The sequence below is a fragment of the Stenotrophomonas sp. YJH_SMC_29 genome (assembly GCF_059371235.1).
The window spans coordinates 1-113,325 of sequence record NZ_JCAFUK010000010.1 but is presented as its reverse complement, the minus strand read 5'-3'; the positions used below and the strand labels follow the sequence as shown (position 1 = coordinate 113,325).

Genomic DNA, 113,325 nt, shown 5'->3' with positions numbered 1-113,325 from the left:
TGTTGCGCACGTACAGCTTCAGCACATCCTCCAGTTCCATCCGGTGGGGTGCATCGGCCTGCAGGATCACCTGCTGCAAGCGGCCCTTGTTGGGGAAATCGTTGACGTACTGCGAGCCCATCGCCGCCGACAGCGTGCTGCTGATGTGCTCGAAGCCCACCCCCATCGCCTCGGCCTTGGCCCGATCGATGTCCAGCCGCACGCTGGTGCCGGCCGGCAGGCCGTCGGCATGCACCTCCGACAGCAGCGGACTGGCCTCGGCCAGCTTCAACAGCTGCTGCAGGGCCGCGCGCAGTTCGGCCTGGCTCTGCCCGGTGCGCGCCTGCAGGGCCAGCGAGAAGCCGGACGATCGGCCCAGGCTGTCGATGGCAGGCGGCATCACGCTCATCACCTCGCCCTCGGCAACCGCAGCCATCGCCTTCTGCGCGGCCTCCACTTCGCCGGCCGCGGTGGCCCCTGCACGCTCACCCCAGTCCTTCAGCATCGTATAGGTCAGCGCTGCGCTCGGGCCGGAACCGGAGAAGCTGTAGCCGAGGATCGCCTGGTTGGAGCCGATGCCCGGCCGCGAGGCCACATGGCGTTCGTAGGCTTCGACCACCGCCAAGGTGCGTTCGGCCGTCGCCTCGGCCGGCAGCTGGATCGAGGTCATGAAATAACCCTGGTCCTCCTCCGGCAGGAACGCGCCCGGCAGCCAGTGCAGGCCCAGCAATAGCGCCACGACCAGCGCCGCGAACACGCCCATCACCCGCCCGCTCCGCTGCAGCACCGATGCAACACCACGCTGGTAACGCCCGGTCATCCGCTCGAAGCCGCGATTGAAGGCACCGAACAACCCGCTGCGGCCATGATGGCCATGGGTGGTCGGGCGCAGCAGCGTCGCGCACAGCGCCGGGGTCAGGCTCAACGCCAGCAGCGCCGAGAACAGGATCGACACCGCCATCGCCACGGTGAACTGGCGGTAGATCGCGCCCACCGAGCCGCTGGCCAGCGCCATCGGGATGAACACCGCGGTCAGCACCAGGGTGATGCCGATCACCGCACCGGTCAGCTCGCGCATCGCCTTGAGGGTGGCCTCGCGCGGGGGCAGGCCCTCCTCGGCCATGATCCGTTCCACGCCTTCGACCACGACGATCGCATCATCGACGATGATGCCGATCGCCAGCACCATGCCGAACATGGTCAGCACGTTGATCGAGAAGCCCAGGGCCAGCATCACCGCGAAGGTCCCCAGCAGCGCGATCGGTGCCACCAGCGCTGGAATCAGCGTGTAGCGCCAGTTCTGCAGGAACAGGTACATCACCGCGAACACCAGCAGCATCGCCTCCAGCAGGGTCTGCACCACCTTCTGGATCGAGATCTTCACGAAGGGTGCGGTATCGAACGGAATGCTCGACTCCACCCCGCGCGGCAGCAGCGGTGCCAGCTCGGCCATCCGCTCGCGCACCGCCGCGGCCGTGCGCACCGCGTTCGCACCCGGGCGCAGCTGCACGCCGGCGGCGGTGGCCGGGTGACCGTCCTCGCGGGTACCCCAGGCGTAGCTCTGCGCGCCCAGCTCGACGCGGGCGACATCGCCCAGCAGCACCCGCGAGCCGTCGGCCCCGGCGCGCAGCACGATGGCGGCGAACTGCTCCGGCGTGGACAGCTGGCCATCGGCGCTCAACGGCACGGTGATGCGCTGGCCCGGCACACCCGGCGAATCGCCGATGCGCCCGGGTGAGATCTCCAGGTTCTGCTGCTCGATGGCCGTGGCCACGTCAGTGATGGTCAGGCCGTAACCGGTCAACCGGGCCGGGTCCAGCCACACGCGCATCGCCTGTTCGGCGCCGAACAGCTGCACGCGGCCGACGCCATCGATGCGGCGCAGCTCCTCGATGATGTTGCGGGCCATGAAGTCGCCGAGCGCTGCCTCGCTGACGCTGGCATCCGGCGAGCGCAGGCCGACCAGCATGAGGAAGCCGGAATCGGCGGCCTCCACGAACAGGCCGTTCTGGCGCACGCTGCGTGGCAGGCGTGGCTCGATCGCCTTGATCCGGTTCTGCACGTCCACCTGCGCCAGCTCCGGGTCGGTCCCCGGCTTGAAGGTGGCCGTGATCGACGCTTCACCGGAGGTATCCACCGACGATTCGAAGTACAGCAGATGCTTGACGCTGGACAGCTCGCGCTCGATCAGGCCGACCACAGCGTCGTTCAGCGTCTGCGGGCTGGCGCCCGGATAGCTGGCGTAGATGCTGACGCTGGGCGGCGCAACGGCCGGATAGCGCTCCACCGCCAGCCGCGGGATCGCCAGTACGCCGGCCAGGATGATGAAGATCGCCAGCACCCAGGCGAACACCGGGCGATCGATGAAAAAACGTGCCATGTTGGATTTCCCTGGAGGGACCGGCCCGGGAAAGGCTCAGCCCTGGCTGCCGGCCTGCACGGCACCGGCGCTGGCGACTGGCCTGTGCCAGTCGCGTGCATCGACCACCACGCCTTCCTGCAGGCGTTCCTGGCCCTCGACCACCACTTTCTCGCCCGCCTTCAGGCCAGAGCGCACCAGCCATTGGCGGTCGACGCTGCCGTCCACCTCCAGCGTGCGGATCACCGCCTTGCCGTCGCCGCCGATCACCCACGCATAGGCCTGGCCACCGGCGCTGCGCAGGACCGCCTGCTGCGGCACGGTCAGGGCACTGGCCGGCGCGCCGCGTGGCACCCTCGCGCGCACGTACATGCCAGGCAGCAGCTGGCGGCGTGGGTTGTCGACCACGATGCGGAGGATCACGTCTCCCGTTCGCGCATCGACGTTGACGCCGGAAAACAGCAGCGTGCCGCGCTCGGGCAGGGGCTTGCCAGCGGCGCCGATGATCGTCACCGGCAGTTCGCCGGCATCGCCCGCACTGCGCTGCAGCGATTCCAGCTGCGCGGCGGGCTGCCGCACATCGACGTAGACCTGGTCGATCTGCTGCACCACCGCCATGGGCTCGGAATCGGCCACGTCGACCAGTGCGCCTTCGGTCACCAGCGCCTGGTCGATGCGACCGGCAATCGGTGCGCTGACCGTCGCATGGCGCAGGTCGAGCTGGCGACGCGCCAGGATGGCGCGTGCCTCGTTCACGGCGGCACGGGCCTGTTCGTACTCGGCGCTGGCGTCGTCGCGATGCTGCTGGCTGACCGCCTGCGCGGCGGCCAATGCATGCAGGCGCTGCGACTGAACGCGGCTGCGGGCCAGCGCGGCCTCAGTGCGCTGCAGCGCGGCCAATGCCGAATCGACATCGGCACGGAACGCTGCCGGGTCGATCTGGAACAGGGCCTGGCCGGCACTGACTTCCGCGCCCTGTTCGAACAGGCGCCGCTGCACGATGCCGCCCACCTGGGCTCGGATCTGCGCGGTGCGCACCGCCGCCACGCGGCCGGGCAGTTCGTCATCGCGCTGCACCACCTGCGGACCCACGCTCACCACGCTGACACGCGGCGCCGGTTCCGGGGTGGCTTCGGGGGAGGAGCAGGCCGTCATGGCCAAGGCAAGGGCCGCGATCAACGCGACCGGAGTCCTGAAGGTTCTCATTGCTGTGCACAATGCCGCGCAGGCGGCGGATAGGTTCTGAAGCGCGCAGTGTGCGTGGCGATGATGGGGTTTCGATGGAGGAAGTGTGGAGATACGATGGAGGCAAGCACCTTACGGCCCCGCCCTGCATGCATGCCTCACCCGCCCTCGCCGCCCTCGTCCTGATTGTCGAGGATGAGGTCGAGATCGCCGACATCCTTACTGCCTACCTGGAACGCGAAGGCCTGCGCACCCTGCGTGCCGCCGATGGCCACAGCGCACTGGACCTGCATCGCAGCGCCCGCCCCGACCTGGTCCTGCTCGATGTGCAGCTGCCGCGCCTGGATGGCTGGAGCGTACTGACCCAGCTGCGCCAGCGTGGCGAGACGCCGGTGATCATGCTGACCGCATTGGACCAGGACCTGGACAAGCTGACCGCGCTGCGGATGGGCGCCGACGACTACGTGGTCAAGCCGTTCAACCCGGCCGAGGTGGCCGCGCGCGTGCGCGCCGTGCTGCGGCGGACGTTGCGGGCCTCGCGGGTGGATGCACCCACTGCGCTGCGGGTCGGCCCACTGCTGATCGATTCGGCCACCCATGCCGTGCACGTCGAGGGCGAAGGCTACAGCCATGAAGTACTGCTCACCCTCACCGAGTTCAAGCTGCTGCACTGCATGGCGCTGGCGCCCACGCGCATCTTCAGCCGCAGCGAACTGATGCATGAATGCCTGCCGGAAAGCGAAGCGCTGGAGCGCACCGTCGACAGCCATGTCAGCAAGCTGCGCCGCAAGCTCGACGAAGTGGGCATGGTCAACGTGCCGGCCAGCGTGCGCGGCGTCGGCTACCGGCTGATGGCCGACCGCTGATGGCCCGCCTGCGCCGCTCCGGGCTCAGCCGCCACATCATCGTGTCGATGTCGCTGATGGTGATCGGCGTCATCGTAATGATGATCCTGTCGTCGTGGCTGCTGTATGCGGTGCTGGTCGAATTCTTCCCCGGCAGCACCGAAGAGCCCGAAAGCTGGCTGCCGACCGGGCCGGAGCTGGCATGGATGGTCGGCGTGATCCTGACCGGACTGGCGCTGGCCCTCGCTGCTTCATTCCGCCTGGCCCATCGCATCCTGTCGCCGTTGAATTCGGTGGTGGACAGCGTGCGCGCGCTTGCCGGCGGCGACCTCGGCGCACGTGCCAGCGCCGAGGAGAATTCCCCCGGCGAAGTGGCCACCCTGGTCGAGGATTTCAACGCAATGGCGCGCCGCCTGCAGCACATGGAGAGCGAGCGCGCGATGTGGCACGCGGCCATTGCCCATGAGCTGCGCACGCCGGTGACGATCCTGCGTGGTCGCCTGCAGGGGCTGGCCGAGGGTGTGTTCCAGCCGGACGAGTCGCAGTTCCGCAGCCTGCTTGCGCAGGTCGAAGGACTGTCGCGCCTGATCGAGGACCTGCGCGTGCTGAGCCTGTCCGACAATGCACGGCTGGATGTACGCCGCGCACGCACCGACGTGGTGGCCGAGGTGCACTCGGTGATGACGTTGGTCGACCCGCAGTTCCGCGCCGCCGGTTTCGTGCTCGAACTGGAAACCAGCCGTGAGGAGCACAACGCGCACTGTGATCCCACCCGCCTGCGCCAGGCATTGCTGGCATTGCTGGAGAACGCGCGCCGCTATGCCAGCACGGGCAAGGTGCGCATCGCCGTGCATGACACGCCGGGCCACGTGCAGGTGGCAATCGAGGATGAGGGCCCGGGCATCGATCCGGCACTGCACGCGGACATCTTCACGCCGTTCACGCGCGCCGACGGCTCGCGCTCACGCCAGGGCGGTGGCAGCGGGCTGGGCCTGGCGGTGGTCAAGGCGATTGCCGATGCGCACGGTGGCCAAGCCTACTGCACGCCGGGCAGCGCCGGCGGCAGTCGCTTCGTCATCGAACTGCCGCGCCAGTAGCCGGAGCCGCGGCCTGTGCCCGCAGCCGTGCACCGAGCGCGGCCAGGTTCGCGTCGATCGCATCCATTTCTTCGCGTTGCCGCACCGGCAGCTGCTGGCGCAGCCGCGAACGCAAGGCCTGCCATGCCGGTACGGCCTGTGCGCTGGCCGTGGCCACGGCCGTGGACAGCAGTGCCTGCTCGTCGGCCAGCGGCAACCCGTAGCCGCCGTCCTGCAGCAGCGTACCCGGGCGCAGCCATTGCCCGCCCTGCTCCAGCAACGCGCGCAGGCTGCGGGTTGCTGCGCTGTCCGGCGCCGCCAGCAGCTGCCGCTTGAGCACGTCGCGCGCGCGCAGCTCGGCGCGCCGCTGCGCAGCCTGTTCCAGCAGCAGCAGGCCGGCGCTGGCGCGCAGGTCACCCTGCAGCAGCCACGGCGCGCGCTGCCGTGCCGGCAGCTTCAGCCAGCCGTGCACATCACGGGCGGGCAAGGCCAGCTGCGCCGCCGCCACTGCGAACAACTGCTGGTAGTGGTCGCGCGCCGAAGCGAAGTAGTACCCCTGCGCCTGCGCTGCGCTGCGATCGGCCAGCACGCGCTCATCGAGCGCATCCAGCCGTACCAGTCGCCGTTTCAGGCCACGCGGGCTCAGCTGGGCCAGCCCGGCCTCGCCCAGCCGTGGCACACCGGCCTGCAGCAGCTTCGCGGTTTCCACTGCGCAGTTGTTGCTGACGAAGTAATAGCGCCCGTCATAGCTCCAGTGCACCTGGGCGGTCCGCTCCAGAAGGCTGGCGATCTCCTCGCGGTGCAGCCGCAACGGCAGCGACTGCAGCCCGCGCAGTTCAACCTTGGTGTATTCGTCCACCACCTGCTGCAGCGGCAGCACGAACAGGCGCGACGGGTAGCCACCAGTGAGGCCGCGCCAGTTGGATATCTGCACGTCGCCGACGAAGGCGCGGAAGGACAGCACGCGGTGATGCTCCAGGTCCAGGCGGCAGTCCGGTCCCGGCACGCGGCCCGGTTTGCAGATCACCAGCCGCAGCATGCTGTGGCCCCAACGGCTCATCGGCTGCGCACTGCCTTCGGCGAACAGGTAGTCCACGGCGTAGACGCGGGCGGGATCGAGCTGCAGCAGCGATGCCGCGCCCTCTTCCGATCCGGCCTGCAGCAACGGCAACGCTGCGGCACACTGCGGTTGCGGCAGCGATGGCGGCGCTCCGAAGTGGGCCTGGTACCACTGCGCCAGCGCCGGGCGCCGGCAGGCGAACGTGCTGTCGAGCACGAAGTGCTCGGCGTTCACCGCCAGGTATTCGGCGGGGTCCTTCCGTTCATAGGCATCGGGGCTGCGGTCACGGAAATCGTTGTCGCCACGACCGAGGTGCCAGGGCTTGCGCTGCCAACCGGCCAGATCACGCCAGCGCGCACTGCGCGACCAGTTCGCGCCGCCGCGGTCGGCAACGTGGGTCAGCTCATGCACCAGCGCGCTGCGTCGCGCGCGCCGCGCACCCGGCACCGCCTCGTCCAGCAGGTCGCGGCGCAGTGCGATGCGCCCGCCGAAGGCACGGCCATGTACATCGACCGGCAGGTCATCGCTCCAGCGCACCTGGACCTGCGCCGGCAATGCGCGCAGCAGGCCCTCGGGCAGCAATGACTGCACATCGGCGAGCGTCTGCGACGCCACCTGCCGTTGGGCAGGGCTCAACCCTGCCGGGTCCAGCTGCAGGCGATCAGCTGCGTGCGCGACATGGGCGACCAGCAGTAGAGCCACGCCATGCGTGGCGGCGTTCCGTACAGATGTCATGCAGTTGCCGACCAGCGGCCGGCACTACCCGAAGGCCGGATCAACGCGCCAGCAGTGAGCGGGCCAGTTCCAGGTCGCTCTGCTGCTGCGCGGCGGCGCTCTGCTCACGCAGGTGGGCCAGTGCGGCCTGCAGGCGGGCGCCGCGGATCTGGCCGTCGCTGGCGACGAAGGCAGCGGCGTCGTCGCGTGCCGCCAGCACCACCTTGTCGTCGCCCGAGCTGCTGCCCGAGGAACCGGAAGAGGCACCGGTCGCCGAACCGGCCGAGGTGCCGGCGAAGCTGGAAGCAAAGCCGGCCAGCGGCAGGGACAGCAGGGCGAGCAGCAGGATCGGACGGGTCATCGGTTCGAAGCCGGTTGTGAGGATCCGTGGAGCGTAACGGGTGCGTGAAGGATTTGCCCGGTTCAGGCGTCAAACAGCTTGCCGGGATTCAGCCGCGCTTGGGGATCGAACGCGCGTTTGACCGCCTTCATCAGCGCGATCTCGGCCGGACCGCGGGTACTGTCCAAGTAGCCCTTCTTGACCAGGCCGATACCGTGCTCGGCCGAGATGCTGCCATCGAAGCGCGCCAGTACCTGCGCCAGCAGCTTGGTCACCTGCTCGCACTGCGCGACGAAATCGGCGTCGCTGGTGTCGTCGGGCTTGAGCACGTTGATGTGCAGGTTGCCGTCGCCGATATGGCCGAACCAGACCACGTCGAAATGCGGGTAAGCCTGCCCGATCAGTGCCTGGGTCTCGGCCAGGAACGCCGGCATCGCCGAGATCCGCACCGAGACATCATTCTTGTAGGGCTTGTAGCGCGCCAGCGATTCGGTGATGCCTTCGCGCAGGCGCCACAGCTGGGCGGCCTGGGCGTCGCTGGCACTGATCACCCCGTCGCTGACCCAGCCGTTGCCCATGCAGTCCTCGAAGGCCGCCATCGCCGCCGCTTCCTGCGCTTCGTCGTTGGCGGCGAACTCGGTGACTACGTAGTACGGATGCACCTCGTCGAACGGTGCCTGGGCGCCATGCGCCAGCACGTGCTCCAGCGCCCGGTCGGTGAAGAATTCGAAGGCCTGCAGCTGCAGCCGCGCGCGGAACGCGGCGAATACCTGCATCAGCACTTCGAAGCTGGGCAGCGCCAGCAGCATCACGTTGCTGGCCGGCGGCGGATCGGTCAGCTTCACCGTCGCTTCGACGATCACGCCCAGCGTGCCTTCCGAACCGATCAGCAGCTGGCGGAAGTCATAGCCGCTGGAGTTCTTGATCAGGCCCTTGTTGAGCTCCAGCAGTTCGCCGCTGGCGGTAACCACCTTCAGCCCAGCGATCCACTCGCGGGTATTGCCGTAGCGGATCACGCGGATGCCGCCGGCATTGGTGGCGATGTTGCCGCCGATCGTGCACGAGCCGCGCGCGGCGAAATCCACCGGGTAGATCAGGCCGTGGTCCAGCGCGGCGTTGTGCACGGCCTCCAGCGGCATGCCGGCCTGCACCACCAGGGTGCGATCGACCGCGTCGTAGGCCAGCGCCTTGTTCATCCGTTCCAGGCTGAGCACCAGCTCGCCATTGGCCGCCACCGCGCCACCGGAAAGGCCGGTACGGCCACCGGACGGCACCACGGCCACGCCCTCGCCCGCGCTCCAGCGCATCACCGCCTGCACTTCCTCGACCGTGGCCGGCAGTGCGATCGCCAGCGGCGCCGGCGTCCAGCGCCGGGTCCAGTCACGCCCGTAATGCTCCAGGTCGGCCGGGTCGGTCTTCAGCTTCAGGCCGGGACAGGCCTGCTGCAGCGAGGCAATGCGGGAATCGGTCATGACGGTCCAGCGCGGTGCGTGAAGAACGGGCAAGCGTGCCAGCGGCACGCGCCAGCGTCCAGCCCCGCAGCCGTACAGATAGCTACGGATGCAACCAATTGCGCACTGCACCATGGGCGTTGCGATCTGGCATAGTGGTCAGCCCCTGTCCCACTGGCCGTGTTGCCCCATGTCGCCGAAGAAGACCTCGTTCCCCAAGCAGGATATCCGCGTGCTGTTGCTGGAGGGGGTCAGTCAGACCGCCGTGGAGGTGTTCAGCGCCGCCGGCTACAGCCAGATCGAGGCGCACACCAAGGCACTGCCCGAGGACGAACTGAAGGCGCGCATCGCCGAGGCGCACATCGTCGGCATCCGTTCGCGCACCCAGCTCAGCGCCGAGGTGCTGGCCGAGGCCAAGCGCCTGATCGCGGTGGGCTGCTTCTGCATCGGCACCAACCAGGTCGACCTGGACGCGGCCGAGCTGGCCGGCATCCCGGTGTTCAACGCGCCCTACTCCAACACCCGCAGCGTGGCCGAGCTGGTGATCGCCGAGGCGATCATGCTGACCCGTGGCATTCCGCAGAAGAACGCCGAGTGCCATCGCGGCGGCTGGTCGAAGTCGGCCAGCGGCAGCCATGAGGTGCGTGGCAAGACCCTGGGCATCATCGGCTATGGCCACATCGGCACCCAGGTCGGCGTGCTGGCCGAATCGCTGGGCATGCAGGTGATCTTCCACGACGTGGAAACCAAGCTGGCGCTGGGCAATGCGCGTGCCGCGGCGAGCCTGGACGATCTGCTGGCCCGCGCCGACATCGTCACCCTGCACGTGCCGGAGACCCCGGCCACGCAGTGGATGATCGGCAGCACCGAGCTGGCGAAGATGCGCAAGGGCGCGCACCTGATCAACGCCGCGCGCGGCACCGTGGTCGACATCGATGCGCTGGACGCTGCGCTGGCCAGCGGCCACGTCGGCGGTGCCGCGCTGGACGTGTTTCCGGTCGAACCGAAGGGCAACGGCGATATCTTCGAGTCGCCGCTGACCCGCCACGACAACGTGATCCTGACCCCGCACGTGGGCGGCAGCACGCTGGAAGCGCAGGACAACATCGGCGTGGAAGTGGCGGCCAAGCTGGTGCGCTACAGCGACAACGGCAGCACGCTGTCGGCGGTCAACTTCCCGGAAGTGACCTTGCCCGAGCACGAAGACAGCCTGCGCCTGCTGCACATCCACCAGAACGTGCCGGGCGTGCTGTCCAGGGTCAACGAGATCTTCTCGCGCCACAACGTCAACATCGACGGCCAGTTCCTGCGCACCGACCCGAAGGTGGGCTACGTGGTGATCGACATCACCGCCAGCGAGGCGCAGGCCGCCGCCGTCCGCGACGAGCTGGCCGCGATTCCGGGCACGCTGCGGACGCGCATCCTGTACTAGGTAAAAAGGGGACGGAGGGGATTAAGTCGTTTATGCATTAACGACTTAATCCCCTCCGTCCCTTTTTTCAACGTGCCAGCCAGCGGCGCGCCATGCGCTGCATGGATTCATCCGACGCCGGGTCGGCCGCGACCTCGGTTACCGGCCGCCAGGCCAGGTCCAGCGATTCCTCGCTGAGCACGAATGCCTCGCCACCAAGCGCCCGGATCACGAAACGCACGTCATAGTGCCAGTGCCCCGGCACGTCCTTGCGCTCGGGAATCCAGTGCTTGTCCAGATCGAAAATGGCCGGGTCTTCCAGTACCAGCCCGCTCAGGCCGGACTCCTCCTCGGCCTCCTTCAGCGCCACCCGGGCCAGGTCGCGCTCACCGTCGGCGTGGCCGCCCAGCTGCAGCCAGCGCTGCAGCTTGCGATGGTGGGTCAGCAGCAGGCGCTGGCCGTCGGCGCTGACCAGCCAGCAGCTGGCGGTGAAGTGGCCGGCCAGCCGCTCACGCCGGAACGGATCCTGCGGATCATCCAGCAATGTGCCGAATTCGGCAGCCAGGGCGTCGTGGGCGGGTTCGCGGCGCGCGTAGTCCCGGAGCAGGCCGCGCAGGCGATCGTCAAGCGCGGCAAGGGTTTCGACGGTCTGGCTCATGAATGGGGGCAGTTCGGAAAAATACTGCTCATTATCGCCGTTCATTGTTGCGATTGCGCTTGTGCGTTGGCTTCAGCTTTGGCTAAGGTACAGCGGGCCGTTCGCACGGCCTTCACCATTCAAGGCGGCCGGCAACGTATCGGCCGCCCACCCCATCCGATCACTAGGAAGTACTGCATGCTGAAAGCTCTGTTGAGGGTCAAGCCGGTCGAGCCGGCCGGGCACGTCGATGCCGGCGAACCCATCGAAGGCAGCCTGGACGGCGAAGCCACGTTGAAACGGACCCTCACGGCTAAACACCTCATCCTGCTGGGCGTGGGTGCGGTGATCGGCGCAGGCATCTTCGTGCTGACCGGCCAGGCCGCAGCCAACCACGCGGGCCCGGCGGTGATGCTGTCGTTCGTGCTGGCCGGTTTCGCCTGTGCGCTGGCAGGCCTGTGCTATGCCGAGTTCGCGGCGATGATGCCGGTCTCCGGCAGTGCCTACTCCTATTCCTATGCCACCCTCGGCGAAGGCATGGCCTGGTTCATCGGCTGGTGCCTGGTGCTGGAGTACCTGTTCGCCTCGGCGTCGGTCGCGGTGGGCTGGTCGGCCTACCTGATCAGCTTCATCACCACCACGCTGCACATGCCCTTCCCGGACCTGCTCAGCGCCGCGCCCATCGCCTGGACCGGCAGCGAGTTCGTCTCCTCCGGCAAGCTGTTCAACCTGCCGGCGGTGCTGATCGTGGCGGCGGTATCCGGCCTGCTGTACGTGGGCGTGACCCAGTCGGCATTCGTCAACGCGATCATCGTGGCGATCAAGGTCACCGTCATCTGCCTGTTCATCGGCATCGGCGCGGCCCACATCGACCCGGCCAACTGGCACCCGTTCATTCCGGAAAACACCGGCGTGCCGGGTGAGTTCGGCTGGAGCGGCATCTTCCGCGCCGCCACCATCGTGTTCTTCGCGTACATCGGCTTCGATGCGGTCTCCACCGCTGCCGGTGAAACCAAGGACCCGCAACGCAACATGCCGATCGGCCTGCTCGGCTCGCTGGCCGTGTGCACCATCGTCTACATCATCGTCTGTGCGGTGCTGACCGGCATGATGCCGTACCACCTGCTGGGCACCGACAAGCCGGTGGCGACCGCGCTGGAGCCCTACCCGACCCTGTCCTGGCTGAAGACGTTCGTGGAAGTCGGCGCCATCGCCGGCCTGTCCTCGGTGGTGCTGGTGATGATGATGGGCCAGACCCGCATCGCCTACACCATCTCCCGCGACGGCCTGCTGCCGAAGTTCTTCGGCAAGGTCCACGCCCGCTTCCGCACCCCGTACGTCGCCACCATCGTGGTCGGCGTGATCGCTGCCGCGCTGGCCGGCCTGGTGCCGCTGAACGTGCTCGGCGAACTCGTCTCGATGGGCACCCTGCTGGCCTTCGCCACCGTCTGCGTCGGCGTGCTGGTGCTGCGCTATACCAAGCCGGACCTGCACCGCCCGTTCCGCGTGCCGATGGTCTGGATCATCTGCCCGCTCGGCGCGGCCACCTGCCTGTTCCTGTTCTGGCAGGCGTTCGTGGTGCACTGGCACCTGTTCGTTGGCTGGACGCTGCTCGGCCTGCTGATCTACCTGGGCTACGGCATCCGCAACAGCAAGCTCGCCAAGTCGCCCTGATCCGCCTTCGGGCCGGCCTCGCGCCGGCCCGTCCGTTTTCCCGCGCGCCGCCCATGGCGCGCTTCGACAAGACCACCACACATGTTCAAGCAACTGTGGGCCACCAAGCATCCGCATGCCGCCCATGAAGACGCCAACGGCCTGAGCCTGCGTCGCCACCTTGGCCCCTGGGGGCTGACCGCGCTCGGCATCGGCGCGGTGATCGGCGGAGGCATTTTCGTCATCACCGGCCAGGCCGCCGCCAACCACGCCGGCCCGGCGATCATGCTGTCCTTCGTGCTGGCCGCCATCTGCTGCGCCTTCTGCGCGCTGGCCTATGCCGAATTCGCCTCGATGGTGCCGGTCTCCGGCAGCGCCTACACGTACACCTACGCCACCTTCGGCGAGCTCTCGGCCTGGTTCATCGGCTGGATGCTGGTGCTCGAGTACGGCGTCTCCGCCTCGGCGGTGGCAGTCAGCTGGACCGGTTATTTCCTCAGCCTGCTCAGCCAGTTCGACATCCATCTACCGGCAGCCCTGGTCAGTGCCCCGCTCGACGCGCAGCTGCGCCCGACCGGCGCGATCGCCAACCTGCCCGCCGCCGCGCTCGTGCTGCTGCTGACCTGGCTGTGCTACGTCGGCATCAGCAAGTCCTCGGCGATGAACATGGCGATGGTCGTGCTCAAGACCGGCCTGATCGTGCTGGTCATCGTGGTCGGCTGGAAGTACGTGGACACCAGTAACTGGACTCCGTTCATCCCCGCCAATGAAGGCCCCGGCAAGTACGGCATGGAAGGCGTGCTGCGTGGCGCGGCGATGGTGTTCTTCGCCTACATCGGTTTCGAGGCGGTATCGGTGGCGGCGCAGGAATCGAAGAACCCGCAACGCGACATGCCGATCGGCATGATGCTGTCGCTGGTGATCTGTACCGTGCTGTACATCGCGATGGCCGCGGTGATGACCGGCCTGGTGCCGTTCCAGCTGCTGGGCACCGATGAGCCGGTGGTGACCGCGGTGGCGGCGCATCCCCAGCTCGGCTGGCTGCGCTGGGTGGTCGAGGTCGGCGCGCTGGTCGGCCTGTCTTCGGTGGTGCTGGTGATGATCATCGGCCAGCCGCGCATCTTCATGATCATGGGCCGCGACGGCCTGCTGCCGCCGGTGTTCACCCGGATCCACCCGAAGTACCGCACCCCGCACATCAACACCGTGATCACCGGCATCGGCATCGCGCTGCTGGCGGCGCTGTTCCCGCTGGACATCCTCGGCGAGCTGACCTCGATGGGCACGCTGATCGCGTTCGCCGCAGTCTGTGCCGGCGTGCTGATCCTGCGCCGTACCCAGCCGGACCTGCCGCGCCCGTTCCGCATGCCGATGGCGTGGCTGATCTGCAGCCTGGGCGTGCTGAGCTGCCTGGCACTGTTGTCGGCAATGACGATGCACAACTGGATGCTGATGGGGGTGTGGACGGTCGTCGGCTTCGTGATCTATTTCTGCTACGGCTTCCGGCACAGCCGCCTGCGGGGTCAGTAAGGGGTTTTTGTATTGCAGGGCCTGCGGCCCTGCACCCGCGGGAGCAACGTCAACAGCAACAGCTGGACTGAGGGCTTGGCGGGACGGGTTGGGTTCGCGGGGGACGCCGTAAACCCATCCCTGGGGGCTTGGCCGCGGCATCCATGCCGCGGACACCCCCGCGAACCCAACCCGCCCCACCTCCGAGAGTCCATCGGCGCGTTCAGTAGGTCCACGCCATGCGTGGATGAAACGTTCTCATGAACGAATGTTCCGGAATGAATGCTTCTGTCGAGCGGAGCCATGCTCGGCTGCGAGCAAGCGCAGCGAAGCGACCCGCTTTTCGCTTTTCCTTCTTCACTCCTTGGCAGGCCGCGCGCCGGAACCTGTCAGAGGCGGCGCGGGTGGGCCGTGCAGGGGCGTTGGCGCCATGGATGGCGCCATCGAGCTTACAGGGACGTACTTGCAGCGTCCCCTGCACGGCCCCCCCGCCCCGCCATGAACCGCTCTACACGACCCGTCACAAGGACCTCAGCCGCTGGCCGAATCCAGTAAAATCGCCCACATGAACGCCCCCACCTTCCCGTACGACACCGCCCGCCTGAGCGAACTGGCCCAGCTGCTGATCGACAACGTCCGCGAACTGGCCCAGGCCGGCTGGACCCCGGCCACCAGCAGCAACTTCTCCCACCGCCTGGACGACCGCCACGCGGCGATCACCGTCTCCGGCAAGGACAAGGGCCGCCTGATCGAGGACGACATCATGGTGGTGGACTTCGATGGCAAGGCCGTCGGCCGCCCGCTGCGCCCCTCCGCCGAAACCCTGCTGCACACCCAGCTGTACCGCCGCTTCCCGGAAATCGGCTGCGTACTGCACACCCATTCGCCGGTGCAGACCATTGCCTCGCGCCTGTACGCGCCGCAGGGTCATGTGCACCTGGAAGGCTACGAACTGCTGAAGGCCTTCGCCGGCAACAGCACCCACGAGATGGCCATCGACGTGCCGGTGTTCGCCAATACCCAGGACATGAACGTGCTTTCGCAGCAGGTCGATGACCTGCTCGACCGGCAGAACCTGTGGGGCTACCTGATCGACGGCCATGGCCTGTATGCCTGGGGCCGCGACATGGCCGAGGCGCGCCGCCACCTGGAAGCGTTCGAGTTCCTGTTCCACTGCGAACTGGAGCTGCGCAAGTTGCGCAGCTGAACCGGCGCGCAGGTGCAGATGCCGATCCGGAATCTGCACCCCGCGCCCGCCCTGCTACCCTGTCTTCCCCCCGAGACGTTCAAGCTGCCGCCATGAGCCGACTGCGCATCTACGACGACACCCGCCCCGAATCGCCGCTGCTGGACACCCAGGACGGCGCGGTCATCACTGCCGAACTGCAGAAGATCGGCGTCACCTTCGAGCGCTGGCAGGCCGCCGCGCCGGTCGCGCCGGGCGCCAGCCAGGAGGAAGTGTTCGCCGCCTACCGTGCCGACATCGACCGCCTGGTCGCCGAGCGCGGCTTCAAGAGCGTGGACGTCGCCTCGATCGCCCCGGACAACCCGAACCGCGCCGAGCTGCGCAAGAAGTTCCTCGACGAGCACTTCCACAAGGAGGACGAGGTGCGCTTCTTCGTCGCAGGCTCGGGCCTGTTCACCCTGCACGTGGGGGACAAGGTCTATGAGATCGAGTGCGTGAAGGACGACCTGATCGCCGTGCCCGATGGCACCACCCACTGGTTCGACATGGGCGATGAACCGAGCTTCGTGGCGATCCGCTTCTTCACCGAGCCGGACGGCTGGGTCGGTCATTTCACCGGCACCGACATCGCGCAGAAGTTCCCCCGCTACGTACCCACCCAGGCGTCCTGATCCATGCAGCCCCGCGTCATCCTGACCGATATCGAAGGCACCACCAGCAGCATCTCGTTCGTCAAGAACGTGCTGTTCCCTTATGCCCGCAAAGCGCTGCCCGCGTTCATCGCCGAGCACGGCCAGCAGCCCGACGTCCGCCGCTGGCTGGATGCGGTTGCTGCCGAGATCGGCGGCGCCTGCCAGGACAGCCTGGTGGCCGAGACGCTGCAGGGCTGGATCGACCAGGACCGCAAGCACACCGCGCTGAAAGCGCTGCAGGGGCTGATCTGGGACGAAGGGTACCGTCGTGGCGACTACACCGCGCACTTCTACCCGGAAGTGGCGCCGGTGCTGAAAGGCTGGCATGCCTCCGGCCTGCCGCTGTACGTGTACTCCTCCGGCTCGGTGCCGGCACAGAAGCTGTTCTTCGGGTTCAGCGATGCCGGTGACCTCAGCCCGCTGGTGTCGGGCTGGTTCGATACCGAGATCGGCGGCAAGCGTGAGGCCGACAGCTACCGCCGCATCGTGCAGTCGATCGGCGTGCCCGCCGGCGAGATCCTGTTCCTGTCCGATGTGGTGGAAGAGCTGGATGCCGCCCGTGAAGCCGGCCTGCAGACGCGCCTGATCGACCGCCGCGACGACTACCCGATGCCGCGCACCGGCCAGGCCGCCAATGGCCACGAGCGGGTCGAGAACTTCCAGCAGATCCAGCTGTAAGCAGGAAAAAGGGGACGGAGGGGATTAAGTCGTTTGTGGCACACATGGGCCACAAACGACTTAATCCCCTTCGTCCCCTTTTTTGCTCAACGATCGTTGAGGGTCTTCACCTTCAGCGCTTCGCGCAGCGCTGCCAGGTCCACCGGACCGCGCACCGCGATATCACGGGTTTCACCCGGCAGCAGGTCCAGCAGGTTGTCCTCGACCTGCACGTCCAGCGCGCCGAAGTCGATCCACGCCGCGCGCACGTACGCCGCGCTTGCCAGGCGCAGGCGGTAGTGGTCGCCGTCAATGGCCAACGTGGCCTTGAGTTTCTGCCGCGGCAGCACCTGGTCCTTGGCCTCGACGAATCCGACCACCTGCCGCGCACGCACCGCGCCGTTCTGCAGCAACTCGAACACGGCCACCGTGCGCTTCGGGTCGGCGCCGGCCAGCAGCTCGGCATCGCGGAAATCACCGATCGAGGTGACGCCCTCCGCCGACAGCATCACCGCGTCCTCGCGACGGCGCAGCACCTTGCCATCCACATCCATCACCCGCAGCCGCCAGCGCGCTTCCAGTAAGGCGCCATCATTGATCAGGCGCACCCGCGTCCTGCCCTCATCACGCAATGCCGCCAGCGTGACCGGCGCGAAGAAACGCCGCGCGGCAAAGTGCAGCGCCTTCCAGCGGCCGAAGTAGTCGACGCTGGACCATGAGGCGCCCGGCCAGACGTCGTTGAGCTGCCAGTACAGCGAGCCCATCGTGTACGGCCGCGAGGTGCGATGGTGCAGTGCCGCCAGAGCGATGCCATCGGCCTGCATGACCTGGCTGAGGTAGACGAAGTCCTCGAAGTCCTTCGGCGCACCGTAGCCCAGCTCGATGTAGTGCAGCAGGCGGCTGTTGCCCTCGCCAGCCATGAACTTCTGGTGCGCACGGATCACCGGGCTGTCGATGCGCTGCTCGGCGCGGGTGGCGATCTGGTCCACCGTCGCCACCGACGGCCACGCCTGCAGCCCGTACTCGGACATGAAGCGCGGCGTCTCACCCAGGTAGGCCTGCACCGGCAGCGCCGGATTGCCCCAGACCTGCCAGTAGTGCTTGTCGCCGCGGGTGGAATCGTTGGCCTTCTCGTCCAGATCGTTGCTGGGCGAACTGGACCAGTACGGTACGCCCAGTCCTTCCTCGCCCACCACCTGGCGCAGGTCGTTGCCGAACAGGTCGACATAGCCCTGCCAGACTTTCGCCGCAAATGCCGGGTCGGCCGCCTTCAGGTCGCGGCCGTGGCCCCAGTCCTTCCAGGCGGTTTCTTCCTCGTTGTTGCCACACCACAGCACGATGCTGGGGTGATGGCGCAGCCGGCGCACGTTGTCGCGCGCCTCGGCGACCACGCTGGCGCGGAACGCCGGATCGTAGCCCGGCTGCATGCCGCCACCGAACATGAAGTCCTGCCAGACCAGCAGGCCCAGCTCGTCGGCGATGTCGAAGAACGCGTCGTCCTCGTAGTAGCCACCGCCCCAGTTGCGCAGCATGTTCATGTTGGCGTCGCGCGCGGCGGTCAGCACCTGGCGCAGGCGTGCGGCATCGACGCGTGCGGGGAAGGCATCGAACGGAATCACGTTGGCGCCCTTGGCGAAGTTCGGCACGCCGTTGATGACGAAGGCGAAGCCCTGCCCGCCCTTGCCGTCCTCATCGCGGCGCAGTTCGACCGTGCGCAGGCCGATGCGCTGCTCGCGCACCAGCGTTGCGTCGGCACCGCCATCCAGGCGCGCCTGCACGGTATAGCGATCCTGCGCACCATGGCCGACCGGCCACCACCGCTTCGGTTCCGCCAGTTCAATCGGTAGTTCAACACTGTTCTGTCCGGGCTTCAGCAGTACGGTGCGCTGCTGCTGGGCCACGCTGCGACCCTGCGGATCGCGGACTTCCACATTGACGACCGCAGAACCGGTGGCGCTGCCCTGCTCCACCTGCAGCAGCACCGCCAGCTTCGCCTGCTCCGCGCTCAATGCATCGGTGCGCACCGCAAGATCGGTCAGGCGGTGCGCGTCCCAGGCCTGCAGGTCGATTCCACGCCAGACGCCGGCGGTGACATAGCGCGGACCCCAGTCCCAGCCGAAGTGGTAGGCCGGCTTGCGCGCGAAGTTGCCGACCATCGCGTCCTTCGGCTCGTCCCCATAGGGCGAAGGATAGTTGCCGGCGATCTTGTGCGGCATCGCCTGCACGCCCGGCAGCAGCGTGCGGATCGGTGAGCGGAACACGATCTGCAGTTCATTGTCCCTGACCCGCAGGCGCCCTTCCACGCGCGCGCGCCAGGTCCGGTGCGCGTTGTCCGCGCGCAGCAGCGGCCTGCCGTTGAGGCTGACTTCGGCATAAGTGTCCAGCCCGTCGAAGCGCAGTTCGGCATTGGGCTTGGCCAGCGTCGCCGCGTCCACGTCGAAGCGCGCGCGGTACTCCCAGGCCGCCAGGCCGATCCACTGCAGCTCGGCTTCGGGCGCACCCACGTACGGGTCTCGGATCAGCGCATGCGCCAGCAGGTCGGTGTGCACGCTGCCCGGCACCGTGGCCGCACGCCACTGCTGCAGGCCCGGTTGCGCGGCGCCCTGCGCGTCGCCGGGCAACATGCGGAATTCCCACTGTGCCTGCAGAGGCGCTGCAGCTACCGGGAAGGTGGAGGCTGCGATCAGCAGCAGGAGCAGACGGACAACGAGGGAAAGACGATGCACGCGGAGCTCCTGTTTTTCCGCCGGGCATGGCCCGGCGCTACCGATTTCGGATTGCCAGGCATGGTCTGGCACTACTGCATTCGAACGATCTTCAACGCACGACGTTCAACACTTCGTAGCACGCACCCATGGTGTGGTAATCCACCTTGCCGGCCGGGCTTTTCTCGTCGCTGTACTTGCGGTTGTCAGCATCGAGGATGCGGAACCAGGCGCCGTACTGATGGTCGACGAAGTGCGCCCACGCGTACGCCCAGATGCGCTCGTACCACTGCCAGTAGCGGTCATCACCGGTGCGCTTGGCCATCAGTGCGGCGGTGGCCAGCGTTTCGGCCTGCACCCAGAAGTACTTGTCGTCGTCGCAGACGAAGCTGTCGCCACCGATCGGCGCGCCATCCATGCCGGGCTGCCGGCGCAATTCCGGTGCGAAGCCGTAGTACAGGCCGCCGCGGGCATCGTCCCAGCTGCGCGCCACGGCCACGTCGAACAGGTGCTGCGCGGTCGGCACCAGCCAGTCCGCCTGCACGTGGCGATCGAGGATCAACAGCAGCTTGGCCCATTCGGTCTGGTGGCCCGGCTGGAAGCCCCACGGTCGGAACAGGTGTTTGGGGTTGTCCAGGTTGTAGTCCCAGTCGATCTCCCAGTTCTCATCGTAGTGCTCCCAGACCAGCCCGCCGGCCTTGGCCGCCTGGCGGCGGGTCATGTTGTCGGCCAGCTGCAGCGCACGCTCGACATAGCGCTGCTCGCCACTGGCCTCGAACGCCGCCAGCATCGCCTCGCACATGTGCATGTTGGCGTTCTGTCCACGGTAGCCGGTGAAGTTCCACTGGCCGTCCGCTTCATCCTTGTAGAGCCCGTGCTGCGGCTCCCAGAAGCGCGTTTCCAGCAGCTGCCAGGTTTCGTCCATCCACGCGCGCGCCTGTTCGATGCCTGCCTTCAGTGCGCAGCTGTAGGCCAGCAGCACGAAGGCCACGCCGTAGCAGTGGTTCATATCGTCCTCGACCTTGCCATCACGCAGGGTCCAGGCATAGCCGCCGGTGGCGGGGTTGCGGTGCACCTCGCGCAGGTAGCGCACGCCGTGCTCGACCGCGTCGCGGTACTCGGCATTGCCGAACTCGCGGTAAGCCATCGCATAGTTGAAGACGAAACGGGTGCTGCTCACCAGGTGGCGATGGCTGGCATCGTAGATGCTGCCGTCGTCACGGAAGTAGTGGAAGAAGCCACCGTTGGGATCGATGCAGCGCGGGTGGTAGAACGCCATGGTGTCGGCGATGTGCGCACGCAGGAACGCGGGCGAACGGAAATCGGGCGAAGGGCTCATGCGGTAATGTCCTGTGCCTGCAGCAGCTGCTGCACTTCATCGAGCGAGGGCATCGCGGCGAACGCGCCCTTGCGGGTAACAGCCAGCGCGCCGACCGCAGCGCCGAAGCGCAGCGTGGCGGTGATCGCCTCGGGGTCCTGGCAGAAGGCGGCAAAACCGGCACCGGCACCGCCGCGTTCCAGCAGCCCAACCAGCACGCCACCGACGAACGCGTCGCCCGCCGCCGTGGTGTCGACCGTAGCCACGCGGAAGCTGGTCACCGTGCCGTGGTTGTCGCGGGTGTACCAGTGCAGCGTGGCCGCACCGTCGGTGACGATCACCCAGCGCGCCTGCGCAGCCAGCAGGCGCCGCAGCACCGTTGCCTCGCCGTCGGCACCCAGCGGCGCAGCCAGGTAGTCCAGCTCCTCGCGCGACAGCTTGACCAGGTCAGCGCGTTCCAGTGCCTGCCACAGCCGCGGCGTCGGATCTTCGTTGGCGGGCCACAGTGCCGGGCGCAGGTTGAGGTCCAGGCTGACCACCGCACCGGCGGCACGGGCGCGGTCCATGCCGGCGAAGGTCGCCCCGGCGATGGCCGGCTCGGTCAGGCTGTTGGAACAGACGTGGAAGCACTGCGCGCTGTCCAGGCACGCGGCCTGGAAATCGCTGTCACGGAACAGCAGGTCGGCCGCCGGCGGCCGGTAGAAGCTGAAGCTGCGCTCGCCATTGGCATCCAGGGCCACGAAGGCCAGTGCGGTCTTGGCCGCGTCGGTGCGCACGATGTAATCGGTACCCACGCCGTGCTCGACCAGGCTGTCGGCCAGGAAGTCACCGAACATGTCGCGGCCCAGCATGCCGACGAACTGGGTCTTCGCGCCCAGCCGTGCAGCCGCCACGGCGACGTTGGCCGGTGCACCGCCGGCGTACTGCAGGAATGCGCGCGGCGTGTCGGCCGAGGCCGGCGGCTGCGCTAGTAGATCGATCAAAATTTCGCCGAAGCAGACAATGGCACCCATTCCGGACTCAGCCTCCCTGCGTTGCGGAGGCCGGCGTACGTGCGCCGACCAGTCCGTAGAAAATGATGTAGCCGTAGCACAGCAGCGGCAGGATGAAGCTGGCCTGCACACCGATGTGGTCGGCCAGCACGCCCTGCAGGTACGGCACCACGGCACCGCCGACGATGGCCATGATCAGCAGGCTGGAGCCCTTGTTGGTCAGCGGGCCCAGGCGCTCGATGCTCAGCGCGAAAATAGTGGGGAACATGATCGAATTGAACAGGCCGATCGCCACCACCGAGTACAGCGCGATGTTGCCGGAGGTCAGCATGGTGGTGACCAGCAGCGCCACGTTGACCAGCGCGAAGATCGCCAGCAGGCGGCTCGGCGAGAAGCGCGCCAGCAGGGCGGAGCCTGCGAAGCGGCCGATCATCGCCATCGTCCAGTAGGCCGACACGTAGTGCGTGGCTTCCTGTTCGCTGAAGCCACCGATGTTGGGCATCGACAGGTAGTTGACCAGGAAGCTGCCGATCGACACTTCGGCGCCGACGTAGAAGAAGATGCCCAGCACGCCCAGCAGCAGGTGGCGCTTGCGCAGCGCATCCAGGTAGCTGTGGTGGTGGCCCTGGTCGGCCTGCTCGGTGGCGTCGCTCAGCGCCGGCAGGCGGAACAGGAACACGAACAGCGCCAGCAGCACCAGCGCCACGGCCAGGCCCACGTACGGACCCTGCACCGCCTGCGCCTCGGCGGCACGGTAGGCCAGCTGCTCGGCGGCCGGCAGCGCCGCGATGTCGTCAGCGCTCTTGACCGTGTTGGACAGGATCAGCATGCCACCGAAGATCGGCGCGATGGCGGTACCCAGCGAGTTCAGCGCCTGTGCCAGGGTCAGGCGGCTGGAGCTGGTCTGCTCCGGGCCCAGCAGCGCGACATAGGGGTTGGCGGCCACCTGCAGCACGGTAATGCCGGTGGCCAGCACGAACAGGGCACCGAGGAAGGCGCCATAGACGCGCAGTTCGGCCGCCGGCCAGAAGCCCAGCGCGCCGATGCCGGCGATCACCAGGCCGGCCACGATGCCCTTCTTGTAACCCAGCGCCGCCACCAGCCGACCGGCCGGCAGCGACATCAGGAAATAGGTGCCGAAGAAGGTGAACTGCACCAGCATCGCCTTGGCGTAGTTCAGTTCGAACACCGCCTTCAGGTGCGGGATCAGGATGTCATTGAGGCAGGTCAGGAAGCCCCACATGAAGAAGATCGTGGTGACGACAGCCAGCGCCTTGCCGTTGGTGACGGCGGGTGCGTTGCCCGAAGAACCCGATGGACGGGGCGTTGCGGAGATCGGCATGCGGTACGCGCCTCGATGCGCGGAAGGTCGTTGTTGCGTGGAAGGGGTATGCGGAAGGAATCAGTTCGGTCGTGCGGCACTGCTTTCGCGGATGCGCAGCTGCACCGGCGCGACCGTGCGCCGCGGTGGCGCATCCGGTTCGTCCAGCCGTTGCAGCAGCAGCGCCGCAGCCTGGCGGCCACGCTCGCGCGGATCGGCGGTAAGCGTGGTCAATGGCGGTACCGCCACCGCCGCCTCGGAAATGTCATCGAAGCCGGTCACGGCGAAATCGCCGCCCGGACGGATGCCGCGCGAGTTCAAGCCCAGCATCAGGCCCAGCGCGACGGTGTCGTTGTAGCAGACCGCCGCACTTGGCCGATGACCGTCGGCGAAGAGTTCATCGGTGCGCGCTGCCGCTTCCAGGCGGTTCGGCGCCGACTCGATCATCCAACCCGGCGGCAGCGACAGCCCGGCCTCGGCCAGCGCCTGCTGGAAACCGGCGCGGCGCTGGTGGCAGGAACTGGATGCGGCGTGGCCGCCGAAGAAGGCGATCTGGCGATGGCCGCGCTCGATCAGGTGGCGCGTGGCCAGATAGGCGCCGTGCTGGTTGTCCAGGGTCAGGAAGTCCCAGTCAGCCCCGGCCAGTTCGCGGTTGAACAGCAGCACGTTGGCATTGGCGCCCAGCGCCTGCCGCAACTGCGCGGTGTCGCTGCCCTCGGCCGGCGACAGGATCAGGCCGGCCGGGGTGTGCTCCATCAGCGTGGACAGCACCGCCTGCTGGCGCTCCGGCGATTCCCCGGTGCTGCCCAGCAGCGTCACGTAACCGCGCCCGCCCAGCGCCTCGTCCACGCCGGACGCGAATTCGGCGAAGAACGGGTTGGACAGGTCGTTGATCACCAGCGCAATGCTCGACGAGGTGCGCCGGCGCAGGTTGGCCGCCGCGCGGTTGTAGACATAGCGCTGGCGGCGCAGCTCGGCCTCGACCTTGGCGCGGGTATCGACATTGACCAGCGGGCTGCCGCGCAGCACCAGCGACACGGTTGCCCGTGACACGCCGATCGCACGCGCGATGTCGGTCACCGTCACCGCCTTGCCGGCGCGCTTGCTGGGACTGCTGCCGTTGTCGTTCATCGTCTTCCCGGACTCCGCTGGAGGCTCAAGCCTAATGGATCAGGGCCGTGTCGTGCCGTGCCGTTCGCTGGGTCACCGCGAACGGCACAGTCCGGCTCAGCGCAGCTGGCTGCCCGGTGCCGCGCACCAGGATACCGGCAGGTCCTTCACCGCCGTGCCCCAGCCCTGCTCCGGCACCTTCGCATCCAGCGCAAAGCGCACGCGCGGGCCCTGCTGCAGGCGGCTCCAGTCCAGCCACACCGGTGCATGCGCCTGGCCATCGACCTGCACGCCCTGCACGTACTGCAGGCGGCGGCCATCGGCGCCCGGCGCGTCGATGCGCAGGGTGCGGCCGTTGCCCATGTCCACTTCCACCTTGCTGAAACGCGGGGTGTGCAGCAGGAACTGGCCGCTGCCCGGCACCGCCGGGTACACGCCGATGGCGCTGAACAGGTACCAGGCCGACATCGTGCCAAGGTCATCGTTGCCGGTCACGCCGTTGGGGGCATTGGTGAACAGCTGCTGCGCCGCACGCACCACGGCCGCGGTCTTCCACGGCTGGCCGATCAGCGTATAAAGCCACGGCGAATGCAGGTCCGGCTCATTGTTCGGGTTGTAGCGGAACTGGTTGTAGTAGCTGTACGGCCCGACCACCCACGCCTTGCGCGCGGCGTTGAGCGGGTCGGCCTGCAGCGCGTCCATGGCGAAGAACGCATCGAGGCGGCGGCCCGCCTGTTCGCGGCCATCCATCGCTTCGACCAGGCCCGGCACGTCCTGCTGCGCCAGCCACTGGTACTGCCACGCCGTGCCCTCGTGGAAACCGTGGTGCGAACGCGGGCTGTAATGGCCGTCGGACGGGGTGTACCACTGGCCATCCTCGGTGCGCGGGCGCGGGAACCCGGTGAAGCCGGTCTCGGCATCGCGCACCTGCGGGTCCCACACCTTGCGCCAGTTGCGGCCGCGCTCACGCAGCGTCGCCGCATCCTGGGCGTGGCCCAGTCCATCGGCCATCTGCGAGAGCGCGCAATCGGCCAGCGCGTACTCCAGCGTGGCCGAGCCACCGTGGTGCGGATCGACGTCCATGCCCTTGGACGGGAATGCGCGGTCATAGGCCACGTAGCCCTTGTCCAGGTAGGTCGGGTTGCCGGAGCGACCGGCCATGCGCGAGTTCAGCGGCGGCGTACCGAAGGCATTGCGGCGCAGCGCATCCCAGGCCTGCGATTCACGCCCCTTGAGCGCACCGAAGCGCCACAGGTCGACCATGAACGGGGTGACCGGATCGCCGGTCATGATGTTGGTCTCGAAGTTGGCATAGCCCCAACGCGGCAGCCAACCGCCCTGCTCATCGATCGCCAGCAGGGTGCGGCCGATGTCGCGCGCCACGTCCGGGCGGGTCAGTGCCAGCCACTGGTTCTGCGCGCGGTAGGTATCCCACAGCGAGAAGTACTCGTAGTAGGTCCAGCCATCGGCACGGTGGATGCCATCGTCATAGCCGCGGTAGCGGCCATCGGCGTCGTTGCCGGTCATCGGCTGCAGCAGCGCGTGGTAGACCGCGCTGTAGAACACGGTGCGGTCATCGGCGGTGCCGCCCTGCACGCGCACCCGGCCCAACTGCTCACGCCAGGCCTGCTGGGACAGCGCGCGCATGCGGTCGAAGCCGAGCAGCGCCCCACCCTGCATGCCTTCCGCGCGCAGGTTCGTGCGCGCGCCTTCGGCATCCACGTGCGAGATCGCGCTGACCGCCGTCACCGACTGGCCCTTGGCCAGGTCGAAGCTGAGCCAGGCACCGTTCGGCTTCTGCTCGCCTTCCATGCTGTGGCGCGCGCCCGGCAGGCCGCCGCCCTCGCCCCAGGTGCCATGCGCCTTGAACGGACGGTCGAACTCGATACGGAACCAGGTGGTGTACTGATGGCCGCCGCAGAAACTCTTGGTGACCAGCTTGCCCTCGACCACGCGGTCGCCGACCACATCGACCACGCTGCCGATCACCGAATGGCGCTCGTTGGCCTGGCCGACGTTGACCAGCACGTGGCCATCGCCACTGCGCTGGCTGAAGGTGTAGCGCTCGGCCGCGGCACGGCTACGCGCAGTCGCCTCGGCATCGATGCCGCCGTAGCTGGTCAGGCGCACCTTGTAGTAGCCGGCCTGGCCGACCTCGCCGTCATGGGTGTAAGCCGAGGCATAGGCCTTGTGGTCGAACTGCTTGGCGTTGCCGGTATCGAAATCACCGCCCGGACCGATCGAGCCGGTCACCGGCAGCACCGACACCTGGCCGCCCTGTTCCCAGCAACCCGCGCCGGACAGGAAGGAGTGGCCGAACCCGCGGATCTTCTCATCGTCATAGCGCCAGCCCGAGTAGTGGCTGCCGATCGGGCTGACCTGGATCAGGCCGAACGGTGCCGACGCACCCGGGAACGTGTTGCCGTCGTCCTTGCTGCCGATGAAGGTGTTGACCTCGCGCTCCAGCGCTGCCGGCGCGGCCTGCAGCAGCATCGGCGCCGCCGACAGCGCAAGCAGGCAGGCCAGGCGCACCAGCGGGCGCGAGGATGATGGGACGGCGGGAGCGGACGGCACTGGACGCATGTCGGGTTCCTGTAGTCGATGGCGCGGAGGCAGACGGCCGGGGCCGTCCGGCAGCGTTCCGCTGAGCCCTGCCCTGACCTGCAGAGAGCTCCCCCTGGAATGACGCCCGACCCATGCGACCGTGAATTTAGATCGATTCAAGTAGAGCATGCGGGTTCAGCCGAATGCATTCTGCGGCGCAGCATGAGGGGGTTCGGCAGGGCTGCGCCCTGCACCCGCGCGTACTGCCGGCTGCTGGCCGGCAACGCCAGAAGCAACAGCAAAAGCCGGCGATCCGTGGGATGGCCGGGTGGGTCCGGTTGCGGGGGGCGCCGTAAATACGTCCATGTAGGCTCGGTCGCCGCATCCATGCGGCTCACGCCCCCGCAACCGGCCCCACCCCGCCTTCGACAGATCTCCGTGATCTGCAATGGATCTCTGACGGATAACGAAAATCGATCCGGGGTCAGATCCGTTTTCCTTTGGAAAACGGATCTGACCCCAGGACCCCATGTCGTTCCAGGATCAGTCCAACCGTCACCGGGAAACTGTCAAAGGTGGGGCGGTGTGGGCTGGCAGGACCGTTGGCGCCATGGATGGCGCCATCGAGCCCCCATGGGTGAGGGCGCTTTGCTTGCGAAGCACTGCTTCGCAAGCGCCCGAACGCCCAGCCGCCAGCGGCTGGGCCGGACCCCGGAGGGGGGGTTACGGCGTGTCCTGCCAGTCCACACCGCCCCGCCAACCCACAGACAACCCCGAGCCGCTTTGGCTTTGGCTTTGGCTGTTGCCGGCCAGCGGCCGGCACTACCCCCGCAGGTGCAGGGCGCAGCCCTGCCGACCCCCTCTTCCCTGCGCACGAAAACGATTTCACTGATTTCAGCAAACCGTCATCCCTTCGCCACGCCAGTACCATATTGCGCAGCAGCATGCGCCTGCGGGCGACCCGTGCTAAAAATCGCCCGCCCATCGCTTAGATCGATCCAAGACGACGCCGCGATGGCCGGGAGTTGGGGGACCAGCAACAGGACGTACCAGGCCACACGCGCGGTGCTGCTGCCACTGCATGGCGACCGCCGCAAAGTCACTTCAAATTAGATCGATTCAAGTTGTCCGTGCCACGTCACCGGATCAATCCAGGAGAGAGGGAGAGATGGGAATGAAGCATTCAACACGTACGCACGGCCAGGACGCATTGTCGCTGGCCATCGCGCTGGCCCTGGCTGCCGCCGTCATTCCGGCAGGCGCCGCCGCGCAGCAGGCCTCGTCCACCGGCACGCAGGATGCCACGACTCTGGACAGCGTCCAGGTCACCGGCTACCGCTACGCCATTGAAAAGAGCCTCGAGCAGAAGCGCGATGCCAACGCCGTGGTCGAAGTGATCACCGCCGAAGACGTCGGCAAGTTCCCCGACAAGAACGTGGCCGACGCCTTGCAGCGCGTGCCCGGCGTGGTCATCACCCGCAGCGGTGGCGAAGGCAAGAGCGTCAGCGTGCGCGGCCTTGCACCGGACCTGACCCTGACCCAGTTGAACGGCAACTTCGTCGCCTCGTCGGAGACCAACAACGAAGCGACCCGCTCCTTCAACTACACCCTGCTGCCGTCGAACATGCTGTCCAGCGCCGAGCTGTTCAAGTCGCCGGAAGCCCGCATCGACGAAGGCGGCATCGGCGGCACGGTCATCCTGCATACCCGCCGTCCGCTCGACATGGAATCCAACTCCGGCTACGTGAACCTGGAGGGCACCACCTCCGACACCAGCCACGACGTTGATCCGCAGGTGTCGGCGCTGTATTCCTGGCACAGCAAGGACGAGCGCTTCGGCGTGCTGGTCGGCGTGACCCAGCAGAAGCGCACTACCCGCACCATGGAAGCCAGTACCGAGGACTACCAGTGGTACGGCAACGGCACCACCGCCCGCGATGCCAACGGCAACCTGCTGGAGCAGGATGGCATCCACTACTGGTGGGGCCAGTCCGGCTTCAACAACCAGACTGGCAAGAACTACAGCGAGTTCTTCATGCCGACCTCGGTGAACTTCGCGGTGAAGGAAGAGAAGCGCGAACGCAAGGGCGGGCAGCTGACCTTCCAGTTCAAGCCGGTCGACAACGTCACGATGACGGCCAACTACTTCCGCTTCGAACTGCAGGGTGACTACACCCAGAACATGCTGAAGGTGCCGGAGTGGAACCTGGCCCGCTACAACCAGGACGGCAACTGGGCCGGCGGCCGCCTGCTCAATGGCCTCGACTTCGATCCGAGCGGCAGCATCGTCACCGGCGCGCAGTACCAGAAGCTGGCCGGCAAGACCTACTACTGCAGCGAGGATGAAGCGGCTGCGGCCGGCCTCAAGCCCGGTGGCTGGGGCCCGGACGACTGCACCATCCCCACCCCGCAGCTCACCGGCGGCTATAGCAAGGAAAAGGCGCTGTCGCAGACTGCGGACCTGACCATTGACTGGGACATCAGCCCGCTCTGGAAAGCCTCGTTCACCGGCGGCCGCACCTGGTCCGAAGGTGGCCCGTCGATGAACTTCCGCATGTCGGCCAAGCCGCGCCGCAAGGTTGGCAACCAGTGGCAGTCCGGCAACCAGTACACCGCGTGGGACCTCACCGGCACGCCGTCGGTGCAGTTCTCGCCCGACCTGCAGCAGCAGCTGATGGCCGGCATCGCCGAAGTCGATACCGGTTCCACCGACTCGTCGTGGATGCAGACCGAAGTCAAGCAGAACTACTTCCAGGCAGACGTCACCAAGCTGTTCGAGGCGGGTTGGCTGGACTCGATCCAGTTCGGCGCCAAGTACCGCGACGGCAAGGTCCACCGCAACACCGGCAACACCTACTGGGTGTGCCCGGGCCTGGACCCGTCCGACTACGACAACAACCGCTACCAGGCCGGTTGCGATCCGACCGCTGGCAACGCGCAGCCGGGCTTCTTCCTGTCCAACCCGATCAGCAACATCACCGGCGCCTTCAACGCCAATGTATTCCCGGGCATCAACTACCCGGCCTACATCGATTACCTGAACAAGACCTACGGCGGCTCGCACAACCGCACCGAGGAAGACTTCGTCTACGACGTCAACGAGAAGATCTACTCCGGCTACTTCCAGGCCAACTTCCGCACCGAGCGCGTGCGCGGCAACGTCGGCGTGCGCGTGGTGCGCACCAAGCAGTTCGCCCAGTCCAGCGACTCGGTCGAGCGCTTCAACGACTACTTCGTCGACAACGCCAGCGGCGCACCGATGAGCTGCGATGATCCGGCCGCCGATCCGAACCTGCGCTGCCAGGGTGGCTTCGTCCGCCTGCCCGACGCCCAGGTGCGCGACAAGGTGTACGCGCTGTCGTCGCTGGAAAAGACCTATACCGACGTGCTGCCCAGCTTCAACATCGCCTGGGACATCACCGACAACCTGGTGCTGCGCGGCGCGGCGTCGAAGGTGGTCGCGCGCCCGAGCTACACCAGCATCGCCTATCCCGGTGGCCTGCGTTACATCAGCGAGGAGTACGCCAACGATCGCCGCGTCACCGGCGGCACCGACACGCCCGGCTGGTACGGCTCGGGCAGCAACAAGGCGCTGGAGCCGTTCAAGGCGGTCCAGTTCGACCTGGGCCTGGAGTGGTACTTCAAGCCGGGCGCGGTCGCGGGTGTTTCGCTGTTCCGCAAGAACGTGGACAACTTCACCGTGCCGGTGGTGCGCGACCAGCAGATGAACGTCGGCGGGCAGTCGGTCACCGTGCAGAAGTACGAGACCCAGGCCAACGGCCGCGATGGCGTTTCGCAGGGCGTGGAACTGTATGGCCAGTACACCTTCGACTTCGGTCTGGGTGTGCAGGCCAACTACACCTACAACGACACCAATCTGGCCTCGATCGTGCTGGACGGCGAGGAAATCGGCTCCTCGCCGCTGGTCGGCAGCGCCAAGAACCAGGCCAACGTCACCGTGTTCTACGAGAACGACAAGTTCCTGGCGCGTGCCTCGTACAACCGTCGCGGTGAAGTGGTCGGCGGCCTGAACAATGGCATGACCACCTACACCAAGCCGTACAGCCAGCTTGACCTGAACGTGGCCTACAACCTCACCCCGGACTGGACGGTGACCGCTGCCGTGCTGAACGCCACCAAGTCCGAGCTGCGCAGCTACATCGGCAACGACAGCCAGGCCCGCCTGCTGTCCAACCTGTACGCCGGCCGCCAGCTGTATTTCGGCGTGAACTGGAAGTTCTGAGGCGGCGCCGGGCCTGCCCGGCGCGCTCTCGCCCCGTTCCGGCGGGGAGGGTCCTCCACGGCAGCCACGCTGGTACAGGTGGCTGCCGTTTTTCATGGATGCATGTTCATGGGCCCCTTGGCCGCCGTCCAGCCCGGCGCTTGACCCTGCCATCGTTGGAAGGTGCAAACTGACTCCACCCCAAGAGCATCGAAGGAGCCACAGATGGAATTCCATGTCGACGGCATGACCTGCGGCGGCTGCGCACGCAGCGTGACCCGCGCGATCCAGCAGATCGATCCGAATGCCCGCGTAGTCGCTGACCCGCCGAGCGGCCTGGTCAAGGTGCAGACCACCGCGTCGCAGGAACAGGTGTTCGCCGCGGTGAACGATGCAGGTTTCCCGCCGCGCAGCGCCTGATCCCCTGCCCGGCATCCACAACGAAGCCCGCCCCGTGCACTGTCACAGGGCGGGCTTTTCAATGCATGCGAACATGAAAACTCAGTGCTTGCGCGCGCGGCGGCGCACCGCGCCGGTCTTGGCCGCTTGCACCGGCAGCGGAGCCTCATCGTCTTCACCCAGCCGCTGCAGGATCGGGCATTCCGGGCGCTCATCGCCGGCACAGCAGCGGATCAGCGATTTCAGCGTGTCGGCCATCTGCCGCATGTGCTCGATGCGCTGTTCCAGGTCGGCGATGTGCTGCTCGGCCAGCTGCTTGACGTCGGCGCTGTGGCGCGACGTGTCGTTCCACAGGCCCAGCAGGTCGCCGATCTCGGCCACCTGGAAGCCGAGATCGCGCGCGCGGCGGATGAAGCGCAGGCGATGGATGTCGGCCTGCGAATACGCCCGATAGCCCGACTCCGTTCTATCCGCCGCAGGAATCAGGCCGATCTGTTCGTAGTAGCGGATCATCTTCGCCGACACGCTGGAGGCCTTGGCGGCTTCACCGATGTTCATGCGGATCTCCTTCAGTAGGTCGCAACGGCGGCATCGGCCATCGGTGGCTGGAAGCGGCGCAGGCGCAGTGCGTTGCCCAGCACGAACACACTGGACAGCGCCATTGCACCGGCCGCGAACACCGGCGACAGCAGCACGCCCCAGACCGGGTACAGCACGCCGGCGGCCACCGGAATCAACGCGGTGTTGTAGGCAAAGGCCCAGAACAGGTTCTGCCGGATGTTGCCCAGCGTCGCCTTCGATAGCGCAATGGCGTTCGGTACGCCCTGCAGGTTGCCCGACATCAGCACCACATCAGCCGATTCCACCGCGATATCGGTACCGGTGCCAATGGCCAGGCCGACATCGGCCTCGGCCAGTGCTGGCGCGTCATTGATACCGTCGCCGACGAAGGCGATCTGGCCGTAGGTGGACTTCAAGCGACGCACCGCTTCGACCTTGCCTTCCGGCAGCACCTCGGCCACGACCTCGTCGATGCCCAGCTGGCGCGCGATCGCCTGCGCGGTGGCAGCGTTGTCGCCGGTGATCATCGCCACCTTCAGGCCCAGCTGATGCAGCGCCGCGATCGCCGCCGGGGTGCTCGGCTTGATCGGATCGGACACCGCGATGATCGCGGCCAGGCGTCCATCGATGGCCACGTACATCGGTGACTTGCCCTGCGCGCCAAGTTCCGCCGCCAATGCTGCGAATGCCGTGATGTCCACGCCCAGCTCGCGCATGAAGCGATCGGCACCGACCTCCACCCGAGCACCCTCGACACTGGCCCGCACGCCCATGCCGGTGACCGATTCGAAATCGACCAGCGATGGCAGCACAATGCCCTGCCCGGTCGCGGCGTCAACGATCGCGCGGGCAATCGGATGCTCCGAGCGCGATTCCACCGCGGCAACCGCCGCCAGTACGGCGTCGCGCTCGAAACCGGCGGCAACGTCCAGATCGGTCAGGCGCGGGCGTCCTTCGGTCAGCGTGCCGGTCTTGTCCACGGCCACGACCTGCGCGTCCTTCAGCAACTGCAGCGCCTCGCCCTTGCGGAACAGCACGCCCATCTCGGCGCCACGGCCGGTACCGACCATGATCGAGGTCGGTGTGGCCAGTCCCATCGCGCAAGGGCAGGCAATGATCAGCACCGCCACCGCATTGACCAGCGCGAAGCTCAGCGCCGGCGAGGGCCCGAAGACCAACCAGACCACGAAGGTCGCCAGCGCGGCCAGCATCACCGCGGGCACGAACCACAACGTCACCTTGTCGACCACCGCCTGGATCGGCAGCTTCGAGCCCTGCGCCTGTTCCACCATGCGGATGATCTGCGCCAGCATGGTCTGCGCGCCCACCGCCGTGGCGCGAACCGTCAGCGCGCCCGTCTGGTTGACCGTGCCACCGACCACGCTGCTGCCCGGCTGCTTCTCGACCGGGATCGGCTCGCCGCTGATCATCGACTCGTCGATGAAGCTGCGGCCTTCAACCACCTCGCCGTCCACCGGCACGCGCTCGCCCGGACGCACTTCCACCACGTCGCCGCTCAGCACTTCATTGACCGGGACATCCACCGTTCGGCCGTCACGGATCACATGGGCGACCTTGGCCTGCAGGTTGACCAGGCGCTTGATCGCCTCGGAGGTACGCCCCTTGGCACGCGCCTCCAGGAAGCGGCCGAGCAGGATCAGCGCCACGATCACCGCCGCCGCTTCGTAGTAGACGTTCACCGTGCCCGCCGGCAGCAGCCTTGGCAGGAACGTGGCCACCACCGAGTAGCCGAATGCCGCGGCGGTACCCACCGCGACCAGCGAGTTCATGTCCGGCGCACGCCGCAGCAATGCGGGCACGCCCTTCTGGTAGAAGCGACGGCCGGGAACGGCCAGCACCAGCGCGGTCAGCACGAACTGCAGGTACCAGCTGGCCTGCATGCCGATCGTGGACATCACCCATGCGTGCATGCCGGGGATCAGGTGCGAGCCCATTTCCAGCACGAACACTGGCAATGCCAGCGCCGTGGCCACGATCAGGTCGCGCTTCAGCTCCGCGCGCTCGGCATCCTTCTTTTCCGCCGCTTCGTCATCGGACTGCACACCCGCCTCGATCACGCGTGCGTCATAGCCGGCCTTGTCGATCGCGGCGACCAGCGCCGCAGCATCCGCCACGCCACGCACGGTCGCACGCTCGGTGGCCAGGTTCACGCTGGCCTGGCTGACGCCTGGCACGGCCAACAGCGCACGTTCGACACGGCCCACGCAGGACGCACAGGTCATGCCCTCGACCGACAGCTCAGTGGTACCGGCGGGCACGTCATAGCCCGCCCGCTCCACCGCCTGGATCAGCGCTGCGCGATCGACCGGGCCCGACGGGCGGATGTCCGCCCGCTCGGTGGCCAGGTTCACCGCGACACTTCCCACGCCCTCGACCCTGGACAGTGCCGCTTCGACCCTGCCCACGCAGCTGGCGCAGGTCATGCCCTCGATCGGTAGGCTGATCGGGGCGCTAGTGGGGACGGCAGTGGCGCGTGGCGTGCTCATGATCAGATTCCCGGGATTCCTTCTGGATGCGGACAGGCTAAACCTTGCCATCGTGGGAAGGTCAAATCCAGCCTGTCCGCAGTTCCTGAATGGCACCCGGCATCCACGTCCGTGCATGGCCAGATCCACGCATGGCGTGGATCCATCGCCGGCGGCAGCTCGCCTCAGAAGGTGAACACATACTCCAGTGCGAATTCGCGGCCGACCGCGCTCAGCAGGCGGGTCGGGGCGAAGTCATAGTCCAGCTTGTACGGGTCCTTGTGGTTCCAGCTGGCCGAATTGAACACGTTGTTGACGTAGACATTGACCTTGGCGTGCTCGGTCACCTGGTAGCCCACGTTGACGTTCCAGGTGATGAACGGCCCGACCCGGCCGAAGTAGCGCGAGGTCTGCTGGCCGGCATTGGGGTTCGGGTTCACCGAGCCATCCGGCAGCCGTGCCGGTTCCAGGCAGTTCAGCGACGGACTGTCACTGGGCACGTAACCGTCGGCGAACGGCAGGCAGCCGCCGGGGTTGTCCAGGCGATCGGTGCCCCAGTGGTAACGCACGCCCGGCACCGAGCCGATGCGGTCGGCATAGACGTTGGCGTTCCAGTTGCCGCGTTGCCAGGCCAGGCTCGCGCGCAGCTTGCTGCGCAGGTCGCGGTCGCGGCGTTCCGGATTCGGATCGGCGGCGTAGCGCTGTTCCTTGGTCGAGATCTGGTTGGTGTAGTTCACCCCAAGCTGGAAGCTGCCCCACTGGGCGGTCTCCAGCCGGTAACGCGCGGTCAGGTCGATGCCGCGTACTTCGCGGCTGGCCAGGTTGAACGGGCCGCGCTCGATCGACACCAGCCGGCCACTGCTGTCACGGTTCACGCGGGCCAGGATGCCGGCGCAGTAGTCGCCACCGGCCGGATTGGCCCACGGCGTGCCATCGATGTTCTTGCCGGTCAGGCAGCCGGCCTCGCTGGCCAGCACCTCGTCGGCGCCGACGTCGACGATCATGTCTTCCAGCTTGATCGCCCAGTAGTCGGCGCTGACCGACAGGTTGGGCATCACGTCCCAGACAAAGCCGACCGTCCACGAATCGCCGGTCTCCGAGCGCAGCAGCGGCGTGCCGCGCCGGTTCACGTCGAAGGTGTACCAGACATCGGTGTTGCCCACCCCGCAGTTGTTGACCAGGTAGGCGCCGCTCTGGATGCAGCGCAGGCGGTCATAGGTCTGCACTTCGGAACTGCTCGGCTGGCCCAGCAGGTAATGCATGTCCGGCGCATGGAAACTGGTGGCGTATGAGCCACGCACCAGCAGCGATTCGACCGGACGCCATTCCAGGCCAACGTTCCAGGTGGTTTCCTTCTGGCTGCCGATGTCCAGCGCCTGGCTGCTGTCATCGGCCTTGTAGTTGCCGTAGCGGTCGTAGCGCGCGGCTGCGGTGGCGGTCACGCTGTCCAGCAGCGGAATCTTGAACTCGACGCCGGCCGAATAGCGGGTGCGTTCGCCGCCACCGCGGTCAACGTTCTGCAGGTCGAAGTCGATACCGGCGCGCGGGTCCGGGCTGAGGTGATAGCCCTGCTGCGCCACTTCGGCCACGGCGGCGAACGAGATCGGGCCCGCCCAGCCCTGGAACAGCTCACCGGTGATGTCCGCCGAGGCCTGGTTGACCCACGATGACGCGCGGTTCCTCGCCACCGTACCCATCTGCCAGTACTGGTCCGGCGTCAGCGGGTTCCACCAGCGCGACTCGTTCAGCGCGTAGATCGCCTCGCCATCGGCGGTGGTGCCCAGGCGCGGGCCGAGGAAATAGTCGTACGACTTCTGCTCGTCGACCACGTTCTGCCGTTCTTCCACGCGGTAATAGGAACGCCCCACCGTCGCGCTCCAGTCGAAGCGGTCGGCGAGGCGGCCACGCAGGCCGGCGCTCCAGTCCCAGGACAGTTCACGATTGGTGTTGCGCAGCGTATCCAGGCCGCCGACCTCGTTCGGGGTGAACTGGCGCACGCCCAGGATCGGCCGGTTACGGTTGGCGTCCCAGTAATAGCCGTTGGCATCGTCGATCAGCGAGACGCTGGGTGGATTGGTGCCCCAGATCGCTTCGGAGCGGTACACCGCCAGGTTGGTCCAGGCCTGCAGGTCGCTGCTGAAATCGAAGGTGGCATACAGGTTGCCGGACACGTTCTCGGCACCACCGGTGAGCAGCCAGTTGGCGTAGTCAGCGCTCATGCCGCACAGGCGGCCGGTGTTGGTGATGCGGTTGGCGGCGTAGTTGTAGACCAGCCGATCGGCCGTGTAGTACTCACCGTCGAACTTCTCGCAGGTACCGGTGGGTGGCGCCAGGCGCTGGCCCGTCGTCGGATCGATCAGCGCCAGCCCGGCCGTGGGACGGAAGCCGACCTTGCGCTGCTCCATGTTCCAGGACGCATACGGTGCATCATCGGCATCGTCCATCTGCGGGCGATCACGGCCGAACAACGGATCGCGCTTGGTGTACTGCAACGCATAGGTCACGCTCCAGTTGTCCCCTGTCCTGCCGCCGGCCCAGGACAGGTCCCAGGTATCGCGTCCGCCTTCGGTGGAGGTGCCGCCGCGCACGCGCACTTCGTCACCGTCGTAGTTGGTCTTGAGGATGACGTTGACCACGCCGGCGATCGCATCCGAGCCATAGATGGCCGAGGCGCCACCGGTCAGCACTTCGATCCGCTCCACCGCCGCGGCCGGAATGTTGCCGTAGTTGGAGAAGTTGGTTTCGCCGCCGTACGGCAGCGGGTAATCGGCCACGCGGCGGCCGTTGACCAGCAGCAGCGAGCGGTTCGGCCCCATCCCGCGCAGATTCAGCCCGCTGGCGTTGGGCGTGTGCGAACCCCACTGCGAGGCCGCTTCGACGGTACCGGTCGCTTCGGTAAGCGTCTTCAGCGCGTCATACACGCTGACGAAGCCCTCTTTCTGGATCTGCTGCGCGGTGATCACGTTGACCGGGGCCGGGCCTTCGACCGCGGCGCGCTTGATGCGCGAGCCGGTAACGGTGACCGCGTCGAGATCCTGGGTGGAGGGGCTGGCGGCTTCCTGTGCGCTGGCTGCCAGCGGCAACAGGGCCAGGATCAGGGCCTGGGACAGGAGGTGACGACGCTTGTGGACGATCTGAGCCATGGGTGGTTGCTCTTCGAAGATGTGGACGCACGGGCGGACGGTGGCGCGGCACTACGACGGATCCAGGCGCCTGGATCGGTTCACGACCGATACGGCACCTCCCCTGTGGATCGATCCAAACTAAAGCACAGCTGAACCACACCGGGCATGCGGCGATGCAGCAATGCCCGGGGGAATGCCGTTAACGGCTCCCTCTACGCAGAACAATCAAAGGGTTGCGAAACATCATTGAGAGACCGGCGCACGAAGACGTGACACGGTCACGACAGTCGCGCGCGGAACGGTTTTGTCCGCCCTCAGCGATTCCCCTCACCCGAGCGAGTTGGGACGAAGCGGCCATTTCGGAGGGCGTAGTGGCTCGACGTAACGCCTCCGGGCCCATTACCCCACCACTCGATGGTGAACCCGTCGCCCCGCCAGATGACCGAGGAAAAGTCGGATTCACTGTGGGGTCGCCCTGCGTTCTGGCTGGCGAGGGACACGGATTGGAGGCAGCTGCTGACCAGGATCCTGCCGCGTTCAATGGGCTTCGGCGAGGTCAAATCGTAGACGAACAAACGGATCTCGTGCCCCGCCCCACAGTGCCCCATCGGGTTGGACGCGTTTGAATCGAACACCTGATACAGCGCGCGGAAGCGCTTCTTCCCGATTCGATGTACGCGCGTGTCGACGAACGCGCCAGTAGCAGCAGCGGCTAGCGTCACGCCGTCCAGCACAGCGTCCATGCCGCCTCCCTCCGGTCCGGCCGCCGTCCAGATCAACAGTGGGGGCCGTGCCTCCTCTCCAGCTATTGCGGCGATGGGCAGCAGACAGAGAAGCAGCAAGAGCAGTCGAGACATGCGGAAGGAGGGCCATTGCCACGGGGAGTCGGACCCACTGTCAACAATCCCCGCTTGATCGTCTACACGGAAACATGGATGCCCCTGCGTTCCGCTGTTTGGCAGACGGACTGGCGATCCGCGCACGTCAGAAGCGTCACTTTTCGGCAACGGGTGCGCGTTCCGCAGCGGGGTCGGAGCCCTTCTGCGAAGGGATCCGACCCCGCCCTGCGATCAGCCGTCCAGTGCCTGACGCAGTGCGGCCACGGTCGCGGTGCTGGTCTGGCTCCAGTCCGGGTCCAGACCGCGCAGCGCCGGGTTCTGGAACTGCATCGCCGAGCGGCGCAGGCCTTTTGCGGACGCGTGCAGTTCAGTACAGCCACTCCGTCGTGCCACGGCGGCGATGTTGGCCGGCCCCAGGCCCGCACCGGCCATCACCGTGATGCGGCCTGCCGCCTGGGTGACCAGACCGGCGAGCATATCCACGCCCGCTTCGGCGCTGACCTGGCCGCCCGAGGTCAGCACGCGCTGGCAGCCCAGCCCGATCACCTGCTCCAGAGCCGCCGACAGATCGCGGGCCGCATCGAAGGCGCGATGGAAGGTCACCTGCAACGGCCCGGCGGCCTGGACCAGCTCGCGGCAGAGCGCCAGGTCGATGCCGCCCTGCACGTCCAGCGCACCGATCACCACGCCATCGCAGCCCAGCGCGCGGCACTGCGCGATGTCACGCAGCATCAGTTCGGTTTCCAGCGCGTCGTAGTGGAAGTCGCCCGGCCGTGGCCGCACCAGCACGAACAGCGGGATCGACAGGCGTTCGCGGGCAATCGCGATGCTGGCGAAGGACGGCGTGGTGCCGCCCTCGGCCAGGTTGTCGAACAGCTCGATGCGGTCGGCGCCGCCGGCCTGCGCGGCCAGTGCCGAAGCCAGCGAATTGCTGGCGACCTCCAGGGTCAGCCGCGTGCTCACGCCTGGCTGCTCGTGTAGATCGACGGCGAGTCGCGCAGGTCATCCTGGCGCTGCGCATCGCACACCGCGTAGACGAAGCCGCGATGCAGCGCGTAGGCACCGACCTCGCCCTGCTTGTTCATCGCCAGGAAGCAGACCTGCAAGGTCTTGCTCGCTTCAGGCCGCTTGCGTACGACGCGGTCGATCGCCTCGCGGCAGGCCTGCGCCGGCGAACGCCCCTGGCGCATCAGCTCGACCACCAGGAACGAGGCGGCGTTGCGGATCATCTCCTCGCCCACGCCCGAGGCAGTGGCCGCTCCGACGTCGTTGTCGACATACAGGCCAGCACCGATGATCGGGCTGTCGCCGACCCGGCCGTGCAGCTTCCAGGCCATGCCACTGGTGGTGCACGCACCGGCCAGGCGGCCATGGGCATCCAGCGCCAGCATGCCGATGGTGTCGTGGTTGTCGCTGTTACCGGGAATACCTCGCCGCTCGGCGTTGATCTGCGGCTGGTACTTCTCGGTCTTCAGCCACTCGCGCCAGGCCGCTTCGGCCTGCGGCGTCAGCAGATGCTTGCGCTCGAACCCCTGCTGCACCGCGAACTGCTGCGCGCCCTCGCCGACCAGCAGCACGTGCGGGCTGTTCTCCATCACTTTGCGGGCCACCGACACCGGATGCAGGATGTCGACCAGCGCGGCCACCGCGCCACAACGGCCATCGCCATCCATGATGCTCGCGTCCAGGCTGAGCACGCCGTCGCGATCAGGGTTGCCGCAATGGCCGACGGTGGGGTTGCACAGCTCGCTTTCGGCCCAGCGTGCGCCCGCTTCCACCGCATCCAGCGCGCTGCCGCCCTGCGCCAGCACCTTCCATGCGGCCTGGTTGGCCGGCACGCCGAAGTCCCAGGTGGAAACCACCCTGGCCCCACCCTGCGTGCGTGCATGCACGCCCGGCAAGGCCGCCATGCCCGCGGCCAGTGCACCGGCCTGCAGGAACTGCCTGCGATCCACCATCATCCCCTCCCAGTCTGCAATGCGCGGCCGGCCCGATGCCGGCCCCGACGATCAGTCGTGCGTGGGCTGCCGTGCGGCGTGCCAGACCGCTGCGCCGAGCACGCCCAGCTGGCCATGCTCCACGCGCCATACCGGCACCTGGCGCAGCACCTCGGTCAGCACGCCCTTGTTGAGGAAGCGCTCACGGAAGCGGCCATCGGCCAGGAAATCCTGCACATGTGCGGAAATGCCCCCGGCCAGGTACACCGAACGCGCACCGACGGCGATCGCTGCGTCGCCAGCCAGGCTGCCCAGCCAGGCACAGAACACCTGCAGCGTCTCCACCGCCAGGGCATCCTCGCCGCTGCGCGCGGCGCCGATCAGTGCCTCGGTGCTGCTCCACACCGGGGTGACGCCGCGCAGCTCGCACAGGCACGGATACAGGTTCATCAGGCCACTGCCGGACAGCACGCGCTCGTTGTCCACATGCGGCCAGCGCTGCAGCAGCTTGCCCAGCACCTGCAGCTCCAGCGCATTGCCGGCGCCGAGCGCGGCATGACCGATCTCGCTGGCCAGCACCGGGCGCTCGCCATCGGCGAAGCGCAGCGCAGCGCCCAGGCCGGTACCGGCGCCCAGCACCAGTGCCGGGAACGCCTGCGCCGGATCCGCGTCGCCATTCAGCGGCACCAGCGTGTCGGGCTGAAGGAAGGGAATGGCCAACGCCACCGCCTCGAAATCATTGATCAGCTGCAGTTCGCGCAGCCCGGACTGCGCGCGCGTGGCTGCGAGCGACACCGTCCACGGCAGGTTGGAATTGATCAGCACGTCGCCATCGAGCAGGCCGGCGATGGCGACCACTGCGGTCTGCACCGGCTGGCCGAGGCCTGCGGTGAAGTCAGCCAGGATCGCGGCCAGGCTGGGATGCTCGGCACAGGCATAGGTGCGGTGGCTGCCCAACGACGGCGCCCGGCCAGGTGCGGTTTCAGCCAGCGCAAGGCGGGCGAAGGTGCCGCCAACATCGGCGACGACCAGGCGGCGCGGAAGACCGCCGCAGGTGGAGTCGGAGGAAACCGGGGACGCTGCTGCGATGGTCACGCTGGCCTGCTTGGATCGATTGAATCGCCCCGATTCTCAGGCATCGGGGCCACTTTGCCTAGCGCGACGGCGGTTCAGGTTGGCCTACATGCCTTCCTGCTCGGCCACCTGCACCCCGTCCACCAGCACGCGCAGTCGTTGCGGGCGGAAGCCGGCGAACAACAGCGGCCGGGTGCGCTCGACCAGCACTTCGTGGCCGGCGATATGTCGCAGCCACGACTGTACCAGCGAGAACGAGAAGTGGGTGCCCGGATGCAGCGGATGCTGCACCCAGACTTTCTCGGTGGCGCTCTGCAGCAGCATCGCGCCGGTGAACCAGTGGCGGCTGAGGGTGACCGGCGTGGTGCCGGCCATGAAGCGGATATCCATGCGGGGTCCTTTCGCTGGAACGGTGGTGCGGGATCAGGGCTGGGCGGCCTGCAGGCTGTAGCGGGTGGTCGCGGTGAACACCGCGCCATCGGGCTGGGTGGAGCGTACCTCAACCTTGTGGCTGCCCACCGCCAGGTCGGTCGGCAGCGCACCGCGCCAGAGGTGCGGCGATGCGGTGGCCTCCGGTGAGCGGTCGTAGCCGCGCAGGCTGTCGGCCAGGTCGTCGGCCACGTTCTGCACCATCAGGCGCGGATCGGGCTGGCTGACCTGCTTCATCGGCTGCCAGGCGCCACCATCGACGCGGTACTCGACCACGCTGGCATCTTCGCCCATGTACACGTTGGCGTACACGCCCCACGCCGGGTAGGCCCCCTGGCGCAGCACCTTGGGTGCATGCAGGCCGATCTGCTCGCTGGCCGGCTTGCCCGCCACCCGGTACTGCAACCGGTAGCTGCCGTTGCCGGCCACGTCGAGCAGCGCATAGCCCTTCGGCGTGCCATCGCTCATCGTGCTGTCCGGCACGCCGGCGGCATTCTTCACCCCGGACCAGAACGCACCGCAGTTGGCCCCGACGTTGTACTCATGCAGCGGCTTGTCGCCGTTCCAGCCGTCGGCCTTGCCGTGGTAGACGTGCTGCTGGGTGTGGCTGTGGCCGCTGAGCACCAGCACGTTGCGGAAGTCCTTCAGCAGGTCGAACAGGCGCTGGCGGTCGGCGTGGCGGAAGGTCTCCCGCCCCGGTGCCGCGTCGAACAGCGGGATGTGCATGCCCAGCACCAGCAGGCGGTCCTTGTGCAGGCCCTTCAGGTAGCTGGCGAGGAAGGCGAACTGGTCTTCGCGCAGGCCACCGACGTACTTCGGGCTGGCCTTGGGGTCATACACCACGTCGTCCAGGAACACGAAACTGGCGCCGCCCTCTTCCACCGCGTAGGTGTCCGGGCCATAGATGTTGCGCCAGCTGTCCAGCGAATGCGCATCGCTGGCCGCATCGAAGTCGAGGTCGTGGTTGCCCGGCACATGGAACCACGGCACGCCGAGTTCGGTGGTGACCTTGTTGATCGCCGGGTACAGGGTCAGGTCGTCGTTGACGATGTCGCCCAGGGTGGTGCCCATGCGTGCCTTGGTCTGCCCGACCAGCGGCGCCACGATCGACTGCTGGTAGTAGCCGATGTCCTTCAGGCTGGCGGTCTGCGAATCAGTGAACACCAGCATCTGGAAGCCACGACGGCTGTCATGGCGGTCCGACTGCAGGGCGAAATCCCAGTTGCGGGTGACGTCGCCGGTCGCGGCGATGCCGCCGTACTTCAGCGCCGGCGAGCCGCTCGGACGATAGTGGCGCCAGAACGAGGGCAGGCCATCGGCCGCCTTCGGGAACGAATACGCATCGGGCTTGATCACGAATACGGTCTGTCCGTCGCGCACCGGCAGGCTGTAGCTGCCGTCGGCGGCGGTCCTGACGATGGTCTCACCGTTGGAGACCTGCACTCCGGACAGGCCAGGATCGGTCGCACCACGCCCCGGTTTGCCGTCGCGCTCCAGATACACCTTGCCGGTGACCACGGTATCCGCGGCCCAGGCCGGCGAGGTCAGCAACAGGCAGCACAGCCAGGCGGCAGGCAGTTTCATGGGAGAGATCCGGCAAAAAGAGACGCGGTATTGTAGAGCCGAGCCACGCTCGGCTGCATTTCCGGCGGGTAGTGCCGGCCGCTGGCCGGCAACCTCATGATCGTCGGGCATCTGGGGGTTGCCGGCCAGCGGCCGGCACTACCACGCTTCAGCGATGGCGCTTTTCCAGTACTGCCCGCGCATCATCCAGCGACAGCCCGCGCGCGCGCAGCAGCACCAGCAGGTGGTACAGCAGGTCCGAGGCCTCGCCCAGCAGCGCCTCGTCATCCTGCGCCACCGCCGCCAGGGCGGTCTCCACACCCTCCTCGCCCACCTTCTGCGCGATGCGGCGGATGCCACCCTCGAACAGGCTGGTCGTATAGCTGCCGGGCGGGCGCTGCGCCTCGCGCATGGCCACCAGCTGGCCCAGCCCGCCCAGGAAATCCTTCGGCGCCTGGTCGAAACAGCTCTCGGCACCGGTGTGGCAGGTCGGACCGGCCGGGCGTGCCATCACCAGCAGCGTATCGGCATCGCAGTCGACACGGATCGATTGCACCACCAGTACGTTCCCGGACTGCTCGCCCTTGGTCCACAGCCGTTGCTTGCTGCGGCTGAAGAAGGTCATGTGGCCGATGGCCAACGTGGCGGCCAGCGATTCGGCGCTGACATAACCCAGCATCAGCACCTGCAGGGTATCGGCATCCTGCACCACCGCCGGCAGCAGGCCGTCGCCCTTGCCCCAGTCCAGCGCCTGCAACGCGTCCGGAGAGGGCCTCACTTCAATAGACATCCCGCACCTCGATCTGCTGTGCGCGCAGGTAGCGCTTCAATTCCGGAATGGCGATCGCGCCGCTGTGGAACACACTGGCGGCCAGCGCGCCGTCGACGTCGGCCTGGTCGAAGGCTTCGGCGAAATGCCCCATCGCACCGGCACCGCCGGAGGCGATCAGCGGCACCTGGCACAGGGCCCGCGCCTGCTGCAGCTGCGCGACGTCGTAGCCGCGGCGCACGCCATCGCTGTCCATGCAGTTCAGTACGATCTCGCCCGCGCCACGCCGTTGTGCTTCGACGATCCAGTCCAGGGTGCGCAGCGGCACCGCCTGGGTCTTGTCCGGATCGCCGCTGAAACGACGCACCCGCCATTGCCCGTCGGCCTCGCGCACCGAATCGACGCCCACCACAACGCACTGCACGCCAAACTCGTCCGCCAGCTCGGTGATCAGCTCCGGCCGGCCCAGCGCCGGCGAATTGATCGACACCTTGTCGGCACCGGCAAACAGCACGCGGCGCGCGGTTTCCACGCTGTCGATGCCACCGGCCACACAGAACGGAATGTCGATCAGGCGCGCGATGCGCTCGATCCACGCCACGTCCACCGAACGCGCTTCGGGACTGGCGCCGATGTCATAGAACACCAGCTCGTCCGCGCCCTGGTCGCGATAGCGCTGCGCCAACTCGGCGATGTCGCCCATGTCGACGTGGTCGCGGAAGCGCACGCCCTTGACCACGCGGCCGTCGCGCACGTCCAGGCAGGGAATGATGCGGCGGCTCAACATGCCAGCGCCTCCGCCAGGTCCATGCGCTGCTCCAGCAGCGCCTTGCCGAGAATCGCACCGCCACAGCCAGCGGCACGGGCCTCGGCTACATCGGCCACGTCACGGATGCCGCCGGACGCCTGCACCGCCACGCCCGGCAGCAATGCCGACAGGTGCTGGTAGAGGCCGATGTTGGGCCCGGCCAGCATGCCGTCGCGGGCGATGTCGGTGCACAGCAGGTGGCGCATGCCGGCGCGCGCGTAGCGCTGGGCCAGCTCGTCCAGGGTCACCCCGGCATTTTCGGTCCAGCCGTGCACCGGCAGCTGCCATTGCCCCTGTGCATCCTGGCGTGCGTCGAGCGCGATCGTGATGCGCTCGGCGCCAAACTCCCCCAGCCAGCCGACCACTTCGTCGGGGCGGCGCACCGCCAGCGAACCGACCACCACGCGGCCGGCGCCAGCGTCGAGGATGCGCGCAACGTCGTCACGGCCACGCACACCACCGCCAGTCTGCACCTGGAGTGGCGTGTGCGCACGGATCGCCGCCAGCAGCGGCGCCAGCGTGTAGCCACCGGCGCGGGCGGCATCCAGGTCGACCAGGTGCATCCATTGCGCGCCCTGCGCGGCGAAGGCCTGCGCGCGCGGCAACGGGTCATCGCCATAGGAGGTTTCCTGCGCATAGTCGCCCTGGCGCAGGCGCACCACGCGGCCATCACGGATATCCAGCGCGGGGTAGACGATGAAACTCATGCAGCAGTGCCCTCAAGGAAATTGCGCAGCATCAGCGAACCGGTTTCGCCGGAGCGCTCGGGATGGAACTGCGCGCCGTAGTAGCGGCCCTGCTCCACCACGGCAGTGAACAGGCCGCCATGGTCGCAGGCAGCCACCGTGTGGGTGTTCAGTGGCGCCGCATAGCTGTGCACGAAGTAGGCGCTGGCGCGCTCGGGTACCCCGCGCAGCAGCAGCGACTCACGCAGCGGCAGCAGTCGGTTCCAGCCCATGTGCGGCACGCGGATGCCACAGGCCGGCACCAGCTTGCGCACCACCCCGGGAATCAGTCCCAATGTCTCCACGCCGGCCTCTTCGGAGCGCTCGAACAGCAGCTGCATGCCCAGGCAGATGCCCATCAACGGCACCTCCAGCCGCTGCAGCGGTTCCACCAGGCCCTGCGCATGCAGGCGCTGCATGCCGGGACCGGCGGCGCCGACGCCGGGCAGGATCACCCGCTGCGCACCGGCCAGGCCGTCCGCATCGCGCACCAGCCGCACCGTCGCGCCCAGTCGCTCCAGTGCGTAGCGCACCGAACCGAGGTTGGCGCCACCGGCATCGATCAGCGCAACGTCGCTCACAGCGCCCCCTTGGTGCTCGGCAGCGCCGTGCCCTGGCGGGCCAGCGCCGGGCGCAGTGCGCGCGCCAGTGCCTTGAAGCAGGCCTCCACCTTGTGGTGATCGTTGTCGCCGCGCACCTGAAGGTTGAGGTTCAGGCCGCTGGCATCGCACAGCGAGCGGAAGAAGTGCGGCACCAGCTCGGTGGGCATGTCACCCACCCGCTCGCGCTTGAACTCGCCCTCGAACACGAAATATGGCCGGCCACTGAAGTCCAGCGCGGCGCTGGCCAGCGTCTCGTCCATCGGCAGCGTGAAACCGTAGCGGCCGATGCCGCGCTTGTCGCCCAGCGCCTCGCGCAGGGCTTGGCCCAAGGCCAGCCCGGTGTCTTCGATGGTGTGGTGCTCGTCGATGTGCAGGTCGCCCTCGGCCTGGATGTCCAGCGCGAAGCCGCCGTGCTTGCCGATCTGTTCCAGCATGTGGTCGAAGAACGGCAATCCGGTGGAGATGCGTGCATCACCGGCACGGTCCAGGTCCAGTTCCACGCGGATCTTCGTTTCTTTCGTGTTGCGCTGGACCACGGCGGTACGCGGTGCGTCGGCCAGCGCGTGGGCAATGCCCGGCCAGTCCCACTCGCCACCGAACTGCTCGGTGCGCAGCTGGAAGCCCCGGATGTTGAGGTTGTCGGCGAACTGCAGGTCGGTGATGCGGTCGCCGACCATGCCCGAGCGCGCCCAGTCGATGCTGCGGTCCTGCAGGTAAGCCGTCATCAGTCCGATGCCCGGCTTGCGGGTCGGCGCATTGTCGTGCGGCCAGCTGCAGTCGATCAGCACGTCACGGAACGTGATGCCCTGGCTTTCGAAGATCTGCAGCATCAGGTCGTTGGGGCCGTCGAAGCTGGCACGCGGGTAGCTGTCGCTGCCGAGGCCGTCCTGGTTGCTGACGATCACGAACTGATAGCCTGCGTCGCGCAGCTTCAGCAGCGCCGGGATCACCAGCGGCACGAAGCGCAGCTTTTCGTAGGCGTCGATCTGGAAATCGGACGGCTCTTCGATGAGGGTGCCGTCGCGGTCGATGAACAGGATCGGGGTCATGCTGCGGCCCTCCGCGCCGACAGGGCCGCAAGCACGCGGTCATTCTCTTCGGGACTGCCGATGCTGATGCGCAGTGCATCACCCAGTTGCGGCGCCGCGCGCTGGTCGCGCACCACCACGCCTGCGTCCAGCAGCGTATCGAATGCGGCCTGGGCATCGGCGAAGCGTACCAGCAGGTAGTTGCCGGCCGAACGGTACACGCGACGAACGCCGGGCAGGCCCGGCAGCGCTGCGGACAGGCGCTCGCGCTCGGCGATCACCGTCGCCACGCGCTCGGCGGTGCGCGCCAGCGCGTCGGGGTGCAGTGCCTGCACGGCCAGTTCGGCGCACGGGGTCGGCACCGGGTACGGCGCCTGGCAGCGGCGCAGCACGGCAATCAGCTCCGGTGCGGCGATCAGGGTTCCAATGCGGGCCGCGGCCAGCGCATGCGCCTTCGACAGCGTGCGCAGCACCGCCAGGTTGGCGTGCGCGGCCAGCAACGTCGTCGCCGACGGGCGCTGCGCGTATTCCACATACGCCTCGTCCACCACGACCAGCGCCTGTCCGCGCAGCGCAACGGCCACGCGCTCGACGTCGTCCAGCGCGATGTCACTGCCGGCCGGGTTCGACGGCGCGCACAGGAACACCAGCGTGGCATTGCGGGCCTTGGCCGCGTCGATCACCGCATCCAGGTCGGTGCGCAGGCCATCCTTGCTGTCCACCAGCGGCACTTCAATCAGTGCAGCCCCCTGCAGCCGCGCGCACACCGCATACATGCCGAACACCGGTGGCGTGACCAGCACGCCATCGCGGCCCGGCACGCACAGGGCGCGCACCAGCAGGTCAATGGCTTCGTCACTGCCACGGCCGATCAGCAGCTGCTGCGCCTGCACGCCATACAGCGCGGCCAGGCCCTCGCGCAGTGCCAGCGGCTGCGGCTCCGGATAGCGCCGGCTGCTGCCCGCCGCATCGGCCGGATTGGCCCAGGCCGACTCGTTGGCATTCAACCAGACTTCGCCCTGCACCGCCGCGCTGCGCGCCGAACTGTAGCCGGCGAACGCCTGCAGGTCCGGGCGCACCAGCGCCAGCACGTCCTCGATCGCCGCGCTCATGCCGCCGCCTCCATGCGCAATGCCACCGCACGCTCGTGGGCATCCAGGCCTTCGGCGCTGGCGATGATGCGCGCGCAGCCGCCAATCGCCGCCAGGCCGGCGGCGCTGGCGCTCTGCACGCTGATCAGGTTCTGGAAACTGGCCACGCTGACACCACTGTAGGCGCGCGCGGCACCGGCGGTGGGCAGCACGTGGTTGGTGCCGCTGCAGTAGTCGCCCAATGCCTCGGGGGTGTAATCCCCCAGGAACACCGAGCCGGCTGCCTGCACCTTGTCCAGCCACGCGCGCGGTTCACGCAGGGCCAGGATCAGGTGCTCGGGCGCATAGCGGTTGCTGATCGCGAACGCCTCGGCCAACGCATCGACCAGGATCAGCCGCGACGCCGACAAGGCCTGCCGTGCGATCTGCTGGCGCGGCAGCAGGGCGACCTGGCGCTCCACCTCGGCTTCGACCGCGGCCAGCATCGCCGCATCGTCGGTCAGCAGCAGCACCTGCGAATCCGGGCCGTGCTCGGCCTGCGACAGCAGGTCGGCGGCGACGAACGCTGGATTGGCGCCGGCATCGGCGATCACCAGCACTTCCGAGGGACCGGCCGGCATGTCGATGGCGGCGGCGCCGTCCTGTGCGACCTGCTGCTTGGCTTCGGTCACGAAGCTGTTGCCCGGCCCGAACAGCTTGTCGCAGGCCGGAATGCTGGCCGTGCCATAGGCCATCGCGGCGATCGCCTGCGCGCCGCCCAGCTTGAACACGCGCTGCACGCCGGTCAGCCGCGCGGCCACCAGCACCGCCGGATCAGCCGTGCCATCGGCACGCGGCGGCGTGCACAGCACCACCTGCGGGCAGCCGGCCAACTGCGCCGGCACGCCCAGCATCAGCGCGGTGGACGGCAGCGGCGCGCTGCCGGCCGGCACGTAGAGCCCTACCCGTCCGATCGGACGCAGCATGCGTTCGCAGACCACCCCCGGCGCGGTCTCCACCGCGTATCCCTTGCCCATGCCGGCGGCGTGGAAGCGGGCGATGCGCTCGGCGGCATCCACCATGGCCTGGCGCAGTTCGGCGGGCACGGCGGCTTGTGCAGCGGCGAATTCGGCTTCGCTCACTTCAAAGGACGAGAGCTCGACACCATCGAAACGCGCGGTGATCGCACGCAGCGCGTCGTCGCCCTGCGCACGCACCTGCGCGATCAGCGCAGCCACCGCGTCGCGGGTCTGCTGCGCCACGGTCTGCACCGGGCGGGTCAGCGCGGCGCGGCGCGCGGTTTCATCAAGTCGGGACCAGGTCAGACGGTTCATGCCAGCGACCGCTCCACGCTCAACACCATCAGGCCCTGCGCGCCGGCGCGCTCGAGTTCTTCCATGCGCTGCCAGCTCAGCGGGCCCGGGCACATGGTCTGCAGGCGCAGCGCGCCGCCATCGGCCGGCAGCCGCACCAGCGGCTCGGCATCGGCCAGCAGCTGCGCCAGCGCGTCGACGCGATCCTCGCTGGCGCGGAACATCAGCAGCTTGCGGTCCTGGCGCTGCACCACGCCGTCGAGGCGGCGCAGCAGCATCGCGCGCAGCGATGCGCGCGCATCATCCGGTACGCGCACCGCGCCGGCCAGCACTGCTTCGCTGTCGAGCAGGTTGTGTACCGGGGTCAGCTGATTGGCGCGCAGTGTCGCGCCGCTGGACACCAGATCGCAGATCAGGTCGGCCGTGCCCAGGCGCGGTGCGATTTCCACCGAACCGGACAGCTCGACCACCTGTGCATCCACGTTCTGCTCGGCCAGCCACTGCTTGAGGATGGCCGGGTAGCTGGTGGCGATGCGGGTACCGGCCAGCTGCGCCGGTCCCTGCCACTGCCACTCCTCGGGTACTGCCAGCATCAGCCGGCACTGGCCAAAGCCCAGCCCGCGCAACGCCTGGTAGGCATCGGGCAGCCCGATCTGGCGCCGCGCCGCGGCCTGCTCATCCAGCTCGTTGCGGCCCACGATGCCGAGGTCACAGACGCCGTCGGCGATCAGGCCGGGGATGTCGTCGTCGCGCACCAGCAGCAGGTCCACCGGCAGCGATTCGCCATAGCAGAACAGCTTGTCGCGGCTCTCACGCCAGCTCAGGCCACACGCGCTGAGCAGGTTGCGGGCGGGCTCGGCCAGCCGGCCACTCTTCTGGATGGCGATACGCAGCCGGTCTCGTGCCGGCGCTGCCTGGGTTGCACTCATGGGGGAGGTCTCGAAGTTCGGAACGGGGCGCGGATCAGCGCAGGGCAAGGCGGTCGATGGCAGCGGCATAGCCTCGATGGCCATGCTCGAGCGTGCGCGCCACCCGTCCGGTGGTGGTCACGCTGACGCCGGTGCGCTCGTGGATCTCGCGGTACGGCACGCCCTGCTGCAGCAACGGCACCACCTTCCAGCGGTCGGCCATGGCCTCCAGCTCGGCCGGGGTGCAGAGGTCGCGCAGGAAGGCCTCGACCTGCTCCGGCTCGCGCAGGGCGGCAAAGGCCCGGGCCAGGGCTTCCAGGTCGGCCTTGGGGTCTTTGGCTGCAATCTCGGGGCGGGCTTTCACGGGTCGGGTCCATGCATCAATGTAATAGCGCGTTAGTACATTAGCGCATTCTTGCGCGGTGCGTCAAATCGGGGGTTGGGGGGCGGCAAGGCTGCCCTGCACCCGCAGAGGCAAGAGCCAGAGCAACAGCAAAAGGCGGTTTCCCGAGGGTTGGCGGGATGGATCCGGTTGAGGGGGGCGCTGCAAGTACGTCCATGTAAGCTCGGTCGCCGCATCCATGCGGCTCACGCCCCCTCAACCGGACCCACCCCGCCTTCGACAGTTGACCGCGATCTGTCAGAACAGCATGGATCGGATCGGAACCGGCTTTTGTAGAGTCGAGCCATGCTCGACTGCGCTTCGCCCGCAAACGCAGAACGCCCACCAAAGGGCGGGCGTTCTGCTTTCAAATCAACAATCTGGCCGACTCAGGGCAGGCAGCGCACCTCGGCCTGCAGCGCCTCGCGCCGCAGGCATTCGCCGAACAAGATGCCCTGCCGGCTCGGCAGGGACTGGATGTTTTCCAACGCCCCTGCGCCGGCCGGACACGTCCGCGAGGCCAGGGCCTGCAGGTCGCCCTCCAGCTGCGCGCGATCGATCACGTGGCAGCGATCGACCTGCAGCCGGTACTGTGCCGGCCCTATCCGTGCACTGCGCAGCGCCGGGTCGCTCTGGCAGCCCGCCAGCAGGAGCACGCACAGCGCCCCTGCGGCGGCCCGCATCACGCCATTGCCTTGGACTGCTCCAGCTCCACCTGCAGGGTGCTGGCCAGCTCGTCGCGGGAGACTTCGAACTGCTGCTCGCGCAGCAGGTCCTTCACCGCCACCACGCCACGTGCCAGCTCGTCCTCGCCGGCCAGCACCACGAAGCGGATGCCGGCTTTGGCCGCGTACTGGAACTGCTTGCCGATCTTCTTCGGCTCCATCTGCACCTCGGTGTTGATGCCACCGGCGCGCAGGCGGCGCGCGATGTCCAGCGACTGCGGCATGCCCTGCTCGTCCATCAGTGCCACCAGTGCCTGCACGCTGCTGGCCTCGATGCCGTCGATCAGGCCGGCTTCGCGCAGCTGCCAGAACAGGCGCGACAGGCCGATGGAGATGCCCACGCCCGGCAGCTTCGACTTGCTGTAGTGGCTGGCCAGGTCTTCGTAGCGGCCGCCCGAGCAGATCGAGCCGATCTGCGGATGGTCGGTCAGCGTGGTCTCGTAGACGGTGCCGGTGTAGTAGTCCAGGCCGCGCGCAATGGAGAAGTTCAGGCAGTACGCGGTTTCCGGCACGCCCAGCGCCTGCACCAGCTGCAGCACCTCGCGCAGTTCGGCCACGCCAGTGCGCAGGATCTCCGAAGAACCGGCGTCGGCTTCCAGGGCAGCCAACTGCGCGAGCGCATCGGCATGCCCCTGCGAACGCACGGCTACGAACGCCAGGATCCTCTCGACCTGTTCGGCCGGGATGTTGAAACCCTCGCCCACCAGCGTCTCGCGCACGTAATCGGCGCCGCGCTTGTCCAGCTTGTCCACTTCGCGCAACACCGCCAGCTGGCGCTCGCCTTCGGCCACGCCCAGGCTTTCGAAGAAGCCGCGCATCAACTTGCGGTTGTTCAACTGGATGCTGAAATCGCCGATGCGCAGTTCCGAGAACACGGCGTGGATGACCGCCAGCACCTCGGCGTCGTAACGCACGCTCAGGCTGTCCTTGCCGATCACGTCGATGTCGCACTGGTAGAACTCGCGGAAGCGGCCGCGCTGGGCGCGTTCGCCACGGTACACGCGCTGCATCTGGTAGCGGCGGAACGGGAAGGTCAGCTCGTGTTCGTGCTCGGCCACGTAGCGCGCCAGCGGCACGGTCAGGTCGAAACGCAGCGCCATTTCCGGCAGCGAACGGTCACCCGATTCGGCCGCATTGGCCAGCGCACCGGTGGACTGCACGAAATACACCTGGCGCTCAGTCTCGCCACCGGACTTGGTCAGCAGCACGTCGGACAGTTCGAACACCGGCGTCTCGACCGGCAGGAACCCGAAGCGCTCGTAGTTGCGGCGGATGACGTCCAGCATGCGCTGGAACGCAATCTGCTCGCGCGGCAGCAGCTCAAGGGTGCCGGGCGGGGTACGGGGCTTGATCACGGGCGGAACTCCTGCTGGAACGGGACGTGGGAGGGGGCGACATTCTAGCGCCCCCGCCCCCGGCAGGGTCGAACGGCCGCTTGAAGTATCATAAGGCCCTCCCCGCCCGCGATACGCCCCCGCAACATGTCACGGCCTTCCGGCGCTCCGCCCGCCAACAACGATCCCGCCGCGCCGTCCTGCATCACGCTGGACTGCCTGCACTGCTCGGTTCGCCACCTTGCGGTGTGCTCGGCGTTGTCGCCCGATGAAGTGCAGGCGCTGGAACAGGTCACCGTTTCGCAGCAGGTCGGCATGGGCAGCACCCTGGCCCGCACCGGTGAGGAGCGCCAGCATGTCTATACATTGACCGGCGGCGCGCTGCGCCTGGTTCGCACCCTGGCCGACGGCCGGCGCCAGATCAGCGGCTTCGTGCTGCCCGGTGACTACCTCGGGCTGAGTGGCAGCGATCACCACCGCTACGACATCGAAGCGATCGCCGACAGCCGCGTCTGCCGGGTCGCGCTGCCACAGATGAAGGCGCTGCGCAGCCGCTTCCCGCACCTGGAGCGCAAGCTGCTGCAGCGCGCCTGCCAGGAACTGGACGCCGCCCAGGATGCGGCGCTGGCATTGGCACGCCTGCAGCCGGCCGAGAAGCTGGCCGATTTCCTGCTGCGCCTGGCCGCACGCGAGGCCAGGCTCGGCGGTGACGGCCTGCGCGTATCGCTGCCGATGGGGCGTGGCGATATCGCCGACCACCTGGGCCTGACCATGGAAACGGTCAGCCGCACCTTCACCAAGCTGCGCCAGCAGGGGCTGATCGCCCTGCCCCACCTGAACGTGGTGGAGATCCTCGACGAGGACGGGCTGCGCACGCTGGCCGGTGAAGGATTGATCTGACCGCATCGCGGTTCGTGGGGTTGCCGGCCAGCGGCCGGCACTACCCGTGTTGCATCCTCCATCTGCGATCAACGCATCAACACCTCACGCAACGCCGCGTAATCGGCCGCCAATGGCTCGGCATGCGCCGGTCGCTGCAGCAACGCGTCCAATGCCGGCGGCACCGCGACCGGGCCGCCGATCAACGGCTCCACCACCGCCTCGAACTTGGCCGGATGCGCCGTGGCCACCACCGCCCAGTCGCCCTTGGCACCGCGCGCGCGCAGGTCCTGCAACACCTTCACCGCCGTCGCCGTGTGCGGGCAGAACAGCTCGCCACTACTGGCATGCGCGGCCGCAATTGTCGCGCGGATGGTCACGTCATCCACCGCGAACGCGCGGAAGGCGGCGCGCAGCTCGGCATCATCACCGTGATAGAGCCAGCGCAGGCGCTCGAAGTTGCTTGGCGCCCCCACATCCATTGCGTTGGCAACCGTGGCCACACTGGCCTGCGGCTGATAGTCGCCACCGTTGAAGTACGCCGGCAGCACCGCATTGGCATTGGTCGCCAGCACGATCTGCCCGATCGGAACGCCCAGCGCGCGCGCCAGCACTGCGGCCATCGCATTGCCCAGATTGCCGGTCGGCACCACCAGATTGAGCCGACGACGATGCGCTGCGTAGTGGGTCAACGCCGCATGTGCGTAGTAACTCATCTGAGGGAGCAGGCGGCCGAGGCTGATGCTGTTGGCCGAGCTGAGCGGCACCTGCGCCTGCAGGTCACGGTCGGCCAGCGCCTGCTTGACCATGGCCTGGCAATCGTCAAACGCCCCGGCCACACGCAGCGCCTGGATGTTGTCGCCGAAGCAGCCAAGCTGATGCGCCTGCCGCGGTGACACGCGGCCATCCGGGTACAGCACCACCACACGCACGCCCGGCTGGCGATGGAAGGCTGCCGCCACGGCGGCACCGGTATCGCCAGAGGTGGCGACAACGATCGTCAGGTCGCGGTCCTTGCCGGCCTGCAGCCGCGACAGCGTTCCGGCCAGGAAACGCGCGCCGATGTCCTTGAACGCCGCCGTCGGCCCATGGAACAGCTCCAGCACATGGTCGCCGTTGCCAAGTGCACGCAGCGGCACCGGGAAGTCGAACGCCTCGCGGCAGATCGACGGCAACGCGGCCTCGAGCGCGTCAGCGGCGAAGAACGGTGCCAGCAGGTCCGCGGCGGTATCGGCCAGCGTCGCCCCGGCCTGCAGCTCACGTGCCGCCGGCAGGGTGGCGGGCACATACAGCCCGCCGTCGGGTGCCAATCCTGCAGCGATCGCGGCGCTGAGGCCAACGGCCGGAGCTTGGCCGCGGGTCGAAACAAAGTGCATGGGGTCGGTATCCAGTAGGGGGGAAGGATTCAGCACAGCCGGGCTCCCGGCGCATCCAGCGGCGACACCCAGGCGTCGCTGTCGAAACCGGCGGCGGCAAATGCAGCCTGCACCGGTGCAGCGGCGGCACGGGCCTGGTCGGCGTCTTCGAACCAGGCAAATACACTGGGGCCGGCACCGGAGATACCTGCGCCCATCGCCTGCGCCGACAGCGCCGCGTCGCGGGCGGCCTCGAAGCCGCCGATCAGGCCAGCGCGGCGCGGCTCCACCAGCACATCGCGCAGCCCCGCGCGGACCAGCCCGGCGTCGCTGCGATGGCAGCCGGCAAGCACCAGCGCCAGGTTCGCGCTCTGTGCCACGAATTCAGCCAGCGCATAGCTGCCCTGCAGGGCCTGGCGCGCAAGCCGGGTTTCCAGCACTGCGTGCGGATGCACCAGCAGGCTGTGCCAGGCGGCCGGCACCGGAATCGGCAGCAGGCGGTCCGCCGTGCACAGCGCCAGCCCGCCCAGCAGCAACGGCCCCACGTTGTCGCCGTGGCGCCCGCCACTGGCCACGGCTTCGCCGTCCAGCGCAAACGGGTACAGCGCCTCGCGTGGCAGCGGCACATCGAGCAGCGCATTGGCGGCCACCAGTGCAGCAACGCACGACGCTGCCGAGCCGCCCATGCCGGAGCCGAACGGAATGCCCTTGTCGATCTCCACCGCGAAACCGAACTCCAGGCCCAGCCCGGCGCGCAACGACATCAACGCTGCGCCGGCGGTGTTCCCGGCCGCATCCAGCGGCAGCGCGACGGCGCTGCCACGGATCGCGTCGATGCGCACCCGCGGCTCATCGAGACGGCGCACGCTTACGGTATCGCCGACACCGGCAAGCGCATGGCCAAGAATGTCGAAGCCCACCGCCACGTTGGCCACCGAGGCAGGCGCGAACGCACGTGCAATCACAGGCGTGCTCCTTCACCGGCGGCCACCCGCAGCAGGTCAGCGAACACGCCCGCCGCCGTGACTTCCGGCCCCGCGCCCGGCCCCTGCACCACCAGCGGATTGTCGCAGTAGCGACGGGTACGGAACTGCACCACGTTGTCGGTCAGCCGCAGGTTGGCGAAGGCGTGGTCGGCCGGCAGTTCCTGCAGGCCCACCGAGGCACCGTCCGCACCGAGCCGCGCCACATAGCGCAGTACCGCGCCGCGCGCCCGCGCCTCCTGCAGGCGCTGCAGCAGGCTGGCGTCGGACTCGCCCAGCCGCGCCATGAAGTCGTCCACGCCGCCGTCGCGCAGCAGCGCCGGCACCAGGCTTTCCACCTGCACCTGCTCCAGGCTGAGCGCGTGGCCGGCCTCGCGGGCAAGGATGACCAGCTTGCGCGCCACGTCCACGCCGGACAGGTCATCGCGCGGGTCCGGCTCGGTGTAGCCCATCGAACGCGCCTGCGCGACCAGCGCGGAGAACGGCTGGCTGCCATCGAAGCGGTTGAACAGCCAGGCCAGCGTGCCGGAGAAGATGCCTTCGATGGCCAGTACCTCGTCGCCGGTATCGACCAGGTCGCGCAGCGTGGTGATCACCGGAAGGCCCGCGCCCACCGTGGCCTCGTAGCGGAACCGCGCACCACTGGCCGCCGCCGCGGCGCGGATGCGCTGATAACGCGGCAGCGGGCCGGCGCCAGCCTGCTTGTTCGGAGTGACCACGTGGATGCCGGCTGCCAGCCAGCCCTCATAGCGCTCAGCCACCTCGGCACTGCCACTGCAGTCGATCACCACCGCATGCGGCAGGTGCGCGGCCAACAGGTGTTCGGTGAAGCGATCCAGATCGCTGGGCTCACCCGCCTGCTGCAGGGCATCGCGCCAGTCCGCATGCAGGCCATCCGCCTCCAGCCGCATGCGCGAACGCGAGGCCAGGGCGCGCAGGCGCAGGTCGACGTTGGCCTTGGCCAGCAGCTGCGGACGGGCGGCCAGCAGCTGGTCCAGCAGCGCGGCGCCGACATTGCCCGGCCCGATCACCCCCACCGCGAAGGTCTGCGGCGACAGCCAGAAACCCGCATGCGCGGCGCGCAGCGCACGGGTGGCATCGGCACTGTCCACGGCCACGGAGATGTTGCGCTCGGACGAGCCCTGCGCGATCGCCAGGATGTTCACCTGCGCACGCCCCAGCGCTTCGAACAGGCGCGCGGCCACGCCCGGCTGGCCGGCCATGCCATCGCCGACCGCCGCCAGCACGCTCACACCGTCACTGACCTGCACGCGCTGCACCTGGCCCACCGACAGCTCGTGGGCGAACGCGTGCAGCAGGGCCTCGCGGCCGCGGCCGGCTTCGGCAGCGCGTACCACGCAGCAGATCGAATGCTCCGACGAACCCTGCGAGATCATCACCACCGATACCTGCGCCTGGCGCAGCGCGGCGAATACGCGCTCGGCGGTACCGGGCACGCCGATCAGGCCGGTGCCCTCCAGGTTCAACAGGGACAGCCCGGGGCTCAGGGTCAGGCCCTTCACCGGCCCACGCGGCGAGCGTTCTGCACTGATGCGCGTTCCCGGGTGCGCCGGCTGGAAGGTGTTGCGGATGAAGATCGGCAGGCCGAGGCGGATGGCCGGCGACATCGTCTGCGGGTGCACCACCTTTGCGCCGAAGTAGGCCAGTTCGCAGGCCTCGTCGTAGCTCAGCGATTCCAGCTGCACGGCTTCGGGCACCAGCCGCGGATCGGCTGACAGCACGCCGTCGACGTCGGTCCAGATGTGCAGTTCATCGGCATTGAACAGCGCGGCGAAGATCGCTCCGGAGTAGTCACTGCCATTGCGGCCCAGGGTGGTGATGCGGTCATCGCGGTCGCGCGCGACGAAGCCGGTGGCCACCAGCCGCGACTGCGGATGCTGCAGGCGCCACCTGGCGAGCCGGTCAGCACTGGCCTCCCAATCGACATCCACGCCGAGTTCGCCATGCCCGACCACCAGCACATCGCGGGCATCGAGCACGGCACAGTCTTCGCCCAGGGCACGCAGGTGGCTGCCGAGCAGCTGTGCGGAAAACACTTCGCCCAGGCCCTGCACGCGGTCGAGCACTTCGCGCGGCAGCTCGCCGATCACCGCCAGCGCCGCCAGCACTTCGGCCAGCTGATCGAAGCGGGCGTCGATCCATTCGACCGTCTCGCCGACCTGCTCGCCCAGCAGCGCCACGGCGGCGCCGCGATGGCGCGCACGCAGGGCATGCCACGCCTCGCGCCAACCTTCGTCGCCCTTGGCCGCCAGCTGCGCCAGATCGATCAGCGCGTCAGTGACGCCCTTCATCGCCGAGACGACAATGACCTGCAACGGTTCGGGGCGGGCCAGCAGCAGGCCGGCAACATGGCGATAACGTTCGGCATCGGCCACCGAGGTGCCGCCGAACTTGTGCACGACAGTGGACGGCGCAGCCAGATCGGCCGGGGCAACGGGATGGGCGGGGGCGTGGGAAGACATGCAGACCTCGGCAGGAGGCCCCGTCGCATGCAGGTGTCGAGTTTCCCCGCCACCTGGATGGTGCGGGGCCGTGGTTTTCGGGAGTTACACGAAGACGACGGGCCGCACCAGGGCAGTGGTGACGGTGGTGGTGGTAATGGTGGTGGTGGCGACCGGCGCAGTCGAACGGCCCGCAGTGGCGGGGGCGATCAGGCTGGCGTGGGCGGCATCAAGGACCATGGCGCACAGAAAACACTGCGCATGGGCCTGCTGTCAAGTGTTGCACCGCAAAAGACCACTGCCGCGATCATCGGCCAACGTGCTTGCATTTGGTTGCAACTGAGACCAAGCGCGCATCAGCACGCTTGTCGACCGGATTCAGCCGGCATGTTCGGCGATCGCCCGCGGCGTGCGGTGGGCATGCGCGCACAGCATCACGCCGGCCACCAGGAACACGATCGCCAGTGCTTCCAGCAGCGACGGCCAACGCTGTTGCCAGGCGAAGGCATACAGCAGCGCGAACAGCGTTTCGAACACGATCATCTGCCCGGTCAGGGTCAATGGCAGCAGGCGGCTGGCACGGTTCCAGAACGCGTTGCCGAGGATCGAGGCCACCACTGCCACGCCGGCGCTGATCGCCCAGAAGCCACCCCACTGCGCCGCCGTGTGGCCGCCAGGGCCGATGAAGGCCATCGGCACCAGCAGCAGCGCCAGGCCACCGGTGGTGACGCCGGTCAGCAGCGACCAGTCATGGCTGGACAGATCCGGCCTGCGCGCCAGCCAGCGGCTGTTGCCGATCGAGTACAGCGCCCACGAGAACAGCGCGCCGAACGCGCACAGCAGTCCGACCACGCGCTGGCGCCACGGCGTGGCCAGATGCTCGGACATCAGCGACTCCCAGCCGACCAGAGCGACCCCCAGAACGCACAGGCCCAGCGCCGGCAGCAGCTGCTTCAGCGGCACGGCGCCCTGCTCGCGCACGCCGACCAGCGTGACCACCACCGGGATCAGGCCAACGATCAGCGATGCCGCAGCGCCACCGGCCCACTGCACGGCCGTGGCCAGCAGCAGGAAGTACACCAGGTTGCCGGCCAGGCTCAGCCACAGCAGGCCGAACCATTCGGCCCGGCCCAGCCGTGGCGCCAGCCGCCTCCAGCGCGGCAGCAGCAGCGCGACGGCAATCAGGCCGTAGACCAGATAACGGCCAGCCGACAGCTGCAGCGCATTGAACGACTGCAGCACGGCAGGAGCCAGAAAGACCACGCCCCACAGCGCGCCGGCGGCAATGCCGTTGGCGATGCCCAGGGCCATCGGGTTGTTGCGCATTCGGATACTTCGGGGGAGAGAACAGGCCACGCAGTGTATGCGTTGCACAGCGGGCGCTCTTGACCGAGGCTACTGCCCTGCCCGGCTGTGCGCGTGCGGAGTCGCCTCGACTCGGGAGCCGGGCATGGGCCCGGCTCCGCAGGTCAGGTGGCGCCCCTTCGCCACGCAGAGGGGGTCTGGCCACATTCGCGGCGCAGCGCACGGGTCAATGCGCTCTGCTCGGAATAGCCTGCGGCCAGTGCGATATCACTGATCGGCGCGGCGCTGGTGCGCAGCTGATGCTTGGCCCAGCGCAACCGGCACGCACTGAGCCATGCCTGCGGACCGAGCCCGAATTCCCGCTGGAACAGCGCATGCAAGCGACTCTCGCTGACACCGACGAAGCCGGCCATGCGCGCCACCGGCCACGCCTGCCCGGGGTCGGCCTGCACCGCCGCGCACAGGCCCTGCATGCGCGCGCCACTACCGGCGGGCGCAAACACCTGCAGCAACTGCGGCAGCAGGGGCGGCAACGGTTGGCCCGCACGCACCTGCGCCAGGCACTGGCGCAACGCCAGCGGCAGGTGCAGCCAGCGCTGGCGGGACAGGTGTTCCTGGGTTGCGTCATCCAGCACGCCGGGTGGGCAGTCGACAATCACGAAACCGTTGGGACCGTCTGCCATCTGGTCGTGCGCTTCGCCCGCTGCAACGAACGCGCCCTGCAGCAGGTCCAAGCGCCCCCCGCGCCCCTCCATCTCGAACTGCAGCTCGCCCTGCAGCGGCAACACCCACTGCGCATAGTCGTGGCGATCCAGGCCGGTGGCCTGGCCGTACTGCCGCAGGTGGAAGATCGCGCCCATGCGCCGAGTGTGCGCGTGCCGGAATATCCCTGCAACGCGGGCGCGCCTCCACACGCGGCTCCCGCGATCGCTGGCGGGTCGTGCCTGACCGGGCGCCGGACTACCCGTCCACGCCCAGGAAGGTGAACGGTGCACTGGGCACGAACTGGCCCAGCGCATTGCCGGAATAGGTGTTGCGCTGGTCCGGGCCGAGATCGAGCTTGAGCACCTTGCCGCCGAAATCCACCTTGTTGAGGTCGACCCAGAACGTGTTCGGGGTCAATGCCGATTCGAAGAAGTACAAGCGCCGCTTGTGGTCGGCCACGGTACGCCAGCGCGTGGAGGAGATGTTCGGCTCGCCCGGCGTGGTAATGCCGTAGGGCACCGATGTATTGCGGATCACGCTGAACACGCTGGCCAGCGCCACCACCGGGTCTTCGGACTTGGGAATGGCGTTGATGTAGAACGAAGCCCGCGCGAAGCGATCGGCCGAGCGGTTGGTGCCGGGCAGCATCACGGTGCCGCCGATCTGCTGCCAGTAGCTGTTGAGCGCCAGCTGCTGTTCGAAGATCGGCGAATTGGTCATCACCTGGTAACGGCGGTCATGGTGGATCACCTGGCGGCCACCGATGTATTCGACGATGGCGCTGTCGCCGGTGGCATCGGACAGCGACAGGTGCAGCGTTGCCTGGCGGTCTTCGCCCGGCACTTTGTCGGTGACGATCGAGTACGGCTCACGCTCCAAAGCCGCCACCGCCTCGCCAACGGTCGCAAAGTTGTCGAGCACGTACTGCGCCCAGAGCGAAATGGCCAGTCCGGGCTTGTTGCCACGCTGCTTCGGATACTCCGATTCGACCAGCCACAGCAGGTTGGCCACCAGGCCCTTTTCGTTCATGCCGTCGGTGGTCGACACGTCGTAGCCGGTGGCCACGACCGAGCCATAGCGCGCCGTCCAGGCCAGCGACTTCGGGCCGGCCTGGCCGGTGCGCGCGATGCCGCGTGGCAGCACATAGAGGTTGGTCGCCACATCGACTTTCCAGTCCATCGAACGCGCGGTGATCACATCGCCGTTGTCGCCCAGGTACACCGCCCGCGTGCAGGCCAGCGCCGGTGCGACCGCGGCAGCCAGTGCGACCGCCAGCATTGCCCTGCCCGTCCACTTCATCCGTACCATGTCGTTGCACTCCTTTCCCCGTGATCGGTGGATCTCACCCCATGCAGGGTGACACAGCAGTGAAGCCTCATCGAAGGAGGCGATCGTGCAGCCAGAAACCTGCCAGCATCGCGGGCACGAACCACAGGGCTTCGTGGGCGCCGACCGCCAGGCCCGCGATGGCCGGCCCCGGGCAATAGCCCGCCCAGCCCCAGCCGATCCCGAACAGCGCCGCGCCCAGCAGCAGCCGCCCATCAATGCCACGGGCAGTGGGCAACTGGAAGCGCTCCGCGCACAGCGGTTGCGCACGGCGCAGCACCGCGCGCTGCCCGACCGCACTGACCAGCACCGCCGACGCCAACACCCAGGCCAGAGTCGGATCGAACTGCCCGGCCACATCGAGGAAACCGAGAATGCGGCGTGGATCGGTCATCCCGGCCAGCGCCAATCCCGCGCCGAACAGCATCCCTGCGCCACCGGCAGCCCAGGTCGTGCGGCTCACCCGGGGCCTCCACCGTGGCGAATGAGGAACCTGGTCAGCATGGCGCAGGCCATGAACACCAGCACCGCCAGCACCGAGCGCTTCGAGCCCCGCGCCATGCCGCATACGCCGTGCCCACTGGTGCAGCCATTGCCCAGCCGCGTGCCAACGCCCACCAACACACCGGCGCCGACCAGTTGCCAGGCGGGCAGCGCGTCGCGCAGCAGCGCCCGCGGCGCCTCCCCGGGCGGTGCCTGCCACCACAGCACGGCTGCGGCGGCGGCCGCCAGGCCGAGCAGGAACGCCCAGCGCCAGGCGCGTTCCTCCGGTTCCGCACGCAGGCTGCCGGCGGCGATGCCGCTGACGCCCGCCACGCGCCCGGTGGTACCCAGCAACAGCACCGCGGCGGCCCCGATCATCGCCCCACCCACCACAGCGGCCCATGGCAGGTTCATGTCCGGCGTCCGCGCATTGCATCCATCGACTTGCCTTTTTATTTAGCTTTTTCTAAATTAGCGTCTTCTAAACAAAAAGGTCAACCATGCCGCGCACCGCGCTCGACAGTGCCGCGATGGCAAAGCACGCCGCGCAGGCCGCCGCCCTGCTCAAGAGCCTGGCCCATCCGGCCCGGCTGCGTGTGCTGTGCCGCCTGGTTGAGGGGGAAGCGCCGGTGCCCGAACTGCAGGCGCTGACCGGATTGAGCGCATCGGCGCTCTCGCAGCATCTGGCCGTGCTGCGCGAACTGGGCATCGTGGCGACCCGGCGCGAAGCACAGGCCATCCACTACCGCATGATCGAAGGGCCCGCACTGGGCGTGCTGCACGCACTGCACGCCGCATACTGCGGTCGCGGCACCTCGCGCTGACGCTCAGCCCGCGTGCAGCACCGGCTGCACGACGTTGTCCAGCAGGTCCAGCGGCGTCGGCACGGCGCGATCGCCGTGCAGAGTACGGCTGAAGCCCGACCAGTCGCCGGATGAAAGCCGCCGCAACAGCGCCTCGTCCACCGGCAACGCGCGCATCGACCAGTACGGAAACTGGCGCTGGCCCAGGCGGCCACGCGCCAGTTCAATGATGTCGACATGGCTGCCGGCCTGGAGGATGCGCTCGTACACCGACGCAATGCCATCCGGCGGCCCTTCGATGTACTGCAGGAAGTGCCCGCCATCGTGCAGCAGCACCCCGGTCACGCCGGCCATCTTGTTGAAGCGGGCCGCATCGTCAACCACCGCCTGCAGCCGTTCAGCGGAAAGATCCGCCCGCGCCTGGCTGACGTAGGCGATCGCGCGCAATGGCATGGTGCTTCCTTGGCAGTGGATGCAGCCACGGTAGCAGTTGCGGACGAGTCCGTCTCAGATCCACCGCAGGCTTGCTGAAGGATTCAGGTTGCGGCCGCCGCCGTCCCGTCACAGCGCCGCGGCAACATCGCCTCGAACACCACCAGACCGGCGTCGTTGCGCGCGCCGATGCGGCCACCGTGGGCGCGGACGAACTGGTCGACGATGTACAGCCCCAGGCCCAGGCCATTGCTGGGATGGAAACTGGCCTTGAACGGCTCGAACAGGCGTGGCAGCAGCGCGTCATCGATCCGACCTGCGTTGCTGACCCGCAGCAGCACAGTGCGCGGGTCACGACCGTCCACCTCCACCCTCGCCTCGCTGCCATGGGTGAGCGCGTTGCCGACCAGGTTCGCAGCGACCTGGCCCAGCCGATCCAGGTCGCCCTGCAGGCGGGTATCGCCCAGCGTGTCGAGATGGATCCGCGCATGGCCGTGCGCACTGCCGGCCTCGGCCACCACCGCACGGGTCACCTCGGCAAGGTCGCAGGCACTGGCCTGCAGGCGCAGGCCTCCGCTGCGGATCCGCGAAAAGTCCAGCAGCTGCTCGACCATCCGCGCCATGCGCAGCGTGCTGGCCTCCAGGTGTTTCAGGGTCTGCTGCGCGCCGCTGTTGTCCTGCGGAAGCTCCAGCGACAGCTTGTCGGCGCACAGCAGGATCGCCGACAGCGGCGTGCGCAGATCGTGGGTGAGCACGGCCGCCATCGTCTCGTTGAGCTTGAGCGAGCGTTCCAGCGCCTCGTTGCGCGCCTTCAGCAGCTGGCGCTGCTGGTAGAGCTCGATGAAGACGTTGACCTTGCTCAGGATCACCCGCGGTGCCACCGGCTTGTGCAGGAAGTCGACCGCGCCGGTTTCGTAGCCCTTGAACGCACGCACCGGGTCATCCGGCGAGGCCGTCAGGAAGATGATCGGCACATCGCGGCTGCGGTGCGAGCCGCGCATCAGTTCGGCCAGGGTGAAGCCGTCGATCTCCGGCATGTGCACGTCCAGCAACGCCAGCGCCACCTCATGTTCCAGCAGCAACTCCAGCGCCTGCGCGCCCGAGCCGGCCAGCAGCAGGTTCACGCCCTCGCGCTGCAGCAGCGCCTGCATGGCCACCAGGTTCTGCGGCACGTCATCGACGATCAGCAGGTTGACCGGGGTCTGCGACTGCGCAGGGTCCGGTGGCAGCAGGTTCATGCAAACAACTCCTTCAGGCGACGGCACATCAGATCAAGGGGCAGCACGGCGTCGGCGCCGGCATGCTGCAGGGCGGCGGCCGGCATCATCGATGCCTCGGCCTCCTGGGGACATTGCAGCCAGGCGCGGCCACCGGCAGCGCGCACCGCGGCGACGCCTTCACTGCCGTCGCTGCTGGCGCCGGTGAGCAGCAGGGCCAGCACCTGGTCGCCGAACACGGCCGCTGCCGATTCGAACAGCGGGTCGATGGCCGGGCGCGAGAACAGCACCGGCGCATCGACCGACAGCGCCAGCGAGCGGGCATCTTCCACCAGCAGGTGGTAATCCGGCGGCGCAAAGGTGACCGTGCCGCGCTGCAGCGGCTGCTTGTCCTCGGCCTCGCGCACCGGCAGCGCGCAGTAGGGCGCCAGCACGTCGGCGATGCGGCTGCTGCGGTCGCGTGGCAGGTGCAGCACCGCCAGCACCGGCGCCGGCAGTGCCGCGGGCAACGCACCGAGCACGACCTGCAGGGCCGCGACGCCCCCGGCCGAAGCGCCGATCACCAGCACGGCCGGGCGTGTCGGCGTGGCCATCAGGCCACCTTCCGGTACAGGCGATGCTCGCGCGAACAGACCTCAAACGCATCATGGTGGCAGCCGAACTGCAGCGACTCCTTGCTGCCGAGGCCGAGGAAGCCGCGGTGCACCAGCGCTTCGCGGAACAGGCCCACCGCACGGTCCTGCAGGTCGCGGTTGAAATAGATCAGCACGTTGCGGCACGACACCAGGTGCACTTCGGAGAACACGGTGTCGGTGGCCAGACTGTGGTCGGCAAACACCACGTTGCGGCGCAGCTGTCGATCCAGCACGGCACCATCGTAGGCCGTGGCGTAATAGTCCGACAGCGACGCGGTGCCGCCCGCCGCCAGGTAGTTGCGGCTGAATTGGGCCATCCGGTCGATGCCATAAGCCCCGGCTTCCGCCGTGGCCAGCGCCGCCGGATTGATGTCGGTGGCGTAGACGATGCTGCGCTCGAGCAGGCCTTCCTCGTGCAGCAGGATCGCCAGCGACCAGACTTCTTCGCCCGTGCTGCAACCGGCTACCCACAGCTTCACCGACGGATAGGTGCGCAGCACCGGCACCACCTGTTCGCGCAGCTCACGGAAATAGGCCGGGTCACGGAACATCTCCGACACCTGCACGGTGAAGAACTGCATCGCCTGCGCGAACAGGTCCGGCTCGTGCAGCAGGCGATGCTGCAGGTCAACCAGCCGCTCGCACTCATAGCGCTGCATGGCCTGGCGGATGCGCCGGCGCAGCGACGACACCGCATAACTGCGGAAATCGTAGTGGTAGCGCTGGTACAACGCTTCCAGCAGGACCTTCAGTTCCAGGTCGAACAGGGCCTGCTCGTTCATTGCCGCGAGCACCAGACCCGGCACAGCGACACCAGCTTGTCGACGTCGATCGGCTTGGCGATGTAGTCGTTGGCACCGGCCTGCAGGCAGCGCTCACGGTCGTCCGGCATGGCCTTGGCGGTCAGCGCGATGATCGGCAGGTCCTGCAGGTGGCGCTGCGCGCGGATCTCGCGCATTGCCGCCAGACCGTCCTTCTCCGGCATCATGATGTCCATCAGCACCAGGTCGACCTCGCGCTCGGCCAGCCGATCCACCGCCTCCTGGCCATTGCGCGCGATCTCCAGCGTGACACCGAGCGGTTCGAGCACGCTGGACAGGGCGAAGATGTTGCGCACGTCGTCCTCGGCCAGCAGCACCGTGCGGCCGTCGAGCACGGTGTCGCGGCGGCGCGCCTCGCGCAGCAGGCGCTGCTGGTCGGTTGGCAGGCTGGCCTCCACGCTGTGCAGGAACAGGGTCACTTCATCCAGCAGGCGTTCGGGCGAGCGCGCACCCTTGATGATGATGCTCTTGGAATAGCGGCGCAGGCGCTGCTCTTCCTCGCGGCTGAGCGCGCGACCGGTGTAGACGATCACCGGCGGGAAACCGACGTCATCGTTGCCGGCCATGTGTTCGAGCAGGTCGTAACCGCTGCCGTCGGGCAGCGACAGGTCCATCACCATGCAGTCGAACGTGACCGTGCTGAGCTGTTCCAGCGCACCGGCCAGGGTGCCCACCGCGACGATCTGCAGCTGGTCGCGGCCCAGCAGCAGTTCCAGGTTGCGGCGCAGCTCGCTGTCGTCCTCGACGATCAGCAGGCGCCGCACGTCGCGCTGGCTGGTCTGTTCCAGCTGCTCGATGGCCGTCACCAGCCGCTCGCGCGTGGTCGGCTTGATCGCAAAACCGATCGCGCCCAGCTCGCGCGCCACCTGGCTGCGGTCCGTTGCCGAGACCACATGCACCGGGATGTGCCGGGTGTCAGGGTTGCGCTTCAGGCGCTCCAGCACGCTCAGGCCCGACACGTCCGGCAGGCCGATATCGAGCAGGATGCCGTTCGGACGCAGTTCGCTGGCCAGCGCCAGCGCCTCTTCCGCCGTGCCCGCCACCACGCAGTCGAAGTCCAGTTCATGGGCCAGGGCCACCAGTGCTTCGGCGAACGTGGCATCGTCCTCGACCGCCAGGATCAGGCGCCCGGCGCGCTGGCGGCGGCCGCGGTCATCGGCCACGCCGGCGGACGCGGTGACCGGCGCTGCCGCAGTGGCAGCGCGCACGGGTGCCGCCGGCAGCACGGCCGGTGTCCGTGCCGGCGCCGGCACTGCCACGGGGGCCTCGGCAGCCTCGGCTGCGCTCGCCGCCGGGGCGCCCTGCAAGGGCAGCTCCAGGATGAAGCAGCTGCCGCGCCCGGGCTCGCTGTCGACCTGGATGTAGCCACCCATGCGCTCGGCCAGATCGCGCGAGATCGACAGGCCCAGGCCGGTACCGCCGTAGCGACGGCGGGTGCTGCCATCGGCCTGGCGGAAGGCTTCAAAGATGACGTCCAGCTGCTCGCGGGCGATGCCGATGCCGGTGTCGCAGACCTCGAACCGGATGCGGCCGTTGCCGGCCGCACGCACGTGCAGGCTGACCTTTCCGTGCTCGGTGAACTTCACCGCGTTGGCCAGCAGGTTCTTCAGGATCTGCTGCAGCCGCTGGCTGTCGACCACCAGCTGGCTCGGTGCCAGCGCATCGGCTTCGATCTGCAGGGCCAGGCCCTTCTGCCGCGCCATCGGCTCGAAGGTCTCGCGCAGGCGCTGCAGCGCGCTGTCGACCACCACCACTTCATCGGACAGTTCGACATGGCCGGCCTCGATGCGCGACAGGTCGAGGATGTCGTTGATCAGTGCCAGCAGGTCGTTGTTGGACGAGAGGATCGCACGGGCGTACTTCACCTGTTCCTCGGTGAGCGTGCCGTCCTTGTTGTCGGCCAGCAGCTTGGCCAGGATCAGCGAGCTGTTCAGCGGCGTGCGCAGCTCGTGCGACATGTTGGCCAGGAACTCGGACTTGTAACGTGACGTCGCGGCCAGTTCGTTGCTGTTGCGCACCAGCTGGCTCTGCGCGACCAGCAGTGCCTGCTTCTGCGCCTCCAGCTCGTGGGTGCGCTCTTCCAGCTGCACGTTGCTCTGTTCCAGCTCGGCCTGCTGTTCTTCCAGGTGGCTCTGCGACTGCAGCAGGCTGCGGCTCTGCTCTTCCAGTTCCTCGTTGGCCACGCGCAGCTCTTCCTGCTGGGCCTGCAGCTCCTCGCCCTGGCGCTGCGACTCTTCCAGCAGTACCACCAGCTGCGCACGCAGCAGCGATGCGCGCAGCGCCATGCCGATGGTCTCGGCACAGCGCTCCAGCAGCTCGCGATCCAGCTCACGCAGCTCGCCGACCCGGGCGCGACCCAGTTCGATGATGCCGACCACCGCGCCATCGCTGCTGAGCGGCGCCAGGATGCGCTCGCGCACCGGCAGCCGGCCCAGGCTGGTCTGCAGTTCAAGCACGGCGGCATCGTCACCGTGCAGGTGGCGGATGCGTTCATCACGCGCGACCTGCCCGGCCAGCCCCTCGTGCAGGGCCAGCGAGGCCGGCGCCCCCGAAGGCAGCGCCATGCCCCCGGTCAGCTGCAGCCGCCCGCCCTCCAGGCGGTAGACCGCAGCGACCTCTGCGCCCAGCTGCCCGGCCACGCTCGTTGCTGCGGCCTCGGCGATCTGCTCCGGCCCGAGGTCACCGCGAAGGCTGATCGCCACCGCGTTCTCGGCCTCCTGCAACCAGAGCGCGCGCATGGCCTGGCGGCGCGCCTGGATCGCGCGCGAGACGATCAGCGCGATCATCATGAAGGCGAAACCGCCAATGGTCCGGTTGACGAACGAAAACGCCGAGTTGGAACTGGCGGGCGCGACGTTGAAACCAATGACCAGCAGGATGCAGGACAGCACGGCCACCACGAATGGCGCCCGCGCGCTGCGCTGGAACACCGTGACGCCAACGGCCAGGAAGTAGGCCAGCCAGACGGCATAGCCCAGCGGTACGACCAGTTCCAGCGAAATGGTCGCGGCCAGCAGCACAGCGGACGTCATCCAGATCCAGCGGTCACGCGTAGTCGCACCAGGACGCATGCAGGTCGGTTCCAGAAGGCAAAGGGTGGAAGATGGTACTCCGTGTCGCATTCAGCCGCACAGGACAAATGGCACGTGTCAGGTGTGCACGCATCCTTCACACTTGAATGCCTAGCTTCACGTGCCTCACAGGGGTAACACTTATTTTCACGTGGACGCAGCTGCCTCTACGACGTCCGTGCTGACGGATCCTTCCCGACAACTGCGGTTGCTGATCGACAGCGTGCGCGACCATGCGCTGTACCTGCTTGATCCGGAAGGCATTGTCTGCAGCTGGAATCCCGGCGCCGAGCGCATCAAGGGCTATTCCGCCGATGAAGTGATCGGCACGCACTTTGGCCGTTTCTACCTGCCTGCCGACCGTGAGGCCGGCGAACCACTGCGCCTGCTCCGCCTCGCGGCGCAGCATGGCCATGTGGCCAGCGAAGGCTGGCGGGTACGCCGGGACGGTTCGTCGTTCCGCGCCAGCGTGGTCATCGAGCCGGTCATGGAAGCCGGCGAACTCCTTGGCTTCGTCAAGATCACCCGCGACATCACCGAACAGTGGCAGGCGCAGCGACTGCTGCGCGATGCCCAGCGGGCGCTGCGCAACACCCAGCAGTTCGAGACCGTCGGCCGCCTCAGCCGCGGCCTGTCGCACGAGTTCAACAACCTGCTGACCACCATCGGCAATGCGCTGGACCTGCTTTCCCTTCGCGTGAGCGGCGATGATGCGCGCACGGCCGAGCTGCTGGATGCCGCGCAGGCCGCCACCGACCGCGGCGCGCTGCTCACCCGGCAGCTCCTGGCATTCAGCACCGGCCAGACCCTGATCCGCGAACCGGTGGACATCAACACTCTGCTGCAGCGCTGGCTGCCGGACCTGCAACGAACCTGCCCGGCGCATGTGACGCTGGAAGCCGAGCTGGCGCCCGGGCTGCCGCAGGTCAGCACTGACGCGATGCAGCTGCAGACCGCGCTGGCCAACCTGGTCGCCAATGCGGCCGAGGCCACGCTGGAGGGCGGCCGCATCCTGATCGGCACGACCCTCCAGCATCGCCTCGACCCGGATGCGGACACGGCCCTGCAACGCGGCTATGTCACGCTCAGTGTCTGCGACGAAGGCCACGGCATGGCCGCCGACATCGCCGAGCGCGCGACCGAACCCTTCTTCACCACCAAGGACATCGGCAAGGGCAGCGGCCTGGGCCTGAGCCAGGTGTTCGGATTTACCACCCAGAGCGGCGGCTTCGTCGATGTGTCCACCACGCCCGGTGTCGGCACCACGGTCAGCCTGCTGCTACCCGCAATTGAGGACCCCGCCCATGACCGATGAACCGATCCGCGTGTTGATGGTGGAGGACCAGAACGATCTGCGTGAGATGATCGGCCTGGCCCTGCGCGATTTCGGCATCGAGGTGTCCACCACTGCCGATGGGCATGAAGCGGCCGCGTTGCTGAAGAGCGACGCACGCTTTGACGTGGTGTTCAGTGACGTCAGCATGCCCAATGGCATGTCCGGCATCGAACTCAGCGAGCACGTCGCCCGCGACCAGCCGCAGGCACGCATGATCCTGTCCTCCGGCTACGCGCGTTCGCAGCTGCCGCCGCTTCCGGAGCAGGTGGAGTTCCTGCCCAAGCCCTACCGCCTGCGCCAGCTGGTTGAACTGCTCAAGCAGGACTGAAGGCGTACCGGCCTGCGTGGCCATGCTCAGCGCCGGGCCCGCTGCATGAACAGCAGCGCCGGCGTGGATGCAGCGTCCACCGGCTCGAAGCCGAGGGAGCGGTACAACGCAACTGCGGCGGCATTGTCCCGATAGACCCGCAAGGTCAGCCGTTCAACGGCAGCAGCCTGGAACGCCTGCGCGATCAGCGCCTGCACCAACCCACGCCCGAGACCGCGGCCCCGCGCCTGCGGCGCAACCAGCAGGCGGCCCAGATGGACGGTGCCCGGCTGCGTGGACCAGGCCTGGCCGAAACCCACGCGCTGGTCGCTTGCGTCCGGCAGCAGCCACCCCGGGCGTTCGCGCAGCTGCAATACGTGCTCGAACCGATCGGGTGGCAGTGGATAGGGCACGCCCGGCCCGGCCCAGCGCAGCGTGGCTGCGGCCGAATCCAGCCACCCGGCGATGCTCGCGTAGTCCTGGGGTTGCACGGGCTGCAGGCGGTGGTCCATGGCGGCCGGATCGCGGGGCGAGACGCCAGCATATCCGAGTGGCCTCGCGGGCAGCGCGCGGACGTGGCGCCGCAAACAGGGTGACCCCGGCCCGATTCGAACGGGCGACCTTCCCCGTAGGAGTGGGGCTTTCCCTGCACGTTAGGCCAACGACTTGCAAGATTGCTGGGACCGGCTTGGATCCACCTTCGCTCAAACACCCCACCGTAGCTGCTGCAGCCCTGCCCTCACCCACGCCTGGGTGCGGGCGTCCCTCGCTCGGGGCTTCCTCTCTGCCGGCGGCTTGGGCGGCTCTAGCGCCGCCTTGATCTGCTCGATCCCCTTAGCCCCCGCCTCGGCCAGACGCCGGGCCTGCTGCTGCTCGCGCGTTGGTGGCAGGCCCGGTAGTGGCGGCGGATTCCGCTGGGGATAACATTGGCCCATCGGTCAGCGTAAGGAACCCATGATGCGTTCAATCGTTCTGGCAGTTGTGGTGTCTTCCCTGAGTTCTCCGGCTTTTGCCCAATCAGCCAGACCCCAGACTCCACCTGTATCCAATGCCGAGGCGTATAAGTGGATTCACATCAGCGGCGGCGTTACAGAGGCGACGAGCCGCGGCGTGACGATTCCCCTTTGGGACTCCGAATCCAAAGACGGCGAGTCACTCGACAGCTTTGTTACCCGTACAGGTCGTGACGCACTGCGCGTACTGGAATCATCCCCGGCTACGATCTGCGGTCAGCTGGAAGAGACACCAGGCAAGTACAAGATCTTACTGAAAGCCACGAGCAAGGCGGCAGACTGTAGCGCCCAAGGCTCGCGCCTTCCCTACATGCATATCAGACGCACAGAAGCCGGTGTAAAGAGCGTTGGTCCGTCCCCGAGCGAGCTTCGCGGACCGGTGTATGTAGTCGACCTGTCTGGCATCAAGTTCGAAGACGGCAGGAAGACTCGACCGGTCGTAGATTTCGGCAAGAAGTAGGCTGTGTTGCTGCGCAACCCTTGCCGCATGCCTGCGAACATCAGCTCTCCACTACACGACTGTCGGCTAATAACAATGCCTGCGCCGCTAATCGGCCACCAGCGCTTGATTCATCTCAGTGCCAGAGCACCGCACCAAGCCCTTCGTAATCTAACGGTAGCTCCGCCCTCTCCGGCCAGGCGAACGTCTCCGGTTGCGGCAACAGCGCGCGCAGCTAGGCCGGAGTTCCGTTGCGAAGGGTGCAGATTCTGACCGGGGACGCTGATTACGCCACGACGAAGAAGTACTACGTACACCTCGCCCCTGAGGGTAATGATGGAGCGGCGGCGAAGCTAACCTATTGATTCGCCACTGTGACCACTGTGACCAAGTGGTGCCTTTTGATGGCCTGATATGGCCCATTGCGTTGTAGCAACTATCGCAAGTTATTGATTCTGGTGACCCCGGCCCGATTCGAACGGGCGACCTTCCCCTTAGGAGGGGGACGCTCTATCCAGCTGAGCTACGGGGCCATGCAGCCGGGAAGTTTACAGGCAACGTGCCCTGCCCTCCAAGCATTCATGTCCGGCCCGGTTCGGCTGGCGCGTTGCACCATGGCCGGTCGGGGCGCTCTGCTACCATCGGCGATTCAGTTCATCGCGCCCCCCACCTGCCCGCGATGGCACCAAACAACGTAACGAAACACAGGAGTCTGCATGTCTTCCGAGCTGCTCAAGTCCCTTGGCCTGGACGCGATCAACGCTGGCACGTACCTGGGCAACGGGGAGTGGTCGAGCGCGACCAGCGGTGAGCTGATCACCCCGGTCAACCCGACCACCGGCGAGCCGATCGCGCAGGTCCGCGCCACCACCGAGGCCGAGTACGAGACTGTCGTCGCCCGCGCCCAGGAAGCCTTCAAGGTCTGGCGCACCACGCCGGCGCCGCGCCGCGGCGAAGCCGTGCGCCTGTGCGGCGAAGCACTGCGCAGGCACAAGGACGCCCTGGGTTCGCTGGTTGCGCTGGAAATGGGCAAGAGCAAGCCGGAAGGCGATGGCGAAGTGCAGGAGATGATCGACATCGCCGATTTCGCCGTGGGCCAGAGCCGCATGCTGTACGGCTACACCATGCATTCCGAGCGCCCGGGCCACCGCATGTACGAACAGTACCACCCGCTCGGCCTGGTCGGCATCATCTCGGCCTTCAACTTCCCGGTGGCGGTGTGGAGCTGGAATTCGTTCCTGGCGGCCATCTGCGGCGACGTGTGCATCTGGAAGCCGTCCAACAAGACGCCGCTGACCGCCATCGCCTCGCTGAAGATCTGCAACGACGCCCTGCGCGAAGCCGGCTTCCCGGACATCTTCTTCCTGATCAACGATGCCGGTACCGCCCTGTCGGAAAAGATGGTCGATGACCGCCGCGTGCCGCTGATCAGCTTCACCGGCTCGACCCAGGTCGGCCGCACCGTCAACGAGAAGGTCGCGCGCCGCCTCGGCCGCTGCCTGCTGGAACTGGGCGGCAACAACGCCATCATCCTGGACGAAACCGCCGACCTGAAGCTGGCTGTGCCGGGCATCGTGTTCGGCGCCGTCGGCACCGCCGGCCAGCGCTGCACCACCACCCGCCGCCTGATCGTGCACCGCTCGATCTACGCCGACGTGCTGGCCACCCTGGTCAAGGCTTACAAGCAGGTGGAAGGCAAGATCGGCGACCCGACCGATGCGGCCAACCTGATGGGCCCGCTGAACAGCGAAGGCGCCGTGCAGCAGTTCCTCGATGCGATCGCCCAGGCCAAGGCGGCCGGCGGCACCATCGAAACCGGTGGCAGCCGCATCGACCGCCCGGGCAACTTCGTGCTTCCGGCCATCGTCTCCGGCCTGAAGAACAGCGACGCCGTGGTCCAGCACGAGACCTTCGCGCCGATCCTGTACGTGATGCCGTACGACACCCTCGATGAAGCCATCGACATGCAGAACGGCGTGCCGCAGGGCCTGTCGTCCTCGATCTTCACCCAGAACCTGAAGACTGCCGAGAAGTTCCTGTCGGCGGCAGGCAGCGACTGCGGCATCGCCAACATCAACATCGGCACGTCGGGCGCGGAGATCGGCGGCGCCTTCGGCGGCGAGAAGGACACCGGCGGTGGCCGCGAGTCCGGCTCGGATGCATGGAAGGTCTACATGCGCCGCCAGACCAACACCATCAACTATTCGGATTCGCTGCCGCTGGCGCAGGGCATCAAGTTCGACCTGTGATGGCAAACGACGCCGACACGCCTGTGGGTCAGGGCCCTTCCGGGGTTCTGGCCCAGGTCCAGGGTCGGATCCCCGCAGGGGCTCCGATCCTCGATTTCAGCGGCCGCCGCGTGCTCATCGCAGGCGGCAGCAAGGGCATCGGCCGTGAAATGGCGCTGGCGTTTGCCGGCGCCGGCGCACAGGCTTCGGTCTGCGCGCGTGGCCGGGCCGGGCTGGATGCCCTGTGCGCCGATGCCCAGGCACAGGGCACGCCAGTGCACGCGTTCTCCGCCGATCTGGCCGACCCCGGCCAGATCCAGGCCTGGCTGCAAGCCGCCGCCGATGCCCTCGGCGGTATCGATGTGCTGGTCAACAATGCCACCGGCTACGGCATGGCCGACGACGAGGACGGCTGGGCCGCGAGCCTGCAGATCGACCTGATGGCAGCCGTGCGCGCCTCGCGGCTCGCGCTGCCCTGGCTGCGCGCATCCGGCGACGCCTGCATCCTCAACCTCTCTTCGATTGCCGCGCAGCAGCCCCGTCCCGGTGGCGCACCCTATGCTGCTGCCAAGGCCGCCCTTTCGCACTACACCACCTCGCAGGCACTGGCGCTGGCCAAGGACCGGATCCGGGTCAATGCCATCGCACCCGGCTCGATCGCGTTCGATGACGGCCTGTGGGATCGCCGCCGCGTCGAAGACCCCGACCTGTACCACGGCACGCTGGCAAAGATTCCGTTCGGCCGCTTCGGCCACCCGCGCGAGATCGCCGATGCCGCCCTGTTCCTGTGCTCGCCGCTGGCGCGCTGGGTCACCGGCAGCGTGCTCAACGTGGATGGCGGCCAGGTGTTGATGGGCTGATACTGGCAGTTCGGTAGCCGTCAACCTGGGTGGGCACGCCTTTCGTCGACCAAGGCCGACGCCTGCCAGGGCCTAAGTCCCATTCGTCGACCAGGGGGCGACGCCTGCCCTCACATCCGCCGGGCATGGGATTGCCGGGGCAGAGGCACTATCATGTGCACACTGCCAAGGAGGACCCCGATGAGCGTGGCACCCCGACAGACAAGCGCCCTGGCCGTGGTCAGCCTGGTCATGGGCATCGCCAGCTGGACGGTCCTGCCCTTCGTGGCCAGCATCGTCGCCATCATCACCGGCCACATGGCCCGCGCCGAGATCCGCCGCCGCCCGCATGAGCTGGAAGGCGATGGCATGGCACTCACCGGCCTGGTGCTGGGCTGGGTGATGGTCGGCGCCGTGGTTGCCGCCATCCTGGTCTTCATCCTGTTCTTCGGTGGCCTGGCGTGGCTGGCGGCGGTGTCGAACTGACGCCATGACCGCCTCCGACAGCACTGAACGCTTCAGCAGCCGCGTCGCCGACTATGTCCGCTACCGGCCCGACTACCCGGCCGCACTGCTGGACTGGCTGCACGGCCCGATGGGTGTCAGCCACCAGGCCCATGTCGCCGACATCGGCGCTGGCACCGGCATCTCCAGCCGCGCGTTTCTCGCCAGCGGCCATCCGCTGGTGGCGGTCGAGCCCAACGCTGCCATGCGTGCTGCCGCCGAACAGTGGCTGGCGCCACAGTACCCGCAGTTCTCCGCCGTCGATGGCCGCGCCGAGGCCACCGGCCTGGCGGACGCCAGCATCGATCTGGTCAGCGCCGCGCAGGCCTTCCACTGGTTCGACACCGTGGCGGTGCGCGCCGAGTGGCAGCGCATCCTGCGCCCCGGTGGCCTGGCACTGATCTACTGGAATTCGCGCCTGCTCGATGCCAGCCCGTTCCTGGTCGGCTACGAACAGCTGCTGCTGGACTACGGCACCGACTACACCGCCGTAGCCGAGCGCTACCAGGACGATGCCACCATGCAGGCCTGGTTCGGCGCTGGCCTGCGCGGCAGGGTGGAGCTACCGAACGTGCAGTATCTCGACTTCGACGCCCTGCGCGGGCGCCTGCTCTCCTCTTCGTACGCCCCGCAATCCGGTCATCCGCGCCACGCGCCGATGATCGACGCTCTGCAGCACCTGTTCGCCGCCCACGCGGTGGACGGCCAGGTTGCTTTTGAATATCGAACCCGAGCCTTCCTCGGCACGCTGGACTGAACCGACGCATGTATTCGCTTGCCCGCCCCTTCCTGTTCTCGCTCGACGCCGAGCGCGCCCACGGCCTCGGCCTGTCCGCACTGGACCTGGCCTATCGCACCGGCACCACGCCGCTGCTGGCCGCCCGCATCGCGCCGATGCCGAGCACGGTGTTCGGGCTGACCTTCCCCAACCCGGTCGGCCTGGCCGCCGGCCTGGACAAGAACGGCGAGCACATCGATGCACTGTTCGCGCTGGGATTCGGCTTCGTCGAGATCGGCACCATCACCCCGCGCCCGCAGGCCGGCAATCCGCAGCCGCGCCTGTTCCGCCTGCCGGAACACAACGCGATCATCAACCGCATGGGCTTCAACAATGCGGGTGTGGACGCGCTGGTACGCAACGTCGAGCGCGCGCGCAACCGCCGCGGCCTGCTCGGCATCAACATCGGCAAGAACAAGGACACCCCCAACGAACAGGCCGTGGACGATTACATCGCCTGCCTGGACAAGGTGTACCCGCTGGCCGACTACATCACTGTCAACATTTCCTCGCCCAACACCGCCGGCCTGCGCGAACTGCAGGAAGAAACCGCGCTGCGCCAACTGGTCAGCCAGCTGCGTGACCGCCAGGAAGAGCTCGCGGCCCGCCACGGCCGCCGCGTGCCGATGCTGGTGAAGGTGGCGCCGGACCTCAGCGAGCGTGACATCGATGCCGCCGCCCGCGTACTGGGCGAGCTGCAGGTGGACGGCGTGATCGCCACCAACACCACCATCGACCACAGCAAGGTGGCCGGCGACCCGCTGGCCAACGAGGCCGGTGGCCTGTCCGGTGCGCCGGTGCTGGAGCAGTCCACGCTGGTGCTGCGCCGCCTGCGCTCGCGCCTGCCCGAGTCGGTGCCCTTGGTCGGCGTCGGCGGCATCCTGTCCGGTGCCGACGCGGTGGCCAAGATGGCGGCCGGTGCCGCGCTGGTGCAGTGCTACAGCGGCCTGATCTTCCGTGGACCGGCGCTGGTTTCCGAATGCGTGGAGGCGATCCGTCGCCGCCGCGAAGCGCCGAGCCGCGGCGCGGTGGCCCCCCTGTGAGCGCGCCCATGGATAGCACCGACGGCAACGCCCCGCTGCGCTGGACGCTCACCCGCAATGCGCCGCTGCAGGCACTGAACACCTTCCACGTGGAGGCCAATGCGGAACAGCTGCTGGAACTGCACGATGCCGCGCTGCTGCCGGACGTGCTGGCACTGCCCGAGGTGGCCAACGGCCCGCTGCTGGTGCTGGGCAGCGGCAGCAACGTCCTGATCGCCGAGGATCTGCCCGGCACCGTGCTGGTGTTCGGCAACCGCGACATCAGTTTCCTTGAACACCGCGCCGACCATGCCGTGATCCGCGCCGGCGCCGGCGTGCCCTGGCATGGCCTGGTGATGTGGTCGCTGCAGGAAGGCCTGTCCGGCCTGGAAAACCTGGCGCTGATTCCCGGCACCGCCGGTGCCGCACCGATCCAGAACATCGGCGCCTATGGCGCGCAGGTGGGCGAGTTCATCCAGGCGGTCGAAGCCTGGGACTGCCAGGATCAGGCCTGGGTGCGGCTGGACAACGAGCAGTGTCGCTTCGCTTACCGCGACAGCGTGTTCAAGCAGCAGCCCGACCGCTACCTGATCACCGCCATCGAACTGAAGCTGCCGCTGCTGCACGACCTGCGCATGGACTATGCCGGCATCCGCGAGGAACTGCAGGCACAGGGCGTGGAACTGCCCAGCGCCGTGGACGTGGCCAATGCGGTGATCGCGATCCGCCGCCGCAAGCTGCCCGACCCGGAGGTACTGGGCAACGCCGGCAGTTTCTTCAAGAACCCGGTGCTGCCGCTGGAACAGGTCGACGTGTTGCTGCAGCACTTCCCCGACCTGCCCGTGTTCCCGGCCGAGCAAGACGACAGGCGCAAGGTCTCTGCGGCCTGGATGATCGAATCCTGTGGCTGGAAGGGCTTCCGCGAGGGTGATGCCGGCGTGGCGCCGAGCCACGCGCTGGTGCTGGTCAACCACGGCAATGCCAGCGGCGCTGAACTGCTGGCGCTGGCGCGCCGCATCTCGGCCTCGGTGCTGGAAAAGTTCGGCGTGCCGATCGAACCGGAGCCCCGCCTGCTCGGCGCACAGTGGTGAACAGCCCCGCCCTTTCCTCAGGCGCCACCCCGATGCGGGCGGCGCTGCTGATGCTCGGCAGCACGATGGCATTCGGCCTGATGGCGGTGGCCATCCGCTATGCCACTCGTTACGTGCCGACGCAGGAAGTGGCGTTCTTCCGCAATGCCTTTGGCCTGCTGGCCCTGCTGCCGATGCTGCTGCGGCCGGGCCGCGCCCCCTTGAAGACGCAGCAGCTGCCACGCTATTTCGTGCGCAGTGCAATCGGCCTGGGCTCGATGCTGTGCGCGTTCTGGGCGCTGGGCCACTTGCCGTTGGCGCAGGCGGTTTCGCTCTCCTATTCCACGCCGCTGTTCGTCACCATCGCCGCCGTGCTGTGGCTGGGCGAAACCGTGCGCGTGCGCCGTTGGGCGGCAGTGGTGGTGGGTTTCATCGGCGTGCTGGTGATCGTGCGCCCTGGCACGGCCGGCTTCACCGCCGGCAGCCTGGTGGCGGTCGCCGCCGCGGTGCTCAGCTCGCTGGTGGCGATCCAGATCAAGCAACTCACCCGCGTCGACAGCGCCGATACCGTGGTGCTCTACACCTACGTCTTCTGGGTCCCCCTGTCGCTGGTCCCGGCGTTGTTCGTCTGGGTCTGGCCGACCGGGTTGGCCTGGCTGTGGCTGCTGGCCACCGGCGTGCTCGGCACCGTCGGCCAACTGCTGTGGACCCGGGCGCTGCGGCTGGGCGAAGTCTCGGCGCTGACACCGATCAGTTTCCTGCAGCTGCCCCTGGTGACGCTGTGCGGCTGGCTGTTGTTCAACGAAAGCGTGGACCGCTGGACGATAATCGGCGCCGGCATCATCCTGGCCGCCAACGCCTACATCGCCCATCGCGAAGCCGTGCTGTCGCGCCGCGCCGCAAGTGCGGCCGCCTCAGCAGCGGCCAAGCCTGCGGAATGAAAAACACCTGCACGGACCATGGGTAGAGTCGACTGTCAGTCGACTGCTCTTCGTCTGGAACAGGCAAAGCCCGCGCTGCGCGCGGTAGTCGACTAACAGTCGACTCTACCCGGGGTGATCCTGGCAACGGCCCGGGAACTACCCCAGCGCGCGATACACCCGCTCGGCGGCGTCGAACACGTTGCCCGGCGCGAACTGCTCACTGAGGAAATGCAGCGATTGCCGGCGCAACGGCGGCGAACGCTCCTCGCCATCACTGCCCAGCAGCACCTGCTGGAACTCGATCAGGTCCTGCAGGATGCGCCAGTGCCGGTACCAGGCAATCCAGCGCGGATCACCGCGGTCGCTGCCATAGCCCTCCTCGAATCCCAACGGGTTCTCGCGGCCCCAGCGCCCGCCGACCGCGCCGCCGATGAACATCAGGTCGCGCTCGCGCGGTGCCAGCGACAGGCCATCCCAGTCGATCAGGTGCAGGCCACCGTCGTTGCCCATCAGCAGGTTGCCGGCATGCAGGTCGGTATGGCACAGGTGCAGTCCCCTCGGCACGTCCTGCAATGCCGCATGCAGCTGCACGGCCTGCGCATGCAGCGCGGCGATGCGTGCGTGCTGCTGGTCCCAGACCGACACGAACGCACGGCCCAGGCCGTCCTTGGCGGCCGCCAGGCCCTCGCCAGCCAACCACTGGCCCACCGTATCAAGCGCCGCGGTTTCCATCCGCGCGCTCGGCAGCGCCTCCTGCAGCTGCAGCGGCGGGCGGGCCTCGTGCAGACGGCGCAGCACTTCACCCAGCCGTTGCCACTGCGTGCGGCTCAACGCCGCCTCGAAGCCGGACTGGCCTTCCACATAGGGAAACAGGGTGAACTGCAGGCCCCAGCGCTGCACCGAAGCGCCACCGGTCAGTGCCGGCCAGGGTGCGACGATTTCCTCGATGCCCAGCGTGCCGCGCAGCCAGTGCAGGGTATCCCAGACGGCAGGGTCGACCTGGTAGCTGCGGCATTTCAACCACCATTGCCCACGCCGTGCATCGATGCGATACACGCTTGCGTTGGCGTCGGCGCCAACCGGGCGTGGCACCACGGCCGTGGCGGTGATGCCATAGGACTGCAGGAGGACTTCGCCGAGGTGCTGCGCCGAAGCGGATGACATGGATGCAAGCGGAAAGTGTTACCTGCCGCCACTATCGCAGATGCGCAGGCCGCGACACAGACATGTCCGTCACAACATCACGCCTGCGCGACCAAAGTGCTAGCCGGCGACGCGCCGCATCACCGCTTCCAGTGGCCCCCGCGCGAACCGCAACGACCACAGCCACGCGGCGGCCGTGGCCACCATCAGGAACAGCAGCGCGCACCACAGCACCGCCGGCAATGACGCGCTGCCATCGAGCACGCCCAATCCTTCCAGCGTCCCCATGCCCAGCAGGATGTGGCCGACGTACAGGCTGAGGGTCATCCGCCCTGCCGCAGTGAGCGGCGCCCGCCAATTCCCGGGATACCGGCGGCTGACCCACAGGCACGCGGCGATCACACTGCAGGCCGCGCCCGAACCGGTCAGCACGTAGGCCGGTCCCGGCGGCATCGGCTGCGTTCCCAGCCACACCTGCCAGGGCGTTCCCAGCGCAAGGTGCTGCACGCCCTGGCCGGCGCCGATCAGCAGCACGCCCAGCAGCAGCAAGGCACACTGCACGCGCGGCTGTGACAACTGCAGGCGCGCCAGCAGCATGCCCAGCAGGAAGAAGCACATCCACGGCAGCAGGGGATGGAAGCCGTTGAACAGCAGGTTGCGCGCGGCACCCGGCCACTGCCAGAGACCGGTGTACTCCAGCGTCTGCCAGTTCCAGCCCTGGCTGTAGTCCCAATGCAGCAGTGCCCAGAACGAACCGGCCGCCAGGCCCACGATGCTGGCCAGCAGCGCCCGTGGCGACGCACGCAGCCACAGCACCGCCAGCGCGAAATACACCGCGTAGTAGTGCAGGATGTCGGCCGGGAACAGGGTCAGGTTGAGCAGGCCCAGCACCAGCAGGAACAGCGCGCGCCGCCAGGTCTGCACGCAGGCCTGCCTCCGGCCCAAGCGCTGCGTGGCCAGTACCAGGCCAAGCCCGGCCAGGGTGACGAAGGTCGCCGAAGCCTTGCCTTCCAGCAGATGGAAGAAGCCGGCCAGCCAACCCGCGCGCTCGGCAGGTACGGCCATCGCCAGGCGGAAGTTGACCAGCACCATGCCGGCCAATGCGAAGTAGCGCGCCAGGTCCAGGCCGTGCAGCCGCCGGTCATCGGCGCTCATGCACGTGATCCCAGCAACCGTGTTAGCAGCTCGAGATCCAGCGCGGCGTTCTCCGCGTTGCCGGCTTCACCCAAGCCCTCGCGCAGCGCATCGCTTTCGATGGCATCCAGCAACACCTGCGCCTGCAGTGCCGGGGCCAGCGCAGGGCGCCGCCGCTCGCGCCGCGCAATGCCCTGCAGTGCATCGCCCAGCACCTGTTGAAGCTGCCTGCGGTTGGCGGCGAAGGCTTCGGCTACGGCGGGGTTGCGTGCACTCTCGGCCAGCACCTCGGCCGCGAGCGTTGCCCATTCCGGTTGCCGGCACAACGCATGGAAGTCCTGCAGGAACGCCAGCACCTGCGCGCGCTCGCCGTCGGCCGCCGCCAGCCGCTGCAGCATCGGGGCCAGTTCCTCGCTTTCGGCCACGGCCACCGCAAGGATGATCGCCTCCTTGCCCGGAAAATGGTTGTAGAGATTGCCCAGGCTGACACCGGCCGCCTGCGCGATGTCGCGCATGCTGGTCTGGTGGAAGCCCTTGGCGAGGAAACACTGCAGGGCCGCCTGCAGGATCAGGGTCACGCGCTGCTCATTGCGGTCGATTCGGCTCATGCCACGAATAGTGAACGAACGTTCGTCCATTTTGAAGATTGGAGAGGTCCGTCGGCAGGGCAGCATTCAGCCCTGCCCTGCGCTGCCCGGCGCGGTTTCAGAAGAACTCGTCGAGAAGACGGTAGAACGCCAGCCGCCGTTCGTCGGGCACAACGCCATAACTGCGGAACAGCGACGCGACCCACCGGGTGTCGCCGAAGTTGTGGACGAGGCTGCGCGCGGCCAACGCCAGATCCTGGTAGCGATCGGCCACGCCCAGCCGGCCACAGTCAATGAAACCGCTGAAACGCCCCTCGACGGCCAGCAGGTTCGGCAGGCAGGCATCGCCATGGCTGACCACCAGATCCTCGTGATCAGGCCGGGTAGCGCGCAGTTCGGCGAAGACCTGCTGTGCGCTCTGCCCCAGGCGCTCGTCATCGAAGTCATCGGCGTCGACCCGGCCCGCCTCGACCCGTGCCTGTGCGGCCTGAAGGCGCGAAGCCAGCCGCTGGTCGAACGGACAGACCGCCACCGGCAGGGCATGCAGGCCCCGCAGCGCGTCGGCCAGCAGTTGCACCCGGTGCTGGGGCGCGAGCGCCGGCGAGGAGGCCAGATCGTGGCCGGGCAACGCACTCATCAGCAGCCAGCGGCGCCCTTCCTCCTCGGCCGTAGCGATCACCGTCGGCGCCGGCTGACCCTGCGCCTGCAGCCAGCGCAGGCGCGCGATCTCGTCGCCCAGCTCACTGAAGGCGTCGATCACTTCCGATTTCAGGAAGGCATCGGCCTGCCCCGGACGATGCACGCGGGCAACGTCCGCACGCGATACGCCGATCGACTGCCGCTCGATGCGCGCATCGGCCAGCGCTTCCTGCCAGGCGTGAGGCAGGGGCATGCCCTCCATGCGTGCGCGGGGTGCTTCCATGCCAGGGGACGCCTGTAACCGATGACTGCATGGATTCTCGCTCATCCGGCATTCCTCCCGTCAACAGCAGTGATGCCGGGCAGTCGTCGCTACAGCAACGCCCACGGATCCGTCACCGTGGAACGCCGGCGCCGATCGCCCCTGCATTCCCGCAAGGTCGCGCTGAACATGCGCATCGCCGATGCGCTGTGCAAGGGTTTCCGCGATCGCCGGCCCGCGCTACTGACCCAGCGGGCCGCCGCAGGGCATCGTCAGTGGCCGCGCGCGCGGCCGTGGTTTACCCTGCTCGTCACCGGCCGTCGGTCACAGGCGGGAACCTGCTATGGATGCGCTTTCACGGGTCTCGGCCCAGGTCCTGGACAGTGCCCTGCCCAGCCTGCCGCTGTACCTGCTGCAGGCCACCGCGGTGATCGGCATGATCGGCGTGCTGCTGATCGCCACCCGTCGCGCCGGACACGCCATCGAGGGCCGTCGCCTGTATGTCGGCGTGACGCTGGGGCTGATCTACCTGTTCAATTCCTGGTTCGTGGCCGGTTACACCCAGGGCGTGGTCAAGCTGCACCTTGGCTTCGACATCCTGCTGGTCAGCGGCCTGCTCGGCGGGTGGCGCGGCGGTCTGGCCTGCCTGGCGGCTGCCGTGCTGGCCCGCTACCAGTTTGTCGGCACCCAGTTTTTCCTGCCCGCCAGCCTGGAGGCCGCGCTGCAGATGATCACCGGCGTCTGGCTGCGCAGGCGCCTGCACCCGCGCATGCTCAACGAGCTGTCGCTGCGCATGATCCTGCGGGCGTGGTCGGCGCGCATCGCCGCGACCGCGGTGGGGCTGGCGCTGGGCGTAGCGATCATCGGCGCCGACCAGCTGCCGGTGGCCGAACTGGCGATCCAGCGCGTACTGGCACTGCCGGTCTCGCTGCTGGTGCTGGGCGCGGTGTTCGCGCTGGTCTACAACGACGCCCAGATCGACGCGCAGCGCCAGCGCGAGCAGGCCTGGTTGCGCATCGACCCCATCAGTGGCCTGCCCAACATGCGCGCGCTGGGCGAACGGCTGCAGGATTTCTGGCGCGGCAACGACGGCCTCGGCAAGGCCTGCCTGGTCGTGGTCGAGATGGGCAACCTGCGCGATCTGCGCCTGCGTTACGGCCCACTGCAGGACAACGGTCTATGGCATCGCGATACGGCGGCGGACATCCATCGGTTGCTGCCATCGCTTCGCGCCGATGCCTTGGAGATCTATCAGTTCGGTGACGCGGCGCTGGCCCTGCTGGTGCGCGGCATGACGTTGCCCGAGCTGCGCAGCCAGGCCCATGTCACCGCGTTGGCCTGCAATCTCACTGAGCGCGTCAGCCGCGACTGGCCGGGCTTCCGGCCGCTGTTCCGCTGCGCCGTGGTCGAGCTGAAGCCTCCGGCCAACGCCGATGAAGGCCACCTGCCGTTGCGGGCGATCACGCTGGCGCTGAGCGCGATCGAGTCGGGCGTGGTGTTCTTTGATGACCCGATCCAGCGCGACAGCGAAATCGATGCCTTGATCGAGGTCGCGCTTGAACGCTGGCTGCGCCAGGGGGATGCACCGCTGAGCTACCAGCCCAAGCATCGCCTGCGCGACCGGCGGCTGGTCGGTGCCGAGGCACTGCTGCGCATGCGCGATGGCGAGGGCCGGCCGATCACACCGATGCGGGTGATCTCGCTGCTGCGCCGGCAGGGCCGGCTGGCCGACCTGGAATGGGCCACGCTGCAGTCGGCGGTGCACTTCCTGCAGTTCTGCCGGCAGGATGGCGCTTCACTGACCATCGCGGTCAATGTCTCTGCAGAATCGCTGCGCCTGCCCGGTTTCGGCCTGCGCCTGCACGAGCTGCTGCAACTGCACGACATCCCCGGTGCGATGCTGCGCCTGGAAATCGTCGAGTGGACCGAGATCGTCGAGCGCGACGTGGTCGATGCCAACATCGCACAATTGCTGGCGGCCGGGGTCACGCTGTCGCTGGATGATTTCGGCGCGGGCTACTCGACCCTGATCCTGCTTTCGCAGCTGGCCATCGCCGAGGTCAAGATCGAGCAGGCGCTGATCGCCACGCTGTCCGACGCCAAGTCACAGTCGATCGTGCGCTTCATCGTCGAAGTCGCGCACCGCTGCGGCGCGATCGTCGTGGCCGAGGGCACCGAGACCCTGGCGCAGGAACAGCACCTGCGCGCGCTGGGCGTGGATGTCGGCCAGGGCTACCTGTACTCGGCCGCCCTGCCGGCCGACGAGTTCCGCCGCTTCGCCGCCGGCTAGGCCGCGTAGAACCCCAGGAACATCGCCACCGCCGACTCGGCCACGCGCGCGCGCTCCTGTTCGTTCAGTGGCGGCTGCCCCATCGTCACCTGCGGCCAGAACGCGAAGCTCTTCACCAGCCCGTGCAGCTGGTGGCCGGCAAATTCCGGATCGACCGCGCGCAGCCGGCCATCGGCGATTGCCGCGCGGATCCACGCACTCTCGCCACTTTCCTTCTCGCCCATGCGGCAGACGATGGCCTGCGCACGCTCCGGCGAGTGGATGATCTCGGCCATCGCGACCCGCGCCAGGTCGATGAAGTTGGCATCGCTGAGCAGGTCCAGCTTCTGGCCCAGCAACTGCAGCAACTGCCCCTGCAGCGGCTGGTCGGGCCGGTACGGCAGCGCGTCGCTGGCCACGCTGCGTTCCCACAGCTCCTCCAGGATCATCGAGAACAGCGCTTCCTTGCTCGGGAAGTGGTTGTACACGGTGCGCTTGGAGACGCCCGCCACCTCGGCGATGCGGTCCATGCTGGTCGCCTCGTAGCCCGACGCACGGAACTCCTCCACCGCAGCGCGCACGATCGCGTCGCGTTTGCGGTCGGTGAGGCGCTGCGGGGTACGGGACATGGCGGGAACTGATCGCTGAACGGATGCACTCATTTTACACCGGGTAGTGTACTTTTGAAAAACAGGAAACTACACTATGCAGTGTACCCAGCGGACGTCACCCATGAAGCGCCTGCTCCTTGTCCCCCTGCTTGGAATCCTCGCCGTGACCGCCTACACCTTCTGCACCTCCTGGTCCCTCCCCGACTACCCCGAGTCACCGCAGTACCGTGATGGCAAGTTCCGCAATGCCCTGCCCCGTCCGGCAATGAGCCTGCGCGACGGTGCGGAGATCTGGTGGACGTTCCTGTTCAACAAACCCAAGGGCACCGTGCCGGCCCACCCGATTCCGGTGAAGCCGCTGGACCGGGCCACGCTGGACGCCGCGCCGGACCGCAGCCTGTTCCGGCTTGGGCACTCCACGATCCTGCTGAAGCTGCGCGGCCAGTACTGGCTGACCGACCCGGTCTTCTCCGAGCGCGCCTCGCCGGTGCAGTGGATGGGCCCTGCGCGCTTCCATGCGCCGCCGATCAGCATCGATGCACTGCCGCCGATCGCCGGCGTCATCCTTTCGCACAACCACTACGACCATCTCGACCACGCCGCAGTGATGCAGCTGGATCGCAAGACCGCGCGCTTCATCGCCCCGCTCGGCGTGGGTGACCAGCTGATCGCCTGGGGTGTGGACGCTGGCAAGGTCGAACAGCTGGACTGGTGGCAATCCACCGAGGCCAATGGCCTGCGCCTGACCGCCACCCCGGGCCAGCATTTTTCCGGCCGCGGCCTGGGCGACAGTGACCGCAGCCTGTGGGCGTCATGGGTGATCCAGGACGGCGACTTCCGCATCTTCTTCAGCGGCGACACCGGCTACTTCGATGGCTTCAAGGCGATCGGCGAAAAGTACGGCCCGTTCGACCTGACGATGATCGAGACCGGCGCCTATGATCCGCGCTGGGCGTTCGTGCACATGCAGCCGGAGCAGACGCTGCAGGCGCACCTGGACCTGCGTGGCAAGTGGCTGCTGCCGATCCACAACGGCACCTTCGACCTGGCCCTGCACGCATGGCAGCAGCCGTTCGAGCGCATCACCGCATTGGCGGCCGCGAAGCGCGTGCCGGTGGCCACGCCGATGATGGGCGAAGCAGTGGACATGCAGGCGCCGCAGCCGGGCACGCGCTGGTGGGAGACGGTGGAGCTGTAATGCGGTGGGCTCCGGTTCTGGCCGCCGCTACGTCTTCGGGTGAAGCCTGCGCCCTTCCCGGGCCAGATTGATCTGCAGCGCAGCGGCGGCGAGCTCGGTCATTTCCGTCGTGACTTTCCCGCTGCCGCGCGCTCGCAGCCAACCGAGTATGTCGACGAGATGCCAGATCGAGGTCGAGCCGTCATGCACGGGGGACGGAAACGACTGCAGGTTGGCCAGCATGAGCTTCCGCATGTTCTGGCGCGACATTCCGAGCAGGTCTGCGACGTCAGTGAGCCCCACCAGATCGGGGCTCACTTCAACCAGTTCGGCACCGGGCACAGCCCGCTGCACATCGTCGAGCGCCGAACGCAGGGCAACCCCTGCGCTGTCTGCTTCCCGGCAGAACGCCAGGGCCAGCCGTCCCGGCAACCCAAGGCCCACAAGCGCGTCGTCACAGCCGCCTTCGGCCAGGCGCTGCTCGAGGACGCCGATTTCATTGCCTGTGTCCGGCAAGCGGTACTTCAGGGTGAAGTTGAATTCCATGATTGACCCCTTCGCTTCTGACGAAGCCTGATCTCATTGCTCACGACTGCAGTTCTCGACCACACGCCGCAAGGCACTTGCATGACGGCTGCCGCTTCGCGGCGTGCTCCAGATGCTCACGATGCAGAACTCCCCGCATCGGCAATCGGTGTCGTTGTAAGGGCAATACATCCGGCCCCACGCATGGCCGCCCGCCATACGGAGCCTCTACCCACGATCCTCCGCGAACTGCAACGCCGCTTCGATGTCCTTGTCTGGATGACGCGCTCGAGACATTCCTTCTTCTCCGCAGTCTCCACACGGCTCACACTGGTTGTCAAATGACAACTCTCTTAAAAGACGCTCGATGTGACCCCAGCCAATCCGCGCTACACGTCCATAGCCACATCCGTCAGCCCTCCCGTGATGGCAGCGCCAGCGTCCAGCGGCGCTGCAGTGCGTCATGTAACCGATTACATCCCTTGCTAGCGTAGCGCTCGCCCGATTCCGGCCGAACCTGCGAGGCAGTCCGTAATGACGTTGCGCGCCGAACGCTCCAAGGTCTCCACCCTGCTTTTCCCGTTGCGCCCTGCCGCCACCCTGCTGCTTGTCGCTCTGGCGTCCTCCGCACAGGCCCAGACGCTCCCGCCGCGCAGCCAATGGCAGGCCAGCAGTTCCTCGCAGCAGGTGCCGGCAATGGCGATCGGCCACCTGATCGACGGCGACCCGAAGACCGTGACCGGCGGCGCCTTCAGCCCCGGCCACTGGTTCCAGATCGACCTGGGCACGCCCACCCTGCTGGCCGGCGTGCGCCTCACCTGGGATGTCTCCAATCCGGAAGGCTATTCGCTGCAGACCTCCCTGGACGGCACGCAGTGGCAGACCGCATACACGATGGCCGATTCACTGGGCGACGTGGAAACGCTGTACTTCGCGCCGCGCCAGGCGCGCTACGTGCGGCTGGCCAGCCCGCAGCGGACCTCCGACTGGGGCGTGTCCCTCTTCGAGATGGAGCCACTGGACAGCACGCTCAGCGCACGCGTCAGCGGTGTGGATGCAACGCAGGCAGCCGCGCTGTGGCAGGGCGACGCTGCCGTCGCGATTCCCGTCGGGAAGGCAGGCGCCCATGCGCTCGAGATCACCTTGCCCCGCGCCCAGCCCACTGCCGGCCTGCTGGTCGAGTGGGCCGATGGTGCGCGTGGCGCTGCCCGATTGCAGGCGCAGGACAGCAACGGTCGCTGGCACGACTGGGCACAGGATGCGCAGGCCGCCAACCATCGGCAAAGCTGGCTGGCCGCCACTGTGGCGCAACCGGTGCGTGCGTTCCGGCTGAGCGTGGACGGCGCTGCACCCCGGGCCGCGCGGTTGCGCCTGCTGGGCCCGAAGGCGGTGATGACGCCCATGAAGCAGTACCAGATCGCCGCCAGCGGCGCGCAGCGCGGGCTGTTCCCGGCGTCACTGCAGATGCAGCAGACCTACTGGACCGCCGTCGGCGTGCACGCCGGGCGACAGAAATCGATCTTCGACGAGTACGGCAACATCGAAGCCTACAAGGGCGCGCCGCTGGTGCAGCCCATCTGGCGCAGTGCCGATGGCCGCGCGGCGGGCGCCGCCGAACGCCCCGTGCACCACGCCCTGCGCGATGGCTGGAAGCCGATGCCTTCGGCCACCTGGTCGCCGCAACCCGGGCTGGAGCTGCGCAGCGAGGCCTTCGCCCTCCAGCGCGACGGGCAACCGGTCACCTTCGTGCGCCATCGCCTGCACAACACCGGCAGCAACCGGATCGATGGAACGCTCAGCCTGGTCGTGCGCCCGATGCAGATGAACCCGCCGTGGCAGAACGGCGGGCTGTCGCCGATCCGCGAGGCCACCGTCGATGGGCAGGCCGTGCGCATCAACGGGCGCACGCTGCTGCAGTCGCTTACGCCAGTGACCGCATCCGGCGCGGCGCCGTTCGGCGACGACGGCGCAACGGAAATCACCGCGAACATCACTGCCGGCCAACTGCCTTCCACGCAGCAGGCGCGTGATGACCAGGGCCTTGCCTCGGCTGCGTTGAACTACCGGGTGTCGCTGGCGCCGGGCAGCAGCGATGCCATCGTGGTCGCGTTCCCGCTGGGCACTGCCGCCGCTGATGCCAACGGCATGCTGCCCGAAGCGGCTGCGCTTGATCTGGCTGCGCTGCCCGACGATGCCAATGCCGCGTTCGACGTGCTTGCCACGCAGGCCTCCGCCGACTGGCAGGCACGGCTGGGCCAGGTCGGCCTGCGCCTGCCCGATCCCTCGCTGGTCGACATGCTGCGCGCGCAGGCTGCCTACATGCTGATCAACCAGACCGGCCCGGCCATGCAGCCGGGGCCGCGCAACTACAACCGCTCCTTCATCCGCGACGGCATGGCCACCTCGGCGGTGCTGCTGCGCATGGGTGAAGCACGTGTCGCGCGCGATTACCTGGCCTGGTACAGCGAACACGGCGTGCATGCCAACGGCCTGGTCTCACCGATCCTCAACGACGATGGCAGCGTCAACACCGGCTTCGGCTCGGACATCGAGTACGACAGCCAGGGCCAGTACGTCGCACTGGTGGCCGACGTTGCACGCCTGGACGGTGGACCAGAAACGGTGCGAGCCTACCTGCCCAAGGTGAAAGCCGCACTGCGCTTCCTGCAGGAACTGCGCGAGCGCACGCTGGTGCCCGGTTACAAGGCTGACCAGCCTTCGCCGGAACGGTTTGCGGGCATCCTTGCGCCGTCGATCAGCCATGAGGGCTATCCATCACCCACCCACAGCTATTGGGATGACTATTGGGGCCTGAAGGGCTGGCACGACGGCGCGTGGCTGGCCGAGGCCCTGGGCGACCACCAGACCGCTGCCTGGGCGCGCGAGCAATACAAGCTGCTGTACGACGCACTGCATGCCTCGATCCGGGCAACGATGGCGTGGAAGGGCATCGACTTCATTCCGTCGTCGGCCGATCTTGGCGATGGTGACCCCACCGGCGTCTCGATTGCATTGGACCCGACCGGCGCGCAGAGCGTACTGCCCGCCGAGGCACTGCGGACCACCTTCGCGCGTTATCTGGATGACGTGCGCAAGCGCAGCCAGCCCGGTGCGCTGTACGCCTACACCCCGTACGAGATCCGCAACGTGCTGAGCTACGTGCACCTGGGCCAGCCGCAGGCGGCCGATGAGCTGCTGCAGGGGCTGCTGCATGACCGGCGCCCGCTCGAGTGGCAGGTGCTGGCCGAGGTCGTGCACTCACGCCTGCGCTTCCCGCGCTACCTGGGCGACATGCCGCATACCTGGATCGGCGCCGAATACGGCCGCACCCTGTTCGGCATGCTGATGCGCGAGGACGATGACGCACTGTCGCTGCTGCCGGGCACACCCCCCGCGTGGGTGGCGGGCGATGGATTGGCAGTGGAACGCCTGCCGACGGCGTATGGCACCTTGCAGATGCAGGCGCGGCAGCGCGACGGCGTGTTGACGGTGGCGCTGGGCAAGGGCCTGCGCAGCGGGACGGCGGTGAAGGTGTGGTGGCCGCAGCGGACGATGCCGAAGACGGTGCGTGTGGATGGGCGCAGCGTTTCCGACGTCGATGCCGAGGGCGTGCGCCTGGCGAAGCCGTTCAAAACGCTGGAGGCGCGCTGGTGAAGCAGCCGAGCATGGCTTGGCTCTACAAAAGCGGGGGTCGCCCGGGCCACGCCCGGTGTCATTGCAGCGTTGGCAACCCCGGCGGATTGGTCTGCGACTGTGGCACGGCTTCCTCGGCCACATTCCAGCGTGCCAGCGCCTGCGCGTAGGTGCCGCTGCCGATCTGGGTGTTCAGCGCCTGTGTCACCGCGTCGGCCAGGCCGCTGCCCTTGCGCGTGGTCACCGAGATCGCTGCGGCATTCGGCCAGCCGCCAGGGAACAGGCCCACGCGCCGCACCTTGCCGTCGCGCGCCGAATAGGCGCCGGTAGCATTGGGCTCGAACGAGACATCGGCGCGGCCGGTGATCACCGCCAATCGCCCGACCACCGCGTCATCGAAGTACTGGTATTCCACGGGCTTCAATCCCGCCGCGATGTTCTGCTGGTCCCACTGGCGCAGGATCTGGTCCTGGTTGGTGCTGGCACCGACCACCACCTTCAGCCCGGCCACATCGGCGGGCTTTTCGATTTTCTGGATGGGCCCGTCGCTGCGCGTGTAGATGCCCAGCAGGTCGTAACGATAGCTGGAGAAATCGAACTTCTTCTTGCGTTCCTCGGTAACCGTCACGTTCGACAGCACCGCATCGTACTTGCCCGACTCCAGCCCCAGCGGCCAGTCGGCCCAGGCCACCGGCACGATCACCAGCTTCAGGCCCAACGCATCCGCGATCAGCCGCGCGATGTCCGGTTCGACGCCGACCACGTCCTTGCTGTCGGCGCCGTAGTCGGCCAGCGGTAGCTGCCCCGGGTGGGTCGCCACGGTGAATGCGCCCGGCGTGACGAAGCGGTAGCCCGCGGGAATCAAGGCCTGCGCCTTCGGGTCGAGCGTGCCCTTCAGCACGGCGGTGTTGGTGCCGGCCAGGCTGGTCGCGGCCACAGCGGCAGCCTCCGGGGCCTGGCGCACGCGCGAGTAGACGATGCCGGCGATGCCGATGACCAGCACCCCCACGATCAACAGGGTGCTGCGCGAGGGGCGACGCGGTGCTGTAGGGCTCATGGTGTTCCTTCCGGGGTTACAGGGTCTTGGCCAGGAAATCGGCGGTGCGTTGCTGGCGCGGGCGCTCGAACAGGGCCTCGGGCGTGCCCTGCTCGATCACCCGTCCCTGGTCCATCATCACCACGTGGTCGGCCACGCGGCGGGCGAAGCCCAGTTCATGGGTGACGATCACCAGCGTGGTGCCGGAATGGGCCAGCTCTTCGATCACGCTCAGCACTTCAGCCACCAGCTCCGGGTCCAGCGCCGAGGTCGGCTCATCGAACAGCAGTACCTTCGGCTGCAACGCCAGCGCGCGGGCGATCGCGATGCGCTGCTGCTGGCCACCGGACAGCTGGCGCGGGAAGGCATCGGCCTTGTCGGCCAGGCCGACCCGTTCCAGCAGCGTGCGCGCCTGCTGCTCGGCCTGCGCGCGCGGTACACCGCGTACTGCGATCGGCGCTTCGATGATGTTCTCCAGCGCGGTCAGGTGCGGGAACAGGTTGAAGCCCTGGAACACCATGCCCACTTCGGCGCGCCGGCGGCGGATCTCGCGTTCGGGCAGCTCGTACAGGGTGTCGCCATCGCGACGGTAGCCGATCAGCTGGCCACCGACGGTCACGTAGCCGCTGTCGGCGCGTTCCAGGTGGTTGATCAGCCGCAGCAACGTGGACTTGCCGGCGCCGGACGGGCCGATCAGCACGGTCACGCTGCCGGCACGCAGGTCCAGGTGCACGTCTTCCAGCACCGGCTGATCGCCAAACACCTTGCCCACGCCGTGCAGCGACACCGCCGCCCCTTCACCCGCTTCCACCTGGGTGGCGATGCGCGGGCGGTTGATCACGCGGGGCGCAGCATCACCGGACCGGCGCTGCGGCGATGACACCCGCGACACCGAACGTTCGCGTTGCAGCTGGCCGCGTGCGAAGCGTTGCTCCACGCGCCGCTGCAGCAGCGACAGCGCGGTCAGGATCACCAGGTACCAGACCGTGGCCACCATCAGCAGCGGCACCACTTCCAGGTTGCGCCGGTAGATCACCTGGACGGTGTAGAACAGCTCCGGCAGCGCCAGCACGTAAACCACCGAGGTGCTCTTGGCCAGGCCGATCACATCGTTGAACGCGGCCGGCAGGATCGAACGCATCGCCTGCGGCAGGATGATGCGCCGCACCTGGCGCGCACGCGGCAGCCCGAGCGCGGCGGCCGCCTCATACTGGCCATGATCGACCGAGAGGATGCCACCGCGGATCACTTCGGCCGAGAACGCGGCCTGGTTCAGCGTCAGCCCCAGTACCGCGGCGGTGAACACGCCGATCAGCTGCGTGGTGGGGTAAGAGAACAGGCTGATGCCGGTGAACGGAACGCCCAGCTCGATGGTGCTGTACAGGTAGCCCAGGTTGTTCAGCAGCAGCAGCAAGACCAGCAGCGGGATCGAGCGGAACAACCACACATACCCCCACGACACCGCCGACAACAGGGGTGAGCCGGACACCCGTGCCAGCGCAAGCAGGGTGCCCAGCGCGAAACCGAGGCCGGTACCGAGTGCGGTCAGCAGCAGCGTCCGGCCCAGGCCTTCCAGCACCGGGCGTGCGAAGAACCACTCGGCGAAGGTGCCCCAGCCCCAGCGCGGATTGCCCAGCACCGATTGCAGCCCGATCAGGATCAGCGCCAGCGCCAATACCGTGCCGACCACCTGCAGCGGGTGCCGGGCCGGCACGATCTTCAAGGCCGGTGCGGGTGCCGGCCGTGCGCCGATCCCATCCAGCGCCGTCGAGGGCGTGCTCATGCGTGGACCCCGTGCAGCACCGCCTGCACAGGCGCAACGACAGGCGCGGGCGCCCGCAGATGTTTCTCGAACGGCAGGTGCGCGATGGATTCCGGATCCGCGTCCAGGTCGAACAGCGCAGTGTAGCCGTGGCTGAGGTAAAGGCCGACCGCCTCGGGCTGGCGGAAGCCGGTGGTCAGGAACACGCGCCGATAGCCCTGGCGCGCCGCCTGCTCTTCCAGTTCCTGCAGCACGCGCCGGGCGATGCCCTGCCGGCGCAGCCCGGGCAGCGTCCAGATACGCTTGAACTCGGCGGTGTCCGGATCGCGGTGCGGCATGAAGGCACCTCCGGAGATTGCCGCACCGTCGCGCAGCAACAGTACGAAGGCCCCTACCGGCGCGGCAAATGCCTGCGCCGGGTAGCGCTGCAGTTCCTCGCGGGCGCTGCCGCCGATGCGTCGGCGCACATCGGCGTAGCGACTGTCGTATTCCTGCTCCAGGCCATCGAACAGCGGCCGCGCCAGCGGGTCATCGACCGAGGTATAGAGGAAGCGTTCGTCGTGGCTCATGTCGCGTCCTTCACCAGGTAGTCTTCGGCCAGCCGCGCCCACAGGCTGGCGGCGGGGGCAATGGCCGCGTCGTTGAACACATAGCGCGGGCTGTGCAGCGGTGCACTGTCACCGTTGCCGACGAACACGAAACTGCCCGGCCGCGCCTGCAGCAGGAACGCGAAATCCTCGCTGGCGGTGCGCGGCGCGAAGTCGGGCACCACCTGGCCGGCGCCGAAGCCCTGCACCGCCACCTTGCGGACGTAGGCGGTCTGCTGCGGGTGGTTGATCACGCTGGGGAAGCCGCGCGGGAATTCAATCTCGGCGCGCGCACCGAACGCAGCGGCGGTGTGCTCGGCAAGTTCCGTGACCCGGCGTCGCAGCGTGTCGCGCACCTCGGGCAGGTAGGCGCGCACGGTCAGCTTCAGCTCGACCACGTCCGGAATCACATTGGCGGCCTGCCCACCGTGGATCGAACCGACGGTCACCACGCCCATCTGCCGCGGGTCGACATTGCGCGACACCACACTCTGCAATGCCGTGATGATGTGCGCGGCGACCAGGATCGGGTCCACGCTGCCCTGCGGCTCGGCCCCGTGGCCGCCCTTGCCGATCACTTTCAGCCGCGCCCAGTCAACCGACGCCATCGCTGGGCCGTCGACGAAGCCGAAGTGGCCGACCGGTACGCCAGGCCAGTTGTGCAGCCCATAGATCGCATCCACCGGGAAGCGCTCGAACAGGCCGTCGGCGATCATCTTCGATGCACCCGAACCGGTTTCTTCCGCAGGCTGGAACACCAGCTGCAAGGTGCCGTCGATATTGCCGTGATGGGCCAGGTAATGCGCGGCGGACAGCAGGATGGCGGTGTGACCATCGTGACCGCAGGCATGCATCAGCCCGTCGGTCTGGCTGGCGTAGGCCAGCCCGGAGTCTTCGTGGATCGGCAAGGCATCGATGTCCGCACGCAGCCCCAGCCGACGACTGCCCTGCCCGCGTTGCAGCGTGCCGACCACGCCGGTGCCACCGAGGCCGGTGGTCACGTCATAACCCCATTGCTGCAGAAGTTCGGCCACGCGGGCGCTGGTGCGATGCTCTTCGAAGGCCAGCTCCGGGTGCCGGTGCAGGTCATGGCGGATCGTGATGGCAGCCTCGGCGCGTGCCGCGATCTCCGGCAACACGCCAATCGCTGGGGAACTCCGCCGGGCCTGGCCCGGTGCTACCGCAGTTTCTCCGCTCATTGCCCTACCCCACCTTCCGCGCCGGTTCGGCGTCGGTCGCATACCGGCTGGCCTTGTACGGCAGGCCCAGATGCTCGCGCAGGGTCTGCCCTTCCAGCTCGCGCTGGTGGTAGCCGCGCGCCTGCAGGATCGGCAATACCTGGGTCACGAAATCGTCCAGGCCCTCGCGCTGCGCGGCAAAGCCCAGGATGAAGCCATCGCTGGCACCGGCGTCGAACCAGCGGATCAACTCATCGGCCACGTGCTCCGGCGTACCGATGAAGTTGGGTCGCGGGCTCACTGCCTCCAATGCCACCTGGCGCAGGCTCAGCCCCTTCTCGCGCGCATCCTGCTTGATGCGATCAGTGGTGGAGCGGAACGAATTGCTGCCGATATCGCCCAGTTCGGGGAACGGTGCGTCAGGGTCGTACTGGCTGAAATCATGGTGATCGAAGAACCGGCCCAGATAGGCCAGCGCATCTTCCAGCGTCGCCAGTGCGGCAATTGCCTGGTACTTGGCCTCGGCCTCCTCGGCCGTGCGGCCGACGATGGGGCCGATACCCGGAAAGATCTTCACGTCGTTGCCGCTGCGGCCATGGGCGATCGCCGAGTTCTTCACCTTCTGGGTGAACGCGCGGGTTTCTTCCAGCGACGGCGAATGGGTGAACACCGCATCGGCGTACTTGCCGGCCAGCGCGATGCCGTCATCGGACGACCCGGCCTGGAAGATCACGGGCTGGCCCTGTGGCGAACGCTGGATGTTGAGCGGCCCTTCCACCTGGAAGAAGCGGCCCTTGTGGTCGAGCCGGCGGAATTTCTCCGGTGCGAAGAACGTGCCGCTGTCGCGCTCGCGCACGAACGCGCCGTCATCCCACGAATCCCACAACCCCTGCACCACCTCCAGGTATTCATCGGCGATCTGGTAGCGCAGCGCATGCTCCGGATGGGGGCGGCCGTAGTTGCGGCCGGAACCTTCCAGTGGCGAGGTCACCACGTTCCAGCCGGCGCGGCCGCCGCTGAGCAGGTCCAGTGAGGCGAATTGACGGGCGACGGTGAACGGATCGCTGTAGGACGTCGACAGCGTACCGGCCAGGCCGATCTTCTTCGTCGCCGTGGCCAACGCCGACAGCAGCGAGATCGGCTCGAAGCGGTTGAGGAAGTGCGGGATCGACTTTTCGTTGATGTACAGGCCGTCGGCCACGAAGCCGAAGGCGATGCCGTTGTCTTCGGCGGTGCGCGCAATGTCGATGTAGAACTGCAGGTTGACGCTGGCATCGGCCGGGTTGGACGGGTGCTTCCAGGCGTGCATGTGGCTGCCTGGGCCCTGCAGCATGATGCCGAACGGAATGTGGCGCGGGGTCGTGCTCATGGGAATCGCTCCTGCGGGTCAGGCCACCGCCGCGCGTGGCGCAGGCGACAGCAGTTCGAGGGATGTCAGGCGTGCATCGAGGTCGGCCACCGGCGCATCGAGGATGAACTCGCCCACGCCGAAGCGTCGGTGCAGCGCATCCAGTTCGTCGCGCACCTGTTGCGCATCGCCGGACAGCACGCTGGGCCGTGTTTCCTCGATGCGGTAGTCCGCCACGCCCACCTGGCGTGCGTACTCGGCAGCCGCCTCGGGGCTGGGCAGGTTCACCGTCTGCCCCGAGCCAAGGTGCAGCTTGTAGACGCGCAGTGCGCCGATGTGACGTGCAGCGGCTTCGGCCGTCGGGGCAGCAAAGGCCACCGTGGCCAGCAGCGGGGGCTGCGTAGCGGCACTGCGATAGGCATCGAACGCGGCCTCGATGTGCTTCGGGTCACCATCGAAGTGCGCGGCGTACACGAAGCGCCAGCCCAGCGCGGCCGCCTGCCGCGCGCTCTGCGGACTGGCACCCAGCAGGAACCGCTCCGGTGCCTGTTGCGGAACCGGCCGCGCCAGCACCTCGCTTTCGGCGCCGGAAAGATAGCCTTCCAGATCGCGCAGTTGCTGGTCGAAGTCGGCAAACGCCGGGCGCCCTGCCGCCAGCGCGGCGGTCGATGCCGGCAGGCCGCCGGGTGCCTTGCCCACGCCCAGGTCCACGCGCCCCGGCGCCAACGCCGCCAGCAGGTTGAAGTTCTCGGCCACCTTGTAAGGCGCGTAGTGGCGCAGCATGACCCCGCCGCTGCCGATGCGGATGCGCCGGGTCTGCGCCAGCACCCAGGCGGCCAGCACCTCCGGCGCAGGGCTGGCCAGCGTCGGCGCGGCGTGGTGTTCGGCAAACCAGTAACGGTGATAGCCCAGCTGCTCGGCGCGCTGCGCCAGCAGCAGGCTGTTGCGCAGTGCCTGCTCCGGCGAGGCCCCGTCGGCCACCGGGCTCTTGTCCAATACGCTGATCAGGTAGCTCATTGACGCGTCCTCGCTCAGGGATGGGCCACGGGGATGCCGAGCAACCCGTTCAGCGCCGCCAGGATCGGCTCGGCACCGGAGACGTACTGGCGATCCTTGTGGGCGCCACTGGCCAGCGCGCTGTGCACGCCCTGCGGCAGCACCAGCTTCGGCAGCGACTGGTCCTGCTCGCCAATCTCCGCGATCACCTCGCGACGCGGCCGTGCGAAGCCGATGCGACGTACGTCCAGCTGCGCGTCGAGGCCTTCGATGCTCGACAGCGCACCTTCCAGCAGCAGGCTGTGCCGGCAGAAGAAACGCTGGCCGGGAATCTGACCGTCCTCGAACTCGCGGTCCAGCAGGAACAGGATGGGTTTGCTTGCTGCGTCGAGCGTCACTGGGGTGTCCTCATCTTGGGCGGCCATGCGATGCCGCTTCGATATCGATGCTAGAGATGCCAGCGGTTGCGGCGGCGATGCCTGGCGACAATCGGCGGTCAGATCCGGCCATGCAGATGCGCCTTCGCCATAAGAAAAGCGCCGCCGGTTATGGCCTCAGGCAATGCGCCGCAGCGGCGTCGGCGGCGCCAGTCCCTGCGTGGCCAGATGCGCGGCGGCACGCTCGGTCGCCAGCGCGATACGCGCCTGCAGGGCCGCGCTGCTGACGTGCTCGCCGTCGAAGTCAGCCGGCGTGGCATACACCCCGATCGGCAGCGTGTGCGCCTGCAGGAAACTGAACAACGGCCGCAACTGGTGGTCGATCACCAGCGCATGGCGCTCGCTGCCCCCGGTCGCGGCCAGCAGCACCGGTGTATCCACCAGCGCCTCCAGCCCGATGAAGTCGACCAGGTGCTTGAACAGTCCCGGGTACGATCCGCGGTACACCGGCGCGGCCACCACCAGCAGGCCGGCGCCCTCGATGGTCTGCAGCGCCTGCTCCACCGCCGGCTCCGCTTCATCGCGCGACAACGACTGCCCCAGCGAGCGGGCGATCGGCGCCAGCTCCACCCGCTCCACGCTGGCGTGCACCCGCTGCTGCAGCGACGCCAGCAGATGCCGCACCAGCAGCAGCGTGCGCGATGTCGCCGAACTGGCCGGTGAGCCCACCAATGCAACCACCCTCAATGCAGAAGACATGAACTGCTCCTCGATGATGGCGGACCCTGTCCGGCCGCCTTTCGCGTTATGTAGAGCCGAGCCATGCCCGGCTGCTTCCCGCCTCAGAACCGGTAGTTGATCCGCCCGTACCAGAACGCCCCGATCCGGCTCAGCACATCGCCCGAATCCCAGGTCGTCTCGATGCTCGCCACATCGGTGGCACTGCGTGCATACGCGGGCACCTTGCGCGTGCGCTTGTCGAACACGTTGTTGATGCCCAGCGCCGCACTCCAGCCTGCGCCCAGCTCCACGGCGCCGGAGAGATTGGTCACCAGCACCGGCGGCTGCTTGTACTCCACGCCGTTGTTCAGGCGCTTGATCGGTCCGTAGTAGGTGAAATCCAGGTTCGAGCGCCAGCGCCCGTTCTGCCAGCCCAAGCCCGCCACCTGGGTGTAGCTGGGCGTGCGGAAGCGCAGCGCGTATTCGCTGCTCTTGGTCAGCAGGTTGATGTTCGGCAGCCCCTGCAGCGCCGCCGGAATGTCGCTCACCTTCTGGATGGTGGTACGCCCGACGTTGGCCGCGTAGCTCCAGCGCAGCTTGCCCCACGCGGTGTCCTGGTTGGCTTCCAGGGTCAGCTCGACACCGCGTGTGCGGGTATTGCCCACATTGGTGAAGTAGCTGGCGTAGAACGCATCACCCGGCAGGATGCTGATGCCGGCGGAACCCAGCAGCGCATCGATGGTGTTCTTCTGCGCCGCACTCAACACCGTACCGCTGTTGTCGGTGATGCGCGCCGGGTCCTGCGCGTTGTAACCGATCTGGCTGGACTGGCCGAGCTGGCCGCGGATGTCGATCTGGTAGGCATCCACCGCCAGGTGGAACGCAGGGCTCGGGTCCCAGGTCACGCCCAGGCTGTAGTTGGTGGCTTTCTCCGGCTTCAGCGGCGTGGCACCCAGCGCAATCGCCGCCGGCGAAGACACCTGCGCCACCAGCGTGGTACCGCACGGGCAGCTGCCGGTGGCCTGGTAGTACTGCGCGCCGAGGCTGGGCGCATGGAAACCATTGCTGACCGTCGCGCGTACACCCAACGCGTCGGTGAAGTCGAAGCGCGTGGTCAGGCGGCCGGTGGACACGCTGCCGAAGTCGGAATGATCTTCCCAGCGTGCAGCCGCATCCAGATACCAGCGCGAGGTGATGTTGCTCGCCGCGCCCACATAGACCGCCTTGCTGTTGCGCGTCGCCTTCACCGCATCGGCGGTGGAGTAGCCCACGAACGCGGCGGCGCCGAAGCCGGTGTACGACTCCCACTGCCCGGCCCCGCGTTCGTACTGTTCGTGCTGGTACTCGGCGCCTGCGCTCACTTCCAGCGGTGACGCAAAGGCGGCCACCTCGAAGCCCCGGCGCAGGTCCAGGTTGGCGATGCCCTGCTGGTAGTCCAGCTTGCCGTCATAGAAGTCGGTGGGCGATCCGGGGTACGGCAACGAGTAGTTCACCGAGTTGCGGGTATAGGTGCGCACCGTGCTGCGGTTGCCGGTCAGGCTGGCGTCGTAGTCCCAGCCTGCCACCTGCCCTTTCACGCCCGCAGTGCCGGTGTACTGCTTCTCCTTGGTTTCCAACACGGGCAGGAAGCCATCGGGAAACACGCTCAGCACCCCGGGCGCCTTGTAGGTGGTGAAGATGGTCGCCGGCAGGCGGAAGTTCTGGATCGCCTGCGCGGTGCGATCGCTGGCCGTGGCGTTGGCGTAGAACTGCGCGCGCTCGCCCAGGCCATGGCCCGCATTCACTGCGAAGGCCTTCAACGCGTACGACGGCGAGCTGAGGATGATGTTGGCCTCCGCATCGCGGCTGGCCTCGGCCGGGTTCGGCGACGCACCCGCGGGCAACCGGTTGTTCGGGCGCAACGCCACCCGATTGCCATTGGCATCCACCGCCGGGTAGCTCAGGTAACCGTCGATGTAGCGGCGGCTGCGGATCGCATGATGCTGGCGGGTGGTTTCACCGGACAGATTGACGAAGCCGTCCTGGCCCCATGGCAGGCCGACGTTGGCGCGCACACTGGTACGCGAACCGTCGCCATCGATGCTCTGCCCGCTCTCAACCGACAGGTCACCGCCATGCGCCTGCGACTTCAGGATCACGTTGACCACGCCGGTGATCGCGTCCGAGCCATAGATGGCCGACGCACCATCGCGCAGCACTTCCACATGGTCGATGGCCGACACCGGGATCAGCGCCAGGTCGGCCCAGGCGTGGCCCGGAAAGCCGCCGCCGTTGGCCCCACTCACGTACGCGCTGGCATTGCGGCGCTTGCCGTTCACCAGCACCAGCGTGTAGCCCGGTGACAGGTTGCGCAGCTGGTAGCCACGGATCAGGCTCTCCTGGTCGCTCTGGTAGCCGCCGATCTGGCTCAGCGACGGCAGCGCACGTTGCAGCGCTTCCAGCAGGTTCGCCTGGCCGGTGGCGGCCAGGTCTTCGGCAGAGATCACATCGATCGGCGTGGAGCTGTTCTTCACGGTGCGCGTGCTGGTACGCGAACCGGTCACCACCACCGCATCCAGCGTGGACGCAGCCACGTTGGCTGTCGCGGCGGTGGCAGCGGGATCGGCATCGGCTTCGGCCGCGTGGCCAGGCGATGCGGCCAGAACGGCAGCGATCAGGACAGCAAGGGTGCTCAGGACAGGGGCGTGGGCGGCAGGCATGGGGGCTCGTGGGGGTGGGCCGGAAACACGCTTCCATTCAAGGGCCTGTTCACCCGCGGCAACAGGCGGGATCGCGTCACCCAACCGTCATATCCGGCCAGCCACATGATTGCTGGTAATGACGTTAGGCAGGCCTGCAGGGCACGCGCATGGCACGGCGATGGGCAATCGAGGTTGGATGATGTGCGGCGGGTGGTGGGCGACCGGCGGCGGTCGGCAACCGACGGGGTAGAGTCGACTGTTAGTCGACTGCTGTTGGCGATACCGCCTAGAAGCCCGCGCTGCGCGCGATAGTCGGCTAACAGTCGACCCTACCCCCGTCGGGCGCCCCTAGCCAGGAATGCCCCTCGTGCACATGCTCCACAGGCATCACCTCATGCCCGCGCGCCACTCAGCGCCGCGCACCGCCACCCGTAGCATCTAGCCATGCCCAGCCCCTCCGCCGATCCCAGCGCACCGCTCGTCGCCATCGTCGCCTGCCACGGCCAGGGGCTGTTCGAGTTCGGCTGCGCGGTTGGCCTGTTCGCGCCGGTGCGGCCGGAACTCGGCGTGGCCTGGTACCGCACCCAGCTGTGCGCGGGCGAGCCCGGCGCGCTGCGCATGCTCGGTAATGCGCAGGTGCAGCTGCCCTACGATCTCAGCACGGTCGATGACGCCGACATCATCGTCATCCCCGGCTGGCGCGAGCCCAGCGAACGTCCGCCACAGGCGCTGCTCGATGCACTCGTCCGTGCGCATGCCCGTGGCGCGCGCATCACCTCGATCTGCTCCGGTGCCTTCGTGCTGGCCTGGGCAGGGCTGCTCGATGGCCGCCAGGCCACCACGCACTGGCGCCTCACCGAAGCACTCGCACGCGACTTCCCGCGCATCGATGTGCGCGAGGATGTGCTGTACGTGGATACCGGTAGCATCATCACTTCGGCCGGCTCGGCCACCGGCATGGACATGATGCTGCACATGGTGCGCAAGGATTACGGCGCGCGCGTGGCCAACCTGGTGGCCGAACGGCTGGTGCTGGCGCCGTGGCGCGACGCCGGGCGCAGCCAGCGCGTCAGCCGCGCCATTCCCCACGGCGAGCCCACGCGGCTGGCGAAACTGATGGAATGGATGCGCCGCAACCTGCGCGAGCCGCACTCGCTCGGCAGCCTCGCCGAGCAGGCGGCCCTCAGCCAGCGCACCCTGCAGCGGCAGTTCCTGGAAGCCACCGGCCTGTCGCCGATCGACTGGCTGATCCGCGAACGCGTGGCCTTCGCGCGCGAGCTGCTGGAAACCACCGACCGGCCGCTGCAGTGGATCGCCGAGCAGGCCGGCTTCGGCTCGCAGGAATCCTTCCGCCGGCACTTCCGCGGCCAGGTCGACGCCAGTCCTGCCGAGTACCGCAACCAGCACCGCAGCGGTCTCGGTGCCGACCGCCTGGTGGGCTGTTGACCCAGCGCGCGGTGCAAGGCGTGGCGTGAGCAAAGCCTCACGACGGTGCGGGCTTGCGTGCGTATAGTGACGTGCGTCACAAGAAGCCCCTTCCATGCTCCATGCATTTGCTTACTCCAGCCGCATGTCGGCTGGGCTGTCCAATCACGCCCTCCGCCAGATCGTCTTGCAATCTGCCGCGTTCAATCGCCGGGTGGACGTTACCGGTGCGCTGATCGTCGACGGGCAGCGGTTTTTCCAGTACATCGAAGGCCCGCCCGACGGCCTGGCGGCGGTCAGGCGCCGCATCCAGGACAGCCGTTCGCACGCGGCCGTCGCCCCGGTACTGGACATGGCCATCAGCGCGCGTGCCGTTCCGTACTGGGCGATGACCCACATCGAGACCGGGCAGATCGTGGTGTCCGGCCTGGTGAATGCGCGCTGGGACGAGTTCGGCCACGCCATCCCGGGCATGGACCAGCTCGTCGGCCTGCTCCGTCCGCATTTTCCACGCGTCGGCAGCGTCGGCGCGCCACCCGCAAACGCCTGATACACACTGAACCGTCGCCTTGCACGCGCACGCCGCCGCGGCCGCGCGCTGCGTTCAGGCGTCATCATCCAGATCCCCCTTCCCATCGTCTTCGCCACGCCCATCGCATGCCCGTACCCGCCCACCCTGCAACGGAAACACGCGCATCGCCTGCCGACCTGTTCGAGGTCATCGTCGTGCGTGCAGGCACCGTCCTGTTCGCCATCGACGTCCAGGCGGCGGTCGAAATTCGCGGTCCGGAGAGATTCGGCCCTGCAGACCTCCATGGCAGGGCGACCCTGGAGGTCCGTGGGCAACCGTTACCCGTCGTCGACCTGCGCCGCATGAGCGGCCAACCGGCATTCGAGGGTGGCAGCCCGGCCATGCTGTTGATCAACGCCGGCACCGCCCCCCTGGCGCTGGCCGTGGATGAAGTGCTGGAGATTGAGGCACCCGACGCGACCGCACGCGTCCCCGAGCGTGCCGCGGGCCAATCGTTCGGCTTCTGCAGCGGGCACATTCAACTTGACCCGGCACGCTCGGCTGCACTGATCGAACCGGTGGCACTGCTGGCCGCACTCGCCACGCAGGGGTGACCGGCGGCGTCTCAGGATCGTCCTGCCAAGGCACGGTTTCGCAGCCTCCAGCACTGCGCGGCAAAGCCGATCACGAACACCACCAGGCAGGCCAGCAGGGTGTGCAGCACCACCGGGGCCATCGGCGCCGCTGCAATCGGATGCGCTGCCGGCAAGCGGGTCAGCGTTTCGTTGACGCCGGGCACCAACGAGAGCAGGAAGCTGAACGACAGTGCGAAGGTCGACAGGTAACGCGCGGCGCGCCCCAGCCAGCGCAGCCGCGCGGCCAGCACGCCGCCGAATGCCACCAGCAGCACGACCACCCCGAACGCGTGGCCCGGATTGAGCCCCCCGGTGCTGGAGACGGTGAACGAGGTGGCCACCGACAGCACCAGCCCCACCAAGTACAGCTTGCCCGCGCGCGTGACGGGATCGATTGCGCGGTGGCGGATGAAGGCATACAGGCCGCTCAACACCGGGATCAGGCTGACAGCGGTATGGATCACGCCGAGCGTGGACAGAGGGTGCGACATGGACATATCTCCGGAACAGTATGAACCTACTAGTAGGTAGGCATTGGACTCAAAAAGAAGGCCCGCGTCGCCGCAGGCCCACCACACATCGCTCAGGTCGCCGCGCTCACCCGCGCGATGGCCAGCCGTGCCAGCGCAGCAAAGGTCGCCGCGTCACCGAAACCGCGCGCGGCCAGCATCGCGCCATGCACCGATGACATGAAGGCCTTGGCCTCGTCCGCCGCTGAACCCTGCAGCCGTAGTTGCCCAAGCTCCGCACCCTTTTCCAGGGTGAGGGCCAGCCAGCCGCTCAGGTCCTCGAAATGCCCACGCACTTCCTCGGCAATTTCCGGCGGAATCATCGGCGCCTCGGCTGCCAGCATCGCGCAGATGCAGAACGAGGACGTCCCCCCTGCAATACAGCTGGACCAGTACTCCACATACGCGTTGAGTTCCTGCAGCGGATCGTCGAGCTGGCGATCCAGCAGCGCCAGGCCCTCGCGCGCCTCGGCCCGGTACAGCTCGACCACCGTGCGCACCAGGTCCGCCTTGCTGGGGAAGTGGTGATGGATGCTGGCCTTGCTGATGTTCACCCGCGCCGACACGTCGGCGTAGCTGAAGCCGTTGTAGCCACCGGCTTCCAGCAGCGCACGGGCGTGGGCCAGGATTTCCTGGGCCTTGGGCGAGAGCGATTCCTTCATGCGTTCAATCTACTAGTTGGTAGATTCGTCTGTCAAGCCCCCGGGAGTTCGCGCGGAAAGCCCGGCACCGCATTCGCACGACTTCGGCGCCGCGGCAACCGGTCGATTGCCAGTGAAGCGGTCAGCAACCGCCGTCAGCAGCCTCGTCGGTAATGAACCAGCGCTGGAACCCCTCGATCGCATCCGGCATCAGCGCGCGGGCGCGTTCGCAGACCAGCGCTTCCGCTTCACGGAGGGCGCTGATCGCATCCGGCTGCGCACACAACGCCATCGCCACATCCGACGCGTCCAGCATCGCCAGGTTCACGCCCACGCCCACTGGCGGCATCAGATGCGCCGCATCACCGACCAGGGTCACGCCATCGCGCGGGGTCCAGCGGAAATCCGCCGGCAGGCTGTAGATCGGCCGCCGCACGAAGTCCGTGCAGGCCTCCAGCACGCGCCGAAGATTCGGGGCCCACCCGGCATAGCTGCCTGTCACCAGCGTCCGCATGCCGTGCTGCGCGATCCGTGCATCGAGCCACTCGGAGGAGCGCTTCAGCGCCGCATACACGCAGAGCCGATCACGGCTGTTGCGTTGCACGAACAGGGCCTCCTCGCCGCCAAAGCAGAACAGGCTGCCCTGCCCGACCATCGCTGCGATGTCGGCTGCTGGCCGCTCGATCCAACCCTCGAAAAAGGTAATGCCGGTTGGCAGCGGCTGGCACGCACTCAACGCCGCGCGCACTTTCGACCACGCGCCATCGGCACCGATCACGATGTCCGCCTCGTGCTCCACGCCGTTGGCGAAGCGCAGGCGGTGGCCGCCCGCCTGTGCAGGGACGAGCTCGGTCAGGCGGTGGCCCCACTGCACCGCGTCCGCCGGCAGCGCATCCATCAGCAGTTGGCGCAGATCGCCACGGTCGATCTCTGGCTTGTCCTTGCTCCCTTCCGGCCCGAACCCACCGGTGGTGATCACCCCGGACCACGGGTCGCCCGTTCGCGCCTCCTGCCCCTCGTGGCGCGCCACTGCGCGGAAAGCCTCCAGCAGGCCCGCGCGCTGCAGCGCCACCTGGCCGGAATCGTCGTGCAGATCCAGCGTGCCGCCCTGCGTGCGCTGCTGCCCGGACGCTTCGCCCTCGTACACGCGCACGCGGTGGCCGCCGCGATGCAGGATCAGCGCAGCGGTCAGGCCAGCGGGGCCTGCGCCGATGATGGCGATGCGGGAAGGGGGTTGCATGGCGCGATCCAGATTAGTTGACACGTCAACCGTAGACTTGAGTTGTTGACATGTCAACCCTGTCGCGGCAACGTGGGGCCATGAGCTCTCCCCGCATCACCCCCGACGAATGGGCCGCCTGGCGCGGCTTCCGGCGCATGGCCGAGATCACCACCGGCCGCATCGTCCAGGACATCACCCGCAGCACAGGCCTATCCAAAGCGGACTTCATCGTGCTGATGGAGTTGAGCCAGGCCAAGGATCGCTGCCGCCGCCAGCGCGAACTGCTGGACTACCTGGAATGGGACAAGACGCGCCTCTCGCACCAGCTGACCCGCATGGCCGGGCGCGGGCTGATCGAGCGCGATACCGACAGCGACAACGTCGTGCTGATCCGCATGACCGAAGAAGGTCACGCACAGCTGCGCGCGGCACGGCCGGTGCACGTCGCCGGCGTCCGCCAGTACTTTCTCGACCATCTCTCCGCCGATGATCTGGCCGCCCTGCAGCGCATCACGGACAAACTGCATGCCGCCTTGCAGGACGCGGAGAGCTGACGCATCGCCCCGGTAGTGCCGGCCGCTGGCCGGCAACTGCAGTCACCCAACGCCACTGGCATGCCGGCCAGTGGCCGGCACTACCACGGTCGCAACGCCATGGGCTGGATTTGACATGCAGGCATTTACCTGCATATAGTCCGTCCCAAGGGCGGCGCCTGCCTGCCCATCGCGAGGAACCTGCAATGGTGGATATCGCACACCGGGTCGGCATCAAGGCCCCCGCAAGCCAGGTGCACCGGGCCCTGGCCACCCCCGAAGGCGTGGCGGCCTGGTGGGCTGAAGACACCCACGGCGACCGTGAGACCGGCGGCACGGTCAAGGTCCGTTTCACCAACAACGGCCAGGAAATCGGCGCCATGGAAATGCAGCTGGAACAGCTCATTCCCGGCGAGCTGGTGCTCTGGAAGTTCCTCGCCGGCCCCGCCGAGTGGATCGGCACGCATGCGCGTTTCGCACTGAAGCAGGAAGGCGACTACTGCATCGTGCTGTTCACCCACGAAGGCTGGAAGGAACGCGTGGAGTTCACCTCCCACTGCAGCACCAAGTGGGCGGTGTTCCTGATGAGCCTCAAGGCCCTACTGGAAACCGGCAAGGGCCAGCCCAACCCGCACGACATCAGGATCGACAACTGGAACTGAAGACATCCCGCATGAATGCAGACAAGGTGTTCAAGGCCTTGGCCGACCCTACGCGCAGGACGCTGCTCGACCTGCTCTGCGAGGACAACGGCCAGACGCTGGGCCAGCTGTGCGAACACCTGGACATGGCCCGGCAATCGGTCACCCAGCACCTGGGCCTGCTGGAAGACGCCAACCTCATCAGCACCGTACGCCGCGGCCGCGAGAAGCTGCACTTCATCAACCCGGTGCCGCTGCATGAAGTCTACGAGCGCTGGGTACGCAAGTTCGAGCAGCAGCGCCTCAGCCTGCTGCATGACCTGAAACGCGAACTGGAAGGAGAATGACGATGTCCGCAGAGACTACCCGCTTCATCCACGTGATCTATATCGCGTCCACGCCACAGAAGGTGTTCGAGGCCATCACCCGCCCCGAGATCGCCAGCCGCTACTGGGGCCACGAGAACGTCTCGGACTGGAAGCCCGGCTCGCGGTGGCAGCATGTGCGTGCCAACGAAACGCGCTCGGTCGAGCTGGTCGGCGAAGTGGTGGAAAGCACGCCACCCTCGCGGCTGGTCATCACCTGGGCCGCCGCCTCGCAGGCCGACAACCCCGCTGCCTACAGCCGGGTCACCTTCGACATCGTGCCCTACCAGGACATGGTGCGGCTGACGGTAAACCATGAAGAGCTGGAACCGGGCAGCGGCATGGATACCGGCATCCGCCAGGGCTGGCCGATCGTGCTGTCCAGCCTGAAGTCGCTGCTGGAGACGGGCAAAGGCTTGGATGTGTTTGCGAAGCCAGCGTAGCCGTCGGGATGGTTGGCCCGCGCGAGCGGCACCGGGCAGACGGCCCCCGGTCGCCGCCGCCGCCCAATACCCAATCACTCCCAAAAATTGAATTTCATGGAACAATAGGTAGCACATGGTTCTCGAGTTCCGATATGTCCCCCGCGTTGCTAACCGTCGAACAGGCTGCTCAGCAGCTCAGCCTGCACCCCAAAACCGTCCTGCGGCATATCCGTAGCGGCCAATTGCGCGCGACCCGCATCGGCAAGTCCTATCGCATCACCGCTGAAGACCTCGACATGTTCACCGGCACCGTGCGTGAGCCCTCCGCTGCGCGCCCACAGATGACCACGGTGGTGGATATTCCCGGATGCGGTGCGGCACGTGCCGCCGACCTGGTCCGTGCCCTGCATGCGCGCGTCACCGGCCGCGAGGCCGACGATGAGCCGCTGCGCATGGAGACGATCTATTCGCCTGAGCACGATGTGCTCAAGCTGATCGTGATCGGTGGCCTGGCAGGTTCCACGGCACTGCTGGTCAGCCTGCAGCGTCTGCTGCAGGACCGCAGCGCATGAAGCGGCAGCGCCCCGGCATTCCCACCCAGCGCGTACTTGCCGCCTACCGCCAGGTGCTTTCGGACTGGCCGGTACCACACGAATCGCACCATCTCGCCACCCGCGCCGGTTCGACATTTGTGGTCAGCTGCGGCCCCGAACACGGCCCTGCCCTGGTGCTGCTGCATGGCACCCTCAGCAATGCCGCCAGCTGGATGTTCGATGCCGCACGTTGGAGCGAGTACTACCGCGTGCATGCCGTCGACATCATTGGCGAACCGGGTCTCAGCGAAGGCACGCAACCTGCGCTGGACAGCGATGCGCATGCGCAATGGCTGGATGATGTCCTCGACGCACTCGGCGTGGAAAGCGCTGCATTCGTGGGCCTGTCGTTCGGCGGTTTCCTGGCAATGGATTACGCGTTGCGAAGGCCTGCCCGGGTTAACGCACTGGTTCTGGTCAGCCCCTCGGGTATCGGGCGCCAGCGTGCATTCCTGCTCAAGGCGCTCCCACTGTTGCTGCTTGGCCGATGGGGGCGTGAGCGCCTGCGCCGTGCGGTCATGGGCCCCGCGCCACTGCGTGCACCTGCACGTGCGCAGCCGCTGCTCGACCTGCTGGCATTGATCCGTGCCGAGGTCCGGCCACGTCCGCTGCGCATTCCCCGCATCAGCGACGAGCGCTTGGCTACGTTGCATCCACCGGCAGCCCTTGTCATGGGCGCGCGTGATGCCCTCATCGATACCCCTGCCGCCGCCGAACGCATGAAACGGCTCGTCCCGACGGCGGACGTCACCCTGCTGGCAGACGCCTACCACTACATCCCCGGCCTGCGCGAAGACATCCTCGCCCGGCTGCGTCGACTGCAGAGCCTCCGGCATGAATGATTCCATTGAGTACATCGGCACCATCCGTCTCCTGCGCATCGCGCCGCAGGGCCCGACACTCGATGCCAACGCCCTGCGCGACCTGGTCGGCGATGCCCTCGGGCACCAGGCCGAGTGGATCGCCATTCCGGTGCAACGCCTCTCTCCAGACTTCTTCGAGCTGCGCTCCGGCATGGCCGGGCAGTGGCTGCAGATGCTGGTGAACTACCGCCTGCACTTCGCCGTACTGGGCGATGTCAGCGCCTACCGCGCACAGAGCGAATCGCTGGACGCGTGGATCACCGAATGCAACCGCGGCCGCGACGGCTGCTTCGTGGCCGACTGGGATGCCCTGCTGGCCCGCCTGTCGGTCTCGGCCAGCGCGGGCTGAACGCCAGCCCCACACTCACCCTCACCGAACCCGGTTCCGACCGCGCTCCGACGCCCGCCGCCACAGCATCGCCCGCAGGCTCCCCAGGCGACGTTCCATGAGTGCTTCAGACGCAGACTCCCTGCACAGCAAAGTGGCGGCGGTCACCCTCGGCTTCTGGGTGATGAAGATCGCCGCCACCACCCTCGGCGAGACCGCCGGCGACCTGCTGTCGATGACGCTCAACCTGGGCTACGTGGCCAGCTCGGCCATCCTGCTGGCGATCTTTGCCGTCCTGCTGGGCGCGCAGCTGTCGGCGCGGCGCTTCCACCCGGTGCTGTTCTGGTCGGTGGTGCTGGCCACCAGTACCGCCGGCACTACCATGTCCGACCTGCTCGACCGCACGCTCGGCCTGGGCTACGCCACCGGCGCCAGCCTGCTGGCCGGCTGCCTGGCGCTGGTGCTGCTGGCCTGGCGCATGTCGGAAAAGTCGATCTCGGTCAGCAACATCGCATCGCGCCGCGCTGAAGGCTTCTACTGGACCGCCGTGCTGTTCTCCAACACGCTCGGCACCGCACTGGGCGACTTCCTCGCCGACGATTCCGGGCTGGGCTTCACTGGCGGCGCACTGCTGATCGGCAGCCTCATCGCGTTCACCGCACTGGCCAGCCGCATCAAGGGCATCAACCGGGTCATCCTGTTCTGGATCGCCTTCGTGCTCACCCGCCCGTTCGGCGCCACCTTCGGCGACCTGCTCACCAAGCCGCTGGAAAAGGGCGGCCTGGGCTTCGGCACGGTCGGCTCGTCGCTGGTGTTGTTCACCATACTCGCCACACTGGTGGCACTACCGATGCTGCAGCGCAAGGCGCAGCCAGCCAGCTAGCGCGCCGTCCAGCCCCCATCCACCGGTAGCGCCGCTCCGGTGATCTGCGCCGCCGCGTCCGAAGCCAGGAACACCACCATCTCACCCAGCTGCTCGGGCGTCACGAACTGCAACGACGGCTGCTTCTCAGCCAGCAGCGCACGCGCGGCCGACTCCTGATCCGTGCCTTCGCGCTCGGCCAACGCGGTGATCTGCTGCTCGACCAGCGCCGTCCGCACCCAGCCCGGACAGATCGCATTGGCGGTAATGCCGGTGCCCGCATTCTCCAGCGCGGTCACCTTGGTGAACCCCACCACGCCATGCTTGGCCGCCACGTAGGCCGACTTGTTCACCGAGCCCACCAACCCGTGCACCGACGCAATGTTGATGATGCGGCCGGCGCCCTGCTGCTTCATGTGCGGCAGGGCCGCCGCCGTTGCATGGAACACCGCCGAGAGATTCAGCGCCAGGATCGCATCCCACTTCTCGACGGGGAACTCCTCGATCGAGGCGGTGTGCTGGATGCCAGCATTGTTCACCAGAATGTCGATGCGCCCCATCGTCGCGACGGCGTGGTCGATCATCCCTCGCACCGCCTCGCCCTTGGACAGGTCGGCACCGTCATGCACCACCCGTACGCCGAACTCGGCTTCCAGGCGGGCACGGGTGCGTTCGATCTCCGCCGCATCGCCGAAGCCATTCAACACGATGTCGGCCCCTTGCCCGGCCAGCGCGGTGGCAATGCCAAGACCGATACCACTGGTGGAGCCGGTAACCACCGCAACCTTTCCACTGAACATGGGTGAGCTTCCATGAAGTACAGGCAACCAGTGTAGCCCCGCAGATCCACGCCACACGTGACTGCCGCGCTTCCAGTAGCAACTGTCTTGTCAGGGGCAGCCGAGGGCCACCTCGGCGTCCCGCTTACGGGCGTTGAGGATCACCAGCATTTTGCGCATGACCGCCACGAGCGCCACCTTGCTCGCCTTGCCCTTGGCCTTCAGGCCAGCGTAAAACGCGCGCAGTCTTGGCTCGTACCGGATGGCCGTCAGGGCCGCCATGTAAAGGGCTTCGCGTACCACCGCGCGCCCACCACTGATCCGCCGTTGGCCCTGCCAGGTGCCACTT

At 67.8% G+C, this 113,325-nt stretch carries 102 protein-coding genes and 1 tRNA gene (1 of these 103 only partly in view); 36 read left to right on the top strand and 67 right to left on the bottom strand.

All coding sequences use genetic code 11. The annotated features are described in order from the left end of the window. Positions 1-2,359, bottom strand: the 5' portion of a protein-coding gene (locus tag AC5P9I_RS12745; protein WP_130768134.1) for a multidrug efflux RND transporter permease subunit. Its footprint begins 791 nt before the window's first position; 2,359 of the gene's 3,150 nt are visible here — the first part of the coding sequence; the start codon lies at positions 2,357-2,359; its stop codon lies off the left edge, out of view. A gap of 36 nt (positions 2,360-2,395) precedes the next feature. After that, positions 2,396-3,544 carry an efflux RND transporter periplasmic adaptor subunit gene (locus tag AC5P9I_RS12740; RefSeq protein WP_130768135.1) on the bottom strand — a complete coding sequence of 383 codons (1,149 nt, stop codon included), beginning with the start codon at positions 3,542-3,544 and terminating at the stop codon, positions 2,396-2,398. Between the two features lie 128 nt (positions 3,545-3,672). On the opposite strand from AC5P9I_RS12740, the gene AC5P9I_RS12735 reads away from it, so the two are divergent. Next, positions 3,673-4,389 carry a response regulator gene (locus AC5P9I_RS12735; RefSeq protein WP_049468695.1) on the top strand — a complete coding sequence of 239 codons (717 nt, stop codon included), beginning with the start codon at positions 3,673-3,675 and terminating at the stop codon, positions 4,387-4,389. Then, positions 4,389-5,465: an ATP-binding protein gene (locus AC5P9I_RS12730; protein ID WP_064238399.1), complete on the top strand. Its 1,077-nt coding sequence runs from the start codon at positions 4,389-4,391 to the stop codon at positions 5,463-5,465. Before AC5P9I_RS12735 ends, AC5P9I_RS12730 begins: the two co-directional genes overlap by 1 nt. Here AC5P9I_RS12730 and AC5P9I_RS12725 read toward each other — a convergent pair. The 3 genes from AC5P9I_RS12725 to AC5P9I_RS12715 all read right to left on the bottom strand — a co-directional run bounded on the left by AC5P9I_RS12725 (position 5,443) and on the right by AC5P9I_RS12715 (position 9,030). Then, the gene (locus AC5P9I_RS12725) at positions 5,443-7,239 is read right to left on the bottom strand and encodes a DUF7844 domain-containing protein (RefSeq protein WP_130768137.1); all 1,797 of its coding nucleotides are present in this window, start codon (positions 7,237-7,239) and stop codon (positions 5,443-5,445) included. The genes AC5P9I_RS12730 and AC5P9I_RS12725 overlap by 23 nt on opposite strands. Positions 7,240-7,279: 40 nt before the next feature. Continuing rightward, entirely contained in the window at positions 7,280-7,579 is a 300-nt protein-coding gene (locus AC5P9I_RS12720; protein ID WP_049468701.1) for a DUF2388 domain-containing protein, read from the bottom strand. Between the two features lie 62 nt (positions 7,580-7,641). Next, a complete protein-coding gene (locus tag AC5P9I_RS12715; RefSeq protein ID WP_074726326.1) occupies positions 7,642-9,030 on the bottom strand; it encodes an FAD-binding oxidoreductase in 1,389 nt (462 codons plus the stop codon). Between the two features lie 169 nt (positions 9,031-9,199). On the opposite strand from AC5P9I_RS12715, the gene serA reads away from it, so the two are divergent. After that, positions 9,200-10,441, top strand: coding sequence for a phosphoglycerate dehydrogenase (serA, locus tag AC5P9I_RS12710; protein ID WP_005416356.1), 1,242 nt, complete (start codon positions 9,200-9,202; stop codon positions 10,439-10,441). Between the two features lie 67 nt (positions 10,442-10,508). Here the strand turns inward: serA and AC5P9I_RS12705 are convergent, their stop codons facing one another. Then, a complete protein-coding gene (locus AC5P9I_RS12705; RefSeq protein WP_082591251.1) occupies positions 10,509-11,123 on the bottom strand; it encodes an NUDIX hydrolase in 615 nt (204 codons plus the stop codon). 132 nt (positions 11,124-11,255) lie between these two features. Here AC5P9I_RS12705 and AC5P9I_RS12700 point away from each other — a divergent pair, with 132 nt between their 5' ends. The 5 genes from AC5P9I_RS12700 to mtnC all read left to right on the top strand — a co-directional run bounded on the left by AC5P9I_RS12700 (position 11,256) and on the right by mtnC (position 16,775). Beyond that, positions 11,256-12,731, top strand: a complete 1,476-nt coding sequence (locus AC5P9I_RS12700) for an amino acid permease (protein WP_057495087.1) — start codon at positions 11,256-11,258, stop codon at positions 12,729-12,731. A gap of 81 nt (positions 12,732-12,812) precedes the next feature. Further along, entirely contained in the window at positions 12,813-14,240 is a 1,428-nt protein-coding gene (locus tag AC5P9I_RS12695) for an amino acid permease (RefSeq protein WP_130768138.1), read from the top strand. Between the two features lie 544 nt (positions 14,241-14,784). Next, complete coding sequence (locus AC5P9I_RS12690) at positions 14,785-15,426, top strand: methylthioribulose 1-phosphate dehydratase (protein WP_049464316.1); 642 nt, start codon at positions 14,785-14,787, stop codon at positions 15,424-15,426. Between the two features lie 92 nt (positions 15,427-15,518). Further along, on the top strand, positions 15,519-16,076 hold the full coding sequence (locus AC5P9I_RS12685; protein ID WP_049464314.1) for a 1,2-dihydroxy-3-keto-5-methylthiopentene dioxygenase: 558 nt from the start codon (positions 15,519-15,521) through the stop codon (positions 16,074-16,076). A 3-nt stretch (positions 16,077-16,079) separates the two neighbouring features. Further along, on the top strand, positions 16,080-16,775 hold the full coding sequence (gene mtnC / locus AC5P9I_RS12680) for an acireductone synthase (protein WP_053462819.1): 696 nt from the start codon (positions 16,080-16,082) through the stop codon (positions 16,773-16,775). Between the two features lie 86 nt (positions 16,776-16,861). Here mtnC and AC5P9I_RS12675 read toward each other — a convergent pair whose 3' ends face one another. The 6 genes from AC5P9I_RS12675 to AC5P9I_RS12650 form a co-directional block, all read right to left on the bottom strand. Then, positions 16,862-19,480: a beta-mannosidase gene (locus tag AC5P9I_RS12675; protein ID WP_130768140.1), complete on the bottom strand. Its 2,619-nt coding sequence runs from the start codon at positions 19,478-19,480 to the stop codon at positions 16,862-16,864. Between the two features lie 91 nt (positions 19,481-19,571). Then, complete coding sequence (locus AC5P9I_RS12670; RefSeq protein WP_130768141.1) at positions 19,572-20,798, bottom strand: AGE family epimerase/isomerase; 1,227 nt, start codon at positions 20,796-20,798, stop codon at positions 19,572-19,574. Further along, positions 20,795-21,790 (bottom strand): carbohydrate kinase family protein, encoded by a 996-nt coding sequence (locus AC5P9I_RS12665; protein ID WP_103282978.1) that lies wholly within the window; start codon positions 21,788-21,790, stop codon positions 20,795-20,797. The genes AC5P9I_RS12670 and AC5P9I_RS12665 overlap by 4 nt, the downstream gene beginning before the upstream one ends. A gap of 7 nt (positions 21,791-21,797) precedes the next feature. Continuing rightward, positions 21,798-23,111, bottom strand: coding sequence for an L-fucose:H+ symporter permease (gene fucP, locus AC5P9I_RS12660; RefSeq protein WP_049464304.1), 1,314 nt, complete (start codon positions 23,109-23,111; stop codon positions 21,798-21,800). Positions 23,112-23,171: 60 nt separating this feature from the next. Beyond that, positions 23,172-24,221: a LacI family DNA-binding transcriptional regulator gene (locus AC5P9I_RS12655; protein WP_014646964.1), complete on the bottom strand. Its 1,050-nt coding sequence runs from the start codon at positions 24,219-24,221 to the stop codon at positions 23,172-23,174. A gap of 96 nt (positions 24,222-24,317) precedes the next feature. Next, complete coding sequence (locus AC5P9I_RS12650; protein ID WP_130768142.1) at positions 24,318-26,783, bottom strand: GH92 family glycosyl hydrolase; 2,466 nt, start codon at positions 26,781-26,783, stop codon at positions 24,318-24,320. 1,129 nt (positions 26,784-27,912) lie between these two features. On the opposite strand from AC5P9I_RS12650, the gene AC5P9I_RS12645 reads away from it, so the two are divergent. Together AC5P9I_RS12645 and AC5P9I_RS12640 are read left to right on the top strand one after the other, a co-directional pair. After that, on the top strand, positions 27,913-30,987 hold the full coding sequence (locus tag AC5P9I_RS12645; protein ID WP_130768143.1) for a TonB-dependent receptor: 3,075 nt from the start codon (positions 27,913-27,915) through the stop codon (positions 30,985-30,987). Between the two features lie 204 nt (positions 30,988-31,191). After that, entirely contained in the window at positions 31,192-31,386 is a 195-nt protein-coding gene (locus AC5P9I_RS12640; protein WP_049471345.1) for a heavy-metal-associated domain-containing protein, read from the top strand. 81 nt (positions 31,387-31,467) lie between these two features. On the opposite strand, the gene cueR is transcribed toward AC5P9I_RS12640, so the two are convergent. From cueR to hisS, 20 genes are all read right to left on the bottom strand, one after another. Continuing rightward, positions 31,468-31,923 (bottom strand): Cu(I)-responsive transcriptional regulator, encoded by a 456-nt coding sequence (gene cueR / locus AC5P9I_RS12635; RefSeq protein WP_130768144.1) that lies wholly within the window; start codon positions 31,921-31,923, stop codon positions 31,468-31,470. 11 nt (positions 31,924-31,934) lie between these two features. After that, positions 31,935-34,433, bottom strand: a complete 2,499-nt coding sequence (locus tag AC5P9I_RS12630; protein WP_130768145.1) for a heavy metal translocating P-type ATPase — start codon at positions 34,431-34,433, stop codon at positions 31,935-31,937. A gap of 164 nt (positions 34,434-34,597) precedes the next feature. Then, a complete protein-coding gene (locus AC5P9I_RS12625; RefSeq protein ID WP_057494487.1) occupies positions 34,598-37,555 on the bottom strand; it encodes a TonB-dependent receptor plug domain-containing protein in 2,958 nt (985 codons plus the stop codon). 296 nt (positions 37,556-37,851) lie between these two features. Then, a complete protein-coding gene (locus AC5P9I_RS12620) occupies positions 37,852-38,280 on the bottom strand; it encodes a hypothetical protein (RefSeq protein ID WP_231353063.1) in 429 nt (142 codons plus the stop codon). A 327-nt stretch (positions 38,281-38,607) separates the two neighbouring features. Beyond that, the gene (locus AC5P9I_RS12615) at positions 38,608-39,339 is read right to left on the bottom strand and encodes a copper homeostasis protein CutC (protein ID WP_130768146.1); all 732 of its coding nucleotides are present in this window, start codon (positions 39,337-39,339) and stop codon (positions 38,608-38,610) included. Next, a complete protein-coding gene (locus AC5P9I_RS12610; RefSeq protein ID WP_130768147.1) occupies positions 39,336-40,334 on the bottom strand; it encodes a glycosylasparaginase in 999 nt (332 codons plus the stop codon). Before AC5P9I_RS12610 ends, AC5P9I_RS12615 begins: the two co-directional genes overlap by 4 nt. Positions 40,335-40,385: 51 nt before the next feature. Then, positions 40,386-41,408: a glucokinase gene (locus AC5P9I_RS12605; protein ID WP_130768148.1), complete on the bottom strand. Its 1,023-nt coding sequence runs from the start codon at positions 41,406-41,408 to the stop codon at positions 40,386-40,388. Between the two features lie 84 nt (positions 41,409-41,492). Beyond that, positions 41,493-41,777 (bottom strand): hypothetical protein, encoded by a 285-nt coding sequence (locus tag AC5P9I_RS12600; RefSeq protein ID WP_005409434.1) that lies wholly within the window; start codon positions 41,775-41,777, stop codon positions 41,493-41,495. Between the two features lie 33 nt (positions 41,778-41,810). Next, positions 41,811-43,400, bottom strand: a complete 1,590-nt coding sequence (locus AC5P9I_RS12595; RefSeq protein WP_130768149.1) for a calcineurin-like phosphoesterase C-terminal domain-containing protein — start codon at positions 43,398-43,400, stop codon at positions 41,811-41,813. A gap of 148 nt (positions 43,401-43,548) precedes the next feature. Then, on the bottom strand, positions 43,549-44,169 hold the full coding sequence (gene hisIE / locus AC5P9I_RS12590) for a bifunctional phosphoribosyl-AMP cyclohydrolase/phosphoribosyl-ATP diphosphatase HisIE (protein WP_130768150.1): 621 nt from the start codon (positions 44,167-44,169) through the stop codon (positions 43,549-43,551). Continuing rightward, complete coding sequence (gene hisF / locus AC5P9I_RS12585; protein ID WP_130768151.1) at positions 44,159-44,935, bottom strand: imidazole glycerol phosphate synthase subunit HisF; 777 nt, start codon at positions 44,933-44,935, stop codon at positions 44,159-44,161. Before hisF ends, hisIE begins: the two co-directional genes overlap by 11 nt. Beyond that, positions 44,929-45,663: a 1-(5-phosphoribosyl)-5-[(5-phosphoribosylamino)methylideneamino]imidazole-4-carboxamide isomerase gene (gene hisA / locus AC5P9I_RS12580; RefSeq protein ID WP_049471326.1), complete on the bottom strand. Its 735-nt coding sequence runs from the start codon at positions 45,661-45,663 to the stop codon at positions 44,929-44,931. Before hisA ends, hisF begins: the two co-directional genes overlap by 7 nt. Continuing rightward, positions 45,660-46,262, bottom strand: a complete 603-nt coding sequence (hisH, locus tag AC5P9I_RS12575) for an imidazole glycerol phosphate synthase subunit HisH (RefSeq protein WP_049471324.1) — start codon at positions 46,260-46,262, stop codon at positions 45,660-45,662. Before hisH ends, hisA begins: the two co-directional genes overlap by 4 nt. Continuing rightward, positions 46,259-47,332, bottom strand: coding sequence for a bifunctional histidinol-phosphatase/imidazoleglycerol-phosphate dehydratase HisB (hisB, locus tag AC5P9I_RS12570; protein WP_130768152.1), 1,074 nt, complete (start codon positions 47,330-47,332; stop codon positions 46,259-46,261). Before hisB ends, hisH begins: the two co-directional genes overlap by 4 nt. After that, complete coding sequence (gene hisC / locus AC5P9I_RS12565) at positions 47,329-48,423, bottom strand: histidinol-phosphate transaminase (RefSeq protein ID WP_130768153.1); 1,095 nt, start codon at positions 48,421-48,423, stop codon at positions 47,329-47,331. The genes hisB and hisC overlap by 4 nt, the downstream gene beginning before the upstream one ends. Further along, positions 48,420-49,715 carry a histidinol dehydrogenase gene (gene hisD, locus AC5P9I_RS12560; RefSeq protein ID WP_495223786.1) on the bottom strand — a complete coding sequence of 432 codons (1,296 nt, stop codon included), beginning with the start codon at positions 49,713-49,715 and terminating at the stop codon, positions 48,420-48,422. Before hisD ends, hisC begins: the two co-directional genes overlap by 4 nt. Further along, the gene (gene hisG, locus AC5P9I_RS12555; protein WP_021202834.1) at positions 49,712-50,623 is read right to left on the bottom strand and encodes an ATP phosphoribosyltransferase; all 912 of its coding nucleotides are present in this window, start codon (positions 50,621-50,623) and stop codon (positions 49,712-49,714) included. The genes hisD and hisG overlap by 4 nt, the downstream gene beginning before the upstream one ends. 34 nt (positions 50,624-50,657) lie before the next feature. Continuing rightward, positions 50,658-50,966 carry a YerC/YecD family TrpR-related protein gene (locus tag AC5P9I_RS12550; protein ID WP_049471317.1) on the bottom strand — a complete coding sequence of 103 codons (309 nt, stop codon included), beginning with the start codon at positions 50,964-50,966 and terminating at the stop codon, positions 50,658-50,660. A gap of 407 nt (positions 50,967-51,373) precedes the next feature. Continuing rightward, positions 51,374-51,667, bottom strand: coding sequence for a hypothetical protein (locus AC5P9I_RS12545; protein ID WP_223017406.1), 294 nt, complete (start codon positions 51,665-51,667; stop codon positions 51,374-51,376). After that, complete coding sequence (gene hisS / locus AC5P9I_RS12540) at positions 51,667-53,064, bottom strand: histidine--tRNA ligase (RefSeq protein ID WP_053504968.1); 1,398 nt, start codon at positions 53,062-53,064, stop codon at positions 51,667-51,669. Before hisS ends, AC5P9I_RS12545 begins: the two co-directional genes overlap by 1 nt. Positions 53,065-53,190: 126 nt before the next feature. Here hisS and AC5P9I_RS12535 point away from each other — a divergent pair, with 126 nt between their 5' ends. Continuing rightward, positions 53,191-53,943, top strand: a complete 753-nt coding sequence (locus tag AC5P9I_RS12535) for a Crp/Fnr family transcriptional regulator (protein ID WP_049471312.1) — start codon at positions 53,191-53,193, stop codon at positions 53,941-53,943. Between the two features lie 68 nt (positions 53,944-54,011). Here AC5P9I_RS12535 and thrC read toward each other — a convergent pair whose 3' ends face one another. From thrC to AC5P9I_RS12495, 8 genes are all read right to left on the bottom strand, one after another. Next, the gene (thrC, locus tag AC5P9I_RS12530) at positions 54,012-55,298 is read right to left on the bottom strand and encodes a threonine synthase (protein ID WP_053504969.1); all 1,287 of its coding nucleotides are present in this window, start codon (positions 55,296-55,298) and stop codon (positions 54,012-54,014) included. A gap of 29 nt (positions 55,299-55,327) precedes the next feature. Then, complete coding sequence (locus AC5P9I_RS12525; protein ID WP_049471309.1) at positions 55,328-56,242, bottom strand: homoserine kinase; 915 nt, start codon at positions 56,240-56,242, stop codon at positions 55,328-55,330. After that, positions 56,239-58,743 (bottom strand): bifunctional aspartate kinase/homoserine dehydrogenase I, encoded by a 2,505-nt coding sequence (gene thrA / locus AC5P9I_RS12520; RefSeq protein WP_130768155.1) that lies wholly within the window; start codon positions 58,741-58,743, stop codon positions 56,239-56,241. Before thrA ends, AC5P9I_RS12525 begins: the two co-directional genes overlap by 4 nt. A gap of 357 nt (positions 58,744-59,100) precedes the next feature. Next, a complete protein-coding gene (locus tag AC5P9I_RS12515; protein ID WP_057494500.1) occupies positions 59,101-60,048 on the bottom strand; it encodes a DMT family transporter in 948 nt (315 codons plus the stop codon). Positions 60,049-60,191: 143 nt separating this feature from the next. After that, positions 60,192-60,887, bottom strand: a complete 696-nt coding sequence (locus AC5P9I_RS12510; protein WP_130768156.1) for a helix-turn-helix transcriptional regulator — start codon at positions 60,885-60,887, stop codon at positions 60,192-60,194. A gap of 100 nt (positions 60,888-60,987) precedes the next feature. Further along, positions 60,988-62,040, bottom strand: coding sequence for a linear amide C-N hydrolase (locus tag AC5P9I_RS12505; RefSeq protein WP_064238347.1), 1,053 nt, complete (start codon positions 62,038-62,040; stop codon positions 60,988-60,990). Between the two features lie 67 nt (positions 62,041-62,107). Then, positions 62,108-62,521: a DUF6691 family protein gene (locus AC5P9I_RS12500; RefSeq protein ID WP_103282998.1), complete on the bottom strand. Its 414-nt coding sequence runs from the start codon at positions 62,519-62,521 to the stop codon at positions 62,108-62,110. Then, complete coding sequence (locus tag AC5P9I_RS12495; protein WP_187756591.1) at positions 62,518-62,955, bottom strand: YeeE/YedE family protein; 438 nt, start codon at positions 62,953-62,955, stop codon at positions 62,518-62,520. Before AC5P9I_RS12495 ends, AC5P9I_RS12500 begins: the two co-directional genes overlap by 4 nt. 86 nt (positions 62,956-63,041) lie before the next feature. Here AC5P9I_RS12495 and AC5P9I_RS12490 point away from each other — a divergent pair, with 86 nt between their 5' ends. Further along, entirely contained in the window at positions 63,042-63,365 is a 324-nt protein-coding gene (locus AC5P9I_RS12490; protein ID WP_049471298.1) for an ArsR/SmtB family transcription factor, read from the top strand. A gap of 3 nt (positions 63,366-63,368) precedes the next feature. On the opposite strand, the gene AC5P9I_RS12485 is transcribed toward AC5P9I_RS12490, so the two are convergent. The 5 genes from AC5P9I_RS12485 to AC5P9I_RS12465 form a co-directional block, all read right to left on the bottom strand. Then, the gene (locus AC5P9I_RS12485; RefSeq protein WP_053462792.1) at positions 63,369-63,797 is read right to left on the bottom strand and encodes a BLUF domain-containing protein; all 429 of its coding nucleotides are present in this window, start codon (positions 63,795-63,797) and stop codon (positions 63,369-63,371) included. Between the two features lie 83 nt (positions 63,798-63,880). Further along, the gene (locus AC5P9I_RS12480) at positions 63,881-65,014 is read right to left on the bottom strand and encodes a hybrid sensor histidine kinase/response regulator (protein WP_049471295.1); all 1,134 of its coding nucleotides are present in this window, start codon (positions 65,012-65,014) and stop codon (positions 63,881-63,883) included. Further along, the gene (locus AC5P9I_RS12475; protein ID WP_049471294.1) at positions 65,011-65,586 is read right to left on the bottom strand and encodes a chemotaxis protein CheB; all 576 of its coding nucleotides are present in this window, start codon (positions 65,584-65,586) and stop codon (positions 65,011-65,013) included. The genes AC5P9I_RS12480 and AC5P9I_RS12475 overlap by 4 nt, the downstream gene beginning before the upstream one ends. Then, entirely contained in the window at positions 65,586-66,410 is an 825-nt protein-coding gene (locus AC5P9I_RS12470; protein WP_049471292.1) for a CheR family methyltransferase, read from the bottom strand. Before AC5P9I_RS12470 ends, AC5P9I_RS12475 begins: the two co-directional genes overlap by 1 nt. Next, positions 66,407-69,520 carry a response regulator gene (locus AC5P9I_RS12465; RefSeq protein WP_049471291.1) on the bottom strand — a complete coding sequence of 1,038 codons (3,114 nt, stop codon included), beginning with the start codon at positions 69,518-69,520 and terminating at the stop codon, positions 66,407-66,409. The genes AC5P9I_RS12470 and AC5P9I_RS12465 overlap by 4 nt, the downstream gene beginning before the upstream one ends. Before the next feature lie 151 nt (positions 69,521-69,671). Here AC5P9I_RS12465 and AC5P9I_RS12460 point away from each other — a divergent pair, with 151 nt between their 5' ends. Next, positions 69,672-70,835: a two-component system sensor histidine kinase NtrB gene (locus tag AC5P9I_RS12460; RefSeq protein WP_407617925.1), complete on the top strand. Its 1,164-nt coding sequence runs from the start codon at positions 69,672-69,674 to the stop codon at positions 70,833-70,835. After that, on the top strand, positions 70,825-71,184 hold the full coding sequence (locus AC5P9I_RS12455; protein ID WP_049471288.1) for a response regulator: 360 nt from the start codon (positions 70,825-70,827) through the stop codon (positions 71,182-71,184). The genes AC5P9I_RS12460 and AC5P9I_RS12455 overlap by 11 nt, the downstream gene beginning before the upstream one ends. A 26-nt stretch (positions 71,185-71,210) precedes the next feature. Here the strand turns inward: AC5P9I_RS12455 and AC5P9I_RS12450 are convergent, their stop codons facing one another. After that, positions 71,211-71,675, bottom strand: a complete 465-nt coding sequence (locus AC5P9I_RS12450; protein WP_088476285.1) for a GNAT family N-acetyltransferase — start codon at positions 71,673-71,675, stop codon at positions 71,211-71,213. Positions 71,676-72,120: 445 nt separating this feature from the next. On the opposite strand from AC5P9I_RS12450, the gene AC5P9I_RS12445 reads away from it, so the two are divergent. After that, positions 72,121-72,636 carry a hypothetical protein gene (locus AC5P9I_RS12445; protein WP_130768159.1) on the top strand — a complete coding sequence of 172 codons (516 nt, stop codon included), beginning with the start codon at positions 72,121-72,123 and terminating at the stop codon, positions 72,634-72,636. Between the two features lie 435 nt (positions 72,637-73,071). Here the strand turns inward: AC5P9I_RS12445 and AC5P9I_RS12440 are convergent. Further along, positions 73,072-73,148 (bottom strand) — tRNA-Arg (locus tag AC5P9I_RS12440). A 183-nt stretch (positions 73,149-73,331) separates the two neighbouring features. Between AC5P9I_RS12440 and amaB the strand changes: the two genes are divergently transcribed. The 7 genes from amaB to AC5P9I_RS12405 all read left to right on the top strand — a co-directional run bounded on the left by amaB (position 73,332) and on the right by AC5P9I_RS12405 (position 79,997). Next, positions 73,332-74,864 carry an L-piperidine-6-carboxylate dehydrogenase gene (gene amaB / locus AC5P9I_RS12435; protein WP_014646923.1) on the top strand — a complete coding sequence of 511 codons (1,533 nt, stop codon included), beginning with the start codon at positions 73,332-73,334 and terminating at the stop codon, positions 74,862-74,864. After that, positions 74,864-75,703, top strand: a complete 840-nt coding sequence (locus AC5P9I_RS12430) for an SDR family NAD(P)-dependent oxidoreductase (protein WP_049471286.1) — start codon at positions 74,864-74,866, stop codon at positions 75,701-75,703. Before amaB ends, AC5P9I_RS12430 begins: the two co-directional genes overlap by 1 nt. Positions 75,704-75,883: 180 nt before the next feature. Continuing rightward, positions 75,884-76,168, top strand: a complete 285-nt coding sequence (locus AC5P9I_RS12425) for a DUF4190 domain-containing protein (protein ID WP_049471284.1) — start codon at positions 75,884-75,886, stop codon at positions 76,166-76,168. 4 nt (positions 76,169-76,172) lie between these two features. Then, entirely contained in the window at positions 76,173-76,943 is a 771-nt protein-coding gene (locus tag AC5P9I_RS12420) for a class I SAM-dependent methyltransferase (protein WP_049471282.1), read from the top strand. Positions 76,944-76,951: 8 nt separating this feature from the next. After that, the gene (locus AC5P9I_RS12415; protein WP_049471279.1) at positions 76,952-78,007 is read left to right on the top strand and encodes a quinone-dependent dihydroorotate dehydrogenase; all 1,056 of its coding nucleotides are present in this window, start codon (positions 76,952-76,954) and stop codon (positions 78,005-78,007) included. 8 nt (positions 78,008-78,015) lie between these two features. Further along, complete coding sequence (gene murB, locus AC5P9I_RS12410) at positions 78,016-79,077, top strand: UDP-N-acetylmuramate dehydrogenase (RefSeq protein ID WP_049471277.1); 1,062 nt, start codon at positions 78,016-78,018, stop codon at positions 79,075-79,077. A 32-nt stretch (positions 79,078-79,109) separates the two neighbouring features. Then, on the top strand, positions 79,110-79,997 hold the full coding sequence (locus AC5P9I_RS12405; RefSeq protein WP_049471276.1) for a DMT family transporter: 888 nt from the start codon (positions 79,110-79,112) through the stop codon (positions 79,995-79,997). Between the two features lie 138 nt (positions 79,998-80,135). Here the strand turns inward: AC5P9I_RS12405 and AC5P9I_RS12400 are convergent, their stop codons facing one another. From AC5P9I_RS12400 to AC5P9I_RS12385, 4 genes are all read right to left on the bottom strand, one after another. Beyond that, on the bottom strand, positions 80,136-81,143 hold the full coding sequence (locus AC5P9I_RS12400; RefSeq protein WP_049471274.1) for an aminoglycoside phosphotransferase family protein: 1,008 nt from the start codon (positions 81,141-81,143) through the stop codon (positions 80,136-80,138). Between the two features lie 99 nt (positions 81,144-81,242). Beyond that, positions 81,243-82,277: a DUF418 domain-containing protein gene (locus AC5P9I_RS12395; RefSeq protein WP_049471273.1), complete on the bottom strand. Its 1,035-nt coding sequence runs from the start codon at positions 82,275-82,277 to the stop codon at positions 81,243-81,245. After that, on the bottom strand, positions 82,274-82,864 hold the full coding sequence (locus AC5P9I_RS12390) for a TetR/AcrR family transcriptional regulator (protein WP_049471270.1): 591 nt from the start codon (positions 82,862-82,864) through the stop codon (positions 82,274-82,276). Before AC5P9I_RS12390 ends, AC5P9I_RS12395 begins: the two co-directional genes overlap by 4 nt. 97 nt (positions 82,865-82,961) lie before the next feature. After that, positions 82,962-83,744: an APH(3')-II family aminoglycoside O-phosphotransferase gene (locus tag AC5P9I_RS12385; RefSeq protein WP_407617926.1), complete on the bottom strand. Its 783-nt coding sequence runs from the start codon at positions 83,742-83,744 to the stop codon at positions 82,962-82,964. Between the two features lie 343 nt (positions 83,745-84,087). Between AC5P9I_RS12385 and AC5P9I_RS12380 the strand changes: the two genes are divergently transcribed. Next, positions 84,088-86,034, top strand: coding sequence for an EAL domain-containing protein (locus tag AC5P9I_RS12380; protein ID WP_049471266.1), 1,947 nt, complete (start codon positions 84,088-84,090; stop codon positions 86,032-86,034). Here AC5P9I_RS12380 and AC5P9I_RS12375 read toward each other — a convergent pair. Further along, positions 86,031-86,642, bottom strand: a complete 612-nt coding sequence (locus AC5P9I_RS12375; protein WP_049471264.1) for a TetR/AcrR family transcriptional regulator — start codon at positions 86,640-86,642, stop codon at positions 86,031-86,033. The two genes, AC5P9I_RS12380 and AC5P9I_RS12375, sit on opposite strands and share 4 nt — an antisense overlap. A gap of 103 nt (positions 86,643-86,745) precedes the next feature. On the opposite strand from AC5P9I_RS12375, the gene AC5P9I_RS12370 reads away from it, so the two are divergent. After that, positions 86,746-87,822: an MBL fold metallo-hydrolase gene (locus AC5P9I_RS12370; RefSeq protein WP_049471263.1), complete on the top strand. Its 1,077-nt coding sequence runs from the start codon at positions 86,746-86,748 to the stop codon at positions 87,820-87,822. A 27-nt stretch (positions 87,823-87,849) separates the two neighbouring features. On the opposite strand, the gene AC5P9I_RS12365 is transcribed toward AC5P9I_RS12370, so the two are convergent. Beyond that, a complete protein-coding gene (locus tag AC5P9I_RS12365; protein WP_049471261.1) occupies positions 87,850-88,347 on the bottom strand; it encodes a helix-turn-helix transcriptional regulator in 498 nt (165 codons plus the stop codon). A 513-nt stretch (positions 88,348-88,860) separates the two neighbouring features. On the opposite strand from AC5P9I_RS12365, the gene AC5P9I_RS12360 reads away from it, so the two are divergent. Continuing rightward, the gene (locus AC5P9I_RS12360) at positions 88,861-91,980 is read left to right on the top strand and encodes a discoidin domain-containing protein (protein WP_088476288.1); all 3,120 of its coding nucleotides are present in this window, start codon (positions 88,861-88,863) and stop codon (positions 91,978-91,980) included. Positions 91,981-92,038: 58 nt separating this feature from the next. On the opposite strand, the gene AC5P9I_RS12355 is transcribed toward AC5P9I_RS12360, so the two are convergent. The 9 genes from AC5P9I_RS12355 to AC5P9I_RS12315 form a co-directional block, all read right to left on the bottom strand. Beyond that, positions 92,039-93,016: an ABC transporter substrate-binding protein gene (locus tag AC5P9I_RS12355; protein ID WP_049471256.1), complete on the bottom strand. Its 978-nt coding sequence runs from the start codon at positions 93,014-93,016 to the stop codon at positions 92,039-92,041. A 16-nt stretch (positions 93,017-93,032) separates the two neighbouring features. Beyond that, on the bottom strand, positions 93,033-94,778 hold the full coding sequence (locus AC5P9I_RS12350; RefSeq protein WP_080355605.1) for an amino acid ABC transporter permease/ATP-binding protein: 1,746 nt from the start codon (positions 94,776-94,778) through the stop codon (positions 93,033-93,035). Next, positions 94,775-95,326: a GNAT family N-acetyltransferase gene (locus AC5P9I_RS12345; protein WP_049471254.1), complete on the bottom strand. Its 552-nt coding sequence runs from the start codon at positions 95,324-95,326 to the stop codon at positions 94,775-94,777. Before AC5P9I_RS12345 ends, AC5P9I_RS12350 begins: the two co-directional genes overlap by 4 nt. Next, positions 95,323-96,543 (bottom strand): M20 aminoacylase family protein, encoded by a 1,221-nt coding sequence (locus AC5P9I_RS12340; RefSeq protein ID WP_080355604.1) that lies wholly within the window; start codon positions 96,541-96,543, stop codon positions 95,323-95,325. The genes AC5P9I_RS12345 and AC5P9I_RS12340 overlap by 4 nt, the downstream gene beginning before the upstream one ends. 4 nt (positions 96,544-96,547) lie before the next feature. Beyond that, complete coding sequence (locus AC5P9I_RS12335; RefSeq protein ID WP_049471250.1) at positions 96,548-97,891, bottom strand: LLM class flavin-dependent oxidoreductase; 1,344 nt, start codon at positions 97,889-97,891, stop codon at positions 96,548-96,550. 18 nt (positions 97,892-97,909) lie between these two features. Next, positions 97,910-98,887, bottom strand: coding sequence for an MsnO8 family LLM class oxidoreductase (locus tag AC5P9I_RS12330; RefSeq protein ID WP_049471248.1), 978 nt, complete (start codon positions 98,885-98,887; stop codon positions 97,910-97,912). A gap of 14 nt (positions 98,888-98,901) precedes the next feature. Further along, the gene (locus AC5P9I_RS12325; protein ID WP_049471349.1) at positions 98,902-99,264 is read right to left on the bottom strand and encodes a DUF3088 family protein; all 363 of its coding nucleotides are present in this window, start codon (positions 99,262-99,264) and stop codon (positions 98,902-98,904) included. Positions 99,265-99,420: 156 nt separating this feature from the next. Beyond that, positions 99,421-100,002 (bottom strand): FMN reductase, encoded by a 582-nt coding sequence (gene msuE / locus AC5P9I_RS12320; protein ID WP_049471246.1) that lies wholly within the window; start codon positions 100,000-100,002, stop codon positions 99,421-99,423. A gap of 83 nt (positions 100,003-100,085) precedes the next feature. Next, positions 100,086-102,662 carry a TonB-dependent receptor plug domain-containing protein gene (locus AC5P9I_RS12315; RefSeq protein WP_049471245.1) on the bottom strand — a complete coding sequence of 859 codons (2,577 nt, stop codon included), beginning with the start codon at positions 102,660-102,662 and terminating at the stop codon, positions 100,086-100,088. 426 nt (positions 102,663-103,088) lie between these two features. Here AC5P9I_RS12315 and ftrA point away from each other — a divergent pair, with 426 nt between their 5' ends. From ftrA to AC5P9I_RS12300, 3 genes are all read left to right on the top strand, one after another. Beyond that, positions 103,089-104,090 carry a transcriptional regulator FtrA gene (gene ftrA / locus AC5P9I_RS12310; protein ID WP_049471244.1) on the top strand — a complete coding sequence of 334 codons (1,002 nt, stop codon included), beginning with the start codon at positions 103,089-103,091 and terminating at the stop codon, positions 104,088-104,090. A gap of 94 nt (positions 104,091-104,184) precedes the next feature. Then, positions 104,185-104,619 (top strand): BLUF domain-containing protein, encoded by a 435-nt coding sequence (locus tag AC5P9I_RS12305; RefSeq protein ID WP_049471242.1) that lies wholly within the window; start codon positions 104,185-104,187, stop codon positions 104,617-104,619. Positions 104,620-104,726: 107 nt separating this feature from the next. Continuing rightward, positions 104,727-105,194 (top strand): chemotaxis protein CheW, encoded by a 468-nt coding sequence (locus AC5P9I_RS12300; protein WP_049471240.1) that lies wholly within the window; start codon positions 104,727-104,729, stop codon positions 105,192-105,194. A gap of 11 nt (positions 105,195-105,205) precedes the next feature. On the opposite strand, the gene AC5P9I_RS12295 is transcribed toward AC5P9I_RS12300, so the two are convergent. The 3 genes from AC5P9I_RS12295 to AC5P9I_RS12285 all read right to left on the bottom strand — a co-directional run bounded on the left by AC5P9I_RS12295 (position 105,206) and on the right by AC5P9I_RS12285 (position 107,605). Then, on the bottom strand, positions 105,206-105,706 hold the full coding sequence (locus AC5P9I_RS12295) for a hypothetical protein (RefSeq protein WP_049471238.1): 501 nt from the start codon (positions 105,704-105,706) through the stop codon (positions 105,206-105,208). Between the two features lie 92 nt (positions 105,707-105,798). After that, positions 105,799-106,386, bottom strand: a complete 588-nt coding sequence (locus AC5P9I_RS12290) for a TetR/AcrR family transcriptional regulator (protein ID WP_187756728.1) — start codon at positions 106,384-106,386, stop codon at positions 105,799-105,801. 121 nt (positions 106,387-106,507) lie between these two features. Then, positions 106,508-107,605, bottom strand: coding sequence for an FAD-dependent oxidoreductase (locus tag AC5P9I_RS12285; protein WP_187756727.1), 1,098 nt, complete (start codon positions 107,603-107,605; stop codon positions 106,508-106,510). An 80-nt stretch (positions 107,606-107,685) separates the two neighbouring features. On the opposite strand from AC5P9I_RS12285, the gene AC5P9I_RS12280 reads away from it, so the two are divergent. The 8 genes from AC5P9I_RS12280 (at position 107,686) to AC5P9I_RS12245 (ending at position 112,218) form a co-directional block, all read left to right on the top strand. Further along, a complete protein-coding gene (locus AC5P9I_RS12280) occupies positions 107,686-108,141 on the top strand; it encodes a MarR family winged helix-turn-helix transcriptional regulator (RefSeq protein ID WP_187756726.1) in 456 nt (151 codons plus the stop codon). A gap of 185 nt (positions 108,142-108,326) precedes the next feature. Then, entirely contained in the window at positions 108,327-108,782 is a 456-nt protein-coding gene (locus AC5P9I_RS12275; protein ID WP_074726020.1) for an SRPBCC family protein, read from the top strand. 11 nt (positions 108,783-108,793) lie between these two features. Next, positions 108,794-109,108 carry an ArsR/SmtB family transcription factor gene (locus AC5P9I_RS12270; RefSeq protein ID WP_005416268.1) on the top strand — a complete coding sequence of 105 codons (315 nt, stop codon included), beginning with the start codon at positions 108,794-108,796 and terminating at the stop codon, positions 109,106-109,108. Between the two features lie 2 nt (positions 109,109-109,110). After that, the gene (locus tag AC5P9I_RS12265; protein ID WP_187756725.1) at positions 109,111-109,569 is read left to right on the top strand and encodes an SRPBCC family protein; all 459 of its coding nucleotides are present in this window, start codon (positions 109,111-109,113) and stop codon (positions 109,567-109,569) included. Positions 109,570-109,703: 134 nt separating this feature from the next. Next, positions 109,704-110,123 (top strand): helix-turn-helix domain-containing protein, encoded by a 420-nt coding sequence (locus tag AC5P9I_RS12260; protein ID WP_053462754.1) that lies wholly within the window; start codon positions 109,704-109,706, stop codon positions 110,121-110,123. Next, complete coding sequence (locus AC5P9I_RS12255; RefSeq protein ID WP_057494065.1) at positions 110,120-110,986, top strand: alpha/beta fold hydrolase; 867 nt, start codon at positions 110,120-110,122, stop codon at positions 110,984-110,986. The genes AC5P9I_RS12260 and AC5P9I_RS12255 overlap by 4 nt, the downstream gene beginning before the upstream one ends. Continuing rightward, a complete protein-coding gene (locus AC5P9I_RS12250) occupies positions 110,979-111,356 on the top strand; it encodes a DUF4180 domain-containing protein (RefSeq protein WP_187756724.1) in 378 nt (125 codons plus the stop codon). Before AC5P9I_RS12255 ends, AC5P9I_RS12250 begins: the two co-directional genes overlap by 8 nt. A 97-nt stretch (positions 111,357-111,453) precedes the next feature. Beyond that, positions 111,454-112,218: a COG4705 family protein gene (locus AC5P9I_RS12245; RefSeq protein ID WP_187756723.1), complete on the top strand. Its 765-nt coding sequence runs from the start codon at positions 111,454-111,456 to the stop codon at positions 112,216-112,218. Here AC5P9I_RS12245 and AC5P9I_RS12240 read toward each other — a convergent pair. Both AC5P9I_RS12240 and AC5P9I_RS12235 read right to left on the bottom strand, forming a co-directional pair. Continuing rightward, a complete protein-coding gene (locus tag AC5P9I_RS12240; RefSeq protein ID WP_187756722.1) occupies positions 112,215-112,997 on the bottom strand; it encodes a 3-hydroxybutyrate dehydrogenase in 783 nt (260 codons plus the stop codon). The two genes, AC5P9I_RS12245 and AC5P9I_RS12240, sit on opposite strands and share 4 nt — an antisense overlap. 90 nt (positions 112,998-113,087) lie before the next feature. Beyond that, on the bottom strand, positions 113,088-113,325 hold a 238-nt coding region (locus AC5P9I_RS12235; RefSeq protein ID WP_495217362.1), incomplete at its 5' end, for a transposase.

Excerpts from the sequence above, each read along its gene's own strand:
- AC5P9I_RS12375 (WP_049471264.1), bottom strand. The coding sequence starts at position 86,642 with ATGTCCCGTACCCCGCAGCGCCTCACCGACCGCAAACGCGACGCGATC.
- AC5P9I_RS12390 (WP_049471270.1), bottom strand. The coding sequence starts at position 82,864 with ATGAGCCGAATCGACCGCAATGAGCAGCGCGTGACCCTGATCCTGCAG.
- AC5P9I_RS12420 (WP_049471282.1), top strand. The coding sequence starts at position 76,173 with ATGACCGCCTCCGACAGCACTGAACGCTTCAGCAGCCGCGTCGCCGAC.
- AC5P9I_RS12400 (WP_049471274.1), bottom strand. The coding sequence starts at position 81,143 with ATGTCATCCGCTTCGGCGCAGCACCTCGGCGAAGTCCTCCTGCAGTCC.
- AC5P9I_RS12330 (WP_049471248.1), bottom strand. The coding sequence starts at position 98,887 with ATGAGCTACCTGATCAGCGTATTGGACAAGAGCCCGGTGGCCGACGGG.
- AC5P9I_RS12690 (WP_049464316.1), top strand. The coding sequence starts at position 14,785 with ATGAACGCCCCCACCTTCCCGTACGACACCGCCCGCCTGAGCGAACTG.
- AC5P9I_RS12650 (WP_130768142.1), bottom strand. The coding sequence starts at position 26,783 with ATGCGTCCAGTGCCGTCCGCTCCCGCCGTCCCATCATCCTCGCGCCCG.
- AC5P9I_RS12640 (WP_049471345.1), top strand. The coding sequence starts at position 31,192 with ATGGAATTCCATGTCGACGGCATGACCTGCGGCGGCTGCGCACGCAGC.
- AC5P9I_RS12280 (WP_187756726.1), top strand. The coding sequence starts at position 107,686 with ATGAGCTCTCCCCGCATCACCCCCGACGAATGGGCCGCCTGGCGCGGC.
- thrC (WP_053504969.1), bottom strand. The coding sequence starts at position 55,298 with ATGCACTTTGTTTCGACCCGCGGCCAAGCTCCGGCCGTTGGCCTCAGC.
- AC5P9I_RS12490 (WP_049471298.1), top strand. The coding sequence starts at position 63,042 with ATGCCGCGCACCGCGCTCGACAGTGCCGCGATGGCAAAGCACGCCGCG.
- AC5P9I_RS12645 (WP_130768143.1), top strand. The coding sequence starts at position 27,913 with ATGGGAATGAAGCATTCAACACGTACGCACGGCCAGGACGCATTGTCG.
- AC5P9I_RS12480 (WP_049471295.1), bottom strand. The coding sequence starts at position 65,014 with ATGAACCTGCTGCCACCGGACCCTGCGCAGTCGCAGACCCCGGTCAAC.
- AC5P9I_RS12250 (WP_187756724.1), top strand. The coding sequence starts at position 110,979 with ATGAATGATTCCATTGAGTACATCGGCACCATCCGTCTCCTGCGCATC.
- AC5P9I_RS12380 (WP_049471266.1), top strand. The coding sequence starts at position 84,088 with ATGGATGCGCTTTCACGGGTCTCGGCCCAGGTCCTGGACAGTGCCCTG.
- AC5P9I_RS12670 (WP_130768141.1), bottom strand. The coding sequence starts at position 20,798 with ATGAGCCCTTCGCCCGATTTCCGTTCGCCCGCGTTCCTGCGTGCGCAC.
- AC5P9I_RS12305 (WP_049471242.1), top strand. The coding sequence starts at position 104,185 with ATGCTCCATGCATTTGCTTACTCCAGCCGCATGTCGGCTGGGCTGTCC.
- AC5P9I_RS12475 (WP_049471294.1), bottom strand. The coding sequence starts at position 65,586 with ATGGCCACGCCGACACGCCCGGCCGTGCTGGTGATCGGCGCTTCGGCC.
- AC5P9I_RS12515 (WP_057494500.1), bottom strand. The coding sequence starts at position 60,048 with ATGCGCAACAACCCGATGGCCCTGGGCATCGCCAACGGCATTGCCGCC.
- AC5P9I_RS12450 (WP_088476285.1), bottom strand. The coding sequence starts at position 71,675 with ATGGACCACCGCCTGCAGCCCGTGCAACCCCAGGACTACGCGAGCATC.
- AC5P9I_RS12270 (WP_005416268.1), top strand. The coding sequence starts at position 108,794 with ATGAATGCAGACAAGGTGTTCAAGGCCTTGGCCGACCCTACGCGCAGG.
- AC5P9I_RS12395 (WP_049471273.1), bottom strand. The coding sequence starts at position 82,277 with ATGAGCGCCGATGACCGGCGGCTGCACGGCCTGGACCTGGCGCGCTAC.
- msuE (WP_049471246.1), bottom strand. The coding sequence starts at position 100,002 with ATGTCTTCTGCATTGAGGGTGGTTGCATTGGTGGGCTCACCGGCCAGT.
- AC5P9I_RS12535 (WP_049471312.1), top strand. The coding sequence starts at position 53,191 with ATGTCACGGCCTTCCGGCGCTCCGCCCGCCAACAACGATCCCGCCGCG.
- serA (WP_005416356.1), top strand. The coding sequence starts at position 9,200 with ATGTCGCCGAAGAAGACCTCGTTCCCCAAGCAGGATATCCGCGTGCTG.
- AC5P9I_RS12255 (WP_057494065.1), top strand. The coding sequence starts at position 110,120 with ATGAAGCGGCAGCGCCCCGGCATTCCCACCCAGCGCGTACTTGCCGCC.
- AC5P9I_RS12355 (WP_049471256.1), bottom strand. The coding sequence starts at position 93,016 with ATGAGCCCTACAGCACCGCGTCGCCCCTCGCGCAGCACCCTGTTGATC.
- AC5P9I_RS12620 (WP_231353063.1), bottom strand. The coding sequence starts at position 38,280 with ATGGACGCTGTGCTGGACGGCGTGACGCTAGCCGCTGCTGCTACTGGC.
- AC5P9I_RS12360 (WP_088476288.1), top strand. The coding sequence starts at position 88,861 with ATGACGTTGCGCGCCGAACGCTCCAAGGTCTCCACCCTGCTTTTCCCG.
- AC5P9I_RS12720 (WP_049468701.1), bottom strand. The coding sequence starts at position 7,579 with ATGACCCGTCCGATCCTGCTGCTCGCCCTGCTGTCCCTGCCGCTGGCC.
- hisA (WP_049471326.1), bottom strand. The coding sequence starts at position 45,663 with ATGAGTTTCATCGTCTACCCCGCGCTGGATATCCGTGATGGCCGCGTG.
- AC5P9I_RS12625 (WP_057494487.1), bottom strand. The coding sequence starts at position 37,555 with ATGGCTCAGATCGTCCACAAGCGTCGTCACCTCCTGTCCCAGGCCCTG.
- AC5P9I_RS12470 (WP_049471292.1), bottom strand. The coding sequence starts at position 66,410 with ATGAACGAGCAGGCCCTGTTCGACCTGGAACTGAAGGTCCTGCTGGAA.
- AC5P9I_RS12245 (WP_187756723.1), top strand. The coding sequence starts at position 111,454 with ATGAGTGCTTCAGACGCAGACTCCCTGCACAGCAAAGTGGCGGCGGTC.
- AC5P9I_RS12430 (WP_049471286.1), top strand. The coding sequence starts at position 74,864 with ATGGCAAACGACGCCGACACGCCTGTGGGTCAGGGCCCTTCCGGGGTT.
- AC5P9I_RS12630 (WP_130768145.1), bottom strand. The coding sequence starts at position 34,433 with ATGAGCACGCCACGCGCCACTGCCGTCCCCACTAGCGCCCCGATCAGC.
- AC5P9I_RS12735 (WP_049468695.1), top strand. The coding sequence starts at position 3,673 with ATGCATGCCTCACCCGCCCTCGCCGCCCTCGTCCTGATTGTCGAGGAT.
- hisG (WP_021202834.1), bottom strand. The coding sequence starts at position 50,623 with ATGAGTGCAACCCAGGCAGCGCCGGCACGAGACCGGCTGCGTATCGCC.
- AC5P9I_RS12365 (WP_049471261.1), bottom strand. The coding sequence starts at position 88,347 with ATGGAATTCAACTTCACCCTGAAGTACCGCTTGCCGGACACAGGCAAT.
- AC5P9I_RS12295 (WP_049471238.1), bottom strand. The coding sequence starts at position 105,706 with ATGTCGCACCCTCTGTCCACGCTCGGCGTGATCCATACCGCTGTCAGC.
- AC5P9I_RS12350 (WP_080355605.1), bottom strand. The coding sequence starts at position 94,778 with ATGAGCACGCCCTCGACGGCGCTGGATGGGATCGGCGCACGGCCGGCA.
- ftrA (WP_049471244.1), top strand. The coding sequence starts at position 103,089 with ATGCCCAGCCCCTCCGCCGATCCCAGCGCACCGCTCGTCGCCATCGTC.
- cueR (WP_130768144.1), bottom strand. The coding sequence starts at position 31,923 with ATGAACATCGGTGAAGCCGCCAAGGCCTCCAGCGTGTCGGCGAAGATG.
- AC5P9I_RS12275 (WP_074726020.1), top strand. The coding sequence starts at position 108,327 with ATGGTGGATATCGCACACCGGGTCGGCATCAAGGCCCCCGCAAGCCAG.
- AC5P9I_RS12725 (WP_130768137.1), bottom strand. The coding sequence starts at position 7,239 with ATGACATCTGTACGGAACGCCGCCACGCATGGCGTGGCTCTACTGCTG.
- AC5P9I_RS12290 (WP_187756728.1), bottom strand. The coding sequence starts at position 106,386 with ATGAAGGAATCGCTCTCGCCCAAGGCCCAGGAAATCCTGGCCCACGCC.
- hisD (WP_495223786.1), bottom strand. The coding sequence starts at position 49,715 with ATGAACCGTCTGACCTGGTCCCGACTTGATGAAACCGCGCGCCGCGCC.
- AC5P9I_RS12405 (WP_049471276.1), top strand. The coding sequence starts at position 79,110 with ATGCGGGCGGCGCTGCTGATGCTCGGCAGCACGATGGCATTCGGCCTG.
- AC5P9I_RS12700 (WP_057495087.1), top strand. The coding sequence starts at position 11,256 with ATGCTGAAAGCTCTGTTGAGGGTCAAGCCGGTCGAGCCGGCCGGGCAC.
- AC5P9I_RS12465 (WP_049471291.1), bottom strand. The coding sequence starts at position 69,520 with ATGCGTCCTGGTGCGACTACGCGTGACCGCTGGATCTGGATGACGTCC.
- AC5P9I_RS12265 (WP_187756725.1), top strand. The coding sequence starts at position 109,111 with ATGTCCGCAGAGACTACCCGCTTCATCCACGTGATCTATATCGCGTCC.
- AC5P9I_RS12495 (WP_187756591.1), bottom strand. The coding sequence starts at position 62,955 with ATGAACCTGCCATGGGCCGCTGTGGTGGGTGGGGCGATGATCGGGGCC.
- AC5P9I_RS12730 (WP_064238399.1), top strand. The coding sequence starts at position 4,389 with ATGGCCCGCCTGCGCCGCTCCGGGCTCAGCCGCCACATCATCGTGTCG.
- AC5P9I_RS12695 (WP_130768138.1), top strand. The coding sequence starts at position 12,813 with ATGTTCAAGCAACTGTGGGCCACCAAGCATCCGCATGCCGCCCATGAA.
- hisC (WP_130768153.1), bottom strand. The coding sequence starts at position 48,423 with ATGAGCGCGGCGATCGAGGACGTGCTGGCGCTGGTGCGCCCGGACCTG.
- AC5P9I_RS12285 (WP_187756727.1), bottom strand. The coding sequence starts at position 107,605 with ATGCAACCCCCTTCCCGCATCGCCATCATCGGCGCAGGCCCCGCTGGC.
- AC5P9I_RS12345 (WP_049471254.1), bottom strand. The coding sequence starts at position 95,326 with ATGAGCCACGACGAACGCTTCCTCTATACCTCGGTCGATGACCCGCTG.
- AC5P9I_RS12455 (WP_049471288.1), top strand. The coding sequence starts at position 70,825 with ATGACCGATGAACCGATCCGCGTGTTGATGGTGGAGGACCAGAACGAT.
- thrA (WP_130768155.1), bottom strand. The coding sequence starts at position 58,743 with ATGTCTTCCCACGCCCCCGCCCATCCCGTTGCCCCGGCCGATCTGGCT.
- amaB (WP_014646923.1), top strand. The coding sequence starts at position 73,332 with ATGTCTTCCGAGCTGCTCAAGTCCCTTGGCCTGGACGCGATCAACGCT.
- AC5P9I_RS12240 (WP_187756722.1), bottom strand. The coding sequence starts at position 112,997 with ATGTTCAGTGGAAAGGTTGCGGTGGTTACCGGCTCCACCAGTGGTATC.
- AC5P9I_RS12545 (WP_223017406.1), bottom strand. The coding sequence starts at position 51,667 with ATGCGGGCCGCCGCAGGGGCGCTGTGCGTGCTCCTGCTGGCGGGCTGC.
- AC5P9I_RS12300 (WP_049471240.1), top strand. The coding sequence starts at position 104,727 with ATGCCCGTACCCGCCCACCCTGCAACGGAAACACGCGCATCGCCTGCC.
- hisF (WP_130768151.1), bottom strand. The coding sequence starts at position 44,935 with ATGTTGAGCCGCCGCATCATTCCCTGCCTGGACGTGCGCGACGGCCGC.
- AC5P9I_RS12705 (WP_082591251.1), bottom strand. The coding sequence starts at position 11,123 with ATGAACGGCGATAATGAGCAGTATTTTTCCGAACTGCCCCCATTCATG.
- AC5P9I_RS12370 (WP_049471263.1), top strand. The coding sequence starts at position 86,746 with ATGAAGCGCCTGCTCCTTGTCCCCCTGCTTGGAATCCTCGCCGTGACC.
- AC5P9I_RS12595 (WP_130768149.1), bottom strand. The coding sequence starts at position 43,400 with ATGAAACTGCCTGCCGCCTGGCTGTGCTGCCTGTTGCTGACCTCGCCG.
- AC5P9I_RS12445 (WP_130768159.1), top strand. The coding sequence starts at position 72,121 with ATGCGTTCAATCGTTCTGGCAGTTGTGGTGTCTTCCCTGAGTTCTCCG.
- AC5P9I_RS12415 (WP_049471279.1), top strand. The coding sequence starts at position 76,952 with ATGTATTCGCTTGCCCGCCCCTTCCTGTTCTCGCTCGACGCCGAGCGC.
- AC5P9I_RS12385 (WP_407617926.1), bottom strand. The coding sequence starts at position 83,744 with ATGGAGGGCATGCCCCTGCCTCACGCCTGGCAGGAAGCGCTGGCCGAT.
- mtnC (WP_053462819.1), top strand. The coding sequence starts at position 16,080 with ATGCAGCCCCGCGTCATCCTGACCGATATCGAAGGCACCACCAGCAGC.
- AC5P9I_RS12510 (WP_130768156.1), bottom strand. The coding sequence starts at position 60,887 with ATGGGCGCGATCTTCCACCTGCGGCAGTACGGCCAGGCCACCGGCCTG.
- AC5P9I_RS12600 (WP_005409434.1), bottom strand. The coding sequence starts at position 41,777 with ATGGATATCCGCTTCATGGCCGGCACCACGCCGGTCACCCTCAGCCGC.
- murB (WP_049471277.1), top strand. The coding sequence starts at position 78,016 with ATGGATAGCACCGACGGCAACGCCCCGCTGCGCTGGACGCTCACCCGC.
- AC5P9I_RS12610 (WP_130768147.1), bottom strand. The coding sequence starts at position 40,334 with ATGGTGGATCGCAGGCAGTTCCTGCAGGCCGGTGCACTGGCCGCGGGC.
- AC5P9I_RS12485 (WP_053462792.1), bottom strand. The coding sequence starts at position 63,797 with ATGCCATTGCGCGCGATCGCCTACGTCAGCCAGGCGCGGGCGGATCTT.
- AC5P9I_RS12315 (WP_049471245.1), bottom strand. The coding sequence starts at position 102,662 with ATGCCTGCCGCCCACGCCCCTGTCCTGAGCACCCTTGCTGTCCTGATC.
- fucP (WP_049464304.1), bottom strand. The coding sequence starts at position 23,111 with ATGCCGATCTCCGCAACGCCCCGTCCATCGGGTTCTTCGGGCAACGCA.
- AC5P9I_RS12655 (WP_014646964.1), bottom strand. The coding sequence starts at position 24,221 with ATGAACGACAACGGCAGCAGTCCCAGCAAGCGCGCCGGCAAGGCGGTG.
- AC5P9I_RS12505 (WP_064238347.1), bottom strand. The coding sequence starts at position 62,040 with ATGGTACGGATGAAGTGGACGGGCAGGGCAATGCTGGCGGTCGCACTG.
- AC5P9I_RS12425 (WP_049471284.1), top strand. The coding sequence starts at position 75,884 with ATGAGCGTGGCACCCCGACAGACAAGCGCCCTGGCCGTGGTCAGCCTG.
- AC5P9I_RS12715 (WP_074726326.1), bottom strand. The coding sequence starts at position 9,030 with ATGACCGATTCCCGCATTGCCTCGCTGCAGCAGGCCTGTCCCGGCCTG.
- AC5P9I_RS12260 (WP_053462754.1), top strand. The coding sequence starts at position 109,704 with ATGTCCCCCGCGTTGCTAACCGTCGAACAGGCTGCTCAGCAGCTCAGC.
- AC5P9I_RS12335 (WP_049471250.1), bottom strand. The coding sequence starts at position 97,891 with ATGAGCACGACCCCGCGCCACATTCCGTTCGGCATCATGCTGCAGGGC.
- hisB (WP_130768152.1), bottom strand. The coding sequence starts at position 47,332 with ATGACCCCGATCCTGTTCATCGACCGCGACGGCACCCTCATCGAAGAG.
- AC5P9I_RS12340 (WP_080355604.1), bottom strand. The coding sequence starts at position 96,543 with ATGAGCGGAGAAACTGCGGTAGCACCGGGCCAGGCCCGGCGGAGTTCC.
- hisIE (WP_130768150.1), bottom strand. The coding sequence starts at position 44,169 with ATGTCTATTGAAGTGAGGCCCTCTCCGGACGCGTTGCAGGCGCTGGAC.
- AC5P9I_RS12740 (WP_130768135.1), bottom strand. The coding sequence starts at position 3,544 with ATGAGAACCTTCAGGACTCCGGTCGCGTTGATCGCGGCCCTTGCCTTG.
- AC5P9I_RS12685 (WP_049464314.1), top strand. The coding sequence starts at position 15,519 with ATGAGCCGACTGCGCATCTACGACGACACCCGCCCCGAATCGCCGCTG.
- AC5P9I_RS12665 (WP_103282978.1), bottom strand. The coding sequence starts at position 21,790 with ATGGGTGCCATTGTCTGCTTCGGCGAAATTTTGATCGATCTACTAGCG.